This window comes from Nonomuraea fastidiosa (assembly GCF_042751225.1).
Lineage (GTDB): Bacteria > Actinomycetota > Actinomycetes > Streptosporangiales > Streptosporangiaceae > Nonomuraea > Nonomuraea fastidiosa.
The window spans coordinates 6,311,259-6,425,263 of the sequence record NZ_CP170570.1 but is presented as its reverse complement, the minus strand read 5'-3'; the positions used below and the strand labels follow the sequence as shown (position 1 = coordinate 6,425,263).

Genomic DNA, 114,005 nt, shown 5'->3' with positions numbered 1-114,005 from the left:
GAGTGTTAAGGCGCGATGTACTACCTCTTCAATCAGCCCCGTCACAGGTGACACGCGCGCAAGGTGTGGGCCCATGAGCTCGGTCGTTCTCGACAAAGTGTCCAAGGTGTATCCGGGTGGCTATCTCGCAGTCGACCGGCTGAGCCTTCAAGCGCAGGACGGTGAGTTCCTCGTCCTGCTCGGCCCGTCAGGCTGCGGCAAGTCCACTCTGCTCCGCATGATCGCGGGGTTGGAGGACATCACCGAGGGCGACCTATGGCTGGACGGCGAGCTGGCCAACCACTTAGCCCCGCGCGACCGCGACGTGGCGATGGTGTTCCAGAACGGCGCCCTCTACCCCCACAGGACGGTCCGCGGGAACATCGCCTTCCCCTTGGAGATCGCCAAGGCCGACCCCGCGATGGTCCGCGAGCGCGTCACCGAGCTGTCCAAGGCGCTGCACATCGACGAGATGCTCGACCGCCGCCCCGGCACGCTGTCGGGCGGCCAGCGGCAGCGGGTCGCGATGGGGCGGGCCATCGTCCGCCAGCCCAAGCTCTTCCTCATGGACGAGCCGCTGTCGAACCTCGACGCGGGCATGCGCACCGAGCTGCGCATGGAGATCTCGGCGCTGGTCAGGTCGCTCGGCGTCACCACCATCTACGTCACCCACGACCAGGTGGAGGCCCTGACCCTGGCCGACAGGATCGCCATCTTGAACCGCGGGGTCCTCCAGGACGTGGGCACACCGGCCCAGATTTACAACGATCCAGCCACCGCGTTCGTCGCCGCGTTCCTCAACTCGCAGCAGCTGAACCTGCTCGCGGCCACCGTCAGGACGCCGCAGAACCAGTACGTGATGCTGGACTTCGGCACGCACCGGCTCACGATGCCGTGGAGCGATCCGAGGGCGTACGCGGTCTCGCAGCACACCGGCGGGCAGGTGCTCGTCGGGTTGCGGCCCGACGGGCTGGCGCCGGTGCCCGAGTCGTACGAGGGGCCGTCGTTCTTCGGGCGCGTCCGTGCGCTTGAGTACCACGGGCACGAGTGGCTGGCGTACCTGGAGTGCGGAATGCCGGGCGTGCCGGTGCCCGAGCCGCCGGACCCGCGTCAGCGCCGCCGCTCCAACGGCGGCTCCGCGGGCGGCGGCAGGCTGACCGGGCTGGTGCGGCGGCTGCTCTCCCGCGAGGAAGAGGAGTGGCAGGAGCAGGAGCGGGTGGGACAGCACCCGAACGGCAGCGGTGTCCACCGGCGCTCCGACCTGATCGTGCGCCTCGGCGGGCGGCCCATCTGGCGGCAGGGCGACCCGGCCAAGGTCGCCGTGGACCTCTCCCGCATCATGATCTTCACGTTGGACGGCGCCCGCATCGACCCGCCCCGCCGCTGACCGAAGCCAGCACCGCCCCGCCGCTGACCGAAGTCCGGACTGCCCGGCTCGTGGGCCGCGCCCGGGGCCGATCCGGCCCGCCGCCGGAGCGCGCCGCGCCCCGCAGCCGGCCGTACGGCGTCACGCGAGGCTCCAGCGGGAGCCCTCGGGGGTGTCCTCGACGGCGACGCCGCCCCTGACCAGGGCCGCGCGCAGGGCGTCGGCCACGTCGTACCGGCCGCTCGCGCGCAGCTCGGCCCGCAGTTCCAGCAGCGGCTCCACCAGGGCGGTCAGCTGCTCGGAGCGCCGGCCCGACTCGGCGGCCAGCTCGCCGAGCCGGGCGATCAGCAGCCGCATCAGCTCCCTGGCCTGCTCGACGCCGCCTGCGTCCTCCTCGGTGTCGGCGGCCCACTTGACCATCTCCGCCTCCAGGTCGAGCACCGCCTCCGCGGCCCGCATCGGGTCGCGCCCGGCTACCGCGGCGGCGAACGTCTCCTCGCACGAGCGGATCGACTCCTCCAGCGTCACCTCGGCGGGCGCGGCCTGGTCCTGAGGCGGCGCCAGGACGGGTGAGCCGCCCGCCGTACCGCCCTCGGCCAGGCGGCGCAGCCCGGCCAGGTCCGTACGCGTCCCGGACGGCAGCACCGTCGCCGACCCGGCCCTGCGCACGGTCAGCCCGCCGCGCCCCGCCACCCGCACCTCCTCGCTCGCCAAATCGATGATCAGCGCGGTGTGCTCGTCGATGCCCAGCACGGCGGTGCCCGGCGGCAGCTCGCGCTCCATCCGCGACAGCCGCCGCTCCCCTAGGTAGCAGTAGCGGGTGTCGTGGGTGCCGCCTTCGGCGTTGTCGAAGTGCGGGATCACCACCGCCTGCAGGCCCAGCGGCTCCAGCAGGTCGAGGCCCTCGCGCCAGTGCGGGTCCGCGCCCACCTTGTAGATCTCATAGACCGGTACGGTGGCCAGGCCCGCCGTACAGGCCGCCGCCGAGGCGAGCACCGTCACGCCCTCACGGGCGCGCACCCGGGCGCGCAGGTCGCCCGCCACGCCGGAGGCGGCCCAGCGGTCCAGCGCGTACGTGGGGCTGCCAGGCCCCGAGAACACCCAGTCCGCTCCGGCGATGGACGGCGCCACCTCCACCTCGAGCCCGACGCTGCGGGCGAAGTAGCGGCGGGCGCGAGCGGAGATGTCGGAGCAGTTCTCCTGGAAGGCGTACGGGGTGTCGAGCAGCACGGCCCGCGCCCCCGCGCGCAACGTCCGCGCCGCGGCGCGGTGGACCTCGACCATGGTCGGGCTCGTCTCCCCCGACCCCATCAACACCAGCAAACCGGGCATCACCGTCGGCCACCTCCTCACACGCCATCGATCACAACCCGGCCGCCCGGGCGTTTCAAGACCGACACGGGACATGCCAGTTCAACGCACCTGCACATGATTGGCAGTAAGTTGGTGGCGATGACGGCAGGACACGTGGTCTCAGTTGAGACGCTCATGCTCAGGGTGGACGCCGGCGGCCGCTGGTCGTACCGGACGGCCTCGACGATCCCCCGGCCCGGGGAGAGCCCGGACGAGGCGGCCAGGCGGCTGGGCGGGATCTCCGCCGCCGACCCCGGGACCGTCGTCCATTCCACGAGCTGGCGCTACGAGCCGGACGGCACCGTCGTCCTCACGTACGCCATCTGCCCCGACCCCGAGCCCTGGCTGCCCGCGACCGAGGCGCCGGTGCTGGAGATCGCCCGCGGCAGCACTCCCGCCGCGCCGTCACCCGACCGATTCGCCCTGGTCAACGTCGTCGCTCACGCGGTGCGGCACCTGGCGTTCCTCATGGCGGAGGACCCGGTCGTCGCCGGTGCTCTCGCCCGGCACCCGCACCTCGCCGCCGCCCTGCGGCCCGCCGCGGCACCGGCGTGAGATCCGCCGTCCCAGGTCCTGCATCGGCTTCTCCACGAACCGGTACGTCACCGCGCTCACCGCGATGATCACGACCAGCGCCGCCGCCGTCATCACCAGCTGGTACGCAAGCGGCTCGCCGCGCAGGTCGCCGCTGACCCGCACGAAGTACCGCAGCAGCGGGTGGTGCACCAGATAGAGCGAGTAGCTGATCAGCCCGAACCACACCAGGATCCTGGGCAGCCGCCGCCCCCGCAGCGCCATACCGCCCGCGAACGTGGCCGCCGCCAGCAGGATCGTGGTCAGCCAGACGTCCGCCTGCACCCACCACCAGCCGCTCTCGATCGCCCACACGGGCGCGATCACCACCAGCGCCCCGGTCACCGCCACCGGCCACAGCGGGCCCGTGCCCCGCTCCCACCGGTAGATCGCCGTGCCGGCGAACATCACCGCGAGCACCGCCGTCCCCAGCCACGGCACCCGGCTGCTCAGCAGCAGGCAGGCCACCGCCATCACGCCGAGCGCGCACGCCGAGAACGTGCGCAGGCGGCCCACCAGCACGCCGGTCAGGCCCAGCACGAACACCGCGCACGACACGTACGCCGGCCATCCGCCGCCGAACACCGCGCCGGACGCGACCAGACCCACCAGCACCGCCGCGACCGCGAACACGATCGCCCAGGTCCCGCTGCGCTCATGTCCCCTGGTCAGATACAGCGCCGTGACCACCAGATAGAAGACCATCTCGTACGAGAGCGTCCACATGGTGTCGGCGACCCCGCCGATGCCCACCACGTCGAGCAGCATCGTCGCGTGCGCCGCCACCGCGCTGCCGTCGCGCACCACCGCCTCCCGCACCGGCACCCACCACGACAGCGCCAGCACGACGGCGATGACCACGAGGTAGAGGGGATAGAGGCGGAAGAAGCGGCTGATCCAGAACGCCCGCACGTCGCCGTGCCGTTCCAGGGACGCCGGGATGATGTAGCCGCTGACCAGGAAGAAGACGAGAATCCCGTAGACGCCGAGACTGAACCAGTAGGGCCGCAGGCTGGGCACGAACCACGGCAGCATGTGCTCGGCCACGACCGCCAGCGCGCCGATCCCCCGCAGGGCGTCCAGCCAGGCGAGGCGGCCGGCGGAGGTGACGGCGGACGGGGACACAGGGGGTGAAGTGGCTGCGGACACCCGCCCCAACCTACCCTTTACCGGCTGAACGATGCGCGGAGGACGGGCGAACAACCCCTCAAGAACGCCCCCACCTGACGGTTGTGCCGCCGCACCTCCACCTGACGGCTGTGCCGCCGCGCCTCCATGCCGCGGGGCCTGATGGCGTGAACGAACCCGGCGAGAACCGCCCCTGTCCCCCGCCGGCGCCCCGCATGCCCGTGCCCGTGGCCGTGTCCGTTCCCATGCCCGTGACCAGGCGCCGGGGCGGGATGTGGCCGGTCGGACGTGGTCTTCCTCGCTCCCCCGCGGCGTGCTCCCGGCCAGCATGAGCAGCGGCGTCGAGCGGCCCGGGGAGCGGCGGGGTCACCAGCCGACCTTGCCCTTGCCCGAGATGAGCGCGCGGGCGATGACCATGCGCTGTACGTCGTTGGTGCCCTCGCCGATCGCCATCAGCGGCGCGTCCCGGTAGAGCCGCTCGACCACGTACTCCTGCGAGTACCCGTACCCGCCGTGGATGCGCATCGACTCCAGCGACGCCTTCAGCGCCACCTCCGACGCGAAGTACTTGGCCATGCCGGCCTCCATGTCCACCCGGCGGCCGCCGTCGGCCTGGGAGGCGGCCCAGTATGTGAGCAGCCGCGCGGCCTGGATCTCCGTGGCCATGTCGGCGAGCTTGAGCTGGATGGCCTGGAAGTCGGAGATGGGCTGGCCGAAGGCGGTGCGCTGGCGGGAGTAGGCGAGCGCGGCGTCGTACGCGGCCTGGGCGACGCCGACGGCGCGGGCGGCGATGTTGATACGGCCGATCTCCAGCCCGCCCAGCACCTGCTGCATGCCGCGTCCCTCGACGCCGCCGAGCAGGCACGAGACGGGCACACGCACCTCGTCGAGTACGACCTCGCAGGTCTCGGTGCCCTTGTAGCCGAGCTTGGGCAGGTCGCGGCTGACGCTGAAGCCCTTCAGGTCGGGGTCGACGAGCAGCACCGACATGCCCTTGTGCGCGGGCTCCTCGATCGAGGTCTTGACCAGGACGGGCAGCGGGTCGGCGTGGCGGGCGTTGGTGATCCAGGTCTTGGTGCCGGTGACGACGTAGTGGTCGCCGTCGCGTACCGCGCGGGTCTGGATGCCCTGCAGGTCGGTGCCGGCGCCGGGCTCGGTCAGCGCGATGGCGGTGCGCCGTGCGCCGGTGGCGAGGTCGGGCAGGTGGCGGCGCTTCTGCTCGTCGGTGCCGTGGCGGGCGATCATCCAGCAGGCCAGCGAGTGGGAGCCGATGGTGCCGGCCACGCCCATCCACCCGCGCGCGATCTCCTCGAAGACGAGTGCGAACGTGACCATGTCGGCCCCGAGACCGCCGTACTCCTCGGGCACCGACAGTCCGAACAGCCCCATCTGCTTCATCTTGTCGATGATCTCGGCCGGGTAGCGCCCGGAGTGCTCCCACTCGATCGCGACCGGCATGATCTCCTTGTCCACGAACGCGCGCAGGGTCTCGCGGAACGCCTTCTGCTCGTCGGTCAGCTCGAAGTCCATGCGGGTCGCCTCCTCAGAGCGGGCCGGTCTTGGCCTGGGGGAAGTAGCCCTTGTCGTGCGGGGCGTCGCGCTTGTACACCATGACCGTGCGGGTCCACGACATGACCTCGTCGCCGTCCTGGTTGAGCCCGCGCGTGTAGGCGGTGACGATCCCCGCGTACGGGCGCGACTTCGACTCCCGCTTGGCGGTCACCTTCGACTCGGCGTAGAGGGTGTCGCCGACGAACACCGGGTGGGTGAGCTTGATGTCGGTCCAGCCCAGGTTCATGATCGCGGTCTGGCTGATGTCGATGACGGACAGGCCGAGCACGATCGCCACGGTCAGCCCCGAGTTCACGATGATCTTCCCGGTGGGGGCCTTGGCGGCGAAGTGGGCGTTGAAGTGGTTCTGGTTCGTGTTCATCGTCAGGAGCGTGAACCAGGTGTTGTCCGCCTCGCTGATCGTGCGGCCCATGGGGTGCTGGTAGACGTCCCCGACGGTGAAGTCCTCGTAGTAGCGGCCGATGGCGGGCTGGTGGACGGTCAAGGGCGGCTCCTCGGCAGCTGTGCACACCGTCGGAACGCCCACGTTAGTGACCAGATCAATGTTCGGTCAATGATCCGCGCCGGGCCGCGCGCATCCCGAGCCATGGTCCGCATCGGGCCGCGCGACGTCCCGAGTCATGGTCCGTATCAGGCCGCGCGCGCCCCGAGTCATGGTCCGCGTTTGACCGCGGGCGTCTCGCGCTGGGCCGCGGGGCCGCCGGTCAGGCGCGGGCGGCCGGCTTTTGCGGGTCGGCGCGAGCGGCCAGCTTCGACACCACGTCCACGATGCGCGACACGCGCTCGACCTCGGCGCGGTGGAAGTGGGGGCCGTCGGACCGCGCCACCACCAGGTGCATCCCGGCGGCGGCGACCGGCAGCAGGAGCAGGCGCAGCTTCTCGGCGTCCATGGTGACCGGCCGCGGCGGCGGCTCCGGCAGCTCGAACGAGGCGGGCGCGGCCAGCGAGGCGTGCCGTACGACGCCGTCGGCCACCGCCAGCGACCACTCGGCCCCGCACAGCCCGGGCAGCGCGTCCACGAGCGTGGCGAAACCCCTGGCGGGCTCGCTGGCGACGTGCATGAGCAGGTCGTAGTCAGGGGCCGAGCCGGGCACCTCCTTGGTCGGCCACACCCCCTCGACCCGTACGCCGGGCAGGGCGGAGAGCCGCTCGCGCGCCTCGGAGGCGGTCACCGGCGCCGGCCAGGAGACGGTGAAGTCGTCCACCGCCCGCCCGGCCTCGCGTTCGAGCACGGTGACCTGCAGGATGTCGGCACCCAGGGTGCCCAGCGCCTTGGCCACCTGGCCGAGACCGCCGGGCCTGTCGGGCAGCGACACCCTCAGACGCAGCAGCATGTCCGCCCCCTTTCCGCAGAGGCTCTCACATTGCCGTGGAAAGGTTTCGAGCATGTTCCACGGATATGTCGTACATGCTGCGGTTATTTCCAACATTGCTGTGTTAAGTCCGGATTGTCGATAAAGGGAGCGTCCGCCAAGACGCATCACCCGACAAAGCACAGCTCACCGCGACACAAGCCCGCCACACGCAGCACGCCACGCACGAGCCCGCCACCCGCACCGCACAGGTTCGCCACCCGCACCGCACAGGTTCGCCACCCGCACCACACAGGTTCGCCATGCGCCGCACGCAGGCTGACCACGCGCAGCCCTCCGCTCGCCACACGGCAACCCACCGCCACAGACCACCAGGCACAGCCCGCCGACGCATTCCCGTCGCTCGCCGGCACCTAATCCCGCCGCCACAGCCCGCCAGGCGCAGCGTGCCGGTCGCCGCACCTAAGCCCGCCAAGCAGGCCTGCCGCGCGTACCTCGCACTGGCAGCCCGCCGCGCCCAAGCGCACCGCGCTTTGCACGGCGAGCTTTGTGCCGGCGCGCCCTGGACAGTGGGCTTATGCACGGCGAGCCTGTACTTGGCGGGGGTTGCACACGGCGATCGCGCACGTCGCGGGGGTCGCACACGGCGATCCCGTACGGTGCAGGGGGTGCGCACGGCGATCCCGCGCGTCGCGGACGTAGCACACGGCGATCCCGCGTACGGCGCCCCTGTACAGGGCGGGGGTCGTGTGCGGCGCCCTGGGCGGGGGCGGGGGTTGTGTACGGCGCACCTGGGTGGGGCAGAGGGTGCGTGCGGCGGGCCTGGACGGCCGGCTTGCACGGGTGACGCCGCACAAGGCGACGCTTACACGGACTGCGCTGCACAAGGCGGCGCTGCACAAGGCGGCGCTGCACAAGGCGGCGCTGCACAAGGCGGCGCTGCACACGGGGGCGCTGGCACGGCGGACCTGGCACGGCGGCGCCGCGCACAGACGTGCCGCGCGGAGCGGGTCGGCGTCAGGCGAAGACATCCTGCTGATAGCGGCCCTGGGCCTCCAGCTCCGCCAGCCAGGCAGTGCCGTCCTCGCCGGTCTTGTCCCGGTGGATGTCGAGCAGGGCCTGCCGGACCGCCGGGGCCATGCGCAGGCCGTCGCCGCAGACGTACACGTGGGCTCCCTGCTCCAGCAGCTCCCACACCTCGTCGGCGTGCGCCGCCACGGCGTCCTGGACGAACCGGTACGGATGCCCGGCGACCGCCGAGTACGCCCGGTGCACGTTCACCTCGTCGGCCCGCTCCCAGGCGGCCAGCTCGTCACCGTACAGCAGGTCGTGCTCGGGGTACCGGCAGCCGGTGAAGACCTCGGCGCGCCCGCGGGCCCCGGTGAGCGCCCGCTCCTCCAGGAAGCCGCGCAGCGGCGCGAACCCGGTGCCGGGGCCGACGAGGATGACCGGCGTGGCGGGGTCGGCGGGCAGGCGGAAGGGCGGCGCGGGCACACGTACGTAGCCGTAGAAGACGTCGCCCTCCTTCAGCCCGGCCAGGTACGCCGAGCACATGCCCTGGTAGGTGCCGTTGCCGGACCAGGCGGGGCCCTCGACGAGGCCGACGGTGAGCCGGACGAGACCAGGGTCGGCGAGCGGTGAGGAGGAGACGGAGTAGTAGCGCGGCTTGATGGGCCCGGCCATCTCCAGGAACACCGGCAGCGGCAGCTCGATGGCGGGGAAGCGGTCGAGCAGCGCGAGCGGCGAGATGCGCTTGGCGAGGATCTCGTCGGCGTAGGAGGAGGTGAGCTCGGCGAGCTGCCGCTTGGTCCACGGGCACTCGGTGTGCGCGGCGAGCGCCTCCAGGTCGGACCTCGTGGCGACCTCCTGCAGCTCGGCGAACTCGGTCAGCAGCAGCCCGGCGGTGACCGGCGTGCCGACGGGCAGGTGGGTGGCGCCGTCGGCGTGCAGCCGGACGACCTGCTCGCGCGGCACCCGCAGGCAGCGCAGCGCCCACTCGACCAGCTCGGGGTCGTTCTTGGCGAAGACCGCGATGTGGTCGCCCGCCGTGTAGGTGACGCCTTCGGGCAGCCTGGCCACGATGGAGCGCACACCTGGGCGCGGCGCCTCGACGGAGAAGTCCCACAGCCCTTCGGGGTCGCCGGTCAGCTCCTCGTTGGCGACCACCGTGAACGGCACGGCGCGTTCCGACACCACCGACGGCCTGACCTCGGTCTCGGGGAGCACCTCCATCCGGTAGCGAGGCCCTGCGCCGCCCGCGTCGGCGGCGTACTCCTCGGCGAGGGCCGCCCACAGGCGGGCGGTCCAGGCGGTGACGTCGCCGTCGAAGTCGCCGTCGGTGTCGGCCTCGCCCCGCTCGACGATCGGCACGGCCCCGGCGGCGGTGAGCTTGTCGTACGCGCGCCGCGGGAAGTCCTGGTACGTCGGCCACTGCGTGTTGCCGCAGCCCAGCACGGCCAGGCGCACCCCCGACAGGTCGGGCAGGCTCTCCAGGGCGTCGAAGCGCTGGGCGTTGTCGGGCGCCTTGCCGTTGTAGGAGGAGGCGACCACGATCAGCAGGCCTTCGCTCGGCGGGGTGAGTTCGTCGAGCGTGGTGAGGGTGACCGCGAAGCCGGCCCGCCCGGCCCGCTCGGCCAGCCGCTCGGCGATGTCGGCGCTGGTGCCGAGGTTGGAGCCGTAGGCGACGGTGAGCGGCACCCCGGTCACCGTGACGTCCTGCCGCTCGCTCTCCTGCGCGGTCGGCTCGGCGGGCACGGCGCGCTCGTGCGGCCGTCGTTCGCGGACCCGCAGCGTGAAGCCGTCGGGCTTGAAGGTGAGCGTCTGCTTGAGCTTCATCCGGTACGCGGAGGGGTCGGACAGCGCGAAGCGGCGCAGGATCATCGCGAGCGCGAGCCGGGCCTCGGTGAGCGCGAACTGGCGGCCGATGCAGGCGCGCTCGCCGTTGCCGAACGGCTTGTACGCGGCGGGGTGGTGGTGCTTTCTGTTCTCCGGCAGCCAGCGGTCGATGTCGAACTCGTCGGGCCGCTCCCACGCCTTGGGGTGGCGGTGCAGCAGCGGCAGCAGCACGCCGACGCCCTGGCCCTCGGGGATGAGGTAGTCGCCGATCGTGGTCTCGCGGATGGCGCTGACGTTGAAGAGCGGGATGGGCGACCAGAACCGCAGCGTCTCCTCCAGGACGCGGGGGATGACGTCCAGCTTCATGATCGTCTCGTACGTGGGCGGCTCGTCGCCGGGCAGCAGCCGATCCACCTCGTCGTAGGCGCGGGCCAGGGTGTGCGGCTCGCGCAGCAGGTTGTACAGGGCGAACGAGAGCAGCCCGCTGGTGGTCTCGTGGCCGGCGATGAGGAAGGTGAGCACCTGGTTGCGGATGTTCTCGTCCGACAGCCGGGCGCCGGTCTGCGGGTCGGCGGCCTCCATCATGAGCCCGAGCAGGTCCTTGGCGGACTCGCCGCCGCCCTCCGCCCTGCGCTGCTTGATCACGTCGTCCACCAGCGACTGCATGGTGGCGATGTCGCGCCGGTAGGAGCGCTCGTGCGACTTCTTGAGCCTGGTCACGATCGGGAGCTGCTGGTTGCGCAGCATCGCCTCGGTCAGCGCGCCGCCCATCGCGGTCAGGAACGGGTGCAGCTCGGGCGAGTCGAAGGAGCGGAAGCGGTAGCCGAAGCCGGTGAGCGAGATCGTGTCGAGGGTGAGCCTGGTCGTGTCGTCGGTGACCCGCAGGTCCTGCCCCTGGCGGGCGGCCCACGAGGCGACGAGCTGCTCGGCGATCTCCAGCATCTGCGGGTAGTACGCCTTCATCGAGCGCTGGCTGAAGGCGGGCATGAGGATGCGGTGGGCGTGGCCCCAGACCGGCTCGTCGGAGTCGGCGGTGAACAGCCCGTCGCCGCCGAAGTCGCGCACGATCGTCAGCGGCGGCCTGATGCGCTTGACGAAGCGGCTCTCGTCGCACACCTCGGCCACGAGGTCGGGGTCGTAGACCATCACGATCCGGCGGCCGGCGACCTCGAACTGGACGATGCCCTCGTCGTACTGCGAGGCCACCTTCATGAAGTGCTCGACCGGGGCGTGCGAGGGGATCTGCAAGGTGTTGCCGACGATCGGCAGGCCCTTAGGGGCGGGAATCCGCGCCATGGGTTTGCTCCCTTCCATTAGCCATACACCGTATGGCTGACGCTACCATACGGCGTATGGCTGTGAGCGCGCGCAGAGGCACACCCCTGACCATCGAAGAGATCTGCACCACGGCACTGCGCCTGGTGGAAGAGGGCGGCGTGGAGGCGCTGTCCATGCGCAAGCTGGCGGCCGAGCTACGAGTCAACCCGATGTCGCTCTACCACCACGTGGAGAACAAAGAGGCGCTGATCAAGATCCTCTGCACCACCGCCGACCAGCGCATCAAGCTGCCCGCCGACGACGGCTCACCCTGGCAGGACCAGCTCAGGCGGCTCGCGATCGCCTATCACGAGCACACCCGCACCCACTCGAATCTGTGGGCCTACCTCCACCAGCACCCCGAGATCATCTCCGACCGCAAGCACGCGCTCTGGCAGGCGCTCTACCGCATCCTGCGCCTTGCCGGAGTGCCGGAGTCCGAGCTGCGGCGCACCAGCGACGTGCTGCACGCGTTCGTCACGGGCTTCGTCATGGCCGAGACGCAGGGCCACCTGCCCGACGACCCCGAGGAGATCGAGCGCGACTTCGACACCGCGATCCGGCTGATCATCCACGGCCTGGCGAATTTCTCCTCGCCGACCTCGTAGGAGTTGCGTTGGATTTTCCAACTCACTTATGGTGGGTTGGAAAATCCAACCTACGAGGAAGGGTCCGCGATGCGTGACGCCGTCATCGTGCAGGCCGTACGCACCCCCATCGGCAAGGGAAAACCCGGCGGCGCCCTGTCCGGCGTGCACCCGGTCGATCTGCTCGCCCACGCGCTGAAAGCGCTCGTCGAGCGCAGCGGCATCGACCCGTCCGAGGTGGACGACGTCATCGGCGGCTGCGTCGACCAGGTGGCCGAGCAGGCCATGAACACCACCCGCTACGCCTGGCTGGCGGCCGGCTTCCCCGACTCCGTGCCGGCCGTCACCGTGGACCGGCAGTGCGGCTCGTCGCAGCAGGCCGTGCACTTCGCCGCCCAGGGCGTCATGTCGGGCGCGTACGACCTGGTCATCGCGTGCGGCGTGGAGTCGATGAGCCGCGTGCCCATGTGGTCGAACGTGCCGCCGGGCACCGACCCGTTCGGGCCCGGCCTGGCCGCCCGCTACCCCGACGGCCTGGTGCCGCAGGGCATCAGCGCCGAGCTGATCGCCGCCAAGTGGTCGCTCAGCCGCGAGCGGCTCGACGCGTTCTCCGCGCAGTCGCACGCCAAGGCCGCCGCGGCCGACTTCAGCGCCGAGATGGCGCCGCTCGCCGGGCTCGACAGGGACGAGTCGGTACGTCCGACCACAACGCCCGAGATCCTCGCCGGGCTCAAGCCGGCCTTCGCCGACCCCGGCTACGCCGAGCGGTTCCCCCAGATCGACTGGTCGGTCACCGCCGGCAACTCCAGCCCCATCAACGACGGCGCCGCGGCGGTGCTGATCACCACGTCGGAGACCGCGGCCCGCCTCGGCCTGCGGCCCCTGGCCAGGCTGCACAGCTTCGCCGTCACCGGCTCCGACCCGCTGCTCATGCTCACCGGCGTGATCCCGGCCACCGAGAAGGTGCTGCGCAAAGCCGGGCTGAGCCTCGCCGACATCGACCTCTTCGAGGTCAACGAGGCGTTCGCCAGCGTCGTGCTGGCCTGGCAGCAGGAGACCGGAGCCGACCCGGGCAAGGTGAACGTCAAGGGCGGCGCCATCGCCCTCGGTCACCCTCTGGGCGCCAGCGGCGCCCGCATCACCACCACCCTCGTCCACGCCCTGCACGAGCGTGGCGCCCGTTACGGCCTGCAGACCATGTGCGAGGCCGGCGGCCTGGCCAACGCCCTCATCCTGGAGCGAATCTCGTGAAGATCACCGACAGCGTCGCGCTCGTCACCGGCGCCAACCGCGGCCTCGGGGCCGCCTTCGCCCGCGCCCTCCTCGAGCGCGGCGCGGCGAAGGTCTACGCCGCCGCCAGAGACCCCGAGACGATCACCGACCCGGCACTCACCCCGATCGCGCTCGACGTGACCGACCCGGCCGCCGTGGCCGCAGCCGCCGAGCAGTGCGGTGACGTCACCCTGCTGATCAACAACGCGGGGATCTCGCGCGGCCCCGCGGCCGACCTGGACGGTGCCAGGGCCGAAATGGAGGTGAACTACTTCGGCACGCTGGCCATGAGCCGCGCCTTCGCGCCCGTCCTGGGCCGCAACGGCGGCGGCGCGCTGGTGAACATCCTGTCGGTGCTGTCGTGGATCACCTTCCCCCGCGTCACCACGTACGCGGCGTCGAAGGCGGCGGCCTGGTCGCTGACCAACGCGCTGCGGCTCGAACTGCTCGAACAGGGCACGCAGGTGGTGGGCGTGCACGCCGGCTACATCGACACCGACATGGTCGCCGGCCTCACCGAGCCGAAGATCTCCCCCGAGACGGCGGTCGCGGCGGCGCTGGACGGGCTGGAGTCGGGGGCGTACGAGGTGCTGGCCGACGACGTCAGCAAGCAGGCCAGGTCCGGTCTGTCCGCCGGCCTCGACGTGCTCTATCCGGCCCTCGCCGAGTAAGCCGGGCAGGAAAGCGGCGGTCGCCGCTCTGAGTGGCCCGCGGCGTCGCAGGCGGCGGGCCGTTTCAGGCCGGCGGGCGGCGCCGCGGGCACCGGTTGCAGGTCAGCCGGCGGCGTCCCAGACCGCTTCGAACGCCTCAGGGGTGATCTCGGCCAGCTCCCAGATCTCCAGCGGCTGGTCGGCGAGGAACCCCTGGTCGTCCTGGAGGCGGCGCCACCAGTAGCGGCGGGCGGCCCGGTCGGCGCCCACCTCCACCTGGCGTACGGCCCAGTGCTCGCCGTCGCCTTCGACGCTCTCGAAGAGCCAGGCCCGCCCGCCGGCGTCCCCCAGGTGCCAGTAGCGCCTGGGGGCGTCGGACTCGGCGAGCCTGCGCACCAGCTCCCGGCGCGCCGCGAGGTGCTCGGAATCCAGCATCGCGTTCAGTGCTGGTAGGCACCCGCGTCGGGCGCGGACGTGAGGAGCTTGCCGGCGGCGTCCTTGCGGATCGCCTTGCCGCCGTACCATTTGGAGCTCAGCTTCACGCCACGGCCGATCGCCGGGGAGCCGGGACGCAGCCGCAGGTCCGTGCGGGAGACGAACTGCGGATCGGCCATCACCGTCTTCGGCCCCGGCTTGAACCTGGCCGTACGCCCCTTGTAGACGCCGCCCGCTTCGTCGGCGCCCTTGCCGTCGGCGAAGCCGGCCTCGCCGCCGACGTGGATCACGTTGTTGCGCAGCTTCAGGATCGACGGCGAGCACCCGTCGTGGCAGGACCAGCCGATGGTGTCACGAGCCGGCAGGTAGACGGAGTTGTGCACCGCGATCGTGCCCTTGACCGGGCCGACGATGTGACGCGGGCCTCGGGTGATGAGGAACGAGCCGCGGCTGCGCTTGGAGGTGACCACGTTGAAGGCGAACACGTTGCCGGTCGCGGTCTTGCCCTTCTTCGCGCCGAGCTCGGTGAACGTGTCGTTGTCGCGGGCGATGTTGTGGGTGACGACGTTGCGGTCGCCGTTGAAGATCTCGACGGCGGCGCCGTCGGTGCCGTAGTCCTTGCTCTTGGCGTAGCTGCCGGTGATGGTGTTGCCGGTCACGAGGTTGTCGTCGCCGTTGAGCAGCACGCCGAACGCGCCCGAGTCGTTGTCGCCGCCCGAGTCGTTGACGCTCATCCGGTTGTTGTCGGTCAGCACACTGTCGCGGATGGTGTTGTGCGAGCCGGACGGCGCGACCATCACACCGGCGATGTTGCGGTCGGCCTTCACACCGGACAGCTCGATGCGGCGGCCGTCGAGCCGGAAGCCGGCCCAGCGGCAGCCGGAGGCGCGCAGCCCGCTGATGCGCCAGTAGTCGCCCTTGACGATCACGCAGTCGTCCTCGGTGCCGCCGATCTTGGCGAGCGGGCCCTTTCCGTAGGCGCGCACGACGATGGGCTTGGCGGCGGTGCCGTCGGCCTCAAGGGTGAGCGGGCCGGTGAAGGTGCTGCCGCGCTTGACGGCGATCGTGTCGCCCGGCTTGAGCTCGGCGGCGTTGACGTTCGCCAGCGTCTTCCACGCGGTGCGCTCGCTCGTGCCGTCGGCGGAGTCGTCACCGGCACGGGAGTCGACGTAATAGGTGGTGCCCGCCTTCGCGCTCGCGGTCGATGGCGCGGACCGCGTGGACTCCGTCGCGGCGGCGGCAGGAACGGCGGGCAGGAGCGAAGCAATGACGGCTACAGACACCAACCTCATACGTGGCACACCACTATCGAGATGAGAAGGTACGGAGAATCAACGGGTGCCACCGTAGCGTGATCAACGTCTCAGGCGCCACATACTCACCAAAGGTCCGTCGCCCGGTATGACGTCTGCGTCGGCCGCCTGGTACAGGCCGGTGGCGTGCTCGCCGAGCGGGATCGGCGCGCCGGGCGCCCGCCGCGCGCACACCACGATCGTCTCCTCGTACGTCTCCCGCGCGAACACCAGACAGTCGGCGTCGGCGTGCAGCCAGCGCAGGCCGCCGTGCCGCAGGGCGGGCTCGGCCCTGCGCAGGCCGAACAGCTCGCGGTAGCCGGCCAGCGTCGCGAGGTCCTGGTCGGCCGGGCGGTTCCAGGGCATGGGGGTGCGCGAGTGCTCGCCGTTGACGCCGGTCAGGCCGAACTCGCTGCCCGCGAAGATCATCGGCGTGCCGGGCAGCGTGGCCTGCAGGCCGGCCGCGACGAGGTGGCGCTCGCGCGAGCCGGTCACGGTGCGCACGCGGGGCGAGTCGTGGGAGTCGAGCAGCTGCCAGGAGTGCACGTACGAGCGCCACGACATGTGGGCGGCGAACTGCCGGAACGTGGCCACCGTGGCGGGGCCGTCGCGCTCGGGGATGCCGCCCGGCGTGCCGAGGAAGTGCTCCAGGTCCACCTGGGGGCCGCGCAGGAAGGCCCAGACGGGGCGGGTGAAGCCGCCGTAGTTCATGGTGCCGTGCCAGCCGCCGCGGTCGAGGTCGGCCGATGCGTCGTGGTTGTGCTCGGCGATGAGCGCGGCGTCGGGGCCGACCTCGGCGCGCAGCATGGCGGCGACCTCGTGCGCGTAGTCGTCGGCGGCCAGGCGGCCGGTCATGTTGGCGACGTCCACCCGCCAGCCGTCGAGCGGGCCGAGCCAGCGCTTCAGCACCGCGGTCATGCGCTCGCGCACCAGCTCGCTGCCCCAGTTGAACTTGGGCAGCGACTTGAAGCCCCACCAGGACTCGTAGTCGCCGGTCGCGGAGTCGAAGTAGAACATCTCCCGCTCGGGGGCGTGCACGTCGGAGACGGCGGTGGTGAACCACTCGTGGGCGTCGCCGCAGTGGTTGGTGGTGATGTCGCCGATGAGCCGCATGCCGCGCGCGTGCAGCGCGTCCGACAGCCGGTGCAGCGCGGCGTCGCCGCCGAGCAGCGGGTCGACGTGCTCGAAGGTCGAGGCGTCGTAGCGGTGGTTGGAGCGGGCGGGGAAGAACGGCGTGAGGTAGACGGTGTCGGCGCCGAGTGCGCTCACGTGGTCGAGCCTGCGGGTGATGCCGTCGAGGTCGCCGCCGTAGAACTGGGTGGAGGTGCCGGGGCCGCTGGGGATGACGGGGTCGCGGTCCCAGTCGCGGGGCAGCGCCCACGCCGGCGTCTCGGGCATGGGGCCCGAGCGGTCGAACCGGTCGGGGAAGATCTGGTAGACGATCGCGTCGGCCAGCCACGACGGCGGCGGCTCGTGGCAGATGAGCCGGAAGTCGGTGGCGTCGGTGACGTCGTGCGCGGCCAGGCCCGCCGCGGTCAGCCACCGCTGCCCGGCGCGGGTGCGCAGCAGGAAGCGGTAGCGGGTGACGGGGTTGACCGCGGTGATCTCGGCCCGCCACCACACGTCGGTCCTGCCGTAGCCGCCCGCGCCCTGGCGTGTCTCGTCGACGCGGGCTTCGGCGTAGCGGGGCTCGCCGTCGTGCACGGCGCGCACGTGCACGCCGGTCACCCCGGCGGCCAGCGGGGCGCGCAGCCAGAGCGTGACCCGCGCGCCCAGCTCGGGCCGCTGGTCGGAGACGTACAGGGCGGAGCCGTCGTGATGAGGTTCCCCGAGGTAACGCACTGTGCCCTTTCACCCCTTGACGGCTCCGGCGGTCAGGCCGGAGACGATGTACTTCTGCAGCCACAGGAACACGCCGACCGTGGGCACGGCGGTGATCAGGGTGGCCGCGGCGAACATGCCGAAGTTCGTGTTGCGGTGATCCCCCGCGATCATGCCGTACATGCCGACCGCGAGCGTCTTGCTGTCGGGGTCGCGCAGGAACACGTTCGCCATCAGGAACTCGCTCATCGTGCTGATGAACGCCAGCAGCGCGGTGACCGCGAGGATCGGCGTGACCAGCGGCAGGATGATGCGCCAGAAGATCTGGGCGTGGGTGGCGCCGTCCACGGTGGCGGCCTCGTCCAGCTCCTTGGGCACGGTGTCGAGGAAGCCCTTCATCAGCCAGGTGTTCACGCCGAGCGCGCCGCCGAGGTAGAGCAGCAGCAGGCCCCACACGGTGTCGAAGCCGAGCGCGGGGTACAGCTCGGTCACCCTGGTGAAGATCATGAAGATCGTCACGATGGCCAGGAACTGCGGGAACATCTGGATGAGCAGCAGCGCGAGCAGCCCGACCCGGCGGCCGGTGAAGCGCATGCGGCTGAAGGCGTACGCGGCCATCAGCGACAGCACCATGCTGGCGAACGACGACACCAGCGCGATGAACACCGAGTTGAAGAACCAGCGGCCGAAGGGATAGGTCTCGGAGGTCAGCAGGTCGCCGAAGTTCTCCAGGCTGGCCCCGGTGGGGAGCAGCTCGGTCGAGGCCAGCGTGCCCAGCGGGTTGAGCGCCGCGGAGATCACGAAGAGGATCGGGAAGACCGCGAACGCGCACACGGCCAGCACGAAGACGTGCCGCAGGGCGAGCTTCACGCGTAGACCTCCTCCTGCTTGCGGGTACGCCGGAAGGCCACCGCCGAGATGATCGCCACGATGGCGAAGATGAACACCGAGATCGCCGCCGCGAAGCCGAACTGCGCGCCGGCCGGCCCGAACGCGAGCCTGAAGGTGTAGGTGATGAGCAGGTCGGTGCCGCCGACCATCGGGTTCTCCGCGGGGAACGGCCCGCCGTCGGTGGTCAGGGCGATGGCGTTGTAGTTGTTGAAGTTGAAGGCGAACGACGAGATCAGCAGCGGCGTGAGCGCGACGAGCAGCAGCGGCAGCGTGACCCGGCGGAACGCCTTCCACGGGGTGGCGCCGTCGATGGCCGCGGCCTCGGTCAGCTCGCGCGGGATGGCCTGCAGCGCACCCGTGGTGACGAGGAACATGTACGGGAAGCCGAGCCACAGGTTGACCAGCACGACGCCGAGCCTGGCGGTGGCGGTCTGGCCGAGCCAGTCGATCTCGGCCCCGAGTAGCTGGTTGATCAGGCCGAAGTCGCGGTTGAACATGTCGCGCCAGACCAGCAGCATCGCGAAGGCCGGCATCGCGTACGGCAGGATCAGCACGATCCGGTAGACGCGGGTGCCGCGCATGCGCGGATGGTGCAGGGCGAGGGCGACGGACATGCCGAGCGCGAACGTGCCGAGCACGGAGGCGAGCGCGAAGACCAGGTTCCAGCCCAGCACGCCGGCGAAGTAGCGGGAGATGGTGGGCTCGGTGAGCACCCGCAGGAAGTTGTCGAAGCCGACGTTGACCTGCCAGCCCTGGGCCAGGTGCTCGCCCTCGGCGTTGACGAAGTAGCCCTGCGACTCGTCGGCCTGCCAGGGGCCGCCTTCGCCCTGGATGCAGTCGCAGGCGGCGTCGTACACCAGGGTCGCCTTGCCCTCGACGGCGCGGCTGAGCCCGTTCGCCTTGATGAGGCCGTCGCGGGTGGGGACGGCCAGCGCGCTGATCTCCTGCCCCCGGGCGGCGGCCTCGGGTGCCTTGAGCACGGTGAGGCCGGGTGCGGCGAGCACCTTGCCGGTGAGGCCGACCTGCGCGCCGGGCAGCGGCTCCACGCCGTCCTTCGTGCCTAACGAGACCTGCTCGGTCTTCGGGTCCACGAGCAGGAACACCAGTTCCTCGCCGCGCAGGGCGGCGGTGAGCGTGTACTCGGGCGAGCCCGGCGCCTGCCGGACCGAGCCGCTCTGGATGGCCGCGATGGCGGCGGCCTTGTCGCCCCGGTGCCCGTCGCCGAAGTTCGTGAACGCCGTGGTCACCGTGTAGAGCACGGGGAACACCTGGAAGGCGATGAGGAAGACGGTGCCGGGGATGAGGTATTTGGCCGGTATGAAGCGCCGGGTCAGATAGAGGTAGGAGATGCCCGCGGTGGCGGCGCACAGCAGCGTCAGCGGCACCCACGATTCGGCGGCCACCAGCGGCGGCACGGCGTAGAGCAGGATCGCGGCGGCCACGCCGAGGACCGCGATTCTGCTCACCACGAACGCGGTGGTCCGCTCCGGGCGTGGCCGCGGTGCCGCGCGCCCGGGTTCGCGCACGTCCGTCGTCATGAGCGGCTAGTTCTTGAGCGCGCCGTCGATGGCCTTCTGCGCGGCCGCGGCGGCCTTGGCCGGGTCGCCGCCCTTGACCACGGACGTCTCGGCGATGCCGAACGGCTCCCAGATGGCGGCCATCGCGGGGATGGCGGGCATCGGCAGGCCGTCCTTGCCGGCCTCCATGAACTTGGCGGCGTCGGGGTCGCTCGCCTGGACCTCCTCAAGGGCGGCGGACAGTGCCGGGGGCCGCGGGTCGGCGTCGTAGAGCGCCTTGGCGACGTCCTTGTTGGTCACGTAGTTGGCGACGAACTCCTGGGCGAGAGCCTTGTTCTTGCCCTTGGAGGCGACGAAGAACGCCTGCACGCCGACGAACGGGGTGGCCGGCTGCCCGTCCTTGAACGGCGGGACGGCGGTGATGTCGTAGGAGACGCCGGCCTTCTTGATCTCGCCGATCGCCCACGGGCCCGAGATGAGGAAGGCGCACTTGCCGCCGGCGAAGGTCGGGATGTAGTTCTCGTTGGTCAGCGACGTGCGCAGCGCGCCCTCGCCCTTCTCGCCCAGCTCGGCGAGCTTCTCGAACGCCTTGACCGAGCCCTCGGAGCCGAGCAGCACCTGCTTGGGGTCGGGGTCGCCGCTGGAGGTGGTGCCGAACAGCGCGCCGCCGCCGGAGGCGAAGATCGGGTAGACGTGGAAGGCGTCGCCCTTCTGGCCGACCGGCAGGCAGAGCACCTCCTTGACCTTGCCGTCCTTCTTGAGCTCCTTGCCCTTGGCGATCATGTCCTCGATGGTCGCGGGGGCGTCGGGTGCGAGCTCGGTGTTGCGGATCAGGGCGATGTTCTCCACCGCGTACGGGGCTCCGTAGATCTGCCCGTTGAAGGTCATCGCCTGGATCGCCTTCGGGGAGAAGGCCGCCTTCTGCTCCTCGGTGAGGGTGACCGGGTCGATGGCGCCGTTCTGCACCAGGTTCCCGATCCAGTCGTGCGCGCCGATCATGATGTCGGGGCCGCTGCCCTGCTGTGAGGCGGTCAGGAAGGTCGTCTGGTTGTCCTTGCTGATCTCCTTGACCTCGACGGTCACACCGTTCTCGGTGCCGAACTGGTCGGCGAACGGCTTGAGCGCCTTGACCCTGTTGGGGTCGGCCCAGATCACGAGGGTGCCGCCCGCGGTCGCGGGGGCCGATGACGCGGCGGATGACGCCGTGCCTTCCGCCGGGGTCTGTGACGACGATCCGCCGCACGCGGTCGCCGCGAACGCCAGAGTCGCGAGAGCTGCCACACCCAGAGCCCGGATGCGCATGGGGGGACCTCCTGAGGTCACGGAGGAACGGCGGCTCGCGCCGCCGCCGAGGTTGGCTCGACGTTTCCGGGACGTTAGCGGCTCTTTGCAAAAAGTGGAAGAACTTGCGCAAGAGCGTTACCCGATCATCACCCTCACGAATGGTCCTGACCTGGTGGACACCCGATCATGACGGCGGGACAGAGATCTGCAACTTTCGGAAACTTGCACTTGACCTTCGTGCGGTGAATCGGACATCCTTCACCAGAACCACACCGGACATCCGGACCCTCCCGGGAAGGACGCACATGCTCGGCAACGACGACTGGTGGCGGGACGCCGTCGTGTACCAGGTCTACCCCCGCAGCTTCGCCGACGCCAACGGCGATGGCATGGGGGATCTCGAGGGCGTGCGCCAGCGCCTCGATTACCTGTCCGAGCTGGGCGTGGACGCCATCTGGCTGAGCCCGTTCTACACCTCGCCGATGGCCGACGGCGGCTACGACGTGGCCGACTACCGGAACGTGGACCCGATGTTCGGCACGCTCGCCGACTTCGACGCGCTGGTCGCCGACGCGCACGCCAAGGGCATCAGGGTCATCGTGGACCTGGTGCCGAACCACTCCTCCGACCGGCACCCCTGGTTCCAGCAGGCGCTGCGCGGCGAGCGGCGCGACCGCTACATCTTCCGCGACCGGCCGAACGACTGGGAGTCCATCTTCGGCGGCTCCGCCTGGACCCAGGTCGAGGACGGGCAGTGGTACCTCCACCTGTTCGCCCCCGAGCAGCCCGACCTCAACTGGGAGAACCCCGAGGTGCGGGCCGAGTTCCGCGACATCCTGCGCTTCTGGCTGGACCGGGGCGTGGACGGCTTCCGCATCGACGTGGCGCACGGCATGATCAAGGCCGAGGGCCTGCCCGACGTGGGGCAGAAGGACGGCCCGCAGGCCGAGATGCTCGGCGACGAGCAGGTGCCGTACTTCGACCAGGACGGCGTGCACGACATCTACCGCGAGTGGCGGCCGATCCTCGACTCCTACCCCGGCGGGCGCATGGCGGTGGCCGAGGCGTGGGTGTCCTCGCCCGAGCGGCTGGCCCGGTACGTCGGGCCCGACGAGCTGCACCAGGCGTTCAACTTCGAGTTCATGATGGCCGACTTCCACGCCAAGTCGTTCCGTTCGGTCATCGAGAAGTCGCTGAAGGAGGCCGAGCTGGTCGGCGCGCCCACCACGTGGGTGCTGTCCAACCACGACAAGCCGCGCCACGTCACCCGCCACGGCTCCCTGGCCCGCGCCCGCGCGGCCACCCTGCTCATGCTGGCGCTGCCCGGCTCCGCCTACCTCTACAACGGCGAGGAGCTGGGCCTGCCCGAGGTGCTCGACATCCCCGACGAGCTGCGCCAGGACCCGGCGTTCCTGCGGCGCGGCGAGAGCCGCGACGGCTGCCGGGTGCCACTGCCGTGGACGTCGTCGGAGGGGCTCGGCTGGCGCGACCCGTGGCTGCCGATCCCGCCGGAGTGGGCGGCGCTGTCGGCCGAGGCGCAGGAGGACGACCCGGATTCGACGCTGAACCTCTACCGCGCCGCGCTGCGGCTGCGCAAGCGGCACCCGGCGCTCGGCGGCGGCACGCTGACGTGGCTCGACTCCCCCTCTGAGGACGTGCTGGTGATCGAGCGCGATCCCGGCCTGGTCGTGGTGCTCAACACCGGAGACGAGCCGGTACGCCTCGACCTGGGCGGCGAGGTGCTGCTGTCCAGCGGCCCGCTGGCGGACGACGGCGCGGTCCCCCCGGACACCACCGTGTGGCTGCAGCGCTGACCGAACCGCTGCACTTGCCGAATCTTTTCCCTTACCCGGCACATAGCGGACAAATCGCTGCATTTACCCTCGGTAGCCTCAGGGGATGGCACCCTGGTGGGCCAGATCCCTGCGGGGACGCTTCACTCTCATCGCGACGGCCATAGCCGCCCTCGTGCTCATCCCCGTTGCCATCGCCGGGATCGTCGTCACCAAGACGCTGGTCGCCGAGGGAGTCTTCAACGACACGCAGGACACCGCCGAGCGGATCGCGTTCGAGCTGCGCGGCGGCGTCCTGCCTCTGGGCGCCGCCATCCCGGTGCCCAACCCGACCGTCGACCTCGTCCAGGTGGTGAGCGCCGAAGGGCTGCTGCTGGGCGCCAGCGACGGCGCGAGGACCCTGCCGCCGCTCAGCGACATCCGGCCCACGCCCGCCGACCGCGTCATCAACACCACGAACTGCCTGCCCACCGAATGCATCCACGTCTCGGCGGTGCGGGTGTCGGTCTCCCCCGACTCCCCCATCGTCTACGCCGGCCGCAGCTCGCCCGACGTGCTGCAGACACGCACCCTGGAGATCGTCGTGGCGATAGAGGTCACCATGCTCATCGCCCTGGCCGCCTGGTCCACGTGGCTGGTCACCGGCCGGGCGCTGCGGCCCGTCGCCACCATGCGCGCCGAGCTCGACCGCGTGCACGCCGGCGACCTGAGCCGCCGCGTCACCCAGCCGCCCGGCGAGGACGAGGTGGCCCAGCTCGCCCGCTCCATCAACGGCACGCTGGCCCGGCTCGAACGCTCCGCCGAGCAGCAGCGCCAGTTCGCCTCCGACGCCTCGCACGAGCTGCGCACCCCCATCGCCGGGCTGCGCGCCCAGCTGGAGAGCGCCCAGCTCTACCCGGAGGACACCGACCTGGAGGCCCTGGTGGAGAGCGCGCTGCGCGACACCGACCGGCTGGAGGCCATCATCTCCGACCTGCTGCTGCTCGCCAGGATCGGCTCGCGGGTGGACATCGTCAGGGAGCGCCTCGACCTGTCCTGCCTGGTACGCCAGGAGCTGGCCACCCGCGGCGACAAGATCCCCGTCGAAGTGGACCTGGCGGACGGCGCGTACGTCGAGGGCGTCCGGCTGCAGCTCTCCAGGTTGCTGACGAACCTGCTGGACAACGCCCAGCGGCACGCCGAGACCATGGTCCTCGTCACCGTGCGCGAGGAGCGCGGCAGAGTGCCGCGCCGGGACAACGGCGCCGAGAGCCACGCCATGGTGGTACTGGCCGTGGAGAACGACGGCGTCGAGATCGCCCCGCACGACCGCGAGCGCGTCTTCGAGCGGTTCACCCGCCTCGACGCGGCCCGCAGCCGCGACGCGGGCGGCACCGGGCTGGGCCTCGCCATCGCGCGCGACGTGGCGATCGCCCACGGCGGCACCATCCGCGTCGAGGACCGTCCGGGAGGCGCCCGCTTCGTGCTGCGCCTCCCGATAGTATGACCGCCCGCACGGCGAAAGCGCCGCGCCTCCCGGCCGGGCGAGCGGCGGGAGGCGCAGGCGCCGTGTCAGGCGGACGAGCGGCGGAAGACGCGGGCGCGATGTCAGGCGGGCGACAGCTCCTTGGCGGGTTCGCGGGGATCCTCGTCACCGCTGTCATCGCCGTCGTCGAGCAGGGTGGCCTCGTCGAACGGCGCCTGCCCGGCGAGCACGCGTCCCGCGCGCTCCCTGTCGAACTCGCCGGTCCAGGTGCCGATGAGCACGGCGGCCACGGCGTTGCCCGCGAAGTTCGTCAGCGCCCTGGCCTCGGACATGAACCGGTCGATGCCGACGATGAGGCCCACGCCGTCCACCAGCTCGGGCCGGTGCGCCTGCAGGCCGCCGGCCAGCGTGGCCAGGCCGGCGCCGGTGACGCCCGCCGCGCCCTTGGAGGCGATCATCATGAACAGCAGCAGCGTGACCTGCTCGCCGAAGCCCAGCGGCGACCCGGTGGCCGTGGCGATGAACAGCGTGGCCATGGTGAGGTAGATGGCGGTGCCGTCGAGGTTGAAGGAGTAGCCGGTCGGCACGGTGATGCCGGCCACCGTCCTGCTCACCCCGAGGTGCTCCATCTTGGCGATGAGCCGCGGCAGGGCCGTCTCCGACGACGAGGTGGACAGGATCAGCAGGAACTCCCTGCCCAGGTAGCGCAGCAGCGACCACAGGTTGATCCTGGCGACCAGCCACAGGATCGCGCCGAGCACGACGCCGACGAACAGCACGCAGGTGACGTAGAAGGCGATCATGATGATGGCCAGGCTCTTGAGCGCCTCGATGCCGGTGTCGCCGACGACGGCCGCGATCGCGCCGAACGCGCCCACCGGCGCCGCCCACATGATCATGGCGAGGATGCGGAAGACCAGCCGCTGGAAGTGCTCGATGCCGCGCAGGATCGGCTCGCCCTTGCGGCCCATGGCCTGCAGCGCGAACCCGGTCAGCAGCGCGACGAGCAGCGCCTGCAGCACCGAGCCCTCGGTGAGCGCCGAGACCAGCGTCTTCGGGATGATGCCGAGCAGGAAGTCCACCATGCTCGCCTCGGCGCCCTTGGCCGCCTCCGCCTCGGCCCGCTCCCTGGCCGCGTCGGTGAGCTGCAGGCCGGAGCCGGGGTCGATGACGTTGCCGACCACCAGGCCGATGATCAGCGCCACCGTGGACATGGCGATGAAGTAGCCGAGCGCGAGCCCGCCGACCTTGCCGACCTTGGCCGCCTGGCGTACCGAGCCGATGCCGAGCACGATCGTGCAGAAGATGACCGGCCCGATCACCATCTGGATCAGCGAGACGAAGCCCGTGCCGATGGGTTTCAGCTGGACGGCGAGGTCGGGCGCGACGAAGCCGACGACGATGCCGAGCAGGACCGCCACGACGACGGCCAGATAGAGATAACGGGTGCGATCGCGCATAGGGGGGTGCTCCGGCGGTTTGGGAGCGGGTTTCTCTCCGTGCGACTATGCGCCTCACGAGTGATGCAGGTCACCATTGCGTAAGTTTCGTTCACGGGGAGGGTGGAGCATGCGGCGCTGGAGCCTGGCCGGCCAGATGCTGGTGCTGCAGCTGCTCGTGGTGACCGTCACGGCGGCGGGCGGCGCGACGCTCGCGCTGGTGCAGGCGCACCGGCTGCTCACCGAGGAGGCGGGCGGCACGGCGCGGGCGGTGGCGGTCAGCGTGGCGGCCTCGCCCGACGTGCTGGCCGCGCTCGACGAGCCCGACCCGACGGCGCGGCTGCAGCCGTACGCCGAGCGCGTCCGCGCCGCGACGGGCGTCGACTTCATCACGATCATGCGTACCGACGGCACCCGCTACACCCACCCGAACCCGGCGGAGATCGGCCGGCGCTTCCTCGGCCACATCGAGCCCGCGCTGCGCGGCCAGACGTTCACCGAGACCTACACCGGCACGCTGGGCCCGTCGAAGCGGGCGGTGACGCCGGTCGTGGCGGACGGCCGGGTACGGGCGCTGGTCAGCGCCGGCATCACCATCGACCGCATCGACGCCAGGCTGCGCGAGCAGCTCGCCTGGGGCGGCCTCATCGTGGCGCTCGCGCTCGGGCTCGGCGCGGCGGGCACCTGGCTGGTGACCGCCCGGCTGCGCCGCCAGACGCACGGCCTGGGCCCGGTGGAGCTGGGCCGCATCCACGAGCACCACGACGCCGTCCTGCACGCGGTCAGGGAGGGGCTGCTGCTGGTCGGCAGGGACGGCATGCTGACCCTGTGCAACGACGCGGCCAGGCAGCTGCTCGGCCTGCCCGCCGACGCCGAAGGCAAGCATGTGGCCGAGCTGGGCCTGGCGGAGATGGTGGCCGACACCGAAGAGCGCATCCACCTCGCCGGTGACCGGGTGCTCGCGGTCAACAGCGCGGCCAGCAGGCTCGGCACGGTCGTCACCGTACGCGACCACACCGAGCTGCAGGCGCTGTCCGGCCAGCTCGACGCCGAGCGCGGCTTCGCCGAGTCGCTGCGCTCGGCCGCGCACGAGGCCGCCAACCGGCTGCACACTGTGATCACGCTGGTGGAGCTGGGCCGCACCGAGCAGGCGATCGCGCTGGGCACGGCGGAGCTGCGGGCGGCGCAGGAGCTGACCGACCGGGTGGTGGGCTCGGTGCGCGAGCCCGTGCTGGCGGCGCTGCTGCTGGGCAAGAGCGCAGAGGCGGCCGAGCGCGGCTCCGAGCTGGTGATCAGCGAGGACAGCGAGCTGGACGACCTGGGTCTCGACCCGCGCGACCTGGTCACGATCGTCGGCAACCTCATCGACAACGCCATCGACGCGGCGAACCGGGTCGACGTGCACATCAGCGGCGACGAGCGCGGCGTGCTCATCAGGGTGGCCGACGACGGGCCGGGGCTGACCGACAGGGCCGCGTTCGAGAAGGGCTGGACGACCAAGGGCGACGGCCACGGCCTCGGCCTGGCGCTGGTGGGCCAGGCGGTGCGGCGGCTCGGCGGCACGATCGAGGTGGACGGCTCGGTCTTCACCGTACGTCTGCCCGCACCGCGCAAGGAGCCGGTGTCGTGACCGCGCAACCGGGCGGCGGGCCCATCACCGTGCTGGTGGTCGAGGACGAGGAGATCACCGCCGAGGCCAACCGCATCTACGTGGAGCGGGTGCCCGGCTTCGAGGTGGCCGGGGTGGTCAGGTCGGGCGGCGAGGCGCTGCGCTTCCTGCGCCGCAGGCCGGTGGACCTCATCCTGCTCGACCTCTACCTGCCCGACATGCACGGCCTTGAGGTGTGCCGGGCGGTGCGCGCGGCCGGGCTGCTGTGCGACGTCATCGCGGTGACCTCGGCGCGCGACCTCGCCATGGTGCGCTCCGCGGTGTCGCTGGGCATCGTGCAGTACCTGCTCAAGCCGTTCACGTTCGCGGCGCTGGCCGAGCGGCTGACCCGCTACGCCCGCTTCAAGGAGGAGGCCGGGCTCGCGGTCGGCCAGGGCGACGTGGACCGGGTGCTCGGCACCCTGCGGGGCACCGCGGCCGAGCTGCCGAAGGGCATGGCGCAGGACACCCTCGACGCGGTGGCCGCGCAGCTGCGCGAGCGGCCCGCGGGGATGAGCGCGCAGGCGGTGGCGGACGCGATCGGCATCTCCAGGGTGACCGCGCGGCGCTACCTCGAATACCTGGTGGACCTGGGCGTGGCGGCCCGCATCCCGCAGTACGGCGGGGTGGGCAGGCCAGAGTTGCTCTACCGGATCCCCACGCAGAGTTCAGGACGGTGACGCTGGCCGTTCAACACCGGCCTCTAGCTTCTGGGTGCAATCCGATGCACTGAGGAGACACCTTGCGAGTCCTGGCCGTAGTTCCCGCCCGCGGAGGTTCGGCGGGCGTACCCCTGAAGAACCTCGCCCTGGTCGGGGGCGTGCCGCTGGTCACCAGGGCCGTGCGGGCCTGCCTGCGCTCCGAGCTGATCGACCGGGTGGTGGTGAGCACCGATCACGACGGGATCGCCGAGACCGCCAGGCAGGCGGGCGCGGTCGTGGTGGAGCGGCCCGCCGAGCTGAGCGGCGACACCGCCTCCAGCGAGTCCGCGGTGCTGCACGCGCTCGACACGCTGGGCGGCGACCCCGAGGTGGTGGTGCTCGTGCAGTGCACGAGCGCGTTCATCGACCCGGCCGACCTGTCGGCGGCGGTGCGCAAGGTGCTCGACGGCGAGGCCGACTCGGTCGTGTCCGGGCTGCCCACGCACGAGTTCCTGTGGACGGCCACCGGCGCCGGTGTCAACCACGATCCGGCGTTCCGCCCGCGCCGGCAGGATCGCGAGCCGCAGTTCCGCGAGAACGGCGCCTTCTACGTGATGCGCGCCTCCGGCCTGCGCGCGCACGGTCACCGCTTCTTCGGCAGGATCGCGGTGCAGCCGGTGCCGTCGCGGCACGCCATCGAGATCGACGAGCCCGAGGACCTGGAGCTGGTCAGGGCGCTCGCGCCGTTCATCGACGAGCCCGAGCCGATCGACGTGGACTGCGTCATCACCGACTTCGACGGCGTGCACACCGACGACCGCGCCTACGTCGACTCCGATGGCCGCGAGATGGTGCTGGTCAGCCGCTCCGACGGGATGGGCGTCTCGCTGCTGACGCGGTCGGGTGTGAAGGTGCTGGTCATGTCCACCGAACAGAACCCGGTGGTGACCGCCCGCGCCCGCAAGCTGGGCGTGCCGGTGCTGCAGGGCCTGGCCGACAAGCGGACGGTGCTGCGCGACTGGCTGAGGATCGAGAACCTCGACCCCGCGCGGGTGGCGTACGTCGGCAACGACGTCAACGACCTGGGCCCGATGGCGGAGGTCGGCTGGCCGGTCGCGACGCCCGACGCGCACCCGAGGGTGCGTGCCGCCGCCCGCGTGGTGCTGACCAGGCCGGGCGGGTCGGGCGCGGTGCGCGAGTTGTGCGACCGGGTGCTGGCGGCCCGCCCGGAGCAGCCCGTCGCCGCCCGGCCCGCCGCCGCCACGCAGCCGGTCGTCGCGCCGGTCGTCGCGCCGGCCGTCTCGCCGGTCGTCGCTGGAGCGAGCGTGCGTCCGCGCCCCGAGCCGGTCGCGATCGGTGACGTGCTGGTGGGCGACGGGCAGCCGGTGTACGTGATCGGCGAGATCGGCATCAACCACAACGGCGACCTCGACATCGCCAGGCGGCTCATCGACGTGGCCGCCGACGCGGGCTGCCAGGCGGTCAAGTTTCAGAAACGCACCCCGTCGATCTGCGTGCCCGAGGAGCAGAAGGGGCAGATCCGGCAGACGCCGTGGGGCGAGATGACGTACCTGGAGTACAAGGAGCGCACCGAGTTCGGCCGCGACGAGTACACGCAGATCGCCGAGTACTGCGACGAGCGGGGCCTGCACTGGTTCGCCTCGCCGTGGGACGTGCCGTCGGTGGAGTTCCTCGAGGAGATGAACGTCCTGGTGCACAAGGTGGCATCGGCCGGCGTCGCCGACCACGAGCTGCTGCGTGCGCTGGCGGCGACCGGCAAGCCGATCATCCTGTCGACCGGCATGTCCACGCTGGAGGAGATCGACGCGGCCGTGGAGATCCTCGGCACCGAGAAGCTGATCATGATGCACGCGACCTCCACGTACCCGCTGCCGCCTGAGGAGGCGAACCTGCGCACGATCACCACGCTCAAGGAGCGTTACGGCGTGCCGGTCGGCTACTCGGGCCACGAGCGCGGCCTGCAGATCTCGCTGGCCGCGGTCACGCTGGGCGCGGTCTGCGTGGAGCGGCACATCACGCTCGACCGGACGATGTGGGGCTCCGACCACGCGGCCTCGCTGGAGCCGGCCGGGCTCGAGCACCTGGTACGCGACATCCGCATCATCGAGCAGGCCCTGGGCGACGGCGTCAAGCGCGTCTTCCCCGGCGAGGAGGCGCCCAAGGCCCGCCTGCGCCGGGTGACCGTCTGAGCCCGCTCCCCACACCCCCTGGAGACCAGCCGCTTTGACCACGCTTTCGGTCGTCGTGCCGGTGCGGGACGGCGAGCGCCACATCGCCGACGCGCTGGCCTCCCTGTGCCGCAACGCGGCCCCCGGCTTCGAGTTCATCGTCGTGGACGACGGGTCCGCCGACGCCACGGCGGACATCATCGGCGGTTTCGCCGGTGACCTGCCGGGGCTGACCGTGCTGCGCCATCCCACGCCGGTGGGTCTTGCGGACGCGCGCAACGCGGGCCTGGCGGCGGCGTCCGGCCGGTACGTCACGTTCATGGACGGCGACGACTGGCTCGCCCCCGGCCACCTGGCACGGCTCGTCGCGGCGATCGACGGGCTCGGCTGCGACTTCGTGCGCACCGACCATGTGCAGGCGGAGGGCCGCAAGCGGGTCGTGCACCGCGCCCCGCTGGCGCGACGGGGCGTGGTGCTCGACCCCCGCGAGGCGATCCTGCCCGCCGGGGTGCGCACGATGGTGGACTACCCGTACGCCTGGGCGGGCGTCTACCGGCGCTCGCTCGGCGATCTGCTGCACTTCCCCGGCTCGCTGCACACCGCCGAGGACCGGCCGTGGATCTGGCGGCTGCACCGCGAGGCCGCCTCGTTCGCGGTGGTGTCGCTGGCCGGCGTGTTCTACCGGCGCATGGTGCCGGGCTCGCTCACCCAGGCGGGCGACGAGCGCCAGCTGCACTTCTTCGACGCCTTCGAGCTGGTGCTGAAGGACCTGGAGCCGGAGTTCCTGCCCAAGGCGGTGCGCAACTTCTGCGCGCTGCTCGCCCACCACCTGACCATCGGCGACCGGTTCACGCCGGAGCTGCGCGCCCGTTTCGCGGAGCGCGGCAGGGACATGCTGGCCACGCTGCCGCGGGAGATGGTGGCCGAGTCGCTGGCGGGCATGACCGCCGAGCGCGAGGCCGCCCTGCGTGACCTGCTGCCCGGCCTGCCCGCGTCATCGGGAGCGCGCGCCGGGGTCCGCCGCGACCGTGAGGAGAGGTGACGTGCAGGTCTTCTACGCCTCGACGCTGTTCGGGGCGATGTCGCTGGCGGCGGCCATCGACGACGGCCGCTTCGGAGACGACGGCCGCAGGCTGCTGATCGTCTCGACGAACGCGGCGGTGCCCGAGGTGGCGACGCCGCTGGACGAGACGCCCGGCTTCGCCGCGCTGCGCTCCCGCTTCCACGAGGTGCGCTCGTGGAACGAGCTGATCGCCCCGCTGCACCCGTCGGACTGGCGGGCCCGCGTCATCGAGGTGCCGATGCTGGAGCGCCTCATCGGCGCCCACTGGGGGCTGGACGGCGTGACGGAGCTGGTGCTGGAGTCGATCGCGGTGCCGCCCGCGCGGACGATCGCCGGGCTGGTGCGCGACTGCCCGATCACCGTCTACTCCGACGGGCTGATGAGCTACGGCCCCACCCGCGACCCGCTGCCCGCCGAGATCTTCCGCCGCATCACCCGGCTGCTCCATCTGGACCTCGTGCCGGGGCTGGCGCCGCTGCTGCTCAGCGAGTACGGCGTCGCCCCCGAGGCCTTGCCCGCCGAGCGTTTCCTCGCGGTCGTGGACGAGGTGGCGGTCTTCACGCGTGCCCAGGCGCCGGTCCCCCGGCCGGGGCAGGCGGTCATCCTGGGCCAGTACCTGTCGGCGCTGGAGATCGTCACGCCGGAGGAGGAGGCCGGGCTGCACGAGACGATGCTCAAGGCGCTGGCCGCCCGCGGCCACGCCCACGTCGTCTTCAAGCCGCACCCGGCCGCCGGACGCCGCCACGCCCGGCTCCTGCGGGCCGCCGCGAAGGCCGCGGGCGTGCGGCTGGAGGTGGCCGGGGAGAGCGTGCCCGCTGAGGTGTGCTTCTCCGCGCTGCGGCCCGAGCTGGTCGTGGGCTGCTTCTCCACGGCCCTGGTCACCGCGTGGCGCTACTTCGGGCTCCGGGTCGCCTCGTACGGGACGGACCTGGTGCTGGAGCGGCTGACCCCGTACGAGAACAGCAACAGGATCCCCGCCACCATCGTGGACGCGCTGCTGCCGCGCCTGTCGGCGGACGGCGGCGTCGAGCCGCCGCCGGAGACGGACCTGCCGGCCCTGGTGCGCGCGGTGGGCTACTGCATGCAGTCCGACGCCTATCCCGGCCTGCGGCCGGACGAGGGCACCGCGTTCGACCCGCGCTACTTCAAGCGCCGCCGGCTGGAGGCGCTGGGCCTGGCCGAGCCTCCGCCGCCGAAGCAGCAGACCCGGCCGGGCGCGCTCACCAGGATCCGCAGGAAGTTCAGGTCAGCGCTTTGAGATAGCGGCGCACGCGGCGCTTGGCCCGGTAGCCGACCCGCAGCATCTTGGGCGGCACCTCCACCCTGAGCCTGGCCCTGCGCCGCGCCGCCGCGTGCTCAGGCCCGTCGAGCAGCGACACGGCGGGCGTGCGCGGCCCCGACTCCACCAGTTCCGACAGCCGCCGCGCCCAGTCGTCGCGATCTGCGGGGTGGAAGTAATTGGCCGCGCACCAGTCGGGCGATGCCGTGCGGAAGCGGCCCTGCGCCAGGTCGTCGAGCGTGCCCAGCAGGCCGCTGCCCTCGAACACCAGGTTGATCATCTCGGCGCTCACCCCGAAGTCGCCGAGCACCAGCGACGGCACACCCATCGCGATGGCCTCCAGCGCCGCCGTCGAGCTGACCGTGACGAACCCGGCCGCCTGCTCCAGGTGCTCGCGCATCGACCCGGCCGCGAACGCCAGCCGCCCCGGCTCCCCCATCTCCCGCCACAGCCGCTGGTACGGCAGCCGCTCGTTGTGCGTCTGCCGCTCGCCCTCCAGGGCGCGCAGCTTGACCACGACCTCCAGGTCCGGCCGGACGGCGGCCAGCGCGGCCAGCGACCGCAGGATCTGCTCGCGCTGGTCGCGCCGGCGCGGCACCTTGGCCTGGGTGGCGAACACCACCCGGTCGCCGCCGCCGGCGCCCCGCTGGGGCCGCAGGAACGGCAGCCTGGCCAGTCCCACCGCGCCGCCGCCGCCGAGCCTCGCGGCGATCTCGGAGAACTCGGCGACCTCGCGTTCGCTGTGCACCACGAACAGGTCGCAGCCGCTGCGGAACGTCCACGCCTTCTCGGTGGCCGGCACCGAGATGCCGGGCAGCCCGGAGACGAACACCGGGCGCGGCTTCAGCCCGTCGAGCACGTCGGCGACCAGCACGTCCACCACCGGGCCCGTGCAGGCCACGAGGATCGCGTCCGGCCGGGTGCGCTCGGCCAGCCGCCGCACCGACCGCGCCGACAGCACCGGCGGCGCGGGCAGATCGCCCACTGCGGCGGCGATCTGCTCGGGCGAGGGAGCGATCGGCGTGCGCACCACGACCACCTCCGTCGCGCACTCCGATGGCAGATCGCCGAGCAGGCAGGCCGCCCACTTCAGATACGAGTCGGAGTCGGCGACGGCCAGCACTCTCACCCGGGAACTCCTGTCAAATGCGAGCGCAGGGCGGGCGCCGCCCTGCTGGTCCACCAGTCATCGGGAACGTCCACCGGCTCGACGGCGACGCCGCGCGGGCTGAGCAGCACGCGCAGCGACGTGATCGCGGTCGAGGGGAGGCTGAGCACGCGCTGGCCGGCACCGAGGCCGCGCAGCGTCAGCTCGGCGGGCACGCCGGCGTCGTGGACGGTGATCCCGGGGCGCTCCCGGATCAGCGCGACGTCCACGGGGTCCTCGCGGCGGTGCGGGTAGTAGGCCAGGGGCTCGCGCGCGGCCAGGTCGGTCAGCCAGCGCAGGTAGTGGTCGCGGCGGACGAGGCCGTTGCGCACGAGCGCGGTGCCGAGCACCACCGTACGCTCGGCCGGGCACTCGGCGCTCGGCGGCTGGGCGCGCAGCCAGGCGAACTCGTGGTGTACGAGGTGCACGCCGGCGCGGCGTACGGCCTCGGCGAGCGCATCGTCCACGGGCAGCGCGGTGAAGATCGACACGTCGCTGAGGCGCAGCCGGAGGGCTGCGGCCAGGCCGAGTGCCCTGCGCAGCGGCCCCGGCGCTGCGCGGGCGCGCAGCAGCGGCCGGAACGGGCCTCCGGCGAGCAGTTCGAGCAGCCGCAGCGTGGCCAGCCCGTCGTCGACCACCACGACGCGGCCCGGTCTGGACAGCAGCCAGCGCAGCTGCACCTTGCCGGAGAAGGCGTCGCCCACGGCCTGCATGTGGCGCGGCATGCGCTCACGCGGCTCGGCCAGCTCCAGGCCCTCGGGCAGCGCCATGGAGCGCAGCTCGCGCCTGGTCGCCTTGAGCGGGCGCAGGCCGGCGCGCGGCACGATGGCGGTGGCCGGGCCGAGCAGCCCGGCATGGTGGGCCTCGACGGCGCACAGCATCTGGAGCGGGGACTCCACCCAGGCCGACGCCTGTTCGACCACTCCTGCCCTCCCGGGTGATGGGCCGTTCACGACCGCTTCAAGCTAGCCCCACCGCCTTAAGCCGCCAGAAACGCGACGTGAACAATGGAGGGTATGAACTCGCTCATGCTCAACACGGACGGCGTGCAGATCCCGCAGCTCGGGTACGGCGTCTGGCAGGTACCGGCCGAAGAGGCCGAGCAGGCGGTCCTGACCGCGCTCAAGGCCGGCTACCGGCACATCGACACCGCCGCCGCCTACGGCAACGAGGAGGGCGTGGGACGCGCGGTGCGCGCCAGCGGGCTGCCCCGCGAGAAGGTGTTCGTGACCACGAAGCTGGCCAACGGCCAGCACCACCGCGCCGAGGCCGCCTTCGAGGAGTCGCTGGCCCGGCTCGGCCTCGACTACGTCGACCTTTACCTCATTCACTGGCCGATGCCCCAGCACGACAAGTACGTGCAGGCGTGGAAGGCCATGGAGAGGATCTACCGGGACGGCCGGGCCAAGGCCATCGGCGTGTCCAACTTCACGGTCGAGACGCTCACCCGGCTCATGAACGAGGCCGACATCGTCCCCTCGATCAACCAGATCGAGCTTCACCCGTACTTCCAGCAGCGCCAGATGCGGGAGTTCCACGAGGCCAACGGCATACTCACCGAGGCGTGGAGCCCGCTCGGCCAGGGCAGGGGGCTGCTCGACGACCCGGCGCTGCGGGTGCTGGCCGACAAGCACTGTAAGACGCCCGCGCAGATCGTGCTGCGCTGGCACCTCCAGATCGGCAACGTGGTGATCCCGAAGTCGATCACGCCGGCCAGGATCGCCGAGAACATCGACGTCTTCGACTTCTTCCTCGACGACGAGGACCTCGCGGCCATCAGTGCGATGAGCAGGGGGCAGCGACTCGGGCCCGACCCCGACACATTCCACGGGGTGTGAATGTGACGGATGTGACTACCGGACATTTCTGATATTTCCGGCACCACCCGCCATTTAAGCGTTTTTACCTTCCGTATACGATCGCCGGCGTGCGAGATTTCACTTGGGGAATAGCCGCCACCGGCGGCATCGCCCGTACCGTGGGCAAGGTGATCGTGGCGGAACCCGGCATGCGGGTGGCCGCCGTCGGATCGAGAAGCCTGGACAGGGCGCAGGCCCTGGCGGCGGAGCTGGGCGCCGAGTCGGCGTACGGCTCCTACGAACAGCTGTGCGCGGACCCGGCGGTGGACGCCGTCTACGTCGCCACCCCGCACGCCCAGCACCTGCAGGTGGCCGAGGCCGCCATCGCGGCGGGCAAGGCGGTGCTGTGCGAGAAACCGCTGGCCGCGACCGTGGACGACGCCGAGAAGATGGTGCGCCTGGCCCGCGAGGCGGGGGTCTTCCTGATGGAAGCGATGTGGATGCGCTTCAACCCGCTCATCCAGCTGATCAAGGACGACCCGCGCTTCGGCGAGATCCGGTCGGTGCAGGCCAGCTTCGGCTTCGCCCACCCGTACGACCCCGCGCACCGGCTGTGGGCGCCGGAGCTGGGCGGCGGAGCCCTGCTCGATCTGGGGATCTACCCGTTCGGGCTGGCCCAGCTCCTGCTCGGCATGCCCACCGGCCTGCACGTCACCGGTAAGCTCGCCCCGAACGGCGTTGACGCGGAGGCGGCCGGCGTCTTGCTCTACCCCGGCGGCAAGCACGCTCTCGTGGCGACCTCATTGCTCGGGAATTACCCGAACCAGGCCAGCGTTGTGGGTACTCAGATGCGCGCGGACATCCAGGCGCCGTTCTGGGCACCGCAGCGGATCGTGCTCTCCGGGCCGTCGATGGAGCCGGAGGAGCACGTGCTCAATCCGGCGGACAACGGTTACGCCGGAGAGCTCCGCGAAGTCCGCGCCGCCACGGCCGAAGGCAGGACCGAATCCTCGATCATGCCTCTTGACGAATCCCTTGCCATGATGGGGCTTCTGGCCGAGGCTCGCAGTCAGCTCGGCTGACTTTACTTTTATGGATTTGTAATCCTCTTGCCTCGTGTATTACCTTATGGGGCATCTTAAGGCATACGTCCGGTTTGTCCGGCTATGTCAGACCATCGCACGAAAGATCACAGGTTTGTCCTGTGACCGCTGAATCCGCCACGTGCGGAACCGGGGACCCACGTCCTTTGGGGTGAATCGGCACTTCGGTGCCGTAGGGCAGCTTCCACGCCCGAACCCGTCAGCTAACCCGGTAAGCGGCATGGAAGCAAGGAGTAATCCCCTCGATGGCCAAGCACCGTCTTACCGCTGTCTCGAAGAACACCATTGCCCGCGCCGTGCTCGGCGCCGGCGTCCTGGCCTCGGCCCTCGGCGTCCCCACCGCGGCCCACGCCGACACCTCGATCGCCGTCGCCGCGGCCACCGCCGCGAAGCACCCGGACACCGCCCGCTCCGCCCACAAGGCGGGCGAGCGGGACGAGACGAAGATCAACGTCACCGCCGACCAGGTGCTCGCGGTCGCCAGGTCGCAGATCGGCACCTCCGAGAACGCCAAGGGCGGCGGCACCCCGTACCAGCAGTGGTACGCCAACTCCCAGCGCGCGGCCGAGACCGTCGCCCGCGACGGCGGCAGCCGTACCGCTTACCTGAACGCCGCCTGGTGCTCGATGTTCGTCTCCTGGGTCGGCGAGAAGACCGGCGCCCGCCCGCAGGTCGGCTGGGACGCCTGGACCGTCGCCCACGCCAAGTGGTTCGCCGCCAACAAGCGCTTCGGCCACGAGGCCAAGCCCGGCGCCGTGGTGTTCTTCTCCTGGAAGGGCGGCAAGGCGCTGAAGGACATCCAGCACGTCGGCTTCGTCGTCAAGGACAACCGCGACGGCACCATCACCACCATCGAGGGCAACACCGGCAACGGCAAGGTCGAGGAGCGGGTCCGGCCCAAGTCGCAGGTCGTCGGCTACGGCTACCCCGAGTACGCCTCCTGACGCACTCCCACCGGTGGGTGCTCCCACCTTCTTCGTGACGGCAGAACGCGTGCCCCATCACCGGGGTGCGCGTTTCGTCATGCAGGGCTCTCGAACGCCCGGCGCTGGACGGCGTCAAGCTCGGCGCAGAGCGCCGGGACCGCGACGAGGTCGTCATGCGTGCCGCACTGCACGATCCGGCCGCCGTCGAGCACGACGATGAGGTCCGCCATCCGCACCGTCGGGAAACGGTGGGTGATCAGCAGCGTGACGGCTCCTGGATGGCACTTCGCCGCCTCGGCGTACCGGGCGAAGACCGCGCTCTCGGACGGGGCGTCCAGCGCGGCGGTCGGCGACCGCGGACGTGGCCGTCTCCGACAAGCTCAGCTCCAGGCGGGCGGTCTCGGCGGTCTGCTCAGTGGCGGCGTCGATGCGTGCGGCGGCGCGGCCGCGTACCAGCAGCGAGGGCAGCACGGCCGCTCCGAGCAGCAGCGGAAGCAGCGGATGCACGGCGGCGAGCAGCGCCACGCCCAGCCCGATCCGCACGGCGTGCTCGGCCACCAGGGCGAGCGCCCACACCGCGAAGTACAGGTCCCTGCTCTCCCGCAATCAATCCAATGTGATCACATTGGTTTGCCCCACCCGGGTCGGCGACCCGGCACGGTTGGGCCGGTCAATCCGATGTGATCACATTGGACATCACCTGAGCTTACGATGCTTCGGTGATCCATGGTGAGCGGCCGTCGTACGACGAGCTGGTGTCGATGCTGGGAGTGCCCATCACGGTCGAGGACGCCCGCGCCCGCTGGGGCGGGCTCATCGAGGAGGCGAAGAGCGGCCGGACCGTCATGATCATCCGCGAGCGCTGGGAGTGGGCCGCGCTCGTGCCGCTGTCCAAGGTGGGCGGGGTGCTGACCGGCCTGCCGCTCGTGGGGCTGTCCACCGCGCGGTCCAAGCTGGGCGACCTCGTCCGCCAGGTCGCCGACCCGTACAGCGAGCCGGTGGTGCTCGGACGGCACCGCAAGCCCGTCGCCGGCCTGGTCGGCGCGCACGTCCTGCTCGGCAAGGAGGGCCCCGAACGCCCGTCCGCCGCCGACGCGCTGCTGGTCGGCGGCCACACGATCACGCTCACCCACAACCCGGCCGAAGGGCTGGTGCTGGCCGTCGCCCGCGACCGCGACGGCAGGGAGGTCTCCGCCGGTGCGGGTCACAACGCCCGCGAGGCGCTGCGGGACCTCTCCGAGCCTCCGCCGTGGCCGTGACGGGGCCGTCCACCGGGAAAGGCCGCCCGGTACGGCCGGCTCATCGGCCGCGGGCCGGCCGCGCCGCGGCAGGCGGAGGCCGCCCGGCCGCCGGACGGCGCTTCACCTGAGACCTCGGCGGACCACCGTCTCAGCCGACGGCCCGCGCTCCGAGCATCTCGGCGAGCACCGGGTGCGCCCGCCCCACGTCGATCGTGGTGATCGTGTACGCGGCCACCCCGGCCACCACGAACGGGTCCTCCGCCGCGATCCGTTCGGCCTCCTCGCGATCGACCCCGCACACCACGATCGCCCCGCCCACGGACGTGGGCACCGTCTGCCCGGAGGCCAGGAACACGCCCGCGCGATGGTGCCGCTCCAGGAATGCGACGTGGGCGGCGACGTACGGCCCGGCCGCCTCCTCCGAGCCCGTGTAACGCAGCAACAGCAGATGCAACATCTCACTCCCCTGCTCATCAGTGCCGCCCCATGATGGCACCCACCCCGCACGGACTCCGGCGAGCTGTCCCTTCACAGCGCCTTTACGTTGTAGATTTCTGAGAACGGAACGCCGTACAGCCGCGACACGGTGCGCTGCTCGGCGGCGAGATCCGCCCACCCGCTCGACGCGGCCCCCCTTCGCCGGGACACGCCGGCCTTCGCGCTCATCCGCCCGCCGAGCCCCAGCTCAGCAGCTTCGGCAGGGACGGATGGAAGGCGCACAGGCGGAGCCTCGCCGAAAACGCGGCTCACCCCCGCGGCGGGCGACACCCAGCCTCGCCGCAACTCGGTCGCCCACGCGGCGGCACAGAGGCAGAGCGCAGGGCCGGTGGGAGCGATGAACACTCCCACGCCGCCCGAGCGCGCCTCGAGCGGCCATCCGGCGCGGCGCACCTCGCCGAGCACACCCCGGCCCGGCCGCTCCCCGCGCCGGCCCGGCCGCCCCTGGCCACGGGGCGATCCGACCGGCGCTCGAGCGGGGGAGACATGCCCCGATGCGACACAAAAGATGCCTCTTGTGATGGGAGCGCTCCCAATCAGCTCTTTGCGCAGTATATCCCCATAAATCCGGTTTCATTCTTCCAAACCGCCCCATTGGTAACGGTTACGTTTCGCAGCATTGACGGGCCACCCACGCAAGTGCACCCTTTGTGGGAGCGCTCCCAAAAGTTCCACCGCGGCAGAGCGCATGTCGCGGTGCCCTCACACCAATCACCCCCAGAAGGGCTCCACCATGATGATCAGGAAGCGTCGCGGCGCCCTGGCCGCGGCCTCGGCGCTGACCGCGGCGGCGCTCGCCGTCGCGTCGTGCGGTTCCGGCGGCACCGCAGAGCAGAGCGGCGCCTCGGCATCCTCCTCAGCCTCGGGGCCGATCACCATCCGCCTGCAGACGTTCGGCGGCGGCAGCAACTTCGGCTACAAGAACGCCGTCGACAAGTGGAACGCCGAGCACAAGGACATCCAGATCCAGTACGAGAACCTGACCGACCAGTTCGAGCAGCAGTACTGGCCGCAGATGATCCAGTGGCTCCAGGCCGGCAGCGGCGCGGGTGACGTGGTCGGCATCGACGAGGGCGGCATGGGCCTGGCCAAGGCGCGCAGCGAGTGGTGGGCGGACCTGAAGGAGTACGGCCTGGAGTCGCGCAAGGCCGACTACCCCGCCTGGAAGTGGGAGAACGGCGTCACCGCCGACGGCAAGCTGTTCGCGCTGGGCACCGACGTCGGCGGCATGAGCCTGTGCTACCGCAAGGACCTGTTCGAGAAGGCCGGCCTGCCGAGCGACCGCGACGAGGTCAGCGCGCTCTGGCCGACCTGGGACGACTACCTCAAGGTGGGCGAGAAGTTCCAGTCGAAGGTCAAGGACACCAAGTGGGCCGACGGCACCAACACGCTGTACCAGGTGGTGCTGTACCAGGAGGCGGAGAAGAACGGCGGCGTCTCCTACTTCGACAAGGACAACAACCTGATCGTCGACAAGAACCCGGCGGTCAAGACGGCCTTCGACTTCGCGACGAAGCTGAGCCAGCAGGGCCTGACCGCCAAGCTGCGCAACTTCACCGAGGAGTGGGCGACGGGCACCCAGAAGGGCGCGTTCGCCACGCTCGGCTGCCCGTCCTGGATGCTCGGCGTGGTCAGCGACAACGCCGGTGAGGACGCCAAGGGCAAGTGGGACGTGGCCGCGGTGCCGGGCGGCGGCGGCAACTGGGGCGGCTCCTGGCTGGCCGTGCCCAAGCAGTCGAAGCACCCGAAGGAGGCGGCGATGGTCGCCGACTACCTGACGCAGGCGGAGACGCAGGCCAGCGTCTTCAAGGACTTCGGCAACATGCCGAGCAACACGAAGGCGCAGCAGGACCCGGCGGTGCAGGGCGCGAAGAACGAGTTCTTCAACGACGCCCCCGTCGGTGAGATCTTCGCCAAGTCCGCCTCCAGCCTCCAGCCGGTCTTCCTCGGCGTGAAGCACGCCCAGGTCAAGAACGCCATCGAGTCGGTCATCCAGGGCGTGGACGACGGCTCGGTCCCGTACGACAAGGCCTGGCAGCAGCTGGTCGACGACGCGGTGAAGGCCGCGGGCTGATCTCCCGCCCGGCCCGCCTCAGGGGCGGGCCGGGCCTGTTGCCGCCGAAAGGTCTGTTATGAGCCTCGACCCCCTTCCGCGGGCGACGCGGAGCAATCACCGCCGCGCCCGCCCGCCCGGCAGCCGCTGGCGTTCCCGTCTGGACGTCAAGGCGATGCCGTACGTCCTGGTGTCCCCGTACTTCCTGCTGTTCGCCGCCTTCGGGTTCTTCCCGCTGGCGTTCACGCTCTACTACTCGCTGTACGACTACGACCTGACCGGCACCGTCGAGTGGGCCGGGCTGGGCAACTACGCGGCGCTGCTGAGCGACGACGACTTCTGGCGGGCCACGATCAACACCGTGGCCATGTTCATCATCGCCACCGTCCCCCAGATGCTGCTCGCGCTGTTCCTGGCCAACGCGCTGAACAAGCGCATGCGGTTCCGCCTCGCGCTGCGGATGAGCGTGCTGCTGCCGCTGGTCACGTCGGTGGTCGCGGTCGCGGTGGTGTTCACGCAGCTGTTCGCCCGCGACTGGGGCCTGGTCAACTGGATCCTCGGCATGTTCGGGGTGGACCCGCTGAACTGGCGTGCCGAGCGCGTTCCGTCGTGGATCGCGATCGCGACCATGGTCGACTGGCGCTGGACCGGCTACAACGCGATCATCTTCCTGGCCGGCATGCAGACGATCCCGCGCGATCTGTACGAGGCCGCCTCGATCGACGGGGCCTCGCAGCGCCGGCAGTTCTGGCAGATCACGCTGCCGATGCTGCGCCCCACGATGATCTTCGTGGTGCTGAACTCCACGATCGGCGGCCTGACGCTGTTCTCCGAGCCGATGACGTTCTACAACGGCAATCCGGACGGCGGGTCGCAGGGCCAGTTCCAGACGGTGGCCATGTTCGTCTACAAGGAGGCGTTCCGTGAGTTCGACTACGGCTACGCCTCGGCGGCGGCCTGGCTGCTGTTCCTGCTGATCCTCATCGGAGCGGCGATCAACTTCGCGTTCGTGCGCAGGATCGGGGGCACGCGATGACCATCTGGAAACCGACCGTCCTGACGCGGGTGCTGCTCGGCCTCGCCATCTTCCTGTCGGCGTTCCCGCTGTACTGGATGCTGGTCATCGCCTCGCGGACGAACTCCGACGCGGTGGCCTCGCCGCCGAAGTTCCTGCCGGGCGGCAATCTGGGGCAGAACATCCTCGCGGTGCTCCAGCACCCCGAGGCGAAGTTCGTGGCCGGGCTGACGAACTCGTTCATCGTGGCGAGCGTCGTCACCGTCTCGGTGATCATCATCTCGACGCTGGCCGGCTTCGCGTTCGCCAACCTGAACTTCCGCGGCAGGAACGCGCTGCTGCTGCTGGTGCTGCTGACGATGGCGGTGCCGCTGCAGCAGATGGGCGTGGTGCCGCTCTACCGGCTCATGGTGAGCCTGGAGTGGACGGGCACGCTCAAGGCGGTCATCCTGCCGTACCTGCTCAACGGGTTCGGCGTCTTCCTGATGACGCAGTACACGCGCCAATCGGTGCCGATGGAGCTGGTCGAGGCCGCCCGGGTGGACGGCGCCGCCACGCTGCGCATCTGGTGGAACGTCGTGCTGCCCGCGGTGCGGCCCGGCATGGCCGTGCTCGGGATCAACACGTTCATGCTCATGTGGAACGACTACATGTGGCCGCTGATCGTGCTCAACCAGGACAACCCGACCGTGCAGATCGCGATCAACGGCCTCAACGCGAGGTACTCCACGGAGTACTCGTTGATCTTCGCGGGCACCGCGTTGTCCATCATTCCGCTCATCGCAGTATTCGTCGCATTCGGCCGCCAGATCGTCGGCGGCCTCATGGAAGGTGCGGTCAAAGCGTGACGACACAAGAGGAACAGACGCGTTCCGGGCTGCGCTTCCCTGCGGGCTTCGCGTGGGGGGCCGCGACCTCGGCGTACCAGATCGAAGGGGCGGTCGCGGAGGACGGGCGCGGCACGTCCATCTGGGACACCTTCACCAAGAAGCCGGGAAAGGTGCTCAACGGGCACAACGCGGACGTGGCCATCGACCACTACCACCGCTACCGGGAAGACGTCGCCATCATGGCGCAGCTGGGCCTGTCGGCCTACCGGTTCTCGGTCTCCTGGCCTCGCATCCAGCCCACCGGCTCGGGCCGGATCAACCAGAAGGGCCTCGACTTCTACCGGCGGCTCTGCGATGAGCTGCGCAAGCACTCCATCGACCCCTGGCTGACCCTGTACCACTGGGACCTGCCCCAGGCGCTGGAGGACGAGGGCGGCTGGCCCAACCGCGACACCGCCTACCGCTTCGCCGAGTACGCGGCGGCGGTCCACGATGCGCTCAAGGACTACGTCCACACGTGGAGCACGGTCAACGAACCATGGTGCGCCGCGTTCCTCGGCTACGCCTCGGGCGAGCACGCCCCCGGCCGCCGCGAGCCGGAGAACGCGATCAGGGGCGCGCACCACCTCAACCTGGCCCACGGGCTGGCCGTGCAGGCGATGAACGCCCGCCGGGTCGGCGGCTGCGTCAACCTGTACGCGGTGACGCCGGAGACCGACAGCGAGCGCGACCTGGACGCGGCCCGCCGCATCGACGGGCTGCAGAACCGGTTCTTCCTGGACGCCATGCTGCTCGGCCGCTACCCGGAGGACGTGCTGGCCGACCTGCCGATCGAGCCGGACGCCTACATCCAGCCGGGCGACATGAAGATCATCAACGCGCCCATCGACGTGCTGCTGGTCAACTACTACAGCCGCTTCACGGTCTCGGGCGCTCCCGGCGGCAGGCAGTCGGCGGCCGCGGCGCCCACCGACTCGGGCTCGCCGTGGGTCGGCAGCGAGCACGTCTCGTTCGTCAGCGGGGGCCGCCCGGTGACGGCGATGGGCTGGGAGATCGACGAGAGCGGCCTGGTGGAGATCCTCACCAGAGTGGCGCGCGAGTACCCGCCGATCCCGATGGTGGTCTCCGAGAACGGCGCCGCCTTCGACGACGTGCTGGAGGACGGCCGGGTCCACGACACGGAGCGCCGGGCGTACGTGGAGGCGCATCTGGGCGCCTGCAAGGAGGCCATCGACAAGGGCGTGCCTCTTGAGGGCTATTTCGCCTGGTCGTTGATGGACAACTTCGAGTGGGCCTGGGGTTACGGCAAGCGCTTCGGCCTCGTTCGGGTGGACTTCGAGACGCAGGAGCGGGTGCTGAAGGACAGCGCACTCTGGTACTCGGAGATCATCCGGCAGAATAGGCGTTATGAACCGACCGACTCTTGAGGCAGTCGCTGCTCGGGCCGGGGTGGGCCGGGGCACGGTGTCGAGAGTCATCAACGGCTCGCCGAACGTCAGCGCGAAGGCCCGCGAGGCCGTCGAGCTGGCGATCCGCGAGCTGGGCTACGTGCCCAACCGTGCGGCGCGCGCCCTGGTGACGCGCCGCACGGACACGGTGGCGCTGGTGGTGTCCGAGTCCCAGTTCCGCGTCTTCGACGAGCCGTACTTCGCGGGCACGATCCGCGGCATCGGCTCGGCGCTGGCCGAGACCGGGTTGCAGCTCATCCTCGCGATGGCGCGCACCCCGGAGGAGCACGCGCGGCTCGAGCACTACCTGACGGGCCAGCACGTCGACGGCGTGCTGCTGCTGTCCCTGCACGGGGCCGACCCGTTGCCGGGCAGGCTGGAGGCGATGGGAGTGCCGACCGTGCTGGGCGGCCGCCCCGTCGGCCTCGACCCCTACAGCTATGTGGACATGGACAACAGGGCAGGGGCCAGGCAGGCGGTCAAACACCTGCTGAGCCTCGGCCGCACCGCGATCGCCACGATCGCCGGCTCCCAGGACATGGGTGTGGGCGTCGACCGGCTCTCGGGCTACCGAGACGCGCTGCTGCCGACGGGCCTTCCCGAGCTCGTGGCCTACGGTGACTTCTCCGAGCACAGCGGCGCGGCCGCGATGACCGAGCTGCTGCGCGCCCACCCCGATCTCGATGCGGTCTTCGCCGCCTCCGACCCGATGGCGCTGGGCGCGATGCGCGTGCTCAAGGCCGAAGGGCGCCGGATCCCCGACGACGTGGCGGTGATCGGCTTCGACGACTCCAAGGCGGCGCTGCACGCCGACCCGCCGCTGACCACGGTGCACCAGCCGACCGAGGCGATGGGACGGCAGATGGCGCAGCTTCTGGTGGCCCGCATCAACGGCGAAGAGCTGCGCCAGCCCGTGGTGATCCTCGACACTCACCTCGTACGCAGGGAGTCCGCCTGACGGACCGGCGCGCACGCGGGTGAGCAGCGGCACGAGAGGCAGGGTGAGGCCGCCATGGACAGCAGGACCAAACGCCGCTTAGCGGCGGCCGAGCTCGACGCCCTGGCCCGCCGTGCCGTCGGGGCGGGCGTCGCCTCGGCCACCGAGCTGACCGACGGCTACGCCAACGCCGTGTGGCGGCTCGCGCTGGACGACGGCCGCGAGGCGGTGCTCAAGCTGAGCCCGCCTCCCGATCTCGACCAGCTCAGCTACGAGCGCAACCTGCTGCGCATGGAGGCCGTCGCCATCGAGCTGGCGGCGCGGGCGGGCGTGCCGGTGGCGGGCCTGCTGCGCGCCGGGTTCGACGACCCGGTGCTGGGCGGCGACTACCTGTTCCTGGCCGCGCTCGACGGGGTGTCCTGGAACGACGTCAAGCCGGACGGCGAGGCCGCGCTGCGCAGGGAGCTGGGCCGGCATCTGGCGCGCTTCAACAGCGTGACCGGCGAGGTGTTCGGCTACCCGCACGCCGGCATCACCGGCCCCACCTGGCGGGCGGCGTTCCTCGCGATGGTGGCGGCGCTGCTGGGCGACACCGAGCGCTACCCGACGCCGCTGCCGCTCCCGCCCGCCAAGATCATGGCGATCGTCGAGGCGGCGGCGCCCGTGCTCGACGAGGTGACCACGCCCCGGCTGGTGCACTTCGACGTGTGGGCGGGCAACGTCTTCCTCGACCTGACCGGGCCGCCGAAGATCCAGGCCATCATCGATCACGAGCGCGCCTTCTGGGGCGACCCGCTGGCCGAGTTCGTCACGCCGACGATCTTCGGCGAGCTGGCCGGCGACGACCCGCTGCTCGCCGGCTACCGCGAGGTGACGCCGCTGGAGCTCACCCCGGCGGCGCGCGTCCGCATCGACCTCTACCGCGCCTACCTCTATCTGATCCTGCTCATCGAGAACGGACCCCGGCAGTACCCGCCGGACGAGTACGCCAGGGTCCGCACGATCGCGACCGCGTCACTGACGGACGTGCTGGACCGCCTCGTACGCGCGGCCGCGCGCCCCGTCGGGTAGGTCGCCGCAGCCGCTGCCGCCCTTGACCGCGTTCGGCACGCCCAGGTCGGCCGGGGTGCCGCCGGAGCAGGACAGCGCCCCCGTGATCGTGCTGCCGGACAGCACGGCCGTGCCCGTCAGGCCGGTGAGCCGCGCCGCGCCGCGCAGGTCGGCGCCCACGACGGTCAGGTTCTCCGCGCCGTGCACCGCGAGCGCGCCGTTCACCCGGGTGCCGAGCAGGTGCACCTCGGCGGGCCGGTCCGCGCTGAACGCCCCGGTGATCCGGCCGCCCGACGCCACCAGCGACGCGCCGCGCCGTACCGTGACCGCGCCGGTGACCTCCGCGCCGTCGAGGCAGGTGACGCCGCCGGTGACGGTGAGCGGGCCCCGGTGCGCGCCGGTGATCGTGCGGGTGCAGGCGGGCGGCGGGGCGATCGTGGTGACGGTGAAGCTCCTCGGCTCGCCGTAGTTGCCCGCCGCGTCCATCGAGCGGTACTCGATCGTGTGCCGGCCGCGCGGCAGCTTGCCGTACACCAGGGAGTCGATCTCCGTGCCCTCCTCGGAGAACCTCCACGGCAGCTCGGACGAGGTGGGCCAGCCGAAGTAGTTGAACCAGCCGTCGCCGTCCACCCGCGACTCCGAGACCACGTAGCCGTCGTGGTCGTCCTCGCCGGTCAGCTTCATCGTGAACGGGCCGTTGTAGACGTAGGCGTCGGCGGACCTGGCCAGTGGCTCCGACAGCTCGTACGCGGTGCGCGGCGCGGTCGCGTCCACCGTCCAGGTGCGGGTCTCGCCCGCCAGGGTCGCGGTGAGCGTGTGCGTGCCCTCGGGCAGGTCCAGCTCGCCGAGGTCCAGGTCGGTGCCCTGGTACCGGCGGCCGTTCAGCGTCCAGGTGACCTCGGGGAGCGACGTGGCCGGGTGGGTGGTCTCGACGTACACGACATCGTCGCGGCCCACCGGGCGGTCCGTCGGCGTGGAGGAGACGAACGCCGGCCGGGTGGCGTCCGGCGGGGTGGTGATCGCGGTGTCCACCGTCCAGGTGCGGGTGGCGCTGACGGCCTTCCTGATCTCCGGATCCCTGATGAACTCGGTGGGGTCGGTGACCGTCGCGGTGACCGTGTGCCGGCCCGGCGACAGCTCCAGCGTGCGCAGGTCGAGCGCGTCGCGGCCGCCCTCGATCTCCTCGCCGTCCACCGTCCAGGTGGTGACCAGGGAGTGGCCGACGGGCCGCATCGGCTCCACCCACAGCACCCGGTCCGCGCCCACCGGGGCCTCGGCCGGCGTCGCGTCCTGGATGACCGCGGTCTTGGCGGTGATGCGCTGCACCATGACCTCGCGGCCGACCTGGTCGTAGGCGTAGCCGAGGGTCTTCATCATGGAGTGGGCGCTCGGCCGCCACACGCCCGTCGTGTAGTACAGGCCGCCCTCGTAGCGGCCGATCTTCCCGCCGGACTCGCTCTCCTCGCCCAGCCAGCGCCACCACTTCGTGCGCTGCTCGCGCATCTGCTGCTCGGTCAGCAGCGTGTGGTGGGCCGACGCCGGCTCAGGTCCGGTGTAGGCGCCGCCGGGGACGCCGCGCTGGTAGTAGTCGTACTCGTCCTGCAGGCCGCCCAGCGAGTGGCCCAGCTCGTGCGGGCTGATCAGGGCCGACATGCTGTTGCTGCCCGAGGCGGTGGCGTACGCGCCGCCGGCGCCGCCGTACGTGCCGCTGTTGGCCAGCGCGAGGATCTGCCGGTTGCCCGCGTCGGTGCCGGTGACCATGTCGGCGTAGCGGGTGGCGGCCGCGTTGTCCATGGTGATCAGGCGCTGCACGCTCGAGGGGTTGCAGCCGCCCCAGAAGCCCATGCCGAGCGGCGTGTCCCGGCGCGGCGCGTCCAGGCCGGGATCGCAGCTGATGCCGGACTCTCCGGAGACGATGTCGATCCGGTACACGTTGATGTAGTTCCGGTACGACTTGAACGGCTCGATGGACCACATCACGTTGAGATGCCGGTCCACATCGGCGCGGTACTCGTCCTGCTCGGCCTCGGTGTAGCCGTCGCCCATCACGATCAGGTTGAACCGTTTGGCCGGTGCTCCGGTGACCTGCACGGGCACGACGGTGGCCGAGCCCGGCTCGGCGGCGTGCGCGGGCGCTGCCGGAGCGGTGAACACGGTGGCGGCCAGTGTCACGGCCGCGAATATACGCATGATCGCACTATCGGGTGATCAGACCCGATAGTCCATCTCGTTCCGATCACGCCTTGGGGCTCATCGCTTGGCGCACGAGCCCTCCCGGATGGCCCTCGGCGAGCGAGAACCCGAGAGGTAGAATCTCATTAGGTGATGAATTATGGGAACTGTCATAGCGGGAGGCGGCCCGGCCGGTGCGATGCTGGCCCTTCTCCTGGCCAGGTCAGGCGTCGAGGTGACGCTGCTGGAGAAGCACAACGACTTCCTGCGGGACTTCAGAGGCGACACCATCCACCCCTCGACCCTGCAGGTGCTCGACGAGCTGGGCCTGGCGGAGGAGTTCCACAAGCTCCCCCATTACAAGGCGTACAACCTCAGCCTCGTCTCGGACTCCGGCGCCATCAGGCTGGCCGACATGAGCCACCTGCCCGGCAAGTTCCACTACATAGCGTTCGTCCCGCAATGGGACTTCCTCACGCTCATCACGCGGGCGGCGGCCCGGTACCCCACGTTCAAACTGCTCATGAACGCCGAGGCCACGGACCTGATCCGCGAGAACGGCGCGGTCCGCGGGCTGCGCTACCGCGACCCGTCAGGCGAGCACGAGATCAGGGCCGACCTGACCGTGGCCGCCGACGGCCGTACCTCGGTGCTGCGCGCGAAGGCCGGCCTGGTGCCGCAGGACCTCGGCGCGCCCATGGACGTGGTGTGGTTCCGGCTGCCCCGGGAGCCGGGCGACCGGCAGGACCCGTTCCTGCGGATCGCGAAGAACCGCCTCATGGTCGCCATCAACCGGGGCGACTACTGGCAGCTCGCGTACGTGATCATCAAGGGCGGCTACGACCGCCTGACACGCCAGGGCATCGACGCGCTGCGCGGGCCGGTCGCCGAGCTGCTGCCCTGGCTGGCCGGCCGGACCGAGCTGATCAGGAGCTTCGACGACGTCAGCGTGCTGACCGTCCGCCTCGACCGGCTGCGCCGCTGGCACCTGCCGGGGCTGCTGTGCATCGGCGACGCCGCGCACGCGATGTCGCCCGTCTTCGGCGTGGGCATCAACCTGGCCGTGCAGGACGCGGTCGCCACCGCCAACCTGCTGGCCGGACCGCTCAGGTACGGCAGGCCGCTCCCCGAGCGGGCGCTGCACCTGGTGCAGCGGCGCCGCATGCCGCCCACCCTGATCACGCAGGCGGTGCAGCGGTTCGTGCAGGACAGGTTCATCAGCCCCGCGCTCACCGACGGCTTCGACCCCGACAGGCTGCCCCGCGACCTGACGCGGATCCCGGTGCTCAACGCGCTGGCGGCGCGGATGATCGGCCTCGGCGTACGGCCCGAGCACCTCTTGGCAAAGGAGCCTTGACCTCCTCTGGGTTCGCACCCGTATAACCGCATTCTCACAACGTGGACAAGGGGGTCGGTGGGGTCGAGCCAGTGGAATACCCTCGTATCTCGTGAGCAGCAATCTAGTGGATCTCGATTCCTGGCGAGCCCTCCCCGCGGCGCAGCAGCCTGACTGGCCCGACCGCGGCGAGCTCGACAAGGTTGTCGCCGAGCTCGGCGGCCTGCCCCCGCTGGTCTTCGCCGGCGAGTGCGACCAGCTCAAGGAGCAGATGGCGGCCGTAGCGCGCGGTGAGGCGTTCGTCCTGCAAGGCGGCGACTGCGCTGAGACGTTCGCGGGCGCGACCGCCGACAACGTGCGGCAGAAGCTGAAGACGTTGCTGCAGATGGCGATCGTGCTGACCTATGCCGGCCGGGTGCCGGTCGTCAAGATCGGCCGGGTCGCGGGGCAGTTCGCCAAGCCGCGCTCGAAGCCCACCGAGGTCCGCAACGGCGTGGAGCTGCCGGCGTACCGGGGCGACATGGTCAACGGGTTCGACTTCACGCCGGAGGCCCGCACGCCCGATCCGTGGCGGCTGCTCAAGGCGTACCACTCCTCCGCCGTGACGCTCAACCTGGCCCGCGCCTTCACCAAGGGCGGCTACGCCGACCTGCGCCAGGTGCACGCGTGGAACCAGGACTTCGTCGCCGAGTCACCCGCGGGCCGCCGCTACGAGCAGCTGGCCAGGGAGATCGACCAGGCGCTCGCCTTCATGCGGGCCTGCGGGGCCGACCCCGAGGAGTTCCACACGGTCGAGTTCTACTCCTCGCACGAGGCGCTGATCCTCGACTACGACCGTGCGCTCACGCGCATCGACTCGCGCACGGGGCTGCCGTACGACGTGTCGGCCCACATGGTCTGGATCGGCGAGCGCACCCGCCAGCTCGACGGGGCGCACGTCGACTTCTTCTCCAAGATCCGCAACCCGATCGGCGTCAAGCTCGGGCCCACCACCACGCCCGACGAGGCGCTCGCGCTGGTGGAGAAGCTCAACCCGGCCAACGAGGCGGGGCGGCTGACGTTCATCACCAGGATGGGCGCATCCAAGATCCGCGAGCACCTGCCCGCGCTGGTCAAAGAGGTCACCGCGTCCGGCGCGCGGGTCGCGTGGGTGTGCGACCCGATGCACGGCAACACGTTCGAGGCGCCGAGCGGCCACAAGACGCGGCGCGTCGACGACGTGCTCGACGAGGTGGCCGGCTTCTTCGAGGTGCACCGCTCGCTCGGCACCCACCCCGGCGGCATCCACATCGAGTTCACCGGTGACGACGTGACCGAGTGCGTGGGCGGCGGCCACGAGATCAACGAGGCCGATCTCGCCACCCGCTACGAGACGGCCTGCGACCCGCGGCTCAACCGCAGCCAGTCGCTCGACCTCGCCTTCCAGGTGGCCGAGCTCTACCGCGGCTGACGCGTCGCTTACTCAGCGTGGCCGGACGGCGGGCCGGAGTGATGCTCCGGCCCGCCGTTCGCGCTTTTCGATAAAGAGTGATCCAGGTCTCATCGGCGGGCATTCCGGAACCTGAGAGAAAGGTGAGGTATGAGAGCTATGATCGCCCGCAAAAGCTCTCATATTTCAGGAGAAATGACGTGGCTGGTGCTCCGGAGGGGGTCGACCCGAGCGTCCCCAACGTCGCGCGTATGTACGACTACTTCCTCGACGGCAAGGACAACTTCGCGGCCGATCGGGCAGCGGCCGAAGAGATCTTGAAGAAATTCCCGCACACCAAGGAAGGCGCCAGGGCGAACCGCGACTTCCTGCGCCGCGCCGTGCGCTATCTGGTGGACGCCGGCATCGAGCAGATCGTGGACCTGGGCGCCGGCCTGCCCACGCAGGGCAACACGCACGAGATCGCCCCGCAGGCGCGCGTCGTCTACGTGGACTACGACTCGGTGGTGTGCGTGCACGGCAGGGCGCTGCTGGCCAGGAAGGAGAACGTCGACTTCCTCCAGGCCGACGTGCGCGAGCCGGACGTGCTGCTCGGCAAGCTGCGCGGGCTGATCGACTTCGACAAGCCGGTGGCGTTCCTGATGCTGGCGCTGCTGCACTTCATCGAGGACGAGCACGCCTACGACCTGGTGGCCAAGCTGCGCGCGGCCAGCGTGCCCGGCAGCTACCTGGTGATCAGCCACGCCGTCGACCCGACGCCGGACATCACGCCGCAGGCGCTGGAGATCTACAAGAAGTCGACGGCCCAGCTCAACCTGCGCACGCGCGAGGACATCGAGCGCTTCTTCGAGGGCTACGAGCTGGCCGAGCCCGGGCTGACGTTCCCGGCCCGCTGGCGTCCCGACGAGGAGAAGCCGCTCGGCGACAACATCACGTTCGGCTACGTCGGCGTCGCACGCAAGCTCTGACGCCGGCCGCACGCGCGTGAGGCCCCGCCGTCGTCCGGCGGGGCCTCACGCGTGTCGGAAGCTCAGTTCTGCTGCTGGGCGTTCTTCAGCTCCTCGGCGAGCTCGGCCCTGATCGCGTCCATGTCGAGGGCCCTGACCTGACGGATGAGGTCTTCAAGCGCGGGCGCCGGAATGGCGCCGGCCTGCGCGAAGACGACGATGCCGTCGCGGATGGCCATCAGCGTCGGGATCGAGGTGATGTCGAACCCCTGAGCCAGCCCCTGCTCAGCGTCGGTGTCAATCTTGCCGAAGGTGATGTCCTCGTGCTTGTCCGACGCCTGCTCGAAGATCGGACCGAACTTCTTGCACGGCGGGCACCACTCGGCCCAGAAGTCGAGCAGCACGATCCCCTTGTCGGCGATCTCGTTGAAGTTCTTCTCGGTTACTTCGATGGTCGCCACAAGTGGCTCCTTGCTCGTTGTCGCTAGCAGTGCATCCGTCTCAACCACGTACCCACACCCAGCATTCCATGCTCCGGCGCCGGGCGCGGCCCCTCTTGGCGACCGCGCCCGCGCGGATCAGCGGCCGCCGGGCAGGTTCAGGCCGATGACCAGGGGATCGTGGTCGGAAGATCGGTAGGCGTCGGGCCGGTAGAGATCCGGCGGATTGAACTCGGTGTTGTAGTCGCGGATGCGCGGCTCGTCGGCGTTGATGTGCCAGATCGTGGCGCCGCTGACCCGCTTGAGCAGCTGCCGGCCGACGAGGGCGTGGTCCAGCTCGCCCGCCAGCCCGTCGAACAGGTAGCTGTAGCGCTGCCCGGCGGGCACGAACCGCTTGGTGACACTGGCCAGGCCGCCCGCTTCGAGCGTGCGGATCGGGTCCTCCTCGCCGTAGGCGTTGAGGTCGCCGAGCACGATCGGGTGGGGCAGGTCCTGCTCCTCGATGATGCCGAGCAGGGCCTTGGCCTGGGCGACGCGGGTGGCGTTCCAGCAGCTCTGGCCGTCGCCCTGGTCGGCGTCGGGCCCGCCGGACGGGCAGCTTCCCTTCGACTTGAGGTGGTTGACCAGCATGGTGAACGGCTGGCCGCCGCCCTTCCTGCGGAAGGTCTGGATCAGCGGCGGACGGCTGAACACCGGGTCCTGCGACGACGTCGCCGCGCCGACCGGGGTCAGTTTGCCCGGCTTGTAGATGATGCCGACCTGGATGGCGTCGGTGCCGGGGTACGGGTGCGCGAGCGCGGCGTACGTACCGGCGCCGACCTCGGCGTTGACCGCGTCCACGAGCGCCTGGAGCGCGGTCTGGCCGTTGTTCTCGACCTCCATGAGGGCGACCGCGTCGGCGTCGAGCCCCTTGAGCGCGGACACCAGCTTGGCGAGCTGGCGCCGCTGCTCCTCCGCGTTGTCCGCGCCGCGCGAGCCGAGCGTGGTGAACCAGTTGAGGGTGTTGAAGGAGGCCACCTTGACGTTGCCGCCCACCCGGGCCGGCCTGGCCGGGCGCGGGCCGGCGCTCGCGTACGCGATGGGCTCGGTGGGCTGGAGCCGGTAGGAGCCGAAGCCGTAGCCGAGCACGCCGGTGACGCCGCGCGCCACGTCGCCCGCGCGTACGACGGGCGGCAGCGTCGCGGGGTTCTCCCGGGTGGAGGCGTCGTCCACGAGCAGCGCGCGGCGCTCGTTCCCGGCGGCGTCCACGCCGTGCCGGTCGGTCGGCTGGAAGAGGCCCTGCGCGGAGAGCGTGACCTCGCCGTAGCGGCCCAGGTTGTAGTGGTCGCTGACGGTCAGCGGCTGCGGGAAGGTCAGCAGCATGTTCTCGACCTGCTCCAGGCTCGCGCCCGCCGCCACCGGCAGCCGGTACGGCAGCGGCGCCACCCGGCCCGTGCCGCAGACGTCCACGGCGGTGACGGGCGACAGCTCGGTCCAGCCGTTGTACTCGGTGACCGTGCCGGTGATCAGGACGCGGTCGCCGACCTTGACGTCCCTGACCGACTCGCGGGCGTACGCGAACAGCCCCTCGGACGTGGCCGGATCGGCGTCGGGCCGCGGATCCTGCAGGAAGAAGCCGCTGAGCTGGTCGGTCCGCTGGAAGTCGGCGGTGACGACGCCTTCGACGCGCACGGTCTGTCCGGCCAGAGGGCTGGCGTCCCCGGCGCCCTGAACCTGCGCGATGCGGTGGGAGGCGGGGGTGGCGCAGGCGGCGCTCGCCCCTGGAGCGGGGTCGGCGGCGGCCGGGGCGGCGGGCAGCGCCGCGCAGGCCGCGACGACGGCGGCCAGGGACGCTCGCGATAAAGCTTGCATGTCCGGCACTTTACGGCTAATTCCGGCTGCCTATTTCCACATAAAGATGGCTAGAACATTAAATTGTCGAACCTTGACATCGGCGGTTGCGGGTATCACTTGTGCATGGACTGGGTCACCTGCGCGCATTCCGCTGGTTGCACAGGAATCGCTAGCCGTCCCACCGGCCTGTGCCTTGCCCACCTCGGCCCCGAGGATTCGCGCGCGGCGCTCGCCGGGCTCTCCCCCGGCCGCCTGCTCGACCTGCGCGGCACCACCGTCACCAGTACCCTGCTCGGCATGGTGCTCGACGCCACCGGCGGCCGCCCGGGACGCGCCCGCCTCGACCGGGCCAGGTTCACCGGCGACGTGCGGCTGTCCGGGGTGACCTTCTGCGGCGACGTGTCCCTTGACGGCGCCAGGTTCGACCGGTTGGCCTCGTTCTTCGGGGCCCGTTTCGAGGGCAACGTGTCGCTCGCGGGCGTCAGGTTCGGCCGCGAACTGTCCTTCCATGGCGTGACCGTACGCGGGCACGTCTCGCTCGACCAGGCCGTGATGTCGCGCGACGCGCTGTTCAGCGAGGCCGACTTCGGGCACGGGCTGTCGTGCGAGCGGGCCAGGTTCGACGGGTACGCCACCTTCGACGGCGCCGGCCTGGGCGACGGCGGGGTCTTCAGGGGCGCGCGCTTCGGCCGTACGCTGTCGTTCCGCAAGGTCAGGGGGCACGCCTGGTTCGAGGCCGCCCACTTCGCCTCCGACGCCTACCTGTCGGCCACCGGCCGGCTGTCGGCGGCCAGGGCGCGCGCCGACGGGCTGCTCGACGTGGCGGTGGCGCGCTGCGGCGTCGACCTGCGAGGCGTCGAGGTGACCGGCCCGGCCAACGTGCGCCTCACCGACTCCCAGGCCGATCTGGAGGGCGCGGTGCTGCACGGCCCGGCCACCGTGACCGGGCGCGGCAGGTCCACGCTCACCTCGCTGCGCCATGTCGACGCCGGCGACCTCGTCCTGCACGGGCTCGACCTGACGACGTGCCGCTTCGCGGGGCTGGTGCACCCGTCGGGGGTGCGGGTCGAGGACTGCACGTTCGCGTTCACGCCGCGCGGGGTGCGGCTCAGCCTGCGCTGGCCGATGCTGCGCCGGCTCTCCCGGCGGCGGGCACCGGCCGGCGAGCGCACGCTGCACGGGAGCGAACACAGCGGAGAACACGGAAGCGGAAGCCGCGGCGACGGCCCCGACGACACCGGCGCCGCGCCCGACGGGCCGGCCGCCCTCTACGCGGGCCTGCGGCCCGGCGACCAGGCCACCGACGCCGGCTTCGCCTTCGCCACGACGGAGATGCGCCGCCGAGCCGGTCACGGCCGGTGGGGGCGCTGACCCGGGCGGCCGTTCTGTGAGACACGGATTCCGGTACGACGCGGCTTCGCGCACCGGCGAGCACGCGTCCCCGGCGCGCCGGGTCGTTCCGCGGCAAGGGCGGCCTGGACAGGCCGCACCGGACGCGTCCCCGGCTCACTGGGGCGTTCCCCGCCGACCGCCGCCCAGGCAGGGGTCAGAACTCGGCGGCGATCTCTTCGATGGCGGCGAAGTGCCCGCGCCAGCCGCCGCCCATGATGCGCCGCGACATCTGCTGCAGCTCGTCGTCCGGATCGAAGCCCTCGTGGTCGAGGAAGAGCCGGGTGCCCTTGCCCTCGGGCTCCAGCCGCCACGTCACGGTCCAGTCCGCCCGGCCGTCGCTCCAGGCGAGCCTGAGCAGCTTCTCCGGCTCGATGGCCAGCACCTCGCAGCGCACGATCCCGTCGAAGCCGACCTGCGGCCTGGGCGTGGTGGTGAACGTGAAGCGGTGGCCGACCTCGGGCTTGAAGTCGTTCGGCATCAGCCAGCGGGCCATCAGCTCCGGCTCGGTGAGCGCCCGCCACACCTTGGCCGGCGGGTGGGCGAGGACCTGATCGAGCCTGATGGCCCGGCGGTCGTCATCGGTCTTGGGGGTTCCCGCCGGGGGCAGGGTCGGTGGCATCGTCGTCCTCCATGTCGTCGAGCAGGGTGGAGAGCGCGGCGAGACGTTCCCGCCAGAAGCGCTCGTACGGGCTGAGCCAGTCGCGGATCTCCATGAGCGGCCCCGCCTCCAGCCGGTAGTGGCGCTCGCGGCCCCTGCGGCTCTCGGAGACCAGCCCCGCGTCCTTGAGCACCTTGAGGTGCTCCGACACGCTGGGCCTGCTCATGTCGAAGTGCTCGGCCAGCCGCCCGGCGGGCTGGGCGCCCTCGTCGAGCAGCAGGCGCAGCAGCTCGCGCCGCACCGGGCTGGCCAGGGCGCTGAAGACGTGGTCGGTGCTCACGTCCGGCCGCCCTTCACATGGCCGCGGGCGCGAGCAGCGACGGTCGCGAGTAAGGAGATGGGCATGTCGGACACTATACGTAGGTTTTTTCCTACATGTCACCCCCGGCCTCCGGCGCAATATCAGGGAATTCCCCGATGAAGCCCAGGGTCGTGCTCTCTAGACTTGAGCCATGCTCATCGACGACTACGTGTCCGAGCTTGATCGGGCCCTGTGCGGCCCTCCGGGACCCAAGCGCGACCTGGTCGTCGAGGCACGTGACAGCCTGCTCGACACCGCCGAGGCACTCGAGGCCGAAGGGCTCGATCGGGAGGAGGCCGAGCGGCAGGCGGTGAAGGAGTTCGGCGACATCGCCGAGATCACCCCCGGCTACCAGATGGAGCTGACCGCCGCGTCGGGCCGGCGGCTGGGCACGCTGCTGTTCGTGAGCGTGCCGATCACGGTCGCGATGTGGTCGGTGCTGTGGCGGATCTACCCCGGCGACGCCGCCGCCTGGGCCGCCGCGCCCGCCTGGTCCGGCGTCGTCTCCGAGCTGATCGACGTGCTCCAGCTCGCCACCGGCGTGTACGGCGGCCTGGTGGTCTTCGCGCTGAGCAGGGGCGCCCGCTGGATCAAGCGGCCCCGTCTCGCCATCAGGTCGATGGCCTTCATGGTCTTCGGCACGCTGGCGATCACCGCCGGGCTGTCGCTGGTGCTGTCGCTCGCCCTGGACACCTCGGCCTCGCTCGCCCCGCTGCCGGCCCTGCTGGCGAACCTGGTCACCTCGGCGATGTGGGGCCTGCAGATCTACGGCGCCACGCAGTGCGTGCGCGTGACGCGTTCCTGAGCCCGGCTCACCCCAGCCCGGCTCACCCCAGCGCTGCGGACTCGGCGCGCAGCACGCTGCCGATCACGGTGGAGAACTCCCGCCAGGCCGATCGCTCTCCCTGAAGCTGCTTCCTCCCCGATTCGGTGAGCCGATAGGTGCGGCGCTTGCGCCCGCCCACGGTCGCCCACTCGCTCGACAGGTAACCGATGCGCTCGAGCCTGCGCAGCGCCGGATAGACGGTGCCGGTGGGCACGCTGAGCACTCCCCCGCTGCGCTCCTGCAGGGCCTCGATGATGGCATAGCCGTGCAGCGGCTCGTCCTCCAGCACGGAGAGCAGCAGAGCGTCCATGTGCCCGCGCAACGCGTCCGGATTCATGACTTCGATCCTAGTGACCGGTCTCCCATGTAGCCAGTCTACATGTAGACTTTCTACGTGTAGGCTACCTACGTATCGAGGGACACGACTTCGGAGCGGTGATGGACGTCCTGGATCTGGCACGCACACAGTTCGCGTTGACCGGCAGCCTGCACTTCCTGTTCGTGGTGCTCACGCTGGGCCTGGCGCCACTCGTGGCGATCATGCACACCCGGTGGGCACGGACCGGGCAGCCGCTGCACGAGCGCATGACGCGCTTCTGGGGGCAGATCTACGTGATCAACTACGCGCTCGGCATCGTGACCGGGCTCGTCATGGAGTTCCAGTTCGGGCTGGCGTGGAGCGGGCTGACCGACTACGCGGGCGACGTGTTCGGCGCGCCGCTCGCCATGGAGACGCTGCTCGCCTTCTTCCTGGAGTCCACCTTCCTCGGCCTGTGGATCTTCGGCTGGGCCGGCTGCCCAAGTGGGCGCACGTGGCCTGCATCTGGGCGGTGACGCTCACCGCGTACGCGAGCGCGTTCTTCATCATGGTCGCCAACTCGTTCCTGCAGAACCCGGCGGGCGCCGTCGCCGACGGCGAGCGGCTGCGGCTGGCGGACTTCGGCGCGCTGCTCACCAACAAGGCGCTGACCTTCTCGTTCCCGCACGTCATCGGGGCCGGGCTGTTCACCGGCGGGATGGTGCTGGTGGGCGCGAGCGCGTACCGGCTGTGGCGGCGCGCGGAGGAGACGGAGTTCTTCGGCCGGTCGCTGCGCACTGGCGTGCTCGCCGCCGCCCTCGGCATCATGGTGACCGTCGCCTTCGGCTACGCCCAGTTCGGCGGCGTCGCCGAGGGCAAGTTCGGCAGCGGCAACGTGCCGGCGTCCGTGGCGCTCGGTTTCATGATCGAGATCGGCCAGCTCCTGGCGCTGGTCGTGCTGTTCGTGATGCTGCCGCTGATCCGGGTGCTGCCGCGGGCCCGCTGGGCGCACCCGGTGCTCATGCTGATGACACCGCTGCCGTTCATCCTGGCGATCCTCGGCTGGATGGCCAGGGAGATCGGCAGGCAGCCGTGGATGATCTGGGAGCGGCTCACCGTCGCCGACGCCATGACGCCCGGCCTGACCGCCGGCATGGTGACGACCTCGCTGATCGGATTCACCGCCGTGCTCGGGCTGCTGGCGGTCGTCGACTACGTGCTCATCGCCCGCGCGATCAGGCGGGGCCCGCAGGCGCCCGACCTCGGCGCCGCCGCCGAGAGCACGCCCTCCCCCGCCCTGACCTACTGAAGAGGTGCTGACGATGGAGCTGCTGTGGTTCGCCGTCTTCACGGTGCTGCTGACCGGTTACTTCGCCCTTGAGGGCTTCGACCTCGGTGTGGGGCTGCTGCTGCCGCTGCTCGGCAGGACGCGCGCCGACCGGGACCGCATGGTGGCCGCGATCGCCCCGTACGTGCTGGCCAACGAGGTGTGGCTGGTCGCCGTGGGCGGGACGCTCGCCGGGGTCTACCCGCTGCTGGACGGCCGGGTGCTGTCCGCCCTGTATCCGCTGGTCGTGGCCATGCTGCTGAGCTGGGTGCTGCGCGATGCCGGGCTGTGGTTCCGCCGCAGGGCCGGCGGCACGGTCTGGCGGGGCTTCTGGGACGCCGCCATCGCATTCGGCTCGCTCGGCCTGTCCGCCGGCTGGGGCATGGCCCTGTACGCCGCCGCCACCGGCTTCCAGGCCCCCGCGGTGCACCCGCTCGGGCTGCTGCTCGGCGTCGTGGTGACGCTGCTGTTCGCCTTCCACGGCTGGACGTTCCTGGCCTGGCGCACGCCCGGCGTGTTCGGGGCCGCGCGGTCCGGGCGGGCGCTGCTGGTGTCGGGGGCGGCGGCCGCGCTGCCCGCGCTCGGGGTGCTGGTGGCCGCGATGCCGTACCTGCTGGAGCACACCGCTCCCTTGGCCACGCTGAATGTGCTCAGTCTCATGGTCCTGCCTGTCGCGCCCATCCTGGTAGGGGCGCAAGTATGGGTATGGCGCACTTTCCGGCCAGGCAAGGACGCCGTCCTGCTCCCGTCGTTCTTCTGAGGACCACCGAGGGCTACTACTAGGGGCTCTGTGCACAAGGGTTTGCTTTCGCTCATGCGGGCCGAGCGCGCGGTCCGCACGCATCTCGCCGTCACCATGGCCGCCGCCGTGCTCGCGGGGCTGCTCGTGCTGGTGCAGGCCGAGCTGCTCGCGGGCGTGCTGTCCGGGCGGTTCACCGCGGCCGCGCTCGGCGTACTGGCGGCCGTGGTCGGGGTGCGGGCGCTGCTGGCCTGGACACAGGGCGTCTTCGCCGGGCGCACCGCCACCGGCGTCAAGTCCGCGCTGCGCCGGCGGCTGCTCGGACGGCTGCGCGAGCTGGGCCCCGCCCGGCTGACCGCCCACCGCTCCGGCGAGCTGGTCACGCTCGCCGGACGCGGTCTCGACGGGCTCGACAACTACCTGACCGGCTACCTGCCGTCCATCGCCGTGGCCGGTGTCGTGCCGCTGGCCGTGCTCGTCCGGCTGTTCGCCGCCGACCTGGCCAGCGCCGTGATCGTGCTGGTGACGCTGCCGCTGATCCCGATCTTCGGCGCGCTCGTCGGCATGACCACCAAGGCCGTCACCGAACGTCAGTTCAAGGCGCTGTCGCGGCTCGGCGGCCACTTCCTCGACGTCGTGCGCGGGCTGCCCACGCTGCGCGCCTTCGGCCGGGCCCGCTACCAGGCCGGCGTCATCCGGCAGGTCGCCGACGCGCACCGCAGCGCCACCATGCGGACGCTGCGGGTGGCGTTCCTGTCGTCGCTCGTGCTGGAGCTGTGCGCCTCGCTGTCGCTGGCACTGGTCGCGGTGCCGATCGGGCTGCGGCTGCTCGGCGGCTCGCTGGACCTGACGACGGCGCTGCTGGTGCTGCTGCTCGCGCCTGAGGCGTACCTGCCGCTGCGGGCCATGGGGACGCGTTTCCACGCCTCCATGGAGGGCGTGGCGGCGGCCGACGCGGCCTTCGCCGTCCTGGACGCCGAGACCGGCGAGCGCACGGGCGGGACCCGCGAGGTCACGGGCGGCGGCGCGCCGGAGATCCGGCTGGAGAACGTCACCGTGCGCTACCCCGGCCGCGACACGCCCGCCCTTGAGGACGTCTCGCTGACCATCGCGCCGGGCGAGCGGGTGGCGCTGGTGGGCGAGAGCGGCGGCGGCAAGAGCACGCTGCTCCACCTCATACTCGGTTTCGTCCAGCCGTCCTCGGGCCGGGTCCTGATCGACGGTGCCGACCTGCGCGAGCTCGACCTCGCGGGGTGGCGGGCGAGGCTCGCCTTCGTGGCGCAGCGGCCGCATCTGTTCGCCGCGTCGGTGGCCGACAACATCCGGCTCGGGGCCCCCTCCGCCTCGCTCGACGACGTGCGCAGGGCGGCCGAGGCGGCGCACGCCGACTTCGTCGCCGATCTGCCGCAGGGGTTCGACACGGTGCTGGGCGAGCGCGGCGCGAACCTGTCGGCGGGGCAGCGCCAGCGGGTCGCCCTGGCCCGCGCCTTCTGCCGCCCCGACGCCTCGGTGCTGCTCCTCGACGAGCCCACGGCCCGGCTCGACGGCCGCAGCGAGGCCGCGGTGGTGGCGGCCACCGCCAAGCTGGCCCAGGGCCGTACGGCGGTCATCGTCGCGCACCGGCCCGCCATGATCGAGCTCGCCGACCGCGTGATCCGCGTCCACGACGGCCGCATCCTCTCCGACACCGCCAGGACCGGCACCCGGGCGGATGGCGCGGCGGCCGAGGACGTACGCGTGGCGCCTCAGGACGGCGAGCGGGCCCAGCAGGCACACGCGGAGCCAGAGGACGGCGAGCGGGCCCAGCAGGCACACGCGGAGGCTCGGGACGGCGCGCCTGCCGGGCAAGCACGTGGGGAAGGGAGCGGACGATGAAGCGGCGGTTGGGCCTGCGCCTGTGGTGGGCGGTGCTGGCCGGGTCGGCGGCCGACCTGGCCGGTCTCGGGCTCATCGCGGCGGCCGCCTGGCTGATCACCCGGGCCGCCGAGCAGCCGCCGCTGGCCGCGCTGAGCGTGGCGATCGTGGCGACCAGGGCGTTCGCCACGAGCAAGGGCGTCTTCCGCTACGCCGAGCGCCTCACCGGCCACGACGTCGCCCTGCGCGCCCAGGCGGGCACCAGGGAGGACCTGTACGAGGCGCTCATCCCGCCGCAGCGCCCCCGCCACGGCGGTGCCGATCTGTTGAGCCGCATGGTGGACGACACCGAGGCCGTCCAGGACCTGCTGGTCCGCTGCCTGCTGCCGGCCGTGGCCGCGGCGATCGCCGGCCTCGCGGCCGTGGTCATCGGGCTGACGATCCTGCCGGTGGCGGCGCTGGTGCTGCTGGCGGGCCTGGCGCTGGCCGGGGTGCTGCTGCCCGCGGGCACGGCCGCCGCGGCGCGCCGCTGGTCGGCGCGGATCGCCCCGGCGCGGGCGGCGCTGGCGGGCCGGGTGGCCGACCTGGTGCACGGCTCGGCCGACCTGGCCGCGTACGGCGCGGACGGGGCGGCCCTGGACCGGGCGCTGGCGGCCGATGACGCGCTGGCCGCACTCGAACGCCGCCAGGCCCGCGTGCACGCCGCCGCCCTGGCCGGCGGCACCCTGCTGCAGGGCCTGACCGTGGCGGCCGTGGTGCTGCTCGCCCAGTCGGCGGGCGTGGACTCGGTCGGCACGGCGGTGCTCGCTCTGACCGGGCTGGTGGCGTTCGAGCCGGTGCTGCCGCTGGCGGCGGCGGGCGAGCGGATGGCGGGCATCACGGCGGCGCTGCGGCGGCTGCGCGAGGTGCGCTCGTCGGAGCCGGCCGTCACCGAGCCCGCCGCGCCCAAGCCCCGCCCCGAGCCGCCGCTCACCATCGAGATCGAGGACCTCGTGGTCCGCCACCCGGCGCTCGACGGGGAGGCACGCGACGGCGACCACCCGGCCCCCTACGGCGGTCGCCCGGCGCTCGACGGGGTGTCGCTGCGGGTCGAGCCCGGCCGGCGGGTGGCGATCGTCGGGCCGAGCGGCGCGGGCAAGAGCACGCTGCTGGCCGCCCTCATGCGCCTGGTCGAGCCCGACTCCGGCCGCATCACGGTGAACGGCGTGGACGTGCGCGACCTGCCGGGCGACGACGTACGCGCCCTCATGACCGGCCTCACCCAGGACCCGTACATCTTCCGCGCGAGCCTGCGCGACAACCTGCGCCTGGCGGGCCCCGACGCGGACGACGAGCGGCTGCTGCGGGCGGTGCGCGACGCCCGCCTGGACGGCTGGGTCGAGCGGACCGGCTGGGACACCGAGCTGGGCGAGGACGGCAGGACGGTGTCGGGCGGCCAGCTCCAGCGGCTGGCGCTGGCCAGGGCGCTGCTGTACGACCCGCCTGTGCTGCTGCTCGACGAGCCGGCCGAGGCGCTCGACGAGGAGACCGCCGACCGGCTCATGGAGGATCTGCTCGACGTCACCCGCGACCGCACGACGCTGCTGGTGACCCACCGGCTCAAGGGCCTGGAGTCGGTCGACGAGGTGATCGTGCTGGAGGACGGCCGGGTGACGCAGCGCGGCACGCACGACGAGCTGGTACGCGTGCCCGGCTACTACCGCGACCTGTGGGAGTCGGAGGTCCTCACCCGGCGGTGACCGCCCCGTGCCCGCGAGTTGAGTTGGCGACGCCATCAGGTTTAAAGTGCAAACTACTTTACTGATTCGAGGAGTTTGCATGGTCGATGACGATGAGCGCGCGCCCAGCCCCGAGGAGATGCTGCGGGTCATCGAGGAGCAGAGCCACGCCACCGTGCGGCTGCTGCAGGGCGACCCGCGCCTGCTCTACGTCCCGTGGGGGGTGTCCTGGCTGCTCGGCTTCGCCGCCCTGTTCCTGCACTACGGCCTCGACGGGCGCTCCTACCTGCCGATCTCGCAGATGCAGGCGGTGAGCGTGCTGATGGGGGCCATGATCGTGGCGGGGGCGGTGTCCGCGTACGGGATCGTCAAGATGAACAAGTCGGTGCGCGGCGACACCTCGGCCAGGGGCGCGATGTACGGCTACGCGTGGCTGGCGGGCATGGTGCTGGCCTCGCTCATCGCGATCAGGCTGGGCCCGATGCTGCCCGCCGCCGAGCGCGGCCTGCTGTGGGCGGGCGGCCCGCTGCTGGTCGTCGCGTTGCTCTACATGCTGGGCGGCGCCATCTGGCTCAACTGGCCGATGTTCTTCATCGGCGGCTGGACGGCCGGTGTGAACGCGCTGGGCGTGCTGCTCGGCCCCGGCCCGCACGCGCTGCTGACGGCGGTTCTGCTGGGCGGCGGGTTCATCGCGGCCGGGCTGTGGCTGTGGCGGAGGCAGCGCGGGTGAGCGGGGACGCGGAGAACAAGCCAGGGGGCGCGCCGCCCGAGCTGGACCCGGTGATCCACGCCCAGGCGAGGCTGCGCGTGGTGGCCGCGCTCAACGTGCTGGCCGACGGCGACGAGATGGCGTTCAACTCGCTCAAGGAACTGCTCGGCATGACGGCGGGCAACCTGTCGGTGCACCTCACCAAGCTGGAGGACGCCGGCTACGTCCGCATCACCAAGACACACAGGGGCCGCACGCCCGTCACGTACGTGGCGCTGACCAAGCGCGGGCGGCTGGCCTTCGAGGAGTACACCGCGGCGATCCGCGCCCTGCTGGACAACGCTGGAGGAGTCCGATGACGGTTCTGGCCCGCGCCTTAGAGGTGACCCGCCGCTACGGCGACGTGGTGGCGCTCGACCGCGTCTCGCTCGACATCGGGGCGGGCGAGCTGGTCGGCCTGCTGGGCCCCAACGGGGCCGGCAAGTCCACGCTGCTCAGCCTGTTCGCCGGGCTGCGCCGGCCGACGTCGGGCACCATCGAGCTGCTCGGCGGCTCGCCGCTCGACCCGGTGACGCGGCGCGGCATCGGCGTGACCCCGCAGGAGACGGGGCTGCCGGAGTCGCTGCGGGTCGGCGAGGTGGTCGACTTCGTCTGCGCCCACTACCCCGATCCGGTCGGCAGGAAGGAGCTGCTCGGCCGGTTCGGGCTCGACGACCTGGCCGGGCGTCAGGTCGGCGGGCTGTCGGGCGGTCAGCGGCGGCGGCTGGCGGTGGCGCTCGCGTTCGCCGGGAACCCGCGGCTGGTCTTCCTCGACGAGCCGACCACCGGTCTCGACGTCGAGGCCAGGCACGCCCTGTGGGCGGGCGTCACGGCCTTTCACGACAGCGGCGGCACGGTGCTGCTGACCAGCCACTACCTGGAGGAGATCGAGGCGCTGGCCGAGCGGGTCGTGGTGCTGGGCCACGGCCGGGTGCTGGCCGACGACACGGTGAACGCGATCCGCGGCCTGGTGGGCGTGCGGCGCGTCTCGCTGGTGGCCGAGCGCCTGCCCGAACTGCCCGGCGTGCTCGGCAGCGAGCGGGCCGGCGACCGGATCACCCTGGTCACCACCGACCCCGACCGGCTGGTGGTCGAGCTGGTCCGCAGCGGCGCGCCGTTCTCCGGCCTGGAGATCAGGCCCACCACGTTGGAAGAGGCGTTCCTCACGATCACCGGCAAGGAGTCGGCCCATGTCTAGCCTGGTCGCCGCGCACACCCGCGTCCTGCTGCTCGAACAGCTCAGAGTGCCCATCGGCCTGGCGGCGGGCGCGCTGTTCCCGGCCATAGCGCTGCTGGCGTTCGTGGTGCCGTTCGCCGGTGACGATCCGCGGGCGGCCACGATGGCGACGGCGTCGCTGATGCTGTTCGGCGCGATGTCACAGGCGATCATCGGGCTGGCGGTCACGGTGTCGCAGGACCGCGAGCAGCCCTGGAACCCCTACGTCCGCACGCTGCCCGCCGGGCCGTTCCCCCGCTTCGCGGGGCGGATCCTCGCCGCGGTGGTGCAGATCCTGCTCGGGGTGGTGCCGGTGCTGCTGGTCGCGGCGCTGTTCACCGTGGCCGTCATCACGCCGGTGCGGCTGCTCGCGGCGCTGGCGACGCTGGTCGCGGGCTCGGTGCCGTTCATGCTGATGGGGCTGTGCGTCGGGTTCCTGCTGACCGCCAAGGCGGCGATCGCGGTGTCGCAGCTGCTGTTCTTTCCGCTCGGCGTGCTGGGCGGGCTGCTGCTGCCGCCGCAGATCCTGCCGGGGGTCGTGGAGGCGGTCTCGCCGTTCACGCCCGCGCGTGGCGTGGCCGAGCTGCTGTGGGCGGTGACGGCGGGCACGACGCCCGACGGGGTGGCGCTGGCGGCGCTGGCCGGCTGGACGGTGCTGGCCGCCGTAGGGGCCGTGTGGGCGTACCGCCGCGACGAGGGGCGGCGCTTCACCTGAGGGGATGTGCCGGAGAACTGGGGGGGTGTGCCGCCGAGTCCGCAGCGATCTCGACGACACACCCGTCCATGAGGGGGTCCCGTGTGTTACGCGTTCTCCGCGAGGGTGACGTTCACCTCGTGACTGTCGCCATCCCTCATATATGTGATCTTGACCTCTTGGCCGGGTTTGAAACCTCTGACCTGCCCAACAACGGTATCGCCTCCGTCAACCATCTTGTCACCGATCTTCGTGATGAGGTCGCCTTGCTGCAGTCCGGCCTTGTCCGCCGGACTTCCGGGGGTGACCTCTCTGATCAGCGCGCCTGGCACGTCGCCGGTGGCGTCGGTCACGCTCACGCCGAGCCAGGCGTGCGTGACCTTGCCGCTGGAGATGAGCTGCTCGGAGACCTGCTTGGCGGTGTTGACCGGGATGGCGAAGCCGACGCCGCCGCCCGCCGCCTCGGAGGCGATCGCGGTGTTGATGCCGACGAGCTCGCCCGCCGCGTTCACCAGCGCACCGCCGGAGTTTCCGGGGTTGATCGAGGCGTCGGTCTGGATGGCGCCACCGATCGTGGTGGGCATGCTCTCATTGGCCTGCGGCCAGCCGGGCGGGAGCTGCCTGCGCTCCTGGTTGCCGAGGTTCAGCGTACGGTCGAGCGCGCTGACGATGCCCGCCGTGACGGACCCGTCGAGGCCGAGCGGGCTGCCGATGGCCAGCACCGGGTCGCCGACCCTGAGCTTGTCGCTGTCGCCGAGCGTGGCCTTGACCAGGCCCGAGACGCCCTCGGCCTTGATGACGGCGAGGTCGGTCGCCGGGTCGGTGCCGACGATGGTGGCCCGCGCTGTCTTGCCGTCGCTGAACTTGACCGTCATCTGGCCGCCCTGGCCCGCCCCCACGACCACGTGGTTGTTGGTGAGGATCATGCCGTCCTCCGACAGCACCACGCCGGAGCCCTCACCGGTCTGCCCCTTGATCATCACGACCGTGGGCTGCACCTTGGCCGCCACCTCGGCCACCGTGAGCTGGTCGGAGGCCGACTTGAAGACGGGGCCGGGAGTCACGGGAGCGCTGCTCGCGACCGGCTCAGGCTGGAACGAGGTGGCGACAGCGGCCCCCACGACGCCGCCGACGACGGCCATGGCGGCCATGGCGAGACCCGCGATGACCTTCTGGCCGACGGTGAAGCGCGCCTGTTCGGGCTGCGCCGGCGGTGGCGGCGGCACCTCCATGACGATCGTCTCCCGTCGGGGAAAGCCCCCGGCTATCGGCGGGGTGGCGCCGAACTGGCTCCACCCACCGGAGTCCCGCCGCTCGGGACCCTGCTCGCGAGGCTCGTTCGCGTTCATCCTGTCATCTCCCTCGAATCCCTCTGCTTCAAGGGTGTCAAGACTCTCGTAAGAGCGGGCTAAGAGCGGAATTCCGCGGGCGCCGCACGCCCTGATGCGGCGCTCATCGGACGAGCTCGCGGCGGGCGCGCGGGGTGCGGAGCCTCCGTTCGATCTTTCTTAACGTCCGGCGGGCCAGTACTCGTCCCTCAGCAGCCGCTTGTAAAGCTTGCCGGTCGGGTGGCGGGGCAGCTCGGCCCGGAAGTCCACCGACTTGGGGCACTTGTAGTGGGCCAGGTGCTCGCGGCAGTACGCGATCAGCTCCGACTCCAGCTCCGGTCCCGCCTCGTCCATGTTCACCGGCTCGACCACGGCCTTGACCTGCTCGCCCATCTCCTCGTCCGGCACGCCGAACACCGCCACGTCGGCCACCTTCGGATGCACCGACAGCACGTTCTCGGCCTCCTGCGGGTAGATGTTCACACCACCTGAGATGATCATGTACGAGCGGCGGTCGGTCAAATACAGGAAGCCCTCCTCGTCGAGGTAGCCGATGTCGCCCAGCGTCGTCCAGCCCCTGCCCTTCGGGTCCTGGGCCGAGCGGGTCTTGTCGGGGTCGCCGTGGTACTCGAAGCGGCCGCCCTTCTCGAAGTAGATCGTGCCGTGCTCGCCCGGCGGCAGGTCATCGCCGTTCTCGTCGCAGATGTGCACGATGCCGAGCAGGGAGCGGCCGACCGTGCCCTTGTGCGTCAGCCAGTCCTCAGGGCCGACGTAGAGGAAGCCGTTGCCCTCGGTGCCCGCGTAGTACTCGTGGATGATCGGTCCCCACCACTGCATCATCTGCTCCTTGACCGGGATGGGGCAGGGCGCGGCGGCGTGGATGGCGTACTTGAGCGAGGAGACGTCGTACTTGGCGCGGACCTCCTGCGGCAGCTTCAGCATCTTGATGAACATCGTCGGTACGAGCTGCGTGTGCGTCACCGCGTACCGCTCGACCGCCGCCAGGTACTGCTCGGGGTCGAAGCGCTCCATCACCACCACCGTGGCGCCGAGGCGCTGGAACGACATGCAGTAGCGCAGCGGCGCGGCGTGGTAGAGCGGGGCGGGCGAGAGGTAGACGCTGCCAGCCGTCGGCGCGAACAGGGCCTGGATGAGCTTGAGCAGCATGCCGGGCTCCTCCAGCGGGCCGTGCGAGGCGGGCACCTTGACGCCTTTGGGGCGGCCGGTCGTGCCGGAGGAGTAGAGCATGTCGGCACCGGTGCACTCGTCCGCGATGGGCGTCGCCGGGTGGGCGGCGACGGCCCGCTCGTACGAGGTGAAGCCCTCGGCCTCGCCGTCGAGCATGAGCCGCAGCTCGACGTCCGGGGTGGCGGCGGTGACGGAGGTGGCGACGGCGGCCAGGTCGGCGCTGGAGATGAAGACCCGGGCGCCGCAGTTGCCGACGATGTAGGCCAGCTCGTCGGTCTGCAGCCGGGAGCTGATGGGGGTGTAGTACAGGCCGGCGCGGTGCGCGGCCCAGGCGACGGCGAGGAAGAGCGGGTGGTTGGGCAGCATGAAGGCGACGTGGTCGCCGGGGCGCAGGCCGGCGGAGCGGAACAGGTGGGCCAGCCGGTTCGACTCCTCGTCCAGCTCGCGGTAGGTGATGACGCGTCCGGAGCCCGCCATGATCACAGCGGGCTTGTCGGGGGTGACTGCTGCGATGGCTCCCGGATACATGAACAGAACAGTATTCGGTTACTTTGCCACCCGCCAGAACCGAAACAGCCGGCATCAGAGCCGGAACGGCCCACACCAGAACCGCAACGGCCCAGCAGAACCGGAATAGCCCCGCCGGAACCGCAACGGCCCAGCAGAACCGGAACAGCCCCCGCGCGAGCCGGAACTCACGCGGGGGCCGCAACGGACACCGGGCCGGGATCTCACGCCCGCGCGAACCGGAGTTCGCGCGGGAACCGCGACGCACCGGGCCGGACCCGTGCGGGCGCTCTATCGCGGGCGGGCGCTCACGTCGGCTGCACCGGTGGTGACGGCCTGGATCACTGGGCCGGGATGACCGAGCCCTGGTACTTCTGCTGGATGAAGTCCTTGACCTTCTGGTCCTGCAGCAGCTTGCCGAGGGTGACGATGTTGGCGTCCTTCTCGTGGCCGCTCGGCACGACCAGGCCGTTGACGTACGGGTTACCCTCGGTCTTCTCCAGCACCAGCGCCTCCGACGCGGGCTTGAGACCGGCCTCGATGGCGTAGTTGCCATTGATGACCGCGGCGTCCACGTCCTCCAGCGAGCGCGGGAGCTGCGCCGCCTCCAGCGGCTTGAACTGCAGGTTCTTCGGGTTCTGCGCCACATCGCGCTCGGTGGCGGCGGTGCCGACGCCGTCCTTGAGCGTGATCAGGCCGTTGTCGGCGAGCAGCTTGAGCGCGCGGCCCAGGTTGGTGGCGTCGTTGGGCAGCGCCACGGTGGCCCCGCTGGGCAGCGCCGACACGTCGGTGACCTTCTTGGAGTACAGGCCGAGCGGCTCCAGGTGGACGCCCGCGACGAAGGTCAGGTTCGTGCCCTTGCTCTTGTTGAAGTCGTCGAGGTACGGCCGGTGCTGGAAGTAGTTGGCCGTCAGCTTGCCCTCTTCGAGCTGCACATTGGGCTGCACGTAGTCGGTGAACTCGACGACTTCGAGCTTGAGCCCGGCGGCGGGGGCGAGGTTGTCCTTGACGAAGTTGAGGATCTCCGCGTGCGGCACCGGATTGACGCCCACCTTGATCACGTCGTCGGCGGACTCGGCCTGCGTGGGGCCGGTCGCCGACTGCGACGTGCCGCATGCGGCGAGCGACAGAGCCAGCGCGACAGCACCCACAATGCGGTGAATTTTCATGATTTTTCCTTACTTGTGCGATAGGCGCCGAGCGACCCAGTCGCCCAGGCTCTGCAGGACTTGCACGATGACGAGCAGCAGCACGACCGTCACGATCATCAGGAGCGTCTCGAACCGCTGGTAGCCGTACCGGACGGCCAGGTCGCCGAGCCCGCCGCCGCCGAGCGTGCCGGCCATGGCGGAGTAGCCGATGAGCGCCACCACGGTCACGGTCAGGCCCGCGACCAGGCCGGGCAGCGCCTCGGGCAGCAGGACCTTGCGCACGATCGCGGTCCTGCTCGCGCCCATGGCCTGCGCCGCCTGCACGACGTCCTTGCCGACCTCGCGCAGCGCGGTCTCGACCAGCCGGGCATAGAACGGCACCGCGCCGACGGTCAGCGGCACCACGAAGGCGGCCGTCCCGATGGTGGTCCCGACGACCAGCCGGGTGAACGGGATGATCGCGATCATCAGCACGATGAACGGCAGCGAGCGCCCCACGTTCACGACGAACCCGAGCGCGGACTTCAGCGCGGGCAGCGGGCGCAGGCCGTCGCGGTCGAACACCACCAGCGCCACGCCGAGCGGCAGCCCGAGCAGCAGCGTGAACAGCGTGGACCAGCCGACCATGGCGGCCGTCTCCAGCGTCGCCGGGCCCAGCAGCGGCAGCATCTCTTCCCAGGTCACGCGGCCTCCCCCGCTTCCTCCACGATCAGCCCGCAGTCACGCAGGTACGCCAGCGCCGCCTGCCGGTCGGAGCCGTCGAGCACGACGCGCAGCCGGCCGACCGAGCCGCCCGCCAGGTCCTCGATGGAGCCGCCGAGGATGCTGAGGTCCACGTCGAACTTGCGCACCACCTCCGACACCACGGGCTGGCGCGGGTCGCCGGTGAACGTCAGCGTCACCGACCCCGCGGGCGCGGGCTCGGGCAGCGGGAAGATCTCCCTGGTCAGCCGGGAGCCCGGGGTCCTGATGAGGTCGGCGATGGCGCCGGACTCCTCGATGCGGCCGCGCGACATGATGGCGACCGAGTCGCAGACGCTCTTGACCACGTTCATCTCGTGGGTGATGAGCAGGATCGTCAGGCCCAGCTCGGTGTTGAGCCGCTTGAGCAGGGCGAGGATCGACTGCGTGGTACCCGGGTCGAGCGCCGAGGTGGCCTCGTCCGACAGCAGCACCGACGGGTTGCCCGCCAGGGCCCTGGCGATGCCGACGCGCTGCTTCTGGCCGCCGGAGAGCTGGTGCGGGCGGTCCTTGCCGCGCCCCTCTAGGCCGACCAGCTCCAGCAGCTCGGCCACCCTGCGCTCGCGCTCGGCCTTGGGCACGCCCATGATCTCCAGCGGGAAGGCCACGTTCCCCGCCACCGTGCGCGAGGAGAGCAGCGCGAAGTGCTGGTGGATCATGCCGATGCGCTGCCTGGCGCGGTTGAGCTCGCGGTCGCCGAGCGCGGTCAGGTCCTGTCCCGCGACGGTGACGGTGCCCGCGGTGGGGCGTTCGAGCAGGTTGACGCAGCGCAGCAACGTGCTCTTGCCGGCGCCGCTCTGGCCGAGCACGCCGTAGATCTCGCCTTCGCGCACATGCAGATCGACGCCGTCGAGCGCGACGGTGTCGCCGTACTGCTTGCGCAGGCCGGAAGCCTGGATCACGGAGAATCCCCACGACTGAGGGCGGCCGCGTGGCGGGCCGCGGGAACGAACATCACCGGAAGGGCTGGCGCGCGCCTGAGGCGCGCCGAAGTCAGTGCATGCCGGGGTGGAAGGGCAGGTGACTCAGCCTGCGCAGCACGTGACCTGGTCTGATCATGACGACCTTCGACTTCGAGGAACGGGCGGGTGGGTCTGCTTCTAGCGGGCCGGCATTCGCCCCATACGCATGCGGCGACACGCGGCGCCCTCGGGGACGCAGCGATCGGTCGCGTATGCCTCGTTCACGCCCGGGTCAACGACGGTGATCTTTTCCGCTATTCCCGGTCTTTTCAGTGATATACGTCACGCCCGGCGATGGCCCCACGCGCACGACCGCCCCGCCGTAGGCCGGGAGGCGATGGGCAGAGGGGCGGCGAAAGCAGGCGGGCCTCCCCCGACAGGGCCTCCCTCAAAGGGCTGGCACACGCCCGCCCCAGGCAGGCCAGATGACCAGGTGTGGACGGGCGGCGGAAGCCAGCAGGCCCCCGAAGAGCCGCGCACACAGCCGCCCCGCCTGCACAGCAGGACGGGAGCAGTAAGGGACGGAGCCGGGCACGGCCCCCGAAGGGCCACACACAACAGCCCCACCCTGCGCAGCACGCCAAAGCGGGCAGAAGCGGTAGGGCGGCGAAAGCAGGCAGGGTGTTATCGAAGTGACGCCCACACAGCCGTCCCACCACAACCCGGGAGACCGGGTGCGAGCAGGGGCGGGGGTGCGGGCCTGGCGCACCTTCTCGGTGTAGTACGGCCAGTCCCACGGCTCGATCGGGAACCCGGCCTGCTCCGCCAGCGCCTCGGCCTCCTTCTTCGCGTTGCGCATGGCCGGGCCGACGAGCTGGCCGAGCATCTCCTCGACCGCCTCGACGGGTTGCTGCTCACGGCGCGACGCAGAGAGCCGACGACGCAGGCGATACAGGGCGCAGGCGCAGAGCGCGCGGACGCGGGGCGCGGGGCGCGGGAGCGCGGACGCGTGGGGGCGGGGCGCAGGGCACTGGGCGCGTGGGGGCGCGGTTCCTCGACCGTGGCGGCGGGCAGGACGGCCCCGCCGTACTCCGCCTCGGGCCGCCGGACATGACCGCCCCGCCGTACCCCAGGAGGCCAGGTACGGCGGGGCGGTGGCTCGTGGCGCGGCACGGGCCGGGCGGCGGTCAGGCCGCGACGGTGGTCGCGACCTCGGCCGGGCTGAGCGCGATGTCGAGGACCTCGCGCACGTCGCTCACCGTGTGGATGGTGAGCTCCTTGCGGACCTCCTCGGGCACGTCGTCGAGGTCGGGCTCGTTGCGCGCCGGGATGAGGACGGTCGTGATGCCGGCCCGGTGGGCGGCGAGCAGCTTCTGCTTGACACCGCCGATCGGCAGCACGCGCCCGGTCAGCGAGATCTCGCCGGTCATGGCGACGTCGCTGCGGACCAGCCGGCCGGACAGCAGCGAGGCCAGCGCCGTCGTCAGCGTCACGCCGGCGGACGGTCCGTCCTTCGGCACGGCGCCCGCGGGGAAGTGCACGTGGACCGAGCGGTCCTTCAGCGCGGTGACTGGCAGCTCCAGCTCCGCGCCGTGGGAGCGCAGGTAGGACAGTGCGATGCGGGCCGACTCCTTCATCACGTCGCCGAGCTGGCCGGTCAGCGTGAGCCCTGTCTCGCCGGTCTCGGGGTCGGCCAGCGACGCCTCGACGTACAGGACGTCTCCGCCCGCCCCTGTGACGGCCAGGCCGGTGGCCACGCCGGGGACGGAGGTGCGCTGCTTGTTCTCCGGCAGCGACGACTCGGGCACGAACCTCGGCCGTCCGAGGTAGTCGACCAGGTCCTCCTCGCGTACGGTGACGGGCAGCTCGTCCTTGGCCGCGATCTTGCGCAGGATGCGGGCGACGGAGCGTTCGAGCGAGCGCACGCCCGCCTCGCGGGTGTACTCGGCGGCCAGCTTGCGCAGCGCCGGCTCCTCGACCGTGACCTCCTCGGCCGTGAGCCCGGCCAGCTCCAGCTGCCTGGGGACCAGGTGGTCGCGGGCGATGGCGACCTTCTCGTCCTCGGTGTAGCCATCGAGCGTGACGACCTCCATGCGGTCGAGCAGCGGCCCGGGGATGGCCTCCAGCACGTTGGCGGTGGCCAGGAACAGCACGTCGGACAGGTCGAGCTCGACCTCGAGGTAGTGGTCGCGGAACGTGTGGTTCTGGGCCGGGTCGAGCACCTCGAGCAGGGCGGCCGTGGGGTCGCCGCGGTAGTCGGCGCCGACCTTGTCGACCTCGTCGAGCAGCACCACCGGGTTCATGGAGCCGGCCTCGCGGATGGCGCGGACGATGCGGCCGGGCAGCGCGCCGACGTAGGTGCGGCGGTGGCCGCGGATCTCGGCCTCGTCGCGTACGCCGCCGAGCGCGACGCGGACGAACTTGCGGCCCATCGCGCGCGCCACGGACTCGCCGAGCGAGGTCTTGCCGACTCCGGGAGGGCCGGCGAGCGCCAGCACGGCGCCGCTGCGGCGGCCGCCCACCACGCCGAGCCCCTTGTCCTGGCGGCGCTTGCGCACGGCCAGGTGCTCGATGATGCGGTCCTTGACGTCGGCGAGGCCGGTGTGGTCGGCGTCGAGCACGGCCCGCGCGTTGGCGAGGTCGTAGTTGTCCTCGGTGCGGACGTTCCACGGCATGTCGAGCACGGTGTCGAGCCAGGTGCGGATCCAGCCGGTCTCGGGCGACTGGTCGGGGGTCCGCTCCAGCTTGTCGACCTCCTTAAGCGCGGCCTCGCGCACCTTGTCGGGCAGGTCGGCGGCCTCCACGCGGGCGCGGTAGTCCTCCTCCTCGCTCTCGGCGGAGTCGCCGTTCAGCTCCTTCAGCTCCTTGCGGATGGCGTTGAGCTGCTGGCGCAGCAGGAACTCGCGCTGCTGCTTCTCCATGCCCTCCTGGACGTCCTTGCGGATCGTCTCCGCGACGTCGAGCTCGGCCAGGTGCTCGCGGGACCACTCGATGAGCTTGGCCAGCCGCTCCGCCGGGTCGGGCTGCTCGAGCAGCTCGACCTTCTGCGCGGTGCTGAGCCACGGGGTGTAGCCGGAGCTGTCGGCGAGCACCGAGGGGTCGTCGATCTGGTTGACCTGATCGACCACCTGCCAGGCGCCGCGCTTCTGCAAGATCGTGGTGGCCAGCGCCTTGTACTCCTTGGCCAGCTCGTGGGCGCGGTCGCCGGCGGGGACGGGATCGATGGTGTCGGCCTCCACCCACAGCGCGGCGCCGGGGCCGGTCGTGCCGGTGCCCACGCGGACGCGGTCGACGCCGCGCACCACCGCGGCGGGCTCGCCGCCCGGCAGCCTCCCGACCTGCTCCACGACGGCACTGACGCCGATGGCGCCGTAGCGGCCGTCTATGCGGGGAACGAGGAGGACCCGTGGCTTGTTGCCACCGGATGCACGGGCCGCCTCGATCGCAGCGCGCACCTCGGAGTCGGACAGGTCCAGCGGAACCACCATGCCCGGCAGGACGACGGCGTCGTCAAGCGGCAGGACCGGCAGGGTCAAGCTCTCACTCATGCGAACTCCAAAGGGTTGAGTTATACCGACTCAATTCATTGGAGCCTCGCATTGTTCCCTTCCTTGCCGATGTTCGCTCACGGCGATCGTAATGATGTAAGCCATACCTAGGGTTGAGTCAGGATCAGACCTCGGTGTGACGACTCCGGCGAAGGTCGCGATTTATTGTTGAGCAGGCGTTTCCTCTGCTCCTCCCCCGCTCGCCGGAGGAGCTGGTGACCGGACGGGGGTGTCGTGAAGAAGGGGGCGGTGCGGCGCACGACGAGTGCCCTGGTGCAGCCGTTCGCGCTCGCTCTCTACCGGGGCGACGCCGACCCGATGCCGCAGGGGCGCCGGCTGACCTTCCGCGTGCCGCAGCCGGTGCAGAGAGTGCTGCCGCTGCGCACCATCAACCTCGTGCGGATCGCGGACGGTCTGGTGGCGCTCTGGCTGTACAACGTGACCCTCTCGTGGATCGTGCAGTCGGATACCCGGACCGGGATGACGGCGCGCGACGGGCTCCCCATGCCCGTCACCGACTCCTACCCCACGCTGGCCGCGATCTGTATCGCGCTTCCCGTGGCCCTACGCCACCGCTGGCCGCTGGCCGCCTGGAGGTGGGCCTTCGCGACGACGCCCTTCATCGTCTCGGTCGAGCTCAACCGCATGCCTGGCCTCACCCCCTATCCGGACGGGCTGGCCATCGCCTACCCGCTGGTGCTCTACTCCGTGGCCGTGCGTTGCGAGCGGCGCATCACGGTGGGCGTATGGGTTCTCACGGTGCTGGCGGCGTGGATCATCCACCCCAACTCCATGCCGCTGGTCGCCGTCTTCACGACGGTCGCGCTGCTGTTCGGCTACAACGTACGCGTGCGGCGCAGCGCCACCGCCAAACTCGTCGAGGAGGAGCGGCGCACCAAGCAGGCCGAGAGCGCGCAGGCGGTGCTGGAAGAGCGGGCCCGCATCGCGCGTGAGCTGCACGACGTGGTCGCGCACCACATGTCGGTGATCGCCATTCAGGCCGAGGCGGTGCCGCTCAAGGCGGCGGGCGACCCCGCGCAGTTAGAGGCGGGGCTCGCCGAGATCAGAGGGCTGTCCCTCGAGGCCATCGCGCAGCTGCGCCAGGTGCTCGGCGTGCTGCGCGACCCCACCGGGCGGGCCGACACCGCGCCGCAGCCGGGGCTCGACCGCATCGACGAGCTGGCCGCCAACGCGCGCGCCGCCGGGCTCGCGGTGCTGGTCAAACGGAGCGGGGAGCTGAGCGGGCTGCCGTCGGCGGTGGAGCTGTCGGCGTACCGGATCGTCCAGGAGTCTCTGTCGAACGTGATGCGGCACGCGCCCGGGGCGGCCGTCGCCGTCGACATCGCCCGCGTGGGCGACGAGCTCCACGTCACCATCACCAACGGCCCCAGCCCTGCCCTGCCGTCCGGCTCGGACCCGGAGCGGCCCGGCACCGCCCTGGCACCCGGCCACCGCCCGGTCGGCGAGCTCGGACAGGGCAGCGCTTCTAGGAACGGTCAGTGGGACGTCGGCGGGCCTTGGGACGACGGTGAGCCGGGGGGCATCGGCAGGTCTACGGAGGTCGGCGAACCTGGGGACGCCGGCGGGCCCGGGATCATCGGCAAGCCCAGGGAGGTCGGTGAGCCTGGGGAGGTTGGCGGCTCTGGCAAGGGCGGTTCGTTCGTGAGGCGCGGCGAACCCGGTAAGGGTGGCGAGCCTGGGAAGGGCGGCGAACTCGCGAAAGATGGCGGAAGTCGGCGCGGCGATGCGCCGGACCACGGGCTCACGCGAGCCGATGCGACAGGCGGCAAGAGCCGGCGAGCCAGGGTGCCGGACGACGGGGCCACGCAGGCCGGTCCGGCAGGCGGTGGGACTCGGCGAACCCGCGAGCCGAGCGACGGGGCTTCACGAGCCGGTTCGACGGGGAGCGGGCATGGGCTCATCGGCATGCGGGAACGGGTGGCGCTGCTCGACGGCACGTTGAAGGCAGGTCCCGTGCCCGGTGGCGGGTTCGAGGTACGGGCCACGTTACCGATCGCGGGAAGGGAGAGCGCGTGATCAGGGTGCTGATCGCGGACGATCAGGGCATGGTGCGCACCGGGTTCACGGTGTTCCTGAGCGGCCAGCCGGACATCGAGGTGGTGGGCGAGGCGGCCGACGGGCGCGAGGCCGTCGAGCGGGCCGCCGAGCTCAAGCCCGACGTGGTCCTGATGGACGTGCGCATGCCGGTCATGAACGGCCTTGAGGCGACCCGGCAGCTCATGGCCCGCGACATCGGGGCGAAAGTGCTCATCCTGACGACGTTCGACCTCGACGACTACGTCTATGAGGCGCTGCGGGCGGGGGCGAGCGGGTTTCTGCTGAAGGACGCATCGGCGGCGCAGCTCGTGGAGGCCGTACGCGTGGTCGCGGCCGGGGAGGCGCTCCTCGCGCCGGCCATCACCAAGCGGCTGATCACCGAGTTCGCCCGGCTCGGCTCGCCGCGCCCGGTGCCGGGGCGGCGGCTCGACGAGCTGACCGAGCGGGAGACCGAGGTGCTCCTGCTGGTCGCCCAGGCGCTGTCCAACCAGGAGATCGCCGAAAAGCTGTTCGTGGCCGAGCAGACGGTCAAGACGCACGTGGGGCGGGTGCTGATGAAGTTAGGCCTGCGCGACCGCGCCCAGGCGATCGTCTATGCCTACGAATCCGGCCTCGTCCGCCCCGGCGAGTGACCATGCACCCGGCCAGTGGCGAGCGGTCTGTGATACGTGGCCGATGACACGGCGGGCCAGTGGCGCGCGGTCTGTGACACGGCTGGCCGGTGGCCCGGGCCCGAAGCCGGTGGCACGGGGGCCCGGCCGGGGCACGGGGAACGGGTCCGCCGCTGGCCGGGAGGCTAGGGCGCGGTCGGATCTGCCACCGACCAGGACGCCTGCGCCACGAACTCCGGATGGCCACACGGCCGCTCTCCGTCGGGCCACACGGCCGCTCTTCGTCGGGCCACGCGAGGGCCAACGTCGCGACCCCGTCGGGAGCAGTCCTGAACAGAGTCGCGTGGGGCGGTGTGAAGGTGCACTTGCGGCGGCCGGGGTGGTTTTCCGGGAGGCGGTGGGGTCGTACAGTCGGCGAGTGGATCCCGTTGAGCTCTTTCACGAGGTGGCGGCCACCGTGCCCGCCTACGGCAGGTTCCTGGCCGAGCATCAGGTCGATCCGGCGAGGGTGCGGACGCTCGCGGACTTCGCGACGTTGCCGATGACGACCAAGGACGGCTACACGCGCCGCCATCCCCTGCCCGACCTGTGCAGGAACGGTGTGATCGGGGACATGGTCGCCGTGTCGTCGGGATCGACGGGCGAGCCGTCGTTCTGGCCGCGCTCGGCGTCGGACGAGCGGGTGATCACGGACCGGTTCGCGGAGGTGTTCGGCGACGCGTTCGGGGCCCGCGAGCGGCGCACGCTGGCGGTGGTGTGCTTCGCGCTCGGCACGTGGGTGGGCGGGCTGTTCACGGTGAGCTGCTGCCGTCACCTGGCCGAGCGCGGGTTCCCGATCACGGTGGTCGCGCCGGGCACCGACCGGCGGGAGATCCGGCGGGTGCTGCCCGCGCTGGCCCCGTACTTCGATCAGGTGGTGCTGCTTGGCTACCCGCCGTTCCTGAAGAACGTGATCGACACCGAGGACCTGCCGTGGCACGAGTGGGACCTCAAGCTGGTGACGGCGGGCGAGGTGTTCAGCGAGGAGTGGCGGGCGCTGGTGGCCGAGCGGGCGGGCATCGCCGACCCGCTGCGCGGCATCGCCTCCCTGTACGGCACCGCCGACGCCGGCGTGCTGGGCAACGAGACGCCGCTGTCGGCCGAGATCCGCCGTTTCCTGTCGGGCAGGCCGGACCTGGCGAGAGAGATCTTCGGCGAGTCGCGGCTGCCGACCCTCGTCCAGTACGACCCGCGGGTCCGCTACTTCGAGGAGCACGAGGGCACGCTGCTGTTCACCGGCGACAACGGCGTCCCGCTGATCCGCTACCACATCGCCGACGAGGGCGGCGTGCTGCCGTACGACAGGCTGCTGTCGTACGTCGCGGAGCACGGGTTCAAGCCGTCGGCGAGCGGCCCGGAGCGGCCGTTCGTGTACGTGTTCGGCCGCAGCCACTTCACGGTCTCCTTCTACGGCGCGAACGTCTACCCGGAGAACATCGCGGTCGGCCTGGAGCAGCCGGAGGTGAGCGGGGCGGTGACCGGCAAGTTCGTGCTGGAGGTGGCCGAGGACGAGCGCCGCGACCGGGCCCTGACGGTCACGGTGGAGCTGATGCCGGGCGTACGGCCGTCGGAGGAGGTGGCGGCGGCCGCGGGCGAGGCGATCCTGGGCCGGTTGCTCCGGCTGAACAGCGAGTTCGCCGCCTACGTGCCTCCCGAGCGGCAGCGGCCGGTGATCCGGCTGCGCGAGGCCGGCGACCCGGAGTACTTCCCTCCGGGCGCCAAGCACCGTTACACCCGCTAGCTCCCGGGGGCTCCCCTTTGCGTGATCAGCGCCGCTGCGCCGCATCCCCGGTCGTGCCAGGTCCGAGGCCGGTCAGCCCGCCAGGGCCGCGGCGATTCTGCTTTCGGCCCACGGCACCATGAGGAAGCCGCGTTTGACGGTCAGCACCTGCACTCCGGCCGTCCACGACTGGATGCCGGGTACGGAGGCCAGCGTGCGCGAGGTGAAGTGGTGCAGGTCGGCGGTGGTGGGGACGATGACCTCGCAGATGAGCGAGGCCTGCCCGAGCACCGACGCGATCATGCGGACGCCGCGTTCGCCGGACAGCCGCTCGGCCACGCTGTCCTGCATGCTCGGCTCGATGGACAGCCAGAACAGGATCTCGGCCTCGTAGCCGAGGGCGGCGGCGGGGATGAACGTGGTGACGCTGGCGCAGCCGCGTTCGAGCATGGCCTCGAGCCGCCTCCTGGCGGTGCTCTCGCTGATGCCGATGCGCCGGCCGACGGACTGGAAGCTGGCCCGGCCGTCGTCGCGGAGCGCGGCGAGCACTTCGCGGTCGACGTCGTCGAGGTGCCCGGGTTCGCAGGTGTGGCCGGGCATGGGCGTGGCGAAGGCGCTCGCGCCCTGCCCGAGCAGCGGCGCGCTCCAGTCGTAGCTCACCTTGTACGTGTGCAGCACCAGGTCGGCGTTGCTCTGCTGCGCCCCGGGGATGGACTGGACGAAGTCGACCAGCATCGAGTACAGGTCGCGGTGTTTGGGTGCGACCAGCTCGAACACGATGTCGTAGCCGCCGGTGACGATGGTGACGTACCGGATGTCGGGGTTGGCGGCCAGCAGGCCCGCCACCCTGAGCTGGCTGCCGGGCGCGCAGGTCAGCCGTACGAGGAACACGTGGACGGGTCCTTCGTGCTCCAGGTGCGGCAGCACCGCGACCCGGGCCAGGCCGGCGCTGAACAGGTGCTGGGCCCGCCGCGCCACCGTCGTGGTGGAGGTGCCGATGAGCTGGGCGATGTCGGTCCAGCTCGCCCGGCCGTTCACGTGGAGCGCGGCGAGGATCTTGCGGTCGAGGTCGTCGAGATCTTCCATCGGGGGCATCATCGCGCGATCAGGGCCGTTCTCGCACCTGCCGCGCGCCACCCGGCTCCTCGCTGACAGAGCCGGCGGAACCCGAGGAGCCGGACGCGCCGGCGAGCGCTCTGGCGAGGAAGTCGCGGACGGTGGCCTCCCACAGCTCGGCCTCCTCGACCTGCGGCGAGTGCCCGGACTTCTCGAAGATGCGCAGCTCGGCACCCGGGATGAGGCGGGCGATGGTCTCGCTGCACTCGGGCGGCGTGATCCAGTCGTGGCGGCCGACGGTGACGAGGGTCGGCGCGGTGATGCCGGGCAGCAGGTGCTTGATGTCGTAGTTCGGCTGGTTGTGGGCGAAGGCGTAGTTGTGCGTCTGGTAGTGGTACGGGGTGGCGGCCACGCGCTGCTCGACCTTGGCGGGGTCGTAGTCGTGGTCGTACAGGGGGAGGATCTCGCGCCAGCAGTCGCGCAGGTCGTCGTCGTCGCGGACGGTGCCCGACATGATGCGGTCGAGCTTGTCGCGGTCGATCGTCACCCGGGAGGAGGCGGCGGCGTTGCGGATGGCGAGGTCCTGGTTGGCGTTGTCGGCCGAGGTGTCGCGCAGGACCAGGGCGCTGACGCGGTCGGGGTGGCGGGCGGCGTACTCCATGGCGATGAAGCCGCCGTACGAGCCGCCGGCCATGACGATCTTCTCGGCGCCGATCCACTGGCGCAGGCCCTCGACGTCGGCCACCCACTGCTCGTGGGTGAACGGCCCGTTGAGCCCGCTGGCCCCGGAACCTCTCGCGTCGAAGACGAGCACCCGGTAGGCGTCGGCGAGGCGGCCGAAGCTGGCCTTGGGTTCGGCGAGCGAGCCGAGTCCGGGTGCGCCGTGGTGGGCGATGACGACGTGCTCGCCGTCGCCGAGTATCTCGACGTTGAGGCGGTTGCCGTTGATGTCGACGTACACAGGTGTCCTCTCTCAGATGACGACGTCGGTGAGCTCGCGCGGGTACGCGGTGAGCCGGCGCGGACCCGACTCGGTGACGAGCACGGTGTCGGAGATGCGGTAGCCGGCGTGGCCCGGCACGTAGACGCCGGGCTCGCTGGACAGGATCATGCCGGGGGCGAGTTCGGTGGCGTCGCCGTCGGACAGCCACGGCGGCTCGTGGAAGCCGAGCCCGATGCCGTGCCCCTGGCGGTGGCGCAGGTGCGCGCCGTCGCCGGCCTCCTTGATGACGGCCAGGCAGCGGCGGTTGGCCTCTTCGCAGGTGATGCCGGGGACGAGCGCCTCGGTGCCGATCTCCTGCGCCTCGCGTACGGCCTCGTAGTAGCGGGCCTGCTCGGGCGTGGGCTCGCCGATGACGAACGTGCGCTCGCTTTCGACGAACCGGCCGCCGACGGCGCAGCCGAGCGAGAGCATGAACGTCTCCCCCGCCTTGAGCCGGTCACCGCCGGGCAGCCGGTGCGGCTGGGCGGAGTTGGGCCCGCCGTAGACGAGGCCGCCGGTCAGCATGGGGACGACCACGACGTCCTCGTGGGAGGCGTACATGAGGCGGGAGCCGTAGGAGATGACGTGGCCGGCCAGCTCGGTCTCGGTGGGCAGCTCGCCGCCCGCTTCGAGGGCCTGCCTGACCAGCTCCACGCCGGCGTCGATCATCCGGTCGGCGATGCGGGCGGCCTCCTCGTGCAGCGCGATTTCCTCGGGCTGCTTGCGCAGCCGCACCTGGCCGACGGCGTCGCAGACGCGCCAGCGGGTGCCGGGGAACGCCTCGGCCAGCGCCGCCGTACGGCCGATCGAGGTGGACGGCGCGTACCCGGCCGTGGCGGGGGCGGGGACGTGCGCGGCGAGCACCGCGAACGGCGAGCGGGTGCCGGGGAACTCTGGGTAGGCGAGGATCTCGGCCCTGGCGCCCTGGTCCTCGGCGTACTCGCGTTCGAGGTCGGGCACGAGCAGCACGGGGTCGCCGTCGAGCGGCAGCCAGCAGGCGACCGGGCGCTCGTTCGGGAAGTGGTGGAATCCGGTGAGGTAGGCGACGTCCAGCGGGTCGTCGAGCAGCAGCGCCGCCAGCCCGTCGGCGGCCATGCGGGCGCGCACCCGGTCGAGGGCGCCCGCGTAGAAGGAGCCGGGCAGCCGCTGGGAGAAGGTCATGTGTCGCTCCTGTGGTTGCGGGCGTCGTTGTAGGCCACGGACAGCAGCGTGGTGGAGAGAACGAGCAGCAGGATCGCCAGCGACGGGAACAGCGTGGTCCACCAGGCGGAGGCGAGCGCCCCCGACTGCTGCGCCTTGTGCAGGATGGTCCCCCACGACCAGCTGTTCGGGTCGCCCAGGCCGAGGAAGGAGAGCCCGGCCTCCGACAGCACGGCGCGCGACGTGGTGAGCACGACGGACACGCCGACGACGGGGACGACGCCGGGCAGCAGGTGCTTGCGGACGATCCACCACGACGAGCCGCCGACGACCTTGGCGGCCGACACGAACGGCATGGGCACGATGGCCAGCGCCTGCGAGCGCACCACGCGGGCCACCTCGGGCCAGCTGAACAGCGCGATCACCACGGCCAGCGTGCGCACGCTGGGCCCGGCGAGCGCGGCGACCAGGATCATCAGCGGCAGCACGGGCAGCGACAGCGACAGGTCGACCAGCACGCCGAGCGGGGTGTCGAGGCGGCGGAAGTACGCGGCGCTGACGCCGATGAGCAGGCCGATGCCGATGGCCAGCACGGAGGCGCTGGCGCCGACCGCCATGCTGACCCTGGTGCCCCAGACGACCTGGGCGAAGACGTCCTGGCCGATGTCGTCGGTGCCGAACCAGTGGGCGGCCGAGGGCGGCTGCGAGGTGTCGGGGCCGTATCCCTCGGGGAAGGGCGCGATGAGCGGCGCGAAGATCGCGATGAGCAGCATCAGCAGCAGCACGGCCGCGCTGGCCATGCCGAGCGGGTTGCGGCGGAAGGAGCTCCAGGTCCGCCTGCGCGGGGTGAGCTCCGCTGCGATGGCGGTCATGTGGTGCGCACTCTCGGGTCGAGGATGCCGTAGGCCACGTCCGTGATCAGGTTGGCCACCACGACGGCGGCGGCGAGCAGCACGAACGCGCCCTGCAGGACGGGGAAGTCGAGCTGGCCGACCGCCTCGTAGATGGCGCGGCCGATGCCCGGGTAGGCGTAGATGGTCTCGGTCAGCACCGCGCCGCCGACTAGGGTGCCGAGCTGCAGTCCGGCGATGGTGGTGGTGGGCAGCAGCGCGTTGCGCAGCGCGTGCTTCCACACGACCGTCCCGGGCCGTACGCCCTTGGCCCTGGCCAGCGAGACGTAGTCCTCGCCGAGCGCCTCGATGAGCGTGGTCCGCATGGTCAGCACGTAGCCGCCGAGCTGGATGAGCACCAGCGACAGGCAGGGCAGCACCAGGTGGTGCACCATGCTGACGGTGGCGGCGATGCCGGTGGCGTCGAGGTCCACCGCGCCGCCGATGGGGAACCAGCCGAGCCAGACGCCCAGCACGTACATGAGGAAGATGCCGACGCTGGGCACGAACAGCGACTGGGCGGTGACGCCGGTGAGCTGGATGACCCGGTCGAGCCAGCCCTTGGCCCTGGTGGCGGCGAGCACGCCGAGCGGGATGCCCAGCGCGATCGTCACCACCATGGCCGAGCCGGTGAGGATCAGCGTCCACGGCAGCCGTTCCATCAGCACGGTCGTGACGGGGACCGACTGGCGGAACGACATGCCGAGGTTGCCGTGGAGGAGCTGGCCGAGGTAGTCGACGTACTGTGCGGCCAGGGGCTTGTCCAGGCCGAAGTCGGCGAGCAGCTTCCGGCGCAGCTCCTCGGTCATGTTCGGGTCGGCCACGGCCAGCACCGGGTCGCCCGGCAGCAGGCGGACCAGGAAGAACGTCACCGTGACCGCGAACCACAGGGTGAGCAGGCCGCGGGCCAGCCGTAGGCCGATGAACCGCATATCAGCCCGCCGGCTTCGCCGAGGCGAGGGAGAGCGGGTTCAGGATGGACAGCAGCTCGCTCGGCATCGGCTTGAAGCCGGTCCACTTCGCGGAGTAGGCGATGTTGAACGTCTCCACGTACAGGACGTTGTCGTAGACCTGGTCGTGGATGATGCGGGCGGCCTCCTGGATCGGGCCCCTGGCCTCGTCGACGGTGAGCGCGCGCTGCGCCTTGTCGATGAGCGCGTCCAGCTTGGGGTCCTCGACCTGGGCGTAGTTGATGAACCCACCGGTCTTGAACGCCAGCCCCAGGTTCGCGGGCGGGTTGTCCATGATCGCCCACGATCCGGCGTAGATGTCGAAGTCGCGCTTGGCCGTCTTGTCCAGGTACGTGTTGCGCTCCAGGCCCTGCAGCTCGATCGTGATCCCGGCCTTCTTCGCCGAGTCGCGCACCATGGGCGCCCAGCGGGCGATGTTCGGGTCGGCCTGGTCGTAGATCATGCCGAGCTTGAGGCCGGTCTGCCCCGCCTCGGCGAGCAGCTTCTTGGACTGCTCGGGGTCGAAGGCGTACTCCTTGGACGTCGGGTCGGTCCAGTCGGGCAGGGTGGGGGTGAGCACGCTGGAGTTGGAGGACTTGGCGAAGCCCTTCAGCGCGATGTTCCTGATGGCCTCGTAGTCCACGGCGTGGGCCAGCGCCTGGCGCACGCGCACGTCGTCCAGCGGCTTGCGCTTGGTGTTGTACTGCAGGTGGGCCCAGCCGAGCGAGGGGATCTGCTGGAGCTTGACCTTGGGGTCGTTCTTCAGCTCGGCCGCGGTGGCGGGCGGCAGCACGTTGCCGATGAGGTCGATCTCGCCGTTGCGCAGCGCCAGCACCTCGGTGTTGACGTCGGGGAAGACGCGGAAGACGACCTCCTTGACGGTGGGCTTGCCGGGCCCGAAGTCGTCGACGCGCTCCATGATGTAGCGCTGGCCGCGCTCGACCTTGGTCAGCTTGAACGGCCCCGCGCTCACCCAGTCCTTGTCGTTGGCGAACTTCTGCACGCTCGGGGCCTTCTCGAAGACGTGCTTGGGCACGATCGGCAGCCAGAAGCCCACGTTGTCGAGGAACGTGCCGTCGGGGCGGGTCAGCGTGAAGCGCACCTCGGTGGGCGAGACGGCCTCGGCCTTGTCGAGCGCGGTGATGAGCCCGGCCACGACGCCGAACTGCTCCTTCTGTACCGCCGTGATCGCGAACACCACGTCGTCGGCGGTGACCGGCTTGCCGTCGGACCACTTCATGTCGTCGCGCAGCTTGACGGTGGCGCTCTTGCCGTCCTCCGCGTACGACCACTCGGTGGCGAGGTACGGGGTGCGCTTGCCGGCCTCGTCCATCTGCATGAGGTGGGGGTACATGAGGCTGGTGACCCACGAGTCGGTACGGCTGTTGCCGACCAGCGGGTTGTAGTTGACCACGTCGGCGGTGGTGCCGATGGTCAGCCGGTCGGCCGAGGCCGGAGCGGCCTGCTGTGCGGACGGTGAGCCCGACTGGCCGGGCACGCTGGGGGCGCAAGCCGTGATGGCGGTAAGTGCGGCGGCCAGCGCCGCGGCGAGCGTGACACGTTTCATCAGATCCAGACCTCTTCCAGCACCCGCATGACGTTGCCCCCGACGACCTTGGTGATCTCGTCGTCCGAGTAATCGTGGGCGACGAGCCAGGAGATGATGTTCCAGAAGCATTCGGCCGGGTTCTCCAGGCCGTCCACGTACTCGACCTTCTCGTAGTCGATCCCGGCGTGCGCCTCCCTGATCGACAGGTGGTCGGCGAACGTGTCGTGCAGCCCGACGTGGTCGCCGAAGAGCGTGTCGGGGCCGAAGGCCACGTGGTCGATGCCGACCAGGTCCACACAGTACGTGAAGTGGTCCATGACCGACTCCAGGCTGTGCCTGGGGTGGTTCGGCGACAGCGTGGTGTGCGGGGCCGCCTCCAGGCCGATGACGCCGCCGCGTTCGGCCGCCGCCTTGATGACCTCGTCGGGCTTCATGCGGTTGGTGGGCCAGACCGCGCGGGCGCCGGCGTGGGTGATGAGGATCGGCTTGGTGGAGTGCCTGATCGTGTCGAGCGAGGTCTGGTCGCCGGAGTGCGAGACGTCGATGGCGATGCCGAGCTTGTTCATGCGGCGCACGGCCTTCTCGCCGAACAGGGTCAGGCCGCCGTCGCGGCGCTCCTTCAGGCCGCTGCCGAGCGTGTTGGCCTCGCTGTAGGCGATGCCCATCTGCCGTACGCCGAAGCCGTACAGCATGTCGATCCTGTCGAGCTCGTTCTCGATCATCGTGGCCGCCTCCAGGGCGAGCACGAGGCCCATGCGGCCGCTGTTGTGCGCCTCGTACACGTCGGCGAGGCGTTCGACCTTGATGAGGTAGTCCTGGTGCGCGATGTCCGACAGGCGCATGCCGATGTCGGCGACCACGTCGGTCCACTTCCAGCCGGCCTGGCTGGTGACGCAGCAGGTGCCGTCCATGAGGTTGTCGAAGACGACGGTCATGCCGGAGCGGGCCAGGCCCTCGTAGCCGGTGCGGTGGCGGGCGGTGCGGTTGTAGTCGACGGTCTGGCTGATGTCGTCGGGGAAGACCGACGGGTGGTCGTGCAGGGAGACGACGAGGCTCTCGGTGAGGAGACGGCGTACGCGCTCGGTCTGCTCGGTGGTGAGCTCGGGCCCCTGGTAGGCGGGGACGCGGCCGATCTCGGGGGCCAGGTCGAAGTGCCGGTAGTCGACACCTTCTTCGAGGTACTCGTACGAACGGTAGCCCTTGTAGCTCTTCGCGGCTTCCAGCATCTGGTATCCCCTCTTGTCCGATTGCCGGAAGTTTGCCAGGATCAGGCGCCAAAGACAATATCCGAGTTGTTTTTCGGCAGCAGACCATCCATCAGCGCCAGTATTCGTCACAATCGAGGAGGGGGTGCGGTGAGCGAACCACCGGCCCTGGAGATCCGCGGCCTGCATGTCACCTTCACCGTCCAGGGACGCGAGATCCCGGCGGTCCGCGGGGTCGACCTGACCATCGAGCGCGGCCAGACGCTGGCGCTGCTCGGCGAGTCGGGCTCGGGCAAATCCGTCACCGCGAAGGCCGTCATGGGGCTGCTCGACCAGCCGAACGCCCGCGTACGCTGCGAGTCGGCCAGGCTCGGCGGGCGCGACCTGCTCGCCATGGACGCCGAGCAGCTCAGAGCGCTGCGCGGCAGCGCGATGACGCTCGTCTTCCAGGACGCGCTGTCGGCGCTCAACCCCGTGCTCAGCATCGGCGACCAGATCGGCGAGCTGTTCCGCGTGCACCGCGGCCTGTCGCGCAAGGAGGCGCGGGCCCGCTCCATCGAGATGCTCGACCTCGTCGGCATCCCCGCCGCCGCCAAGCGCATCGACGACTACCCGCACCAGTTCTCCGGCGGCATGCGGCAGCGCATCCTCGTCGCCATGGCGGTGGCGCTGGAGCCCGACCTGATCATCGCCGACGAGCCGACGACCGCGCTCGACGTGACCGTCCAGGCGCAGATCCTGGAGCTCATCGACCGGCTGCGGCGCGAGCTGGGCACCGCCGTGCTGCTCATCACGCACGATCTCGGCGTCGCGGCCGAGGTCAGCGACCGGATCGCGGTCATGTACGCCGGGCGCATCGTCGAGCGCGGCGAGGTCGGCGAGCTGTACGAGCGGCCCGCGCACCCGTACACGGAGGCGCTGCTCGCCGCCGTCCCCGACCTGGACAGCCCGGCATCGGAGCTGCGCGCCATTCCCGGCGCGCCGCCCAGCCCGGCCGAGGTGCCGCCGGGGTGCTCGTTCGCGCCGCGCTGCGCGCGGGCGAGCGAGGTGTGCGGCCGGACCCGGCCGCCGCTCACGGTCCTGCGGGCCGGATCGGACCGTTACGTCGCCTGCCACCACGCGGAGGAGATGCTCGATGGCGCTCTCACCTGACGCCGCCCCCACCAGGACCTCCGAGCAGGAGAGCGAGCCGGTGCTGCGGGCGGTGAACCTGCACAAGACGTACCGGGGCGGCCTGCTGTCCAGGGGCGGCGCCGTACGCGCGGTCTCCGGCGTGGACCTCGACCTCTATCCCGGCGAGACCCTCGGCATCGTCGGCGAGTCGGGCTGCGGCAAGTCCACCCTGGCCCGCATGCTCGTCGGCCTCGAACGTCCCGACGAGGGCGAGGTCACCTTCCGCGGCCGGCCCTTCTTCACCAGGGGCGGCGTGCCGCGCGACATCAGGCGGCGGGTCCAGATGGTCTTCCAGGACCCGCTCACCTCGCTCAACCCGCGCATGACCGTGCACGACATCGTGGCCGAGCCGCTGCGCGTGCACCGCCTGGCGCCGAACTCCCGCGCCATGCGCGAGCGCGTCGCCGAGCTGCTGACCCTGGTCGGCCTGTCGCCCGACCGGATGAGCCGCTTCCCGCACGAGTTCTCCGGCGGCCAGCGGCAGCGGATCGGCATCGCCCGCGCCCTTGCCACCGAGCCCGACGTGATCGTCTGCGACGAGCCCGTGTCGGCGCTCGACATGTCGGTGCAGGCGCAGGTGGTCAACCTCTTCGCCGAGCTGCAGCGCACGCTCGGGGTGGCGCTGGTGTTCATCGCGCACGACCTCGCCGTCGTCCGGCACGTCTCCCACCGGGTGGGCGTGATGTACCTGGGGCGGATGGCGGAGCTGGGCACGGCGGCCGAGGTGTACTCGGCGCCGGCGCATCCGTACACGATGGCGCTGCTGTCGGCGGCGCCCGTGCCGAAGCTCGCCCTGCGCGGCCGCAAGCGCATCATGCTGGCCGGCGACCCGCCGAGCCCGGTGGCGCCACCGCCCGGCTGCCGCTTCCACACCCGCTGCTGGAAGGCCACGGATCGGTGCGGGCAGGTCGAGCCGGCGTTCGAAGAGGTGGACGGCCACTTCGCGGCCTGCCATTACGCCGAACGCCCGGCCTGACGTGGCCTTTTCCTGGCAGCGGAAAGGAGAGGCAGACTTTGCTGACAGACTGTCGTCATCTTCTTGACGCCGCCCGCCGCCGTTTGTGACACTTCGTCATGAAACGCCGGCACGAGCAGAGGTGGGCCGTGACCTCGACCTTCTCCGAAACGCTGCGGAACGCCACGTGGTCCGACCACGAGTCCGCCGAGTCCGGCGGATACCTCGCCGCGCTGATGGCCGGCCGCCTGACCGAGCAGGAATACGGCGAGATGGTGGCCCAGCACTACTTCGCCTACGCCGCGCTCGACGGCGTCTCCCGCGAGCTGGCCGGCCACCCGGTGGCGGGCCGCTTCGTCTTCCCCGAGCTCTATCGGGAGGCGGCGCTGGAACGCGACCTCGCCGCCATCTACGGCCCCGGCTGGCGCGACCGCATCGCGCCGTCGGAGTCCACCCGCGCCCTCGTGGCCCGCATCCGCGAGGTCGCCGGCTGGCCTGGCGGCTACGTCGCCCACCACTACACCCGCTACCTCGGCGACCTGTCCGGCGGCCAGTTCATCCGGATGGAGCTGCAGAAGATCTACGGTTACGGCAGGGGCGGGGGCGTCGACTTCTACGTCTTCGACGAGCTGGGCAGCCTGCCCCGCTTCAAAAGCGAGTACCGCGCCCGCCTCGACGCCCTGGGCGAGGAGCTGGACGAGGCCGAGCGGCAGCGGATGATCGCCGAGGTGCGCCTGGCGTACCGGCTCAACACCGACGTCCTCACCGACCTCCACCGCGTCATCAGGAAGGCCGCGTGATCATCCCTGCTTGACGGGGGCGGAGTGAGCGGGGCGGCCTACGATGGTGGGTATGCCCCGTATCTCGGCCGCCACCATCGGTGAGCATCGCGCGCAGACGCGCGACCGCATCCTGCAGGCCGTCTCCCGGCTGTCGCGGGTGCAGGGCATCGATGAGATCTCGATGACGGACGTGGCCAACGAGGCCGGCATCACGCGAACCGTTCTCTACAACTACTTTCCCGACAAGGCGGCGCTGCTGCTGGCCTTCACCGAGCGGGTGACGCGGTACTTCATCGAGAGCTACGAGCGTGAGCTGCCCGAGAGGGCGTCGCCGGCCGAGCGGCTGCGGGCGTTCGTCAGGCTGCAGCTCGCCGGGCTGCTCGCCCATCCGCATCCCGGGGCCGCCGATCTGAGCGCCGCGCTGGGGCCCGACGCGTACCAGCGGCTGGCCGAGCACGTCGCGCCGATGCAGCAGGTGCTGGCCGGCATCCTGCAGAGCGGGATCGAGGCGGGCGACTTCCGCGTGCTGGATGTGGCGGCCACCGCGCGCATGGTGCTCGCGGTCATCGGGGCCGAGCGGGTGCCGCTCATCAGCGGCGACGTCACGGTGGAGCGAGCCGGGGAGCTGGTGTCGGAGTTCGTGCTCCGGGCGATCGAGCGCCGCTGACGCACCTCGGGCCCAGCCGCGCACCCCCGCGTACGGGTGATCCAGGCCAGGGCTGGATGATGTTCGCATGAGCAACCCGTCCCAGCAGGCCGATGGGCACGTCGCCGTCAAGTCGGCGCGTGGCCGGTGGATCCTGGCGGCGACGGTGCTCGGGTCCGGGCTCGCGCTGCTCGACGGCACCGTGGTGAACGTGGCGCTGCCGTTCCTCGGCCGCGACCTGGACGCCCGCATGGACGGGCTGCAGTGGACGATCAACGCGTACACGCTGACCCTGGCCGGGCTCATCCTGCTGGGCGGCTCGCTCGGCGACCGCTACGGCCGCCGCCGGATCTTCCTCATCGGGGTCGTCTGGTTCGCGGTCGCATCGGCGCTGTGCGGACTGTCGCGGAGCATCGAGATGCTCATCGCGGCGCGCGCCCTGCAGGGCGTCGGCGGGGCGCTGCTCACGCCGGGCTCGCTGGCGATCATCCAGGCGAGCTTCCTGCGGCACGACCGGCCGCGCGCGGTGGGCGTGTGGTCGGGGCTCGGCGGCGTGGCCAGCGCGGTCGGGCCGCTGGTCGGCGGCTGGGTGGTGCAGTCGGCCGGCTGGCGGTGGGCGTTCCTGATCAACCTGCCGTTCGCGGCGCTCATCGTCTTCGTCACGCTGCGGCACGTGCCGGAGAGCCGGGACGAGCAGGCGGCGGGACGCTTCGACGTGCTCGGCTCGGTGCTCGCGGCGCTGGCGCTGGCCGGGCTCACGTACGGGCTGATCGAGCGGGGCGCGGTGGCGCCGCTGGCCGCCGGGGTGGTGCTGGGCGCGGCGTTCGTGGTGGTGCAGGTGCGCAGGTCGCCGGACGCGCTGGTGCCGGTGGGCATCTTCCGCGACCGGGTGTTCACGGCCGTCAACATCGTGACGCTCATCATGTACGCGGCCATGGGCGTGGTGTTCTTCCTGCTGGTGGTGCAGCTCCAGGTGGTGTCCGGGTTCTCGCCCATCGCGGCGGGCATGGCGATGCTGCCCGCGACGATCCTGATGATGCTGCTGTCGGCCAGGGCCGGCGAGCTCGCCAAGCGGTTCGGGCCGCGCACGCCCATGACGCTCGGGATGCTGGCGGCGGGCGGCGGGTTCCTGGCGATGAGCACGATCGGGTTCGGCGCCTCCTACCCGTTCCAGGTGCTGCCCGCGGTGTTCCTGTTCGGGCTCGGGCTGTCGGCGACGGTCGCGCCGCTGACGGCGACCGTGCTCGCCTCGGCCGACGAACGGCACGCGGGCATGGCCAGCGGCGTCAACAACGCGGTCGCGCGCACCGGCGGGCTGCTGGCGGTGGCCGCGGTGCCGCCGCTGGTGGGGCTGGTGGGCGACGCCTTCCAGAACCCGCCGGTGTTCGACGCCGGGTTCAGGACGGCGATGCTGATCTCGGCGGCGATGATGGCCGTCGCGGCGGCGATCACGTGGGTGACGATCAGGTCGAACGTGCTGGCCGCCGGCGACTGACCGCGCCCGCGGCCGGCCCGGAATCAGAACGTGAAGCGCTGGCTGCGGACGCTGTTGTCGAAGTTCGACAGCAGCAGCTCCGGCTCCCCCACCGTGCGGATGCCGGGCAGCCGGGTGAACAGCTCGCGGAACATCGTCCGCAGCTCCTGCCGCGCCAGGTTGGCGCCGAGGCAGAAGTGGGGCCCGGGCCCGCCGAAGCCGACGTGAGGCTTGGTGTCGCGGGTGATGTCGAACGTGTCGGGGTCGGGGAAGACCGACTCGTCGCGGTTGGCGGAGCCGTAGAACAGCACGACCTTGTCGCCCTTCTTCAGCTCCAGCCCGCGCAGCGAGTAGTCCTGGGTGACCGTGCGGCGGAACTGCATGATGGGCGAGACGTACCGGACGATCTCCTCGATCGTGTTGTTGATGTGCGCGTCGAAGTCGCTCAGCAGCAGCTCGCGCTGTGCGGGGTTCTCGGTGAGCAGCCGGATGCCGTGGGCCATCGCGTTGCGGGTCGTCTCGTTGCCGGCGACCAGCAGCAGCGAGAAGAACGAGCCGAGTTCCTTGTCGGTCAGCTTCTCGCCGTCGACGTTGGCGGTGACCAGCAGGGAGACCAGGTCGCCCTTGGGGTTCGCGGCGCGCTCGTGGCCGAGCTTGATGACCATGCGCTGGAGGGCGAGCAGGGCCATCATGTTCTGGCCGGCCATCTGGACGCTGCGCGCCAGGCTGGGGCGCACGCCGGTGTAGGCGGTGGAGATGTCGACATGCTTGTGCACGCGCTCGCGCAGCTCCTGCGGGATGTCCAGCATGTCGCAGATGACGTGGATGGGCAGCCGGGCGGCGACCTGGGAGACGAAGTCGCGCGGGCCGTCCTTGATGACGTCGTCGACGATGCGCTTGCACGCGGCCTCGATATCGCTCTGCAGGCCGGACAGCATCTTCGGACTGAACGAGCGGGTCACGATGCGGCGCAGGCGGGCGTGGCGCGGGTCGTCCATGTTGACCATCGACTCACCGAACACCTGCTTGATCCACCCGGGCGGCTCGGGGTTGGTGACGGCCGGCTCGCTGGAGAAGATCTTCGGATTGCGGCTGGCCTCGACGACGTCGGCATGGCGTACGAGGGCGTAGAAGCCCTTGCCCGAGCGAAGGAACGGCACCTTCTTCTCGGGGAAGAACACCGGGTGCTCCAGTTGCCGGAGCCGGGCGAAAGCCTCGTTCCGCTCCTTCAGCGGCTTGCGCCAGAAATCCAGATCAGCGAGGTCGATGTCCACCCGCCTATCCTGGCACGTTCCCAGGCCGGTCCCGCCACCGACGCCGGACGGAAAGCCCGGATATCACGGGCCTGCGGGACCGACACGGATGTGCATCCTGCCCTTCTGACCCGTTCTCGTAGCGTTCAGCCCTTATTCGTGACGCTTGGTCTTACTGGCGGTACGAACGCGCTGCTCGCCGCTCCCCTGGCGCTCCCCCTCGGCGTGCCCGGGGAGAAGGCGGTGCAGGTGCTCGCCGGGCGGTCCTCCGGCGGGCTCCGGCTGCGCCGCCGGCCGACGCCCGCAGCGGCGGCTTCCCCGGCCGGCTCCGGCTGCGCCGCCGGCCGGCACGCGGAGCGGCTGCGCCGTCGGCCGGTTCCCGGCGCAGGCGCGCCCTCCTCCCGCTCTGCCCGCCTCCCACCGCACGGGCGCAACCCACAGAACGGGTTGAGGTCCCGGAAGGAGAAAGTGGGGAGCGGCGGGCCGCTGGAGCCGCAAGGGGCGGAGTGCCGATGCCACAGGCGGGCGGCGGGCCGTCGCGCAGGCGAGCCCCTCAAGGGCGGAGTGCCGATGCCGGAGGCGGGCGGCGGGCCGTCGCGCGGTGCGGCCTTGAGAGCCGGGGTCGGCGCGGGTGGGACGTCGGGGCCGGAGGGCGAGGCGGCGGGGTCAGGAGCCGGGGGCGGGGGGCTGAGGGGCGGGGTTCTCGGGCGGCTGTTCGGGGTCCATGGGGAGGATGACGCGGAACAGGGCGCCCTTGCCGGGTTCCGACTCCGCCATGATGACGCCGCCGTGCGCCTCCACCAGGGTCGCCGCGATCGACAGCCCCAGCCCGGAGCCGCCGGTGCTGCGGGCCGGGTCGGCGCGGTAGAAGCGTTCGAACACGCGCTCCGCCACCTCCGGCGCGAACCCGGGCCCCTCGTCGGCGACCTCCACCACCGCGTGGTCGCCGTCGATCCCCACGCGGATCTGGAAGGGGGTGCCGGGCGGGGTGTGGGTGAGCGCGTTGGTGACGAGGTTGTTGAGCACCTGGCCGAGCCGGGTCTCGTCGCCGGTGACGACGACCTCGCCCTCGCCGTCGAAGAGCCGTACCAGCTCGATCCGCCGGTCGGGGGCGAGCGTCTGGGCGTCGATGACGGCGGTGGCGCACAGGCTGAGCAGGTCCACGGGCCGCATCGCCAGCTCGCGCCGCTGGTCCAGGCGGGCCAGCAGCAGCATGTCCTCGACCAGCAGCCCCATCCTGGCGGCCTGCCCCTCGATGCGGCCGAGCAGCCGTACGGCCTCGTCCAGGTCCTTCTTCTCCCCCAGCCGGTACAGCTCGGCGAACCCCCTGATGGAGGTGAGCGGCGTGCGCAGCTCGTGCGAGGCGTCGGCCATGAACCGGCGCATCAGCTCCTCGGAGCGGCGGGCGGCGGTGGCGGACTCGCGGGCCGCCTCGGCGGCCTCCTCCCGTTCGCGGACCGCGCTCTCGATGCGGGCGAGCATGGTGTTGAGCGAGCGGCCGAGCCTGCCGACCTCGGTGGTGCCGGCCCAGAGCGGCACGCGGCGCGACAGGTCGCCGCCGGCGATGTCGTTCGCGGTACGCGCGATCTCGCCGAGCGGGCGCAGGCTCCTGCGTACCAGCCAATAACAGAGGAACCCGAGGACGGCGAGCGTGCCGCCGCCGGCCACCGCCACGATGAGGGCGAGCTGGGAGACGGTGGCGTCCACCTCGCCGAGGCTGATGGCCATCATCCTGTTGTGGCCGTCGCGGGCGGGCGCGGCGACGACCCGCCAGCTCGGCCCGCCCGCGGCGGTGGACTCCACGGTGAACGGGCGTCCGGCGCGGGCCCGCACCTCGGCGCCGGTCATGCGGGGCAGGGCGGGCCTGTACTCCTCGGTGGACTCGCTGAAGGTCCTGACGACGTCGCCTTCCGGGCTCAGCACGACGCCGTGGAACAGGCCGAAGAAGCGCTGCGGACGCCCGTCGGCGCGGGGCTCGACGGGCAGCGGGGCCTCGCGCGGCATGGCGGCCACGTGAAGCTGGCGATCGACGCGTTCGACGAGATAGCTGCGCAGCAGCCGCACGGCGAACAGGCCGGTCAGTGTGATCGCGAGGGTGACCAGCAGCAGGGTGGCCGAGACCAGCCGCAGCCAGAGCGGCGTCCTGGACAGGTGCTTCCTGATCTTCTTCATAGGCGGGGCGGGCGCAGGATGTAGCCGACCCCGCGCAGGGTGTGGAGGTACTTCTCCTCGCCGGTGTCGATCTTGCGGCGCAGGTAGGAGACGTACGACTCGACGAGCCCGACGTCGGTGCGCCAGTCGCCGTTCCAGACGTGGTCGAGAATCTGCTTCTTCGACAGCACCCGGCCCACGTTCAGCATGAAGTAGCGCAGCAGCCGGAACTCGGTGGGCGACAGCCGTACGAGGACGCCGTCGCGCCAGACCTCGTGACTCTCCTCGTCCAGCTCGACGTCGGCGACCCGCAGCCGGTTCGGCGGCGGGGTGCCGCGGCGGGTCCTGCGCAGGATGGCCCTGATGCGCGCGATGACCTCCTCGAGGCTGAACGGCTTGGTCACGTAGTCCTCGCCGAGCCCCAGCCCGGCGATGCGGTCCTCCGGCGTGTCCTTGGCGGTCACGAAGAGGACGGGCACCCGGCGGCCGCGGGACCGCAGCCTTCCCGCGACCGCCAGGCCGTCCAGGTCGGGCAGCATCACGTCGAGCATCACCAGGTCAGGCGAGCTCTCCTCGGCCACCCGCAGGGCCTCCTTGCCGTCGGCCGCCGTCAGCACCTCGAACCCGGCCATGCGCAGGCTCGCCGAGAACAGCTCCCTGATGTTGGGTTCGTCGTCGACCACCAGCAGCCTGGCCTCGGGTTCGCTCATCGCGGGCCCCCTCCTCGCGGCGCGGGGCCGCCCTGGGTGATGGAGGTCGCGGTCACCGCGCCGCCGGCGCCGGGCGTGCCGCGTACCACGATCGTGTCGCCCGCCTTGAGGTCGGCGAGCTCGCCCGGCTTGGAGATCAGCACGGTGGTCTCGCCGGTGGTGGCGACGGTGACGGTCTCGCCGGCCGCGGTCTTCAGGTGGATCGTGCCGTCCTCGACCTTCTCGATCGTGCCGGCCGTACCGCCCGCTCCTCTGCCCTGACCACCGAAGCGGCCCGGCTGCCGGGCGCGCTGCCCGGCGCCGGCCTGCTCGCCGGTCGCCTGCCGCGCCGCGCCGGCCAGGGGGCCCGCCTGGGGGCCCGCACCGGCCCGGGACGTCGAGCCGAACGCGCTGTGCGCCTGGATGCCGATGAGGATCCCGGCCACCAGCACGACCCCGGCGCCGAGCGCGAGCGTGACCTTCGAGACGCCCCTCGCCGGCCGGACGGCGAGCTCCTCACGCAGGTCGCCGGGGAACGGCGAGGAGTCCAGCTTGTCCATCTCCTTCTCCTTACTCGTGGCGCAGGGCCTCGATCGGCCTGAGCTTGGCCGCCCGGTTGGCGGGGTAGCCGCCGAAGAACAGCCCGATCCCCACCGAGACGCCCAGCGCCAGCACGACCGACGACGGCACGAGGACCGGCTCGATGCCGGCGATGCTGAACCGGGTCCCTGCGAACGCCACCAGCACCCCCGACAGCCCGCCGACCAGGCTCAGCAGCGTGGCCTCCATGAGGAACTGGCCCAGGATGGCGCTCCTGGGCGCGCCCAGCGCCTTGCGGATGCCGATCTCGCGGGTGCGCTCGGTCACCGTCACCAGCATGATGTTGGTGATGCCGATGCCGCCCACGAGCAGCGAGATCGCGGCGACCGCGGCGAGCAGCACGGTGAAGGTGCCGGTGGCCTCGCTGACGGTCTCCTGCAACGTCGCCTGGTTGAGGAGGCGATAGTCGGGGTTGTGGGGGTTCGTGATGCCGTGTCGTTGGTTGAGAATAGCGGTGACCTCCGCCTGGGCCGCCGAGGTGGTCTCCGCTCCGGTCGCCTGCACGACGATCTGGTTCAGCGAGCCGAACCCGCTCAGGCTCTGCTGTACGGCGGGCAGCGGCGCCACGGCCACGTCGTCGGCGTCCTGCGCGCCGCTCGACCCGGCCGCCTTGAGCACCCCGACCACCGTGAACGGCACCCCCTTCACGCTGACCTGCCGGCCGATCGGGTCGGTCGCGCCGAACAGCTCGTCCGCGACCGTCTGGCCGATGACCATGACCTTCCTGGCGGCGAGCACGTCGTCGTTGTAGAAGTAGGCGCCCTTCGCGACCGGCTTGTTGACGGCCTCGAAGTAGCTCGGGTAGGTGCCGACGAGCTGCGCGATCGGGTGGCTCGCGGCGCCGTACACCGCCTGGGCCGCGGAGACCGTCACCACCGGCGAGACGCTCTTCACCGACGGGGCCAGCGTCTTGTCCGTCAGCGCCCTGGCGTCGGCGAGGCTGAGCTGCCTGGCCTGCGTGCGCGGCCCGGTGTTGCCGCCGGAAGGCCCGCGCTGGCCCCCTCCTCCGGAGAACGACGGCGAGATCGTCAGCGTGTTGGCGCCCAGCCGCTGGATGTTCTGCTGGATGCTGCGCGAGGAGCCCTCGCCGATGGCCACCAGCATGATCACGGCGGCCACGCCGATGAGGATGCCGAGCGTGGTCAGCGCGCTGCGCAGCTTGTTCGCCAGCAGGCCGCGCAGGGCGAAGCGGAGGATCTCGATCTGGTTCACCGGGCGGCCTCCACCAGGCGGGGCGGCGGGCCGTCCACCGGGGCCTGGCGGCGGTCGTCCACGATCTCGCCGTCCACCAGCCGGATCACCCGCTTGGCGTGCGCGGCCACGTCGTCCTCGTGTGTGATCAGCACGATCGTGCGGCCGGACGCGCTGAGCCCGTCCAGGATCTGCAGGACGTCGGCCGTCGAGGCGGTGTCCAGGTTGCCGGTCGGCTCGTCGGCGAGCAGCAGCGCCGGGGCGGTCACCAGGGCCCTGGCCACGGCCACCCGCTGCTGCTGGCCGCCGGAGAGCCGGTTCGGCTCGTGGTGCACCCGGCCGGCCAGGCCGACCCGTTCCAGCGCGGCCAGCGCGCGGGCGCGCCGCTCGGCCGGGGCGACGCCGCCGTACACGAGGGGCAGCTCCACGTTGGCCAGCGCGCTCATGCGCGGGATCAGGTTGAACGCCTGGAAGACGAAGCCGACGCGGCGGTTGCGCAGCACGGCGAGCTGGTGCTCGTCCAGGCGGCCCACGTCGGTGCCGTCGATCTCGTACGTGCCCGAGGTGGGGACGTCGAGGCAGCCGAGGATGTTCATCAGCGTGGACTTGCCGGAGCCGGACGCGCCCATGATGGCCACGTAGTCGCCCTGTTCGACGTCGAGGCTGACGCCGCGCAGCGCCCGTACCTTGGCCTCGCCCTCGCCGTACTCCTTGACCAGGTTGCGCACCCGCAGGACCGGGACCGTCATCTGCGGCCTCCGCCGGGGAAGCCGCCGCCGAACCGCCGGCCGTCCGGGCCGCTTCCGGTGCCGCCGGTCGGGGTGGAGGGCGGCACGATCTGCTCGCCCTCCGACACGCCGGAGACGATCTCGGTGAGCGCGGCGCCCTGGACGCCGACCTCGACCGGGGTCCTGACCTGGCGGCCGTCCCTGAGCACGGTGACCGTGGTCTGCCCGCCGCTGGTGGAGACCGCGGTGGAGGGGACGGTGACGACGTTCTCGGCCCTGCCGACCACGACCTCGACCGTGGCGGTCTGTCCCAGCCTGACCTGCTCCGGGACCTTTGTGAACGTGATCGTCACCGGGTAGCGCACGACGTTGTCGCTGGTGGCGGCGACCGGCTCGATCTGCGTCACCTTGCCGGTCGCGGTCACGCCGGGCAGCGCGTCGAACGTGATCGTGGCCTGCTGGCCCTTCTTGAGACGGCCGGCGTCCGACTCGGTGAACGTGCCGACGAGGCGGAGCTTGGTGGTGTCGGCCAGCTCGATGAAGCCGCCCGCCGCCTGGTCGCCTCCTGCGCCCGTGCCGCCGGTGCTCTGGCCTCCGACGGAGCCGTTCACCGCGGTGACCGTGCCCTTGAACGGGGCCTTGATGACCGTGGCCGCCACCGTGCGCTGCGCCTGCCGGTAGGCGTTGCGTGCCTTGATGTAGGCGGCGTAGAGCTGCGCCGTGTCCGTGCCGTCCGCCACGGCGCTGTCGTACGCGGCCTTGGCCGCCGCCAGGTTCTCCTGCGCCGCCGTGTCGTCCAGCCTGGCCAGGATGTCGCCCTTGGCCACCTTGTCGCCGGCCTTGACGTAGATCTTCTCGACGGTCCCGCTCGTACCGAACGACAGAGCGCGGGCCCGCGCGCTCTCGACCGCGCCCGAGGCCGACACCGACGCGGTCACCGAGCCGCGGCTCGCGGTCACCGTGCGCACGGCCGTCTCACCCGCGGCCCGGTCCGTGCCGAGCTGCGCGTACACGAGGCCGGCACCGCCCAGCAGGAGCACCGTGAGCACCCCGTTGGTCACCAGCGCCCTGCGTCTGATCGACACCTTCACGAGCGGTGACCCTCGCACACCAGGCTGTGACGCAGCCGCGAGCAAGCTGAACGTTCGCTGGACGACGGCGGCGTCCCGGCGGCGTCCAGGAAACTCTGAGGGTGCGCGCAGGCTGCGGCCAACCTGCTCGGCCAGGATGTCCCGTCATGAGACCGACAATCGCGCTGGGCGGGCTCGCCCTCGCCGTGCTCATGGCCGGGACCGGCCTGGCGCTGGCGCTGCGCGACGACCCCGTGCCCGCCGCCCAGGTACGGCTGGCCGCCGCGCAGCGCGGGCAGGTCACGGCCTCGGTCAGCGCGGCGGGCAACACCGTGGACGGCTCCCGTCGCGACCTGGCGTTCGGCTCGGCCGGGACGGTGACGAAGGTGTACGTCAAGGTCGGGGCCAAGGTGAAGAAGGGCCAGGTGCTGGCCAGGATCGACGGGCGGGCGGCGCGGGAGGCGTACGAGGCGGCCAAGGCGGATCTCGCGGCGGCTCAGGAGGCGCTGGACAAGGCGTCAACGGCCGCTGCGGGCGGGACGCCGCCGGGGTGCGCATCGGCGGCTGGGGGCGTGGCGGGGCCCGAGGCGCCGTACACGCCGCATCCGACGCCCACGCCCGAACCCGGGGAGCCCGGGCCGGAACCTCAGCCGACGGTGACGGTCACCGCGACGGCCACCGTGACGGTCACGGCCACGGTCACCGCCACTCCCCCACCCGCCCTTGACGAACCACCCGCCACCCCATCCGACAGGCTCCAGGGCATTCCCGGGACCGGTGACGCCGACGAGGCCGGCGAGACGCCGCAAGCGACCACCCCCGGTCCCTCGTCAAGACCCGCCACCAGCGGCAGGCCGGCGGCCACCGGCAGACCGACGACGGCGAGGACGTCCAAGGAGTCCAAGCCCCGCACCGAACGGGACAGCTGCGCGCAGGACGGAACCCGGCAGGCGAGGACCGGCGGCCGGCCGGCCAAGGGAGGGCTCAGCACCGAACAGGCCACCGCGAACGTGGAACGCGCCGAGGCCGCCGTCGAGGAGGCCGCGGACGCCGTACGGGGGACCAGGATCGTCGCCCCGGCGGCGGGCACGGTCCTCTCGATCGCGGGCGCGGCCGGTGACAAGGCCGGGACCGGCGCCTTCATCACCCTGGGCGACCTGGACGAGCTGCAGGTGCGGGCGATGGTCACCGAGTCCGACGTGAACCGGCTGAAGGTCGGGCAGAAGGCCGCGATCACGCTGGCGACCCGGGCCGGGGAGCGGTACGCGGGCACGGTGACGGCGATCGCGCCCGCCGCGACGGTGTCAGGGCGGCTGGTCCAGTACGGGGTGACGCTGGCCTTCGACAAGCCACCGTCCGGGCTCATGCTCGGCCAGACCGCCTCGGTGACGATCACCACGGACGAGGTCAAGGACGCGCTGTACGTGCCGGCGTCCGCCGTTCGCAGCCGTCCCGACGGGACCCAGGTCGTCACCGTACGCGCCGGAGGGCGGGACGCGGCCAAGGTGGTGCGCACGGGGGTGCGCGGCGACCAGTACGTACAGGTCGTCTCGGGGCTGAGCGAGCAGGACCAGGTGGTCATGCCGGGCGGCACGTCGGGCGAGTTCCCCGACGCGAGCTGGCCCGGCACCTGAGCCGACCGGGCCGGACGGTCACCACCCGCCCGTCCGGCCCGGTCACCCGGCCGGACCCCGGCATCACCTGCCACCGCCGGGGCCCGGCCACCCCACCCGCGATTGAGCAAACCCACAGCCGCCTTTCAGCAACCTTCCAGAGAACCTCCCCGCCTGCGCGGCGTCGGAGGGCGACGCGCTTCGGCGCGGCGAGCACCGCGGCCGGCCGGACGACCCAGCGGGCGGTGACGGCCGGCAAGCGGTCCACGCGGGTCGGTCCGTGTCCCGGCCAGGCCACATCCGCCGGGCGGGCATCCGGCAGCGTCCGGGCGGGCGGCGCCCGGAGGACGTCCGCAGTCCGCCGTCAAGCCGACAAGGGCAAGGCGGCGCGCAGGGCGGTGGCGTCGGTGAAGTGGACGGCGCGCATGCCGGCGCGCCGGGCGCCCTCGACGTTCTCCTCGCGGTCGTCGATGAAGACGATCTCGGACGGGTCGGCGCCGATGCCGCGCGCCAGCTCGTCGTAGATCGCCCGGTCGGGCTTCACCAGGCCCATCCTGCCGCTGTAGAAGCGGTGGCCGATGGCGGAGATCCAGGGGAGCTGGTCGAGGCCGTCGCCGACGCAGATGGGCGCGTTCGACAGCAGCGCCACGTCACGTCCGGCGTCGAGCAGCTCGGCGAGCAGCCCGACCGTGCCCGGGTCGGGGTTGGCCCAGCTCGCGACGTCCATGGCGACCAGCCGGGCGACCTCCTCGGCGGTGGCGGTGCGGCCGAGCACGGCGCTCCAGTACGCCTGCGGGCTCAGGTCGGCACGGTCGAAGGCGAGGCGATGTTCCCAATAGCCGCGCTGGAACTCGTCGGGGTCGGCTCCCACCGCCCGCGCCATCGCCTCGGCGTCGGCCGCCGATTGGGGCAGGGAGAGCACGCCGCCGTAGTCGAACACGATCCACGTCATGCGAGGAATGGTCGCAGATGCGCGCCGAGCGCCGGGCAGCCCAGGTACTTCTCGGCGGTGTGGAAGTCGATCCAGTCGAGGTTGACCAGCTCTTCGGCGTCCACGCCGGTGAAGCACCCGGCCAGCTCGGGCGGGATGGCGGCGATGTCGTCCTTGTCGGCGATGTTCACCCAGCGGCGTACGCCCGGCGGGCGCTCGCCACGGCCGTTGACGAGGGCCGGCAGGAGGCGTTCGAAGACGACGTTGCGCATGCCGAGCGGGCTGCCGAGGGTGACGAGCAGGTCCACGCCGATGTCCGGGCAGGCCCACAGCGCCTCGTACGTGACCACGCTGCCGAGCGAGTGCGCGATGACCACGCGGGGCCGACGCCGCCGGATGACGTCGGCCACGAGCCCCCGGCACTTCTCCCGCCTGCCCTGGTCGGTGAGGTACGTGGCCACCTCGGGCGCGAACAGCTTGGCGAACGCCGCCGACCGCTCGTCCAGCTTGTCCAGCAGCCAGCCGGTGAACGACTTGAGCGCGCCCGTGACGTGCTCGCCGATCCCCAGGTTCTTGGCCCACTCGGCGAGGACCTGGTGGGCCTGCGCCTCCATGGCCTCTTTGGGCGCCGCGTCGAGGTCGCCGCCGTCGTTCAGGAGGTGGGAGTAGTAGGCGATCTCCGCGAAGTAGGGCTTGGCCTCGCCGCCGAGTGCCGCGTGCAGGTAGCGGTCCCACTTGCGGCGCATGGCCGCCTCCGCGCCGGGCACCGAACGTCCGGCTCTGAGGTAGTAGTCGTACTTGCCGATTCCGTGCACGCCGACGATGCCGGGCATCGCGCCTCCCCCATCCCCGTGTCCTCTCGCGCGATAGTGGCATACGCCGCCGCCCGCCGGGGCGTCAACGGAAGGATGAAGCGGAAAATGCCGTTGCAGGCGGTATATGCCGCCGGTATACGGTGACATGTCGTACGTAGCAGCACTTCGCGAACAGGAGTCTCCCGCCATGCCCGGCCCGCTGATCGTCAACGACTCGGTCGTCATCCCCGACGCCGAGCTCGTCTGGCGTTTCTCGCGTTCCTCGGGTCCTGGCGGCCAGGGCGTCAACACCACCGACAGCCGGGTGGAGCTGATCTTCGACATGTCCGCGACCACGGCGCTGCCGCCCGCGCTCAAGGCGCGGGCGCTCAGCCGGCTCGGCAGCGGCACGATCACGATCGCCGCCTCCGAACACCGCTCCCAGCTCCGCAACCGCGAAGCCGCCGCCAACCGGCTCGCGCAGCGGCTGCGCGAGGCGATCGCCCCGCCGCCCAAGCGCCGGCGGCCGACCAAGCCCAGCCGGGGCGCGGTCGAGCGGCGCATCGCCGCCAAGAAGCACCGCTCCGACCTCAAGCGCCTCCGCCGCGACCCCTGACCGCTCACTCGCCGGTCTCCAGCGACCGCGCTTCCGGCCGCACGCCCTCGCCACCCCACCGGGGGTTCGGCCCGCTGCCCGCCACCGGCGGGCCCGCCATCCGGCGGCGAACGGCCGGCCCGCACGTCGCCACCGCGCGTCGGAGCCACTGTTCGGACCGTGAACGGCCCACCGCACCGGGGCCCATCCCCCGCCGCGAACAGCCCACCGCACCGGGGCCCATCCCCCGCCGCGAACAGCCCACCGCACCGAGGCCCACGCCCCGCCGCGAACGGCCCGCTCCTCTCCGCTATGCCGGCGCCACCTCACGTCTGCGCCCGTCACCGGCCTGACGCGGCCGCATCCCTCTGCCTCGGCCCGCCGGAAGGGCGGCTTGCGGCGTGGAAACCCTCCCGGCGCGTCAGGGGACGATGAGGCGGGGAAGGGCGGTGATGGTGGCCGAGAGGTAGCCGGCCACCGCCTGCGGAATGAGGTTCCGCGCGAAGAGCTCAGACCGCTTCAGCGGTACGCGTTCCACCTCGTACACCCCGCGCGCAGGATCGGAGAACTCGGGGCCGGTGCGCAGCGCGGGGTCCATGGTCACAAGACGGCACCCGTACACGTGCTGGGTCTTCACCTCGCCCATCCACGGGTAGGACACGGTCACGAGGTGGCGCACCGCGTAGACCGTGGCACCCAGCTCTTCCAGCAGCTCGCGATGCAGAGCGTCCTCGAGTGTGCCGTCCTCCGGCTCGACGTGCCCGCCCGGCACCGTCCAGTAGCGCGCGCGTCCCGGCACCGTACGACGGAACAGAACGAGCCGCTCGTCGTGGTCGAGAAGGACACCACGGACACTGGGTCGCATATATCCACCCTATTTGACCGGTATGTCCTTCGGGTAGCCTAACCTACGGTACCGTAACCTGAAGGAGAAGATCTTTTATGGCGATGACTCAGACGGAGCTGCTGCACGAGCTCGAGCCCGTCGTGGCCCGAGAACTCGACCGCCACGAGAAGATGGCGAAGGAGTGGTTCCCGCACGAGTACATCCCGTGGAGCGAAGGCCGCGACTTCGACGGCATCTACGGGGGTGAGGCGTGGCAGGAGAGCGACTCCAAGCTCCCCGAGGCCGCGAGGGTGTCGCTCATCGTCAACCTCCTGACCGAGGACAACCTGCCGAGCTACCACCACGAGATCGCCACGACGTTCGGCCGCGACGGGGCCTGGGGCACGTGGGTGCATCGCTGGACCGCCGAGGAGGACCGCCACGGCAGCGCCATCCGCGACTACCTCACCGTGACCCGCGCCGTGGATCCCGTGGCTCTTGAGCGCGCCCGCATGCGCCACATGGAGCAGGGCTTCAAGACCGAGTACGCCACGATGCTGCAGCAGATCGCGTACGTCTCCTTCCAGGAACTGGCCACCCGCATCGCACACCGCAACACCGGCAAGGCCTCCGGCGACGAGGGCTGCGAGCGCCTGCTCGCCAGGATCGCCGCCGACGAGAACCTGCACATGCTCTTCTACCGCAACCTGCTCAAGGCGGCCTTCGAGCTCGACCCCAACCAGACCATGCGGGCGGTCACCGACGTCGTGACCACCTTCCAGATGCCCGGCCAGGGCATGGAGGGCTTCGCGCGCAAGTCTCTGATCATCGCCAACGAGGGCATCTACGACCTGCGGCTGCACCTGGACGACGTGCTCATGCCGGTGCTGCGGCAGTGGTCGGTGTTCGACAAGACCGGGCTGGACGACGAGGGCGAGAAGGCGCGGGAGGAGCTTGCCGCGTTCCTGGCCAAGACCGACGCGACCGCCACCCGCTTCGTCGAGCGCCGCGAGGAGCGGCGCGCCCGCATGGCCGCCCGCCAGTGACCCGCCCGGCGACGACTCGGAAGTGACCCCGCCAGGGGCAAGGCGGTATCGCCCGCCCGCGCCCCCGGTCCGCCCGTGCGGGCGGTGACCGGCACTCCCCGGCCGCCCGTTCGTGCCCCGGCGAGGTCCGGCAGGCCGGCTGGTGGTGGTTCGTCCTCAGCGAGGATCATGATGTGGCGATCTGCGGTGACGTGGGAGGATCCTGCCCCATGGACTTCCCCTCATCGGTCGTCGTCGGGATCGCCACGCTGCTGACGATCATGCTCCTCGCGGTCGTCACGCAGCGGCTGCTGGGCGTCAGGTTCGGGGCGCTGCGCACGTTCCTTGCGGCGCTGCTCGCGCTCGGGCTGGGCCAGTCGGTGCTGCGGCCGATCGTCGCCACCGTGGTCCCGGCGGACGGCCGTCAGCCGCCCGACGCGGCCGCGCTGGGCGTGCTGCTGCTGGTCCTCATGGCCATGGTGCTGATCCCCATGGCGCTGCTGGTGCTGGCCGAGGCTCTGGTGCCGCCCGGGTCGGTGCCGGGGCCGCTGGAGCTGGCCAGGTCCGTACGCGGGCGGCTGTCGCGGGCCAGGCGCTACTCGCAGATCACCAGGATCGCCGTCAGGCACGGCCTCGGCCCGTACCTGCGCGGCCGGGGCGAGCGCCTGGACGACCGGTCGGGCAAGCTGCGCCTGGCCGCGTCGCTGCGTGCGGCGCTCGACGACGGCGGGGTGACGTTCATCAAGCTCGGCCAGGTGCTGTCCACCCGGCGCGACCTGCTGCCCGCCGAGTTCGTCGAGGAGCTGGGACGGCTGCAGGACCAGGTCGCCCCGGCCCCGTGGGAGCAGATCGAGCCGGTGCTGCGCGAGGAGCTGGGCGGGCCGGTCGACGAGGTGTTCGCCGCGTTCGACCGTACCCCGCTGGCCGCCGCCTCCATCGGCCAGGTGCACGCCGCCCGGCTCCACTCCGGCCGCGAGGTCGTGGTCAAGGTACGGCGGCCGGGCATCGAGGCGGTCGTCGGCCGGGACCTGGAGATCGTCCGGCGGCTGGCCGCCACGCTGGAGAGCAGGACCCGGTGGGGCCGCTCGCTCGGCCTGTGCGACCTTGCCGAGGGGTTCGCCACGGCGATCATGGAGGAGCTGGACTTCGGCGTCGAGGCCGCCAACATGGCCGCCGTCTCGGCCTCCCTCCCGGCCCGCGGCTCAGGCGACCGGGGCGGGTCCTGGGGCTCCGGGAGCTCCGGGAGCACGGTGCCGGTGAGGTATCCCGCGCCGATCAGCGCGATGTGCTCCGAGCGGGTGCTGGTCATGGAGCGCCTGTCGGGACGCCCGGTCACCGCCGCCGACCCCGGCCAGGGGACACGCCTCGCCCGTGGCCTGCTCGACTGCCTGCTCAGGCAGATCCTGATCGAGGGCGTCTTCCACGCCGACCCGCACCCCGGCAACCTCATGCTGCTGGACGACGGCACGCTCGGCCTGCTCGACTTCGGCTCGGTGGGCCGGCTCGACGGCTCCGTCCGCGCGGCGCTGCAGCGCTTCCTGCTGGCCATGAACCGCCAGGACCCCCTCGGCGTCACGGACGCGCTCCTGGAGGTGGTGCCGCGCCCTGAGGAGATCGACGAGCCGGCGCTGGAGCGGGCCGTCGGGCAGTTCATGGCCCGGCATCTCGGGCCCGGTCTGGACAGCGCGCAGCTCTTCACCGACCTGTTCAAGATCGTCTCGGCGTACGGGCTGTCGATCCCGCCCGAGGTGGCCGCCGTCTTCCGCGCGCTCGCCACGCTGGAGGGCACGCTGGTGCGCCTGTCGCCCGGCTTCAACCTCATCAGCGAGGCCCGCGCGTTCGCCGGACGCTACCTGTCGGAGCAGATCACGCCCGAGACCGTCCGCGATTCGCTCACCCAGGAGCTGACCGCCCTCGTGCCGATGCTGCGCCGCCTGCCGCGCCGGGTCGAGCGCATCGCCAGCGCCGCCGAGCACGGCCGGTTCACGATGAACGTGCGGCTGCTCGCCGACGAGCGCGACCGCCGCTACCTGACGGGCCTGCTGCACCAGGTGCTGCTCACGGTGCTGGGCGCGACGGCGGGGCTGATGGCGGTCATCCTGCTGACCACCGACGGCGGGCCCGTGCTGACGGGCTCGACGACGCTGCTTCACCTCATCGGCTACAACCTGCTGATGATCGCCGCGATCCTGGGCCTGCGCGTGCTGGCGCTCATCTTCCGCCGCCCGAGGGACTCCGATGTGCGGGAAGGCGCACGCTGAACCGGCGTTCCGCCGGGTACGACGCGCGCTCGTCCGGGTACGCGCTGGGCACATGTCCGGCCGGACCGGTACACCCCGAGCCGACGTCACAAAGGCGACGGTTCGGGGAAGACTGTGCGCCTCTTGACTTCTGCATGGTCTTGGACATCCGCGGCATCGGGCAGGTTCCCGGTAACACCGGAACCCCTTGGGAGCAGTGGGTGAAAATCATCGGGATCGCCGCCAGTCTCCACGCGGGGTCATTCATCACCAGATTGCTGGACGCGGCAGGCGGCGAATTGCCGGAGAGCGTGCGTTTCGAGGTGTGGCGGGGGCTGAGCGATATCCCGCCGTACCAGCCGGGGCCCGTTCCCGCACCGGCGCGGGAGCTGGTCTCGCTGGTGGCCGGGAGCGACGCGATCCTGCTCACGGCTCCTGAGCACAGCCTGCTGCCGATGGAGCTGACCCACGCACTGGACTGGATGGCCGCGCGGGACGGGCTGGCGGGCAAGCACGTGGCGGTGATGAGCGCGAGCGCGCGGGCCTGCGGTGCCATGTGGGCGCAGGCGGAGCTGTACAAGCGTCTGCTCGGGGCGGGCGCCGTGGTGTCGGGCGCCGAGCTGGTCATCTCGCCGGCCTGGCCGCACTTCGACGACAACGGCCACCTGACCTCCGCCGACCTGCGCGATCAGGTGCGGCGGGTGATCCGGCAGCTCTGCCCTGCCGAGGTCATGGAGCCGGCGCTTTCGGTGCTGTGACGCGGGCGCGCCCGGCCTCCCCGCGTGAGCGGGCGGCGAATGCCGCCCTGCCCGCGCCTCGTCGCGCCACCCCGGCCGAGCCGGGCTCAGATCAGGTCGATGAGCTCGGCGACCGACTCGACGACCAGGGACGGCCGGTACGGGAACCGCTCGATCTCCCGCCGCTGCGTGACCCCGGTGAGCACGAGGATCGTGTAGAGCCCGGCCTCCATGCCCGAGACGATGTCGGTGTCCATGCGGTCGCCGATCATCGCCGTGGTCTCGCTGTGCGCCTCGATCTCGTTGAGCGCGCTGCGCATCATGCGCGGGTTGGGCTTGCCGACGAAGTACGGCTCCACGCCCGTGGCCTTGGTGATCATGGCGGCGACGGCGCCGCAGGCCGGCAGCGAGCCCTCGGTGGAGGGGCCGATGGGGTCGGGGTTGGTGGCGATGAAGCGGGCGCCGCCCTCGATGAGCCGGATGGCGCGGGTGATCTGGGTGAAGCTGTAGGTGCGGGTCTCGCCGAGCACCACGTAGTCGGGGTCGAGGTCGGTCAGCACGTAGCCGACCTCGTGCAGCGCCGTGGTCAGCCCGGCCTCGCCGATCACGTACGCCGACCCGCCGGGCCGCTGGTCGTCGAGGAACTGCGCGGTGGCCTGGGCGGAGGTCCAGATGGACTCGGCCTGGCACGTCGAGGCCGGCGTTCGCGAGGCGGACGGACAGGTCGCGTGGGGTGTAGATCGAATTGTTGGTCAGGACCCGGAACTTGCGCCCCGACTCGCTGAGCTTCTTGATGAATTCGTCCGCACCGGGGATGGGCCGCCCTTCATGAACGAGCACGCCGTCCATGTCGGACAACCAGGCGTCGATCCGCTTACGCTGAGTCACGCGCCCATCGTACCGATAGGGCCTTATCGACTTCCCGTCCCGCAGATGAAGAATGTTCCCCATGTCGTTCACTGAAACCGCCCAAGACATGCGGGACGAGATCGTCCAGCTCAGGCGCTCCCTGCACACCACCCCCGAGATCGGCCTGCACCTGCCGCGCACCCAGGAGAAGGTGCTGGCGGCTCTGGAGGGGCTGCCGCTGGAGATCACGACCGGGTCCGCGCTCAGCTCGGTGACGGCCGTGCTGCGCGGCGGACGTCCTGGCGGCGGACAGGCCCCGGCGGTGCTGCTGCGGGGCGACATGGACGCGCTGCCCGTGACCGAGAAGAACGACCTGCCGTTCATCTCCCAAGAGCCGGGCCGGATGCACGCCTGCGGCCACGACCTGCACACGGCGATGCTGGTGGGCGCGGCGCGGCTGCTGAGCGCGCGGCGCGACGAGCTGGCCGGCGATGTGATCTTCATGTTCCAGCCGGGCGAGGAGGGCCACGACGGCGCCAAGCACATGATCGAGGAGGGCGTGCTGGACGCGGCGGGCTCCCGCCCGGTGGCCGCGTACGGCATGCACGTGGTGTCGTCGGTGCTGCCGCCGAAGGTGTTCGCGTCGCGGCCGGGGCCGCTGATGGCGGCGGCCGACACGTTCCTCGTGACGGTGAAGGGGCGCGGCGGGCACGGCTCGACCCCGCACCTGTCGCTGGACCCGATCCAGGCCGCCTGCGAGATGGTGACCTCGATCCAGGCCATGGTGACGAGGACGTTCAACGTGTTCGACCCGGTCGTGGTGACGGTCGGCAAGTTCCAGGCGGGCTCGGCCGACAACATCATCCCGGACGAGGCGCACTTCGAGGCGACGGTGCGGACCTTCAGCAAGGAGAACCGGGCGCTGGCCAAGCGGCGGCTGGTGGAGGTCGTGGAGGGCATCGCGGCCGCGTACGGGATGACGGCGGAGACGTCGTTCGGCATGGGCTACCCGGTGACGGTGAACGACCCGACGGAGGCGGAGTTCGCGGGCACGACGGCCGACGAGCTGTTCGGCCCCGGCCGCTACGCCGTCGCGCCGAACCCGATCATGGGCTCTGAGGACTTCTCGTACGTGCTGGAGAACGTGCCCGGCGCGTTCATCTTCCTGGGCGCCTGCCCGCCGGACCGCGACCCGGCGACGGCCCCCTACAACCACTCCCCCGACGCGGTCTTCGACGACTCGGTGCTGCCCGACGGCGCCGCCCTGTACGCCGCTCTGGCCCACGCCAGGCTCGCGCGGGCGGCCGCCACGAGCGGGGAGCCAGCGTGAACCGGGAGGCCGCGTGAACCGGGAGGCCGCGTGAACCGGGGAGGGAGCTGACACATGCGCGCCTGGGTGGTGGAGCGGCCGGGGCCCATCGCGTCGGGGCCGCTGCGGCTGATCGAGCGGGAGACGCCCGTGCCGGGGCCCGGCGAGGTCCTGGTGCAGGTGGAGGCGTGCGGCGTGTGCCGTACGGACCTGCACCTGGCGGAGGGCGACCTGGAGCCGCGCCGGCCGCGCACCACCCCCGGGCACCAGGTGGTCGGCAGGATCGCAGGCGGCGGCCGCCGGGTGGGCGTGGCGTGGCTGCGCTCCACCTGCGGCCGGTGCCGCTACTGCCGCAGGGGCATGGAGAACCTGTGCCCGGACTCGACGTACACGGGGTGGGACGCCGACGGCGGCTACGCCGAGTACGTCGTCGCCCGCGAGGACTACGTCTACCCGCTGCCCGACGACCGGCCGGCCGAGTGGCTGGCGCCGCTGCTGTGCGCGGGCATCATCGGCTACCGGGCGCTGGCCCGGTGCGACCTGCCGCCCGATGGGCGGCTCGGCATCTACGGCTTCGGCGCGTCGGCGCATCTGACCGCGCAGGCGGCCATCGCGCGGGGCGCCGCCCTTCATGTGGTCACGCGGTCGGAACAAGCACGTAGGCTGGCGCTTGAGCTGGGCGCGGCCTCGGCGAACGAGCACCGGCCGCCCGAGCCGCTGGACGCGGCCATCCTGTTCGCGCCGGTGGGCACGCTGGTGCCGCCTGCGCTGGAGGCGCTCGACCGGGGCGGGACCCTCGCCGTGGCGGGCATCCATCTGACCGACGTCCCGCCGCTCGACTATGAGCGGCACCTGTTCCAGGAGCGCACGCTGCGCAGCGTGACGGCCAACACCAGGGCCGACGGGCGGGCGTACCTGGAGCTGGCGCTCGCGCATCCGCCGCGGGTGTCGGCGGTCCCCTACGCCTTCGAGGAGGCGGACCGGGCGCTGGCCGATCTGGCCGCCGACCGGGTCAACGGGGCGGCCGTCTTGACCCTGACCTGAGGTTTTACTTGATGGCGCTGAGCGCCACTTCCTACACTCATGAAGGAAAGTTACATTAGCCTCACAACCGCTGGAGATTATTGACGCCGATCTGGCGCGATCGTAATGTCCGGTCAATCCCTAGAGACATCCCCCGGAGCGGCAAATGAAGCGACTGGCAGCGGTAGTGGCGTTGCTGGGCCTTGCCACCGCGACTGCAGCGTGCAGCGGTGGCACCACCAACAAGTCCGGGTCGGGCGGTGGAGGCGGCGGGCTCTTCACCACGATCGATGTGAACAGGCCGGGCCTCGACGCGTCGGCGCCCGCGAATCCCTGGGCCCCGAAGGGCAACTCCTTCCAGGGCTACAACGCCATGAAGCTCGGCTGGGTCAAGAACCACCTGACCGACCCGAACCAGTTCTACCCGGGCATCGCGGCTAGCTGGGAGATCGCGCCTGACAACTCGTCGATCACCATCCACCTGCAGCCGAACGGCAAGTGGTCCGACGGCAAGCCGATCACCGCAGAGGACGTGAAGACCTCGATCGGCCTCGCCTACACCACCGGCAGCACCGCGTTCGCGACCACGCCCGGCGCGGCCGGCCTCGCGGCCGACATCGAGGTCGTGGACGACAAGACCATCAAGGTCACCCAGGACATGAGCAACCCGAGCTCGAAGTTCGCCCGCGGTGTCATGGACAACTGGGTCGTTCCCGCGCACGTGTGGGGCAGCCTGCTGCCGGCCGACTTCTGGGACAAGCTGAAGACGGCCCAGGGCGACGGCCCCGACGCCGAGAAGGCCCGCGAGGAGATCACCGGCCTGGGCCAGAAGGTGCTGTCCTTCGCGCCGCCCAAGGACGTCTCCGGCGGTCCGTTCACGCTGGAGCGGGTCAACCCCGGCGAGGCGCTGCTGGTGAAGAACAAGAACTTCTACAACGCCGCGAACGTCGCTCCCGACCAGGTCAAGTTCCTGAACTACAGCGGCAACGAGCAGATCTGGAACTACCTGTCGGCCGGCAAGCTCGACCACTCCGGCTTCGTCGCCGCGCCGCCGGACGTGATGAACCGGATCAAGCAGGCTCCGGGCTCGCAGACCATCACCGGCTTCT

The 114,005-nt window shown here is 71.3% G+C and carries 97 protein-coding genes, 2 pseudogenes and 1 riboswitch (1 of these 100 only partly in view); of the genes and pseudogenes, 51 read left to right on the top strand and 48 right to left on the bottom strand.

What is annotated here, in order from left to right:
• The first annotated feature begins 73 nt into the window (after positions 1 to 73).
• Complete coding sequence (locus ACFMQL_RS29490) at positions 74 to 1,366, top strand: ATP-binding cassette domain-containing protein (RefSeq protein ID WP_364053919.1); 1,293 nt, start codon at positions 74 to 76, stop codon at positions 1,364 to 1,366.
• 120 nt (positions 1,367 to 1,486) lie between these two features.
• Here ACFMQL_RS29490 and ACFMQL_RS29485 read toward each other — a convergent pair whose 3' ends face one another.
• From ACFMQL_RS29485 to ACFMQL_RS29460, 6 genes are all read right to left on the bottom strand, one after another.
• Positions 1,487 to 2,677 (bottom strand): hypothetical protein, encoded by a 1,191-nt coding sequence (locus ACFMQL_RS29485; RefSeq protein WP_364053922.1) that lies wholly within the window; start codon positions 2,675 to 2,677, stop codon positions 1,487 to 1,489.
• Between the two features lie 426 nt (positions 2,678 to 3,103).
• Positions 3,104 to 4,420 carry an acyltransferase family protein gene (locus ACFMQL_RS29480; protein WP_378788031.1) on the bottom strand — a complete coding sequence of 439 codons (1,317 nt, stop codon included), beginning with the start codon at positions 4,418 to 4,420 and terminating at the stop codon, positions 3,104 to 3,106.
• A gap of 345 nt (positions 4,421 to 4,765) precedes the next feature.
• On the bottom strand, positions 4,766 to 5,929 hold the full coding sequence (locus ACFMQL_RS29475; RefSeq protein ID WP_364053927.1) for an acyl-CoA dehydrogenase family protein: 1,164 nt from the start codon (positions 5,927 to 5,929) through the stop codon (positions 4,766 to 4,768).
• Positions 5,930 to 5,942: 13 nt separating this feature from the next.
• On the bottom strand, positions 5,943 to 6,455 hold the full coding sequence (locus tag ACFMQL_RS29470) for a MaoC family dehydratase (protein ID WP_364053930.1): 513 nt from the start codon (positions 6,453 to 6,455) through the stop codon (positions 5,943 to 5,945).
• A 220-nt stretch (positions 6,456 to 6,675) separates the two neighbouring features.
• Positions 6,676 to 7,305, bottom strand: a complete 630-nt coding sequence (locus tag ACFMQL_RS29465) for an amino acid-binding protein (RefSeq protein WP_364053933.1) — start codon at positions 7,303 to 7,305, stop codon at positions 6,676 to 6,678.
• A 996-nt stretch (positions 7,306 to 8,301) separates the two neighbouring features.
• Entirely contained in the window at positions 8,302 to 11,415 is a 3,114-nt protein-coding gene (locus ACFMQL_RS29460) for a bifunctional cytochrome P450/NADPH--P450 reductase (protein ID WP_378788029.1), read from the bottom strand.
• A 56-nt stretch (positions 11,416 to 11,471) separates the two neighbouring features.
• Here ACFMQL_RS29460 and ACFMQL_RS29455 point away from each other — a divergent pair, with 56 nt between their 5' ends.
• From ACFMQL_RS29455 to ACFMQL_RS29445, 3 genes are all read left to right on the top strand, one after another.
• Positions 11,472 to 12,044 (top strand): TetR family transcriptional regulator, encoded by a 573-nt coding sequence (locus tag ACFMQL_RS29455; protein ID WP_364053939.1) that lies wholly within the window; start codon positions 11,472 to 11,474, stop codon positions 12,042 to 12,044.
• Between the two features lie 69 nt (positions 12,045 to 12,113).
• Positions 12,114 to 13,274 carry a thiolase family protein gene (locus tag ACFMQL_RS29450; RefSeq protein ID WP_378788027.1) on the top strand — a complete coding sequence of 387 codons (1,161 nt, stop codon included), beginning with the start codon at positions 12,114 to 12,116 and terminating at the stop codon, positions 13,272 to 13,274.
• Entirely contained in the window at positions 13,271 to 13,966 is a 696-nt protein-coding gene (locus ACFMQL_RS29445) for an SDR family oxidoreductase (protein WP_364053945.1), read from the top strand. Before ACFMQL_RS29450 ends, ACFMQL_RS29445 begins: the two co-directional genes overlap by 4 nt.
• A 102-nt stretch (positions 13,967 to 14,068) precedes the next feature.
• Here ACFMQL_RS29445 and ACFMQL_RS29440 read toward each other — a convergent pair whose 3' ends face one another.
• The 6 genes from ACFMQL_RS29440 to ACFMQL_RS29415 all read right to left on the bottom strand — a co-directional run bounded on the left by ACFMQL_RS29440 (position 14,069) and on the right by ACFMQL_RS29415 (position 21,203).
• Complete coding sequence (locus ACFMQL_RS29440; protein ID WP_364053948.1) at positions 14,069 to 14,380, bottom strand: hypothetical protein; 312 nt, start codon at positions 14,378 to 14,380, stop codon at positions 14,069 to 14,071.
• A gap of 5 nt (positions 14,381 to 14,385) precedes the next feature.
• On the bottom strand, positions 14,386 to 15,672 hold the full coding sequence (locus tag ACFMQL_RS29435; protein ID WP_364053951.1) for a right-handed parallel beta-helix repeat-containing protein: 1,287 nt from the start codon (positions 15,670 to 15,672) through the stop codon (positions 14,386 to 14,388).
• Between the two features lie 63 nt (positions 15,673 to 15,735).
• Positions 15,736 to 17,514: a glycoside hydrolase family 13 protein gene (locus tag ACFMQL_RS29430; protein ID WP_364053954.1), complete on the bottom strand. Its 1,779-nt coding sequence runs from the start codon at positions 17,512 to 17,514 to the stop codon at positions 15,736 to 15,738.
• Between the two features lie 9 nt (positions 17,515 to 17,523).
• Positions 17,524 to 18,363 carry a sugar ABC transporter permease gene (locus tag ACFMQL_RS29425; RefSeq protein WP_364053957.1) on the bottom strand — a complete coding sequence of 280 codons (840 nt, stop codon included), beginning with the start codon at positions 18,361 to 18,363 and terminating at the stop codon, positions 17,524 to 17,526.
• Positions 18,360 to 19,850, bottom strand: a complete 1,491-nt coding sequence (locus ACFMQL_RS29420) for an ABC transporter permease subunit (RefSeq protein WP_378788024.1) — start codon at positions 19,848 to 19,850, stop codon at positions 18,360 to 18,362. Before ACFMQL_RS29420 ends, ACFMQL_RS29425 begins: the two co-directional genes overlap by 4 nt.
• Positions 19,851 to 19,928: 78 nt before the next feature.
• On the bottom strand, positions 19,929 to 21,203 hold the full coding sequence (locus ACFMQL_RS29415) for an extracellular solute-binding protein (protein ID WP_378788022.1): 1,275 nt from the start codon (positions 21,201 to 21,203) through the stop codon (positions 19,929 to 19,931).
• 287 nt (positions 21,204 to 21,490) lie between these two features.
• Between ACFMQL_RS29415 and ACFMQL_RS29410 the strand changes: the two genes are divergently transcribed.
• A complete protein-coding gene (locus ACFMQL_RS29410) occupies positions 21,491 to 22,999 on the top strand; it encodes a glycoside hydrolase family 13 protein (protein WP_364053965.1) in 1,509 nt (502 codons plus the stop codon).
• Positions 23,000 to 23,084: 85 nt separating this feature from the next.
• Positions 23,085 to 24,464: a sensor histidine kinase gene (locus ACFMQL_RS29405; protein WP_378788020.1), complete on the top strand. Its 1,380-nt coding sequence runs from the start codon at positions 23,085 to 23,087 to the stop codon at positions 24,462 to 24,464.
• Between the two features lie 101 nt (positions 24,465 to 24,565).
• On the opposite strand, the gene ACFMQL_RS29400 is transcribed toward ACFMQL_RS29405, so the two are convergent.
• The gene (locus ACFMQL_RS29400; protein WP_364053971.1) at positions 24,566 to 25,903 is read right to left on the bottom strand and encodes a cation:dicarboxylate symporter family transporter; all 1,338 of its coding nucleotides are present in this window, start codon (positions 25,901 to 25,903) and stop codon (positions 24,566 to 24,568) included.
• Between the two features lie 109 nt (positions 25,904 to 26,012).
• Between ACFMQL_RS29400 and ACFMQL_RS29395 the strand changes: the two genes are divergently transcribed.
• From ACFMQL_RS29395 to ACFMQL_RS29375, 5 genes are all read left to right on the top strand, one after another.
• Complete coding sequence (locus tag ACFMQL_RS29395) at positions 26,013 to 27,512, top strand: ATP-binding protein (protein WP_378788018.1); 1,500 nt, start codon at positions 26,013 to 26,015, stop codon at positions 27,510 to 27,512.
• A complete protein-coding gene (locus ACFMQL_RS29390; RefSeq protein WP_364053977.1) occupies positions 27,509 to 28,210 on the top strand; it encodes a response regulator in 702 nt (233 codons plus the stop codon). Before ACFMQL_RS29395 ends, ACFMQL_RS29390 begins: the two co-directional genes overlap by 4 nt.
• 62 nt (positions 28,211 to 28,272) lie before the next feature.
• The gene (locus ACFMQL_RS29385; protein ID WP_378788016.1) at positions 28,273 to 30,381 is read left to right on the top strand and encodes an N-acetylneuraminate synthase family protein; all 2,109 of its coding nucleotides are present in this window, start codon (positions 28,273 to 28,275) and stop codon (positions 30,379 to 30,381) included.
• 34 nt (positions 30,382 to 30,415) lie between these two features.
• Complete coding sequence (locus ACFMQL_RS29380; RefSeq protein ID WP_364053983.1) at positions 30,416 to 31,402, top strand: glycosyltransferase family 2 protein; 987 nt, start codon at positions 30,416 to 30,418, stop codon at positions 31,400 to 31,402.
• 1 nt (position 31,403) lies between these two features.
• On the top strand, positions 31,404 to 32,681 hold the full coding sequence (locus ACFMQL_RS29375; protein ID WP_378788014.1) for a polysialyltransferase family glycosyltransferase: 1,278 nt from the start codon (positions 31,404 to 31,406) through the stop codon (positions 32,679 to 32,681).
• On the opposite strand, the gene ACFMQL_RS29370 is transcribed toward ACFMQL_RS29375, so the two are convergent.
• Positions 32,665 to 33,831, bottom strand: a complete 1,167-nt coding sequence (locus tag ACFMQL_RS29370; protein WP_364053989.1) for a DUF6716 putative glycosyltransferase — start codon at positions 33,829 to 33,831, stop codon at positions 32,665 to 32,667. The two genes, ACFMQL_RS29375 and ACFMQL_RS29370, sit on opposite strands and share 17 nt — an antisense overlap.
• Entirely contained in the window at positions 33,828 to 34,772 is a 945-nt protein-coding gene (locus tag ACFMQL_RS29365) for a hypothetical protein (RefSeq protein WP_378788012.1), read from the bottom strand. The genes ACFMQL_RS29370 and ACFMQL_RS29365 overlap by 4 nt, the downstream gene beginning before the upstream one ends.
• A gap of 93 nt (positions 34,773 to 34,865) precedes the next feature.
• Here ACFMQL_RS29365 and ACFMQL_RS29360 point away from each other — a divergent pair, with 93 nt between their 5' ends.
• The 3 genes from ACFMQL_RS29360 (at position 34,866) to ACFMQL_RS29350 (ending at position 37,695) form a co-directional block, all read left to right on the top strand.
• Positions 34,866 to 35,687 carry an aldo/keto reductase gene (locus tag ACFMQL_RS29360; protein ID WP_378788010.1) on the top strand — a complete coding sequence of 274 codons (822 nt, stop codon included), beginning with the start codon at positions 34,866 to 34,868 and terminating at the stop codon, positions 35,685 to 35,687.
• A gap of 89 nt (positions 35,688 to 35,776) precedes the next feature.
• On the top strand, positions 35,777 to 36,730 hold the full coding sequence (locus ACFMQL_RS29355; RefSeq protein WP_364053998.1) for a Gfo/Idh/MocA family oxidoreductase: 954 nt from the start codon (positions 35,777 to 35,779) through the stop codon (positions 36,728 to 36,730).
• Positions 36,731 to 36,847: 117 nt separating this feature from the next.
• Positions 36,848 to 36,984: riboswitch (cyclic di-AMP (ydaO/yuaA leader) on the top strand.
• Between the two features lie 12 nt (positions 36,985 to 36,996).
• On the top strand, positions 36,997 to 37,695 hold the full coding sequence (locus tag ACFMQL_RS29350) for a CHAP domain-containing protein (RefSeq protein ID WP_364054001.1): 699 nt from the start codon (positions 36,997 to 36,999) through the stop codon (positions 37,693 to 37,695).
• Positions 37,696 to 37,848: 153 nt separating this feature from the next.
• Here ACFMQL_RS29350 and ACFMQL_RS29345 read toward each other — a convergent pair whose 3' ends face one another.
• Positions 37,849 to 38,283, bottom strand: a complete 435-nt coding sequence (locus ACFMQL_RS29345; protein WP_378788008.1) for a hypothetical protein — start codon at positions 38,281 to 38,283, stop codon at positions 37,849 to 37,851.
• A gap of 113 nt (positions 38,284 to 38,396) precedes the next feature.
• On the opposite strand from ACFMQL_RS29345, the gene ACFMQL_RS29340 reads away from it, so the two are divergent.
• Complete coding sequence (locus tag ACFMQL_RS29340) at positions 38,397 to 38,936, top strand: hypothetical protein (RefSeq protein ID WP_378788006.1); 540 nt, start codon at positions 38,397 to 38,399, stop codon at positions 38,934 to 38,936.
• A gap of 130 nt (positions 38,937 to 39,066) precedes the next feature.
• Here the strand turns inward: ACFMQL_RS29340 and ACFMQL_RS29335 are convergent, their stop codons facing one another.
• Together ACFMQL_RS29335 and ACFMQL_RS29330 are read right to left on the bottom strand one after the other, a co-directional pair.
• Positions 39,067 to 39,375, bottom strand: a complete 309-nt coding sequence (locus ACFMQL_RS29335) for a YciI family protein (RefSeq protein ID WP_364054008.1) — start codon at positions 39,373 to 39,375, stop codon at positions 39,067 to 39,069.
• A 71-nt stretch (positions 39,376 to 39,446) separates the two neighbouring features.
• Positions 39,447 to 39,821 (bottom strand): hypothetical protein, encoded by a 375-nt coding sequence (locus ACFMQL_RS29330; RefSeq protein ID WP_378788004.1) that lies wholly within the window; start codon positions 39,819 to 39,821, stop codon positions 39,447 to 39,449.
• 328 nt (positions 39,822 to 40,149) lie between these two features.
• On the opposite strand from ACFMQL_RS29330, the gene ACFMQL_RS29325 reads away from it, so the two are divergent.
• From ACFMQL_RS29325 to ACFMQL_RS29300, 6 genes are read left to right on the top strand one after another with little or no spacing between them, the layout of a single operon-like run.
• A complete protein-coding gene (locus ACFMQL_RS29325) occupies positions 40,150 to 41,490 on the top strand; it encodes an extracellular solute-binding protein (protein WP_378788002.1) in 1,341 nt (446 codons plus the stop codon).
• A 58-nt stretch (positions 41,491 to 41,548) separates the two neighbouring features.
• Entirely contained in the window at positions 41,549 to 42,505 is a 957-nt protein-coding gene (locus ACFMQL_RS29320; protein ID WP_364054014.1) for a sugar ABC transporter permease, read from the top strand.
• Positions 42,502 to 43,332 (top strand): carbohydrate ABC transporter permease, encoded by an 831-nt coding sequence (locus tag ACFMQL_RS29315; RefSeq protein WP_364054017.1) that lies wholly within the window; start codon positions 42,502 to 42,504, stop codon positions 43,330 to 43,332. Before ACFMQL_RS29320 ends, ACFMQL_RS29315 begins: the two co-directional genes overlap by 4 nt.
• On the top strand, positions 43,329 to 44,741 hold the full coding sequence (locus tag ACFMQL_RS29310) for a GH1 family beta-glucosidase (protein ID WP_364054020.1): 1,413 nt from the start codon (positions 43,329 to 43,331) through the stop codon (positions 44,739 to 44,741). The genes ACFMQL_RS29315 and ACFMQL_RS29310 overlap by 4 nt, the downstream gene beginning before the upstream one ends.
• On the top strand, positions 44,722 to 45,720 hold the full coding sequence (locus ACFMQL_RS29305) for a LacI family DNA-binding transcriptional regulator (protein ID WP_364054023.1): 999 nt from the start codon (positions 44,722 to 44,724) through the stop codon (positions 45,718 to 45,720). The genes ACFMQL_RS29310 and ACFMQL_RS29305 overlap by 20 nt, the downstream gene beginning before the upstream one ends.
• Positions 45,721 to 45,774: 54 nt before the next feature.
• Positions 45,775 to 46,770 carry a phosphotransferase family protein gene (locus ACFMQL_RS29300; protein WP_378787999.1) on the top strand — a complete coding sequence of 332 codons (996 nt, stop codon included), beginning with the start codon at positions 45,775 to 45,777 and terminating at the stop codon, positions 46,768 to 46,770.
• Here the strand turns inward: ACFMQL_RS29300 and ACFMQL_RS29295 are convergent.
• Positions 46,714 to 48,939, bottom strand: coding sequence for a M64 family metallopeptidase (locus tag ACFMQL_RS29295; protein ID WP_364054029.1), 2,226 nt, complete (start codon positions 48,937 to 48,939; stop codon positions 46,714 to 46,716). The genes ACFMQL_RS29300 and ACFMQL_RS29295 overlap by 57 nt on opposite strands.
• A gap of 142 nt (positions 48,940 to 49,081) precedes the next feature.
• Here ACFMQL_RS29295 and ACFMQL_RS29290 point away from each other — a divergent pair, with 142 nt between their 5' ends.
• The 3 genes from ACFMQL_RS29290 (at position 49,082) to ACFMQL_RS29280 (ending at position 52,654) form a co-directional block, all read left to right on the top strand.
• Complete coding sequence (locus ACFMQL_RS29290; protein ID WP_378787997.1) at positions 49,082 to 50,278, top strand: FAD-dependent oxidoreductase; 1,197 nt, start codon at positions 49,082 to 49,084, stop codon at positions 50,276 to 50,278.
• Positions 50,279 to 50,369: 91 nt separating this feature from the next.
• Positions 50,370 to 51,707 carry a class II 3-deoxy-7-phosphoheptulonate synthase gene (locus tag ACFMQL_RS29285; RefSeq protein ID WP_364054035.1) on the top strand — a complete coding sequence of 446 codons (1,338 nt, stop codon included), beginning with the start codon at positions 50,370 to 50,372 and terminating at the stop codon, positions 51,705 to 51,707.
• A 179-nt stretch (positions 51,708 to 51,886) separates the two neighbouring features.
• The gene (locus ACFMQL_RS29280; RefSeq protein ID WP_378787994.1) at positions 51,887 to 52,654 is read left to right on the top strand and encodes an SAM-dependent methyltransferase; all 768 of its coding nucleotides are present in this window, start codon (positions 51,887 to 51,889) and stop codon (positions 52,652 to 52,654) included.
• 62 nt (positions 52,655 to 52,716) lie between these two features.
• On the opposite strand, the gene trxA is transcribed toward ACFMQL_RS29280, so the two are convergent.
• The gene (gene trxA, locus ACFMQL_RS29275) at positions 52,717 to 53,094 is read right to left on the bottom strand and encodes a thioredoxin (protein ID WP_364054041.1); all 378 of its coding nucleotides are present in this window, start codon (positions 53,092 to 53,094) and stop codon (positions 52,717 to 52,719) included.
• Between the two features lie 117 nt (positions 53,095 to 53,211).
• Positions 53,212 to 54,924 (bottom strand): ExeM/NucH family extracellular endonuclease, encoded by a 1,713-nt coding sequence (locus ACFMQL_RS29270; RefSeq protein ID WP_378787992.1) that lies wholly within the window; start codon positions 54,922 to 54,924, stop codon positions 53,212 to 53,214.
• A 105-nt stretch (positions 54,925 to 55,029) separates the two neighbouring features.
• Between ACFMQL_RS29270 and ACFMQL_RS29265 the strand changes: the two genes are divergently transcribed.
• Positions 55,030 to 56,277: a pentapeptide repeat-containing protein gene (locus ACFMQL_RS29265; protein WP_364054047.1), complete on the top strand. Its 1,248-nt coding sequence runs from the start codon at positions 55,030 to 55,032 to the stop codon at positions 56,275 to 56,277.
• 175 nt (positions 56,278 to 56,452) lie between these two features.
• Here the strand turns inward: ACFMQL_RS29265 and ACFMQL_RS29260 are convergent, their stop codons facing one another.
• The gene (locus tag ACFMQL_RS29260; RefSeq protein ID WP_378787990.1) at positions 56,453 to 56,917 is read right to left on the bottom strand and encodes an SRPBCC domain-containing protein; all 465 of its coding nucleotides are present in this window, start codon (positions 56,915 to 56,917) and stop codon (positions 56,453 to 56,455) included.
• Complete coding sequence (locus tag ACFMQL_RS29255) at positions 56,874 to 57,236, bottom strand: metalloregulator ArsR/SmtB family transcription factor (protein ID WP_364054053.1); 363 nt, start codon at positions 57,234 to 57,236, stop codon at positions 56,874 to 56,876. Before ACFMQL_RS29255 ends, ACFMQL_RS29260 begins: the two co-directional genes overlap by 44 nt.
• A 172-nt stretch (positions 57,237 to 57,408) precedes the next feature.
• Here ACFMQL_RS29255 and ACFMQL_RS29250 point away from each other — a divergent pair, with 172 nt between their 5' ends.
• The gene (locus ACFMQL_RS29250; protein WP_364054056.1) at positions 57,409 to 58,062 is read left to right on the top strand and encodes a permease prefix domain 1-containing protein; all 654 of its coding nucleotides are present in this window, start codon (positions 57,409 to 57,411) and stop codon (positions 58,060 to 58,062) included.
• Between the two features lie 22 nt (positions 58,063 to 58,084).
• Here ACFMQL_RS29250 and ACFMQL_RS29245 read toward each other — a convergent pair whose 3' ends face one another.
• Positions 58,085 to 58,420, bottom strand: coding sequence for a helix-turn-helix transcriptional regulator (locus ACFMQL_RS29245; protein ID WP_364054059.1), 336 nt, complete (start codon positions 58,418 to 58,420; stop codon positions 58,085 to 58,087).
• A gap of 101 nt (positions 58,421 to 58,521) precedes the next feature.
• Here ACFMQL_RS29245 and ACFMQL_RS29240 point away from each other — a divergent pair.
• The 9 genes and pseudogenes from ACFMQL_RS29240 to ACFMQL_RS29200 all read left to right on the top strand — a co-directional run.
• A pseudogene (locus tag ACFMQL_RS29240) lies at positions 58,522 to 59,180 on the top strand (cytochrome ubiquinol oxidase subunit I); the annotation flags it as partial.
• Between the two features lie 27 nt (positions 59,181 to 59,207).
• Positions 59,208 to 59,690, top strand: coding sequence for a cytochrome ubiquinol oxidase subunit I (locus ACFMQL_RS29235; protein ID WP_378790221.1), 483 nt, complete (start codon positions 59,208 to 59,210; stop codon positions 59,688 to 59,690).
• Positions 59,691 to 59,703: 13 nt separating this feature from the next.
• Positions 59,704 to 60,468, top strand: coding sequence for a cytochrome d ubiquinol oxidase subunit II (locus ACFMQL_RS29230; protein ID WP_378787988.1), 765 nt, complete (start codon positions 59,704 to 59,706; stop codon positions 60,466 to 60,468).
• Positions 60,469 to 60,522: 54 nt separating this feature from the next.
• Entirely contained in the window at positions 60,523 to 62,322 is a 1,800-nt protein-coding gene (cydD, locus tag ACFMQL_RS29225; protein ID WP_378787986.1) for a thiol reductant ABC exporter subunit CydD, read from the top strand.
• The gene (cydC, locus tag ACFMQL_RS29220) at positions 62,319 to 64,040 is read left to right on the top strand and encodes a thiol reductant ABC exporter subunit CydC (RefSeq protein WP_364054071.1); all 1,722 of its coding nucleotides are present in this window, start codon (positions 62,319 to 62,321) and stop codon (positions 64,038 to 64,040) included. Before cydD ends, cydC begins: the two co-directional genes overlap by 4 nt.
• Positions 64,041 to 64,119: 79 nt before the next feature.
• Positions 64,120 to 64,749: a hypothetical protein gene (locus ACFMQL_RS29215; protein WP_364054074.1), complete on the top strand. Its 630-nt coding sequence runs from the start codon at positions 64,120 to 64,122 to the stop codon at positions 64,747 to 64,749.
• The gene (locus tag ACFMQL_RS29210; RefSeq protein WP_364054076.1) at positions 64,746 to 65,087 is read left to right on the top strand and encodes a transcriptional regulator; all 342 of its coding nucleotides are present in this window, start codon (positions 64,746 to 64,748) and stop codon (positions 65,085 to 65,087) included. The genes ACFMQL_RS29215 and ACFMQL_RS29210 overlap by 4 nt, the downstream gene beginning before the upstream one ends.
• Positions 65,084 to 65,965: an ABC transporter ATP-binding protein gene (locus ACFMQL_RS29205; protein WP_364054079.1), complete on the top strand. Its 882-nt coding sequence runs from the start codon at positions 65,084 to 65,086 to the stop codon at positions 65,963 to 65,965. The genes ACFMQL_RS29210 and ACFMQL_RS29205 overlap by 4 nt, the downstream gene beginning before the upstream one ends.
• Positions 65,958 to 66,698 (top strand): ABC transporter permease, encoded by a 741-nt coding sequence (locus ACFMQL_RS29200; protein ID WP_378787982.1) that lies wholly within the window; start codon positions 65,958 to 65,960, stop codon positions 66,696 to 66,698. Before ACFMQL_RS29205 ends, ACFMQL_RS29200 begins: the two co-directional genes overlap by 8 nt.
• A gap of 86 nt (positions 66,699 to 66,784) precedes the next feature.
• On the opposite strand, the gene ACFMQL_RS29195 is transcribed toward ACFMQL_RS29200, so the two are convergent.
• The 6 genes from ACFMQL_RS29195 to lon all read right to left on the bottom strand — a co-directional run bounded on the left by ACFMQL_RS29195 (position 66,785) and on the right by lon (position 76,042).
• Positions 66,785 to 68,026 carry a S1C family serine protease gene (locus ACFMQL_RS29195; RefSeq protein ID WP_378787980.1) on the bottom strand — a complete coding sequence of 414 codons (1,242 nt, stop codon included), beginning with the start codon at positions 68,024 to 68,026 and terminating at the stop codon, positions 66,785 to 66,787.
• Positions 68,027 to 68,185: 159 nt separating this feature from the next.
• On the bottom strand, positions 68,186 to 69,721 hold the full coding sequence (locus tag ACFMQL_RS29190) for an acyl-CoA synthetase (RefSeq protein WP_364054087.1): 1,536 nt from the start codon (positions 69,719 to 69,721) through the stop codon (positions 68,186 to 68,188).
• A 320-nt stretch (positions 69,722 to 70,041) separates the two neighbouring features.
• Positions 70,042 to 70,869, bottom strand: coding sequence for a MetQ/NlpA family ABC transporter substrate-binding protein (locus tag ACFMQL_RS29185; RefSeq protein ID WP_364054090.1), 828 nt, complete (start codon positions 70,867 to 70,869; stop codon positions 70,042 to 70,044).
• A 9-nt stretch (positions 70,870 to 70,878) separates the two neighbouring features.
• Entirely contained in the window at positions 70,879 to 71,535 is a 657-nt protein-coding gene (locus tag ACFMQL_RS29180) for a methionine ABC transporter permease (protein WP_364054093.1), read from the bottom strand.
• Entirely contained in the window at positions 71,532 to 72,494 is a 963-nt protein-coding gene (locus ACFMQL_RS29175) for an ATP-binding cassette domain-containing protein (protein ID WP_364054096.1), read from the bottom strand. Before ACFMQL_RS29175 ends, ACFMQL_RS29180 begins: the two co-directional genes overlap by 4 nt.
• Positions 72,495 to 73,681: 1,187 nt before the next feature.
• Entirely contained in the window at positions 73,682 to 76,042 is a 2,361-nt protein-coding gene (gene lon, locus ACFMQL_RS29170; RefSeq protein WP_364054099.1) for an endopeptidase La, read from the bottom strand.
• Between the two features lie 249 nt (positions 76,043 to 76,291).
• Here lon and ACFMQL_RS29165 point away from each other — a divergent pair, with 249 nt between their 5' ends.
• The 3 genes from ACFMQL_RS29165 to ACFMQL_RS29155 all read left to right on the top strand — a co-directional run bounded on the left by ACFMQL_RS29165 (position 76,292) and on the right by ACFMQL_RS29155 (position 80,491).
• Complete coding sequence (locus ACFMQL_RS29165; protein WP_364054102.1) at positions 76,292 to 78,079, top strand: histidine kinase; 1,788 nt, start codon at positions 76,292 to 76,294, stop codon at positions 78,077 to 78,079.
• Positions 78,076 to 78,732 (top strand): response regulator transcription factor, encoded by a 657-nt coding sequence (locus ACFMQL_RS29160; protein WP_364054105.1) that lies wholly within the window; start codon positions 78,076 to 78,078, stop codon positions 78,730 to 78,732. Before ACFMQL_RS29165 ends, ACFMQL_RS29160 begins: the two co-directional genes overlap by 4 nt.
• Positions 78,733 to 79,129: 397 nt before the next feature.
• Positions 79,130 to 80,491 carry a phenylacetate--CoA ligase family protein gene (locus tag ACFMQL_RS29155; RefSeq protein WP_364054107.1) on the top strand — a complete coding sequence of 454 codons (1,362 nt, stop codon included), beginning with the start codon at positions 79,130 to 79,132 and terminating at the stop codon, positions 80,489 to 80,491.
• Positions 80,492 to 80,563: 72 nt separating this feature from the next.
• Here the strand turns inward: ACFMQL_RS29155 and ACFMQL_RS29150 are convergent, their stop codons facing one another.
• From ACFMQL_RS29150 to ACFMQL_RS29120, 7 genes are read right to left on the bottom strand one after another with little or no spacing between them, the layout of a single operon-like run.
• Positions 80,564 to 81,556: an Lrp/AsnC family transcriptional regulator gene (locus ACFMQL_RS29150; RefSeq protein ID WP_364054110.1), complete on the bottom strand. Its 993-nt coding sequence runs from the start codon at positions 81,554 to 81,556 to the stop codon at positions 80,564 to 80,566.
• Positions 81,557 to 81,575: 19 nt separating this feature from the next.
• Positions 81,576 to 82,487 (bottom strand): alpha/beta fold hydrolase, encoded by a 912-nt coding sequence (locus tag ACFMQL_RS29145; protein ID WP_378787976.1) that lies wholly within the window; start codon positions 82,485 to 82,487, stop codon positions 81,576 to 81,578.
• 12 nt (positions 82,488 to 82,499) lie between these two features.
• Positions 82,500 to 83,669: a M24 family metallopeptidase gene (locus tag ACFMQL_RS29140; protein WP_378787974.1), complete on the bottom strand. Its 1,170-nt coding sequence runs from the start codon at positions 83,667 to 83,669 to the stop codon at positions 82,500 to 82,502.
• Complete coding sequence (locus ACFMQL_RS29135; protein WP_364054119.1) at positions 83,666 to 84,520, bottom strand: ABC transporter permease; 855 nt, start codon at positions 84,518 to 84,520, stop codon at positions 83,666 to 83,668. Before ACFMQL_RS29135 ends, ACFMQL_RS29140 begins: the two co-directional genes overlap by 4 nt.
• Complete coding sequence (locus ACFMQL_RS29130; protein WP_364054122.1) at positions 84,517 to 85,470, bottom strand: ABC transporter permease; 954 nt, start codon at positions 85,468 to 85,470, stop codon at positions 84,517 to 84,519. Before ACFMQL_RS29130 ends, ACFMQL_RS29135 begins: the two co-directional genes overlap by 4 nt.
• 1 nt (position 85,471) lies before the next feature.
• Entirely contained in the window at positions 85,472 to 87,055 is a 1,584-nt protein-coding gene (locus ACFMQL_RS29125) for an ABC transporter substrate-binding protein (protein ID WP_364054125.1), read from the bottom strand.
• Entirely contained in the window at positions 87,055 to 88,263 is a 1,209-nt protein-coding gene (locus ACFMQL_RS29120; protein WP_378787971.1) for a dipeptidase, read from the bottom strand. The genes ACFMQL_RS29125 and ACFMQL_RS29120 overlap by 1 nt, the downstream gene beginning before the upstream one ends.
• Before the next feature lie 129 nt (positions 88,264 to 88,392).
• On the opposite strand from ACFMQL_RS29120, the gene ACFMQL_RS29115 reads away from it, so the two are divergent.
• From ACFMQL_RS29115 to ACFMQL_RS29095, 5 genes are all read left to right on the top strand, one after another.
• On the top strand, positions 88,393 to 89,394 hold the full coding sequence (locus ACFMQL_RS29115) for an ABC transporter ATP-binding protein (protein WP_364054130.1): 1,002 nt from the start codon (positions 88,393 to 88,395) through the stop codon (positions 89,392 to 89,394).
• Complete coding sequence (locus ACFMQL_RS29110; protein ID WP_378787969.1) at positions 89,378 to 90,391, top strand: ABC transporter ATP-binding protein; 1,014 nt, start codon at positions 89,378 to 89,380, stop codon at positions 90,389 to 90,391. The genes ACFMQL_RS29115 and ACFMQL_RS29110 overlap by 17 nt, the downstream gene beginning before the upstream one ends.
• A gap of 128 nt (positions 90,392 to 90,519) precedes the next feature.
• Positions 90,520 to 91,170 carry a heme oxygenase (biliverdin-producing) gene (locus ACFMQL_RS29105; RefSeq protein WP_378787967.1) on the top strand — a complete coding sequence of 217 codons (651 nt, stop codon included), beginning with the start codon at positions 90,520 to 90,522 and terminating at the stop codon, positions 91,168 to 91,170.
• A gap of 52 nt (positions 91,171 to 91,222) precedes the next feature.
• Positions 91,223 to 91,819: a TetR/AcrR family transcriptional regulator gene (locus ACFMQL_RS29100; RefSeq protein WP_364054139.1), complete on the top strand. Its 597-nt coding sequence runs from the start codon at positions 91,223 to 91,225 to the stop codon at positions 91,817 to 91,819.
• Positions 91,820 to 91,886: 67 nt separating this feature from the next.
• A complete protein-coding gene (locus ACFMQL_RS29095; RefSeq protein ID WP_364054142.1) occupies positions 91,887 to 93,293 on the top strand; it encodes an MFS transporter in 1,407 nt (468 codons plus the stop codon).
• Positions 93,294 to 93,316: 23 nt separating this feature from the next.
• On the opposite strand, the gene ACFMQL_RS29090 is transcribed toward ACFMQL_RS29095, so the two are convergent.
• The 7 genes from ACFMQL_RS29090 to ACFMQL_RS29060 all read right to left on the bottom strand — a co-directional run bounded on the left by ACFMQL_RS29090 (position 93,317) and on the right by ACFMQL_RS29060 (position 100,975).
• Positions 93,317 to 94,546 carry a cytochrome P450 gene (locus ACFMQL_RS29090; protein WP_364054145.1) on the bottom strand — a complete coding sequence of 410 codons (1,230 nt, stop codon included), beginning with the start codon at positions 94,544 to 94,546 and terminating at the stop codon, positions 93,317 to 93,319.
• Positions 94,547 to 95,191: 645 nt separating this feature from the next.
• On the bottom strand, positions 95,192 to 96,697 hold the full coding sequence (locus tag ACFMQL_RS29085; RefSeq protein WP_378787964.1) for a sensor histidine kinase: 1,506 nt from the start codon (positions 96,695 to 96,697) through the stop codon (positions 95,192 to 95,194).
• Complete coding sequence (locus tag ACFMQL_RS29080) at positions 96,694 to 97,386, bottom strand: response regulator transcription factor (protein ID WP_364054151.1); 693 nt, start codon at positions 97,384 to 97,386, stop codon at positions 96,694 to 96,696. The genes ACFMQL_RS29085 and ACFMQL_RS29080 overlap by 4 nt, the downstream gene beginning before the upstream one ends.
• The gene (locus ACFMQL_RS29075) at positions 97,383 to 97,925 is read right to left on the bottom strand and encodes a hypothetical protein (RefSeq protein ID WP_364054154.1); all 543 of its coding nucleotides are present in this window, start codon (positions 97,923 to 97,925) and stop codon (positions 97,383 to 97,385) included. Before ACFMQL_RS29075 ends, ACFMQL_RS29080 begins: the two co-directional genes overlap by 4 nt.
• A gap of 10 nt (positions 97,926 to 97,935) precedes the next feature.
• Positions 97,936 to 99,177, bottom strand: a complete 1,242-nt coding sequence (locus ACFMQL_RS29070) for an ABC transporter permease (protein WP_378787961.1) — start codon at positions 99,175 to 99,177, stop codon at positions 97,936 to 97,938.
• Positions 99,174 to 99,905 (bottom strand): ABC transporter ATP-binding protein, encoded by a 732-nt coding sequence (locus ACFMQL_RS29065; protein ID WP_364054160.1) that lies wholly within the window; start codon positions 99,903 to 99,905, stop codon positions 99,174 to 99,176. Before ACFMQL_RS29065 ends, ACFMQL_RS29070 begins: the two co-directional genes overlap by 4 nt.
• A complete protein-coding gene (locus ACFMQL_RS29060; protein WP_364054163.1) occupies positions 99,902 to 100,975 on the bottom strand; it encodes an efflux RND transporter periplasmic adaptor subunit in 1,074 nt (357 codons plus the stop codon). The genes ACFMQL_RS29065 and ACFMQL_RS29060 overlap by 4 nt, the downstream gene beginning before the upstream one ends.
• 146 nt (positions 100,976 to 101,121) lie before the next feature.
• Here ACFMQL_RS29060 and ACFMQL_RS29055 point away from each other — a divergent pair, with 146 nt between their 5' ends.
• Positions 101,122 to 102,588, top strand: coding sequence for an efflux RND transporter periplasmic adaptor subunit (locus ACFMQL_RS29055; protein WP_378787959.1), 1,467 nt, complete (start codon positions 101,122 to 101,124; stop codon positions 102,586 to 102,588).
• Between the two features lie 343 nt (positions 102,589 to 102,931).
• Here the strand turns inward: ACFMQL_RS29055 and ACFMQL_RS29050 are convergent, their stop codons facing one another.
• Positions 102,932 to 103,519 carry an HAD family phosphatase gene (locus ACFMQL_RS29050; protein ID WP_364054169.1) on the bottom strand — a complete coding sequence of 196 codons (588 nt, stop codon included), beginning with the start codon at positions 103,517 to 103,519 and terminating at the stop codon, positions 102,932 to 102,934.
• Positions 103,516 to 104,331, bottom strand: a complete 816-nt coding sequence (locus tag ACFMQL_RS29045; protein ID WP_378787957.1) for a hypothetical protein — start codon at positions 104,329 to 104,331, stop codon at positions 103,516 to 103,518. Before ACFMQL_RS29045 ends, ACFMQL_RS29050 begins: the two co-directional genes overlap by 4 nt.
• A 169-nt stretch (positions 104,332 to 104,500) precedes the next feature.
• Here ACFMQL_RS29045 and arfB point away from each other — a divergent pair, with 169 nt between their 5' ends.
• Entirely contained in the window at positions 104,501 to 104,908 is a 408-nt protein-coding gene (gene arfB, locus ACFMQL_RS29040; RefSeq protein ID WP_378787955.1) for an alternative ribosome rescue aminoacyl-tRNA hydrolase ArfB, read from the top strand.
• A gap of 400 nt (positions 104,909 to 105,308) precedes the next feature.
• Here arfB and ACFMQL_RS29035 read toward each other — a convergent pair whose 3' ends face one another.
• Entirely contained in the window at positions 105,309 to 105,752 is a 444-nt protein-coding gene (locus tag ACFMQL_RS29035; RefSeq protein ID WP_364054175.1) for an NUDIX hydrolase, read from the bottom strand.
• Between the two features lie 77 nt (positions 105,753 to 105,829).
• Here ACFMQL_RS29035 and ACFMQL_RS29030 point away from each other — a divergent pair, with 77 nt between their 5' ends.
• The 3 genes from ACFMQL_RS29030 (at position 105,830) to ACFMQL_RS29020 (ending at position 109,736) form a co-directional block, all read left to right on the top strand.
• Positions 105,830 to 106,759: an acyl-ACP desaturase gene (locus ACFMQL_RS29030; protein WP_364054178.1), complete on the top strand. Its 930-nt coding sequence runs from the start codon at positions 105,830 to 105,832 to the stop codon at positions 106,757 to 106,759.
• Between the two features lie 209 nt (positions 106,760 to 106,968).
• Entirely contained in the window at positions 106,969 to 108,999 is a 2,031-nt protein-coding gene (locus ACFMQL_RS29025; protein WP_364054181.1) for an AarF/UbiB family protein, read from the top strand.
• A gap of 200 nt (positions 109,000 to 109,199) precedes the next feature.
• Positions 109,200 to 109,736: an NADPH-dependent FMN reductase gene (locus tag ACFMQL_RS29020; protein ID WP_364054184.1), complete on the top strand. Its 537-nt coding sequence runs from the start codon at positions 109,200 to 109,202 to the stop codon at positions 109,734 to 109,736.
• 86 nt (positions 109,737 to 109,822) lie between these two features.
• Here ACFMQL_RS29020 and ACFMQL_RS29015 read toward each other — a convergent pair.
• Positions 109,823 to 110,564, bottom strand: a pseudogene (locus tag ACFMQL_RS29015) (HAD-IIA family hydrolase).
• Between the two features lie 100 nt (positions 110,565 to 110,664).
• On the opposite strand from ACFMQL_RS29015, the gene ACFMQL_RS29010 reads away from it, so the two are divergent.
• From ACFMQL_RS29010 to ACFMQL_RS29000, 3 genes are all read left to right on the top strand, one after another.
• Positions 110,665 to 111,894, top strand: a complete 1,230-nt coding sequence (locus ACFMQL_RS29010; protein WP_364054190.1) for a M20 family metallopeptidase — start codon at positions 110,665 to 110,667, stop codon at positions 111,892 to 111,894.
• Positions 111,895 to 111,948: 54 nt separating this feature from the next.
• Positions 111,949 to 112,917 carry a zinc-binding alcohol dehydrogenase family protein gene (locus ACFMQL_RS29005; protein WP_364054193.1) on the top strand — a complete coding sequence of 323 codons (969 nt, stop codon included), beginning with the start codon at positions 111,949 to 111,951 and terminating at the stop codon, positions 112,915 to 112,917.
• 145 nt (positions 112,918 to 113,062) lie between these two features.
• A protein-coding gene (locus tag ACFMQL_RS29000; RefSeq protein ID WP_364054196.1) for an ABC transporter substrate-binding protein crosses the window boundary here: on the top strand, positions 113,063 to 114,005 show its 5' portion. Its footprint extends 878 nt past the window's final position; only the first 943 of its 1,821 coding nucleotides appear in the window; the start codon lies at positions 113,063 to 113,065; its stop codon lies off the right edge, out of view.

What these genes read in the sequence shown, in the direction of transcription:
- ACFMQL_RS29290 (WP_378787997.1), top strand. Translation starts at nt 49,082, where the DNA reads ATGGGAACTGTCATAGCGGGAGGCGGCCCGGCCGGTGCGATGCTGGCC.
- ACFMQL_RS29035 (WP_364054175.1), bottom strand. Translation starts at nt 105,752, where the DNA reads ATGCGACCCAGTGTCCGTGGTGTCCTTCTCGACCACGACGAGCGGCTC.
- ACFMQL_RS29395 (WP_378788018.1), top strand. Translation starts at nt 26,013, where the DNA reads ATGCGGCGCTGGAGCCTGGCCGGCCAGATGCTGGTGCTGCAGCTGCTC.
- ACFMQL_RS29400 (WP_364053971.1), bottom strand. Translation starts at nt 25,903, where the DNA reads ATGCGCGATCGCACCCGTTATCTCTATCTGGCCGTCGTCGTGGCGGTC.
- ACFMQL_RS29335 (WP_364054008.1), bottom strand. Translation starts at nt 39,375, where the DNA reads ATGTTGCATCTGCTGTTGCTGCGTTACACGGGCTCGGAGGAGGCGGCC.
- ACFMQL_RS29125 (WP_364054125.1), bottom strand. Translation starts at nt 87,055, where the DNA reads ATGAAACGTGTCACGCTCGCCGCGGCGCTGGCCGCCGCACTTACCGCC.
- ACFMQL_RS29135 (WP_364054119.1), bottom strand. Translation starts at nt 84,520, where the DNA reads ATGACCGCCATCGCAGCGGAGCTCACCCCGCGCAGGCGGACCTGGAGC.
- ACFMQL_RS29265 (WP_364054047.1), top strand. Translation starts at nt 55,030, where the DNA reads ATGGACTGGGTCACCTGCGCGCATTCCGCTGGTTGCACAGGAATCGCT.
- ACFMQL_RS29460 (WP_378788029.1), bottom strand. Translation starts at nt 11,415, where the DNA reads ATGGCGCGGATTCCCGCCCCTAAGGGCCTGCCGATCGTCGGCAACACC.
- ACFMQL_RS29270 (WP_378787992.1), bottom strand. Translation starts at nt 54,924, where the DNA reads ATGCAAGCTTTATCGCGAGCGTCCCTGGCCGCCGTCGTCGCGGCCTGC.
- arfB (WP_378787955.1), top strand. Translation starts at nt 104,501, where the DNA reads ATGCCCGGCCCGCTGATCGTCAACGACTCGGTCGTCATCCCCGACGCC.
- ACFMQL_RS29190 (WP_364054087.1), bottom strand. Translation starts at nt 69,721, where the DNA reads ATGTATCCGGGAGCCATCGCAGCAGTCACCCCCGACAAGCCCGCTGTG.
- ACFMQL_RS29300 (WP_378787999.1), top strand. Translation starts at nt 45,775, where the DNA reads ATGGACAGCAGGACCAAACGCCGCTTAGCGGCGGCCGAGCTCGACGCC.
- ACFMQL_RS29260 (WP_378787990.1), bottom strand. Translation starts at nt 56,917, where the DNA reads ATGCCACCGACCCTGCCCCCGGCGGGAACCCCCAAGACCGATGACGAC.
- ACFMQL_RS29350 (WP_364054001.1), top strand. Translation starts at nt 36,997, where the DNA reads ATGGCCAAGCACCGTCTTACCGCTGTCTCGAAGAACACCATTGCCCGC.
- ACFMQL_RS29045 (WP_378787957.1), bottom strand. Translation starts at nt 104,331, where the DNA reads ATGCCCGGCATCGTCGGCGTGCACGGAATCGGCAAGTACGACTACTAC.
- ACFMQL_RS29450 (WP_378788027.1), top strand. Translation starts at nt 12,114, where the DNA reads ATGCGTGACGCCGTCATCGTGCAGGCCGTACGCACCCCCATCGGCAAG.
- ACFMQL_RS29235 (WP_378790221.1), top strand. Translation starts at nt 59,208, where the DNA reads ATGGTGACCGTCGCCTTCGGCTACGCCCAGTTCGGCGGCGTCGCCGAG.
- ACFMQL_RS29120 (WP_378787971.1), bottom strand. Translation starts at nt 88,263, where the DNA reads ATGCTGGAAGCCGCGAAGAGCTACAAGGGCTACCGTTCGTACGAGTAC.
- ACFMQL_RS29250 (WP_364054056.1), top strand. Translation starts at nt 57,409, where the DNA reads ATGCTCATCGACGACTACGTGTCCGAGCTTGATCGGGCCCTGTGCGGC.
- ACFMQL_RS29245 (WP_364054059.1), bottom strand. Translation starts at nt 58,420, where the DNA reads ATGAATCCGGACGCGTTGCGCGGGCACATGGACGCTCTGCTGCTCTCC.
- ACFMQL_RS29295 (WP_364054029.1), bottom strand. Translation starts at nt 48,939, where the DNA reads ATGCGTATATTCGCGGCCGTGACACTGGCCGCCACCGTGTTCACCGCT.
- ACFMQL_RS29025 (WP_364054181.1), top strand. Translation starts at nt 106,969, where the DNA reads ATGGACTTCCCCTCATCGGTCGTCGTCGGGATCGCCACGCTGCTGACG.
- lon (WP_364054099.1), bottom strand. Translation starts at nt 76,042, where the DNA reads ATGAGTGAGAGCTTGACCCTGCCGGTCCTGCCGCTTGACGACGCCGTC.
- ACFMQL_RS29200 (WP_378787982.1), top strand. Translation starts at nt 65,958, where the DNA reads ATGTCTAGCCTGGTCGCCGCGCACACCCGCGTCCTGCTGCTCGAACAG.
- ACFMQL_RS29435 (WP_364053951.1), bottom strand. Translation starts at nt 15,672, where the DNA reads ATGAGGTTGGTGTCTGTAGCCGTCATTGCTTCGCTCCTGCCCGCCGTT.
- ACFMQL_RS29490 (WP_364053919.1), top strand. Translation starts at nt 74, where the DNA reads ATGAGCTCGGTCGTTCTCGACAAAGTGTCCAAGGTGTATCCGGGTGGC.
- ACFMQL_RS29465 (WP_364053933.1), bottom strand. Translation starts at nt 7,305, where the DNA reads ATGCTGCTGCGTCTGAGGGTGTCGCTGCCCGACAGGCCCGGCGGTCTC.
- ACFMQL_RS29205 (WP_364054079.1), top strand. Translation starts at nt 65,084, where the DNA reads ATGACGGTTCTGGCCCGCGCCTTAGAGGTGACCCGCCGCTACGGCGAC.
- ACFMQL_RS29475 (WP_364053927.1), bottom strand. Translation starts at nt 5,929, where the DNA reads ATGGACTTCGAGCTGACCGACGAGCAGAAGGCGTTCCGCGAGACCCTG.
- ACFMQL_RS29140 (WP_378787974.1), bottom strand. Translation starts at nt 83,669, where the DNA reads ATGACCTTCTCCCAGCGGCTGCCCGGCTCCTTCTACGCGGGCGCCCTC.
- cydD (WP_378787986.1), top strand. Translation starts at nt 60,523, where the DNA reads ATGCGGGCCGAGCGCGCGGTCCGCACGCATCTCGCCGTCACCATGGCC.
- ACFMQL_RS29215 (WP_364054074.1), top strand. Translation starts at nt 64,120, where the DNA reads ATGGTCGATGACGATGAGCGCGCGCCCAGCCCCGAGGAGATGCTGCGG.
- ACFMQL_RS29005 (WP_364054193.1), top strand. Translation starts at nt 111,949, where the DNA reads ATGCGCGCCTGGGTGGTGGAGCGGCCGGGGCCCATCGCGTCGGGGCCG.
- ACFMQL_RS29195 (WP_378787980.1), bottom strand. Translation starts at nt 68,026, where the DNA reads ATGAACGCGAACGAGCCTCGCGAGCAGGGTCCCGAGCGGCGGGACTCC.
- ACFMQL_RS29410 (WP_364053965.1), top strand. Translation starts at nt 21,491, where the DNA reads ATGCTCGGCAACGACGACTGGTGGCGGGACGCCGTCGTGTACCAGGTC.
- ACFMQL_RS29230 (WP_378787988.1), top strand. Translation starts at nt 59,704, where the DNA reads ATGGAGCTGCTGTGGTTCGCCGTCTTCACGGTGCTGCTGACCGGTTAC.
- ACFMQL_RS29030 (WP_364054178.1), top strand. Translation starts at nt 105,830, where the DNA reads ATGGCGATGACTCAGACGGAGCTGCTGCACGAGCTCGAGCCCGTCGTG.
- ACFMQL_RS29095 (WP_364054142.1), top strand. Translation starts at nt 91,887, where the DNA reads ATGAGCAACCCGTCCCAGCAGGCCGATGGGCACGTCGCCGTCAAGTCG.
- ACFMQL_RS29415 (WP_378788022.1), bottom strand. Translation starts at nt 21,203, where the DNA reads ATGCGCATCCGGGCTCTGGGTGTGGCAGCTCTCGCGACTCTGGCGTTC.
- ACFMQL_RS29315 (WP_364054017.1), top strand. Translation starts at nt 42,502, where the DNA reads ATGACCATCTGGAAACCGACCGTCCTGACGCGGGTGCTGCTCGGCCTC.
- ACFMQL_RS29110 (WP_378787969.1), top strand. Translation starts at nt 89,378, where the DNA reads ATGGCGCTCTCACCTGACGCCGCCCCCACCAGGACCTCCGAGCAGGAG.
- ACFMQL_RS29405 (WP_378788020.1), top strand. Translation starts at nt 23,085, where the DNA reads ATGGCACCCTGGTGGGCCAGATCCCTGCGGGGACGCTTCACTCTCATC.
- ACFMQL_RS29150 (WP_364054110.1), bottom strand. Translation starts at nt 81,556, where the DNA reads ATGGAAGATCTCGACGACCTCGACCGCAAGATCCTCGCCGCGCTCCAC.
- ACFMQL_RS29320 (WP_364054014.1), top strand. Translation starts at nt 41,549, where the DNA reads ATGAGCCTCGACCCCCTTCCGCGGGCGACGCGGAGCAATCACCGCCGC.
- cydC (WP_364054071.1), top strand. Translation starts at nt 62,319, where the DNA reads ATGAAGCGGCGGTTGGGCCTGCGCCTGTGGTGGGCGGTGCTGGCCGGG.
- ACFMQL_RS29360 (WP_378788010.1), top strand. Translation starts at nt 34,866, where the DNA reads ATGAACTCGCTCATGCTCAACACGGACGGCGTGCAGATCCCGCAGCTC.
- ACFMQL_RS29085 (WP_378787964.1), bottom strand. Translation starts at nt 96,697, where the DNA reads ATGAAGAAGATCAGGAAGCACCTGTCCAGGACGCCGCTCTGGCTGCGG.
- ACFMQL_RS29010 (WP_364054190.1), top strand. Translation starts at nt 110,665, where the DNA reads ATGTCGTTCACTGAAACCGCCCAAGACATGCGGGACGAGATCGTCCAG.
- ACFMQL_RS29485 (WP_364053922.1), bottom strand. Translation starts at nt 2,677, where the DNA reads ATGCCCGGTTTGCTGGTGTTGATGGGGTCGGGGGAGACGAGCCCGACC.
- ACFMQL_RS29305 (WP_364054023.1), top strand. Translation starts at nt 44,722, where the DNA reads ATGAACCGACCGACTCTTGAGGCAGTCGCTGCTCGGGCCGGGGTGGGC.
- ACFMQL_RS29075 (WP_364054154.1), bottom strand. Translation starts at nt 97,925, where the DNA reads ATGGACAAGCTGGACTCCTCGCCGTTCCCCGGCGACCTGCGTGAGGAG.
- ACFMQL_RS29100 (WP_364054139.1), top strand. Translation starts at nt 91,223, where the DNA reads ATGCCCCGTATCTCGGCCGCCACCATCGGTGAGCATCGCGCGCAGACG.
- ACFMQL_RS29185 (WP_364054090.1), bottom strand. Translation starts at nt 70,869, where the DNA reads ATGAAAATTCACCGCATTGTGGGTGCTGTCGCGCTGGCTCTGTCGCTC.
- ACFMQL_RS29050 (WP_364054169.1), bottom strand. Translation starts at nt 103,519, where the DNA reads ATGACGTGGATCGTGTTCGACTACGGCGGCGTGCTCTCCCTGCCCCAA.
- ACFMQL_RS29080 (WP_364054151.1), bottom strand. Translation starts at nt 97,386, where the DNA reads ATGAGCGAACCCGAGGCCAGGCTGCTGGTGGTCGACGACGAACCCAAC.
- ACFMQL_RS29065 (WP_364054160.1), bottom strand. Translation starts at nt 99,905, where the DNA reads ATGACGGTCCCGGTCCTGCGGGTGCGCAACCTGGTCAAGGAGTACGGC.
- ACFMQL_RS29130 (WP_364054122.1), bottom strand. Translation starts at nt 85,470, where the DNA reads ATGCGGTTCATCGGCCTACGGCTGGCCCGCGGCCTGCTCACCCTGTGG.
- ACFMQL_RS29455 (WP_364053939.1), top strand. Translation starts at nt 11,472, where the DNA reads ATGGCTGTGAGCGCGCGCAGAGGCACACCCCTGACCATCGAAGAGATC.
- ACFMQL_RS29055 (WP_378787959.1), top strand. Translation starts at nt 101,122, where the DNA reads ATGAGACCGACAATCGCGCTGGGCGGGCTCGCCCTCGCCGTGCTCATG.
- ACFMQL_RS29325 (WP_378788002.1), top strand. Translation starts at nt 40,150, where the DNA reads ATGATGATCAGGAAGCGTCGCGGCGCCCTGGCCGCGGCCTCGGCGCTG.
- ACFMQL_RS29440 (WP_364053948.1), bottom strand. Translation starts at nt 14,380, where the DNA reads ATGCTGGATTCCGAGCACCTCGCGGCGCGCCGGGAGCTGGTGCGCAGG.